The organism is Ancylobacter polymorphus (assembly GCF_030813495.1).
In the GTDB taxonomy this organism is placed as follows: Bacteria; Pseudomonadota; Alphaproteobacteria; order Rhizobiales; family Xanthobacteraceae; genus Ancylobacter; species Ancylobacter polymorphus.
In genome coordinates this window covers 227,945-339,439 of sequence record NZ_JAUSUI010000005.1, presented here as the reverse complement: position 1 = coordinate 339,439, position 111,495 = coordinate 227,945, and the positions used below count along the sequence as shown (strand labels likewise).

The following is a 111,495-nucleotide window of genomic DNA, read 5'->3' as shown; positions in this document are numbered from 1 at the left end:
CCTATGATGGCGGCGGACCGGCCCGCAATGCCACCGCCGGCGCGCAGGTCGATGTCGGCTTCGTCGGCGGCGAGGGCTTCCTGCCGCTGAAGTCGAAGATCCGTCCGCTCGCCATCTTCGCCGCCGAGAAGGTGGACTGGTTCCCCGATGCGCCGCTGATCGGCGCGACGCTGAAGACCGACTTCGTCGAAGGCTCGCAGCGCGGCTGGGCGGTTTCCACCAAGCTGACGAAGGAGCAGCCGGAGATCTACAAGATCCTCGTCGCGGCGGTCGAGAAGGCGAGCAAGAATCCGAAGGCGATCGAAACGCTGAAGCTGCAGGAGCTGGCCACCACCTGGTACGGGCCGGAAGCCTCCAACAAGGCCTATCTCGATAACGCCGCCAAGATGGCGAAATACGTCGACCTGCTGAAGTAGGCCGCCGCACCGCATGGGGCGGGCGGAAGAGAATTCCGGCCCGCCCCGCTCCCACTCCTCTGACGAAGGGAGAGTAAGATGCGTATCGGTCGGCAAACTTACGCCATCGACTACGGCCATCTGGCACTCATCACGCTGATCGCGGCGGCGGTCTTCTGGTATCTTCTCGATGCGCGCAGCGTCTCGCTCAGCATCAACAATCTTTTGCTCGTGCAGCCGGTGGCGATCTTCGCCCTGGCGCTGTATCTGTTCATCCTCCCGCAGTGCTTCCACAAGGTGGATGCGCGCGCGGCGGAAAAGTCGGTGGACGAGGCCGATCCCTTCGCGGTCAAACTGTCCACGGACCGCGCGGATGTGATCCGCATGGCCGCGCTCGGCCTGTCGCTGGGTCTGATGGTCTTCCTGCTCGACGTGATCGGCTTCGACATCGCGATCTTCCTGTTCGCGGCGGCGGCGATGGCGATCTGCGGCGAGCGGCGCCCGCTGCACCTGCTGGGGTTCTCGCTCGTGGTGACGCTGGTCACGATCTACGGCTTCCGCGCGCTCATCTCCTATCCCATGCCGACCACCCTGCTGTGAGGCGCGCGCGATGATCGACTTTTCCGCCTTCAATGATGCCCTCGGCATCATGTTCACATCGGCCGGGTCCTGGGGGTGGATCGTCCCCGGCCTGATCGTCGGCCTCGTCTTCAGCGCCATTCCCGGCATTTCGATCACCATGGCCATGGCGATCGTGCTGCCCATGTCGCTCTACATGGATTTCTTCTCGGCCATCGTCTTCCTCACCTCGGTCTATACCGGGGCGGGGTTCGGCGGCTCGGTGCCGGCGATATTGATGAACATACCGGGCTCCCCATCGTCCTTCGCCACCACCTTCGACGGCTATGCCATGTCGCAGAAGGGCGAGCACAATGAGGCGCTGGGCTATGCGCTGTTCGCCTCCACTTTGTGCGGCATCGCCGGCTATGTGCTGCTGCTGCTCGTCATCGAGCCGCTGGCGGATATCGTCTTGCGCATCGGGCCGGTGGAGATGTTCGCGGTGGCGATCTGGGGCATGATGCTGCTGGGCTCGCTCGGTTCCGCCTATATCAGCCGCGGCCTGCTCGCCGCCGCGCTCGGCATCCTGCTTGGCACGGTCGGCATGAACACCGCCGGCTTCACCCGTGGCACGCTGGGCCTGCCGGTGCTGCTCGACGGCATCGCGCCGATCCCGGCGATGATCGGCCTGCTGGCGGCGAGCCAGCTGCTGAGCCTCGCCAGCCGTGACTACATCATCGAGGCCGAGGGCTCGCGCGAGGTCAGCCTGCGCAAGATCCTCAAGGGCTGCTGGGGCACGATGAAATATCCCGGCGTGCTGCTGCGCGGCTCGATCATCGGCATCATCATCGGCGCCGTTCCGGGGGTCGGCTCGTCCATCGGCAATCTCATCGCCTATGCCGAGACCAAGCGCACCGCCAAGGACAGCGCGACGTTCGGCAAGGGCAACCCCAAGGGCGTGATCGCGGCGGAATCGGCCGTGGCGAGCGGCGAGGGCGGCTCCATGGCCACCATGCTGGCGCTCGGCATTCCCGGCGGCGGCGCGACGGCGATCCTGATCGCGGCCTTCATGATGCACAACATCGTGCCCGGTCCGAGCTTCATCGAAACGCAGAAGCCGATGGTCTACGCCATCATCCTCAACAACATCGTCCAGGCCATCGTGCTGCTGGCGGTGGGCATCGGCTTCATCTATGTCGCCTCCAACATCATGAAGGTGCGGACCCGCTACGTGCTGCCGGCGATCCTCGTCATCGCCACGCTCGGCACCTTCGCGGTGACCGGCGAGGCGGCCGGCCCGATCACGCTGTTCGTCTTCGCCCTGCTCGGCTATGCGCTCAACCGCTACCAGTACCCGGTCTCGGCGGTAGTGGTGGGCATTCTGCTCGGGCGCATGCTGGAGACCGAGTTCCTGCGCTCCTACCAGCTCTCCGGCGGCAATCCGCTTTACATTCTGGAGCGGCCCGGGGCGATGGCGATCTTCGCTGTCATGTTCGCCTCTCTCGCCATGACTGCCTGGGGCAAGCGCAAGCAGAACCGGGCGGAAGCGGCGGAGGCGCTGGCCATGGAGAAGCTGCGCGACGAGGCCGCCGCCCACGCCGCCCACACGACGCCCAGCAAGGGCTGAGGGGGCCCGTTCTTCCACGACGGCCGAAAGGGCGGGTGCGAACCCGCCCTTTTTCGTTGCGCGGGGACGGGCGTTCCCGACGCTGCGTGCCATCCAGGCCGGCACGGAAAAGCCCCGCCATCGAGGACAGCGGGGCTGAGAAGACCGGGCGAACCGTGGGGAAGGAACTGGCCGCGAAGGCTCAGGGCGGCGCGCCGATGGGCACCCAGCCGAAGGCGGCGCGCTCGGCCTCGTCGAGCTGGTTCACGAGGCCCATCTCCCAGGCGAGATATTGCCGGGAGGCTTCCCGATTGCCGTCATGGCGGTCATGGACGAACCAGACGCGGTCGCGGGCCTCCTCCCGGCTCATGCGCCGGCGCGCGCGGTCCACTGGCCAGCCGGCCTGCGCGCAGGCTTCCGCGTCAGCGCGGAGCCAGGTGGCGGCGATGCCTGCCTCCCGCAGATCCTCGGCCGCCGCTGCGACGGCGACGGCATCGCCGAGCAGGATCACCCGGCGCACGCCCTTGGCCAGCACGCCGGGGAGCTCGCCGCGCAGCACCCAGCGCGCGCCGTCGAGCCGCCACGTCTCCCACTCGGCGGAGGCGCGCAGATCCAGCACCGGCACGCCGGTCTGGGCGAGGCTCCATGCGGACCGTGCCTCGACCACCGGCGGCTGGGCCGGTGCTCGAAGCGCGGGGGGCGGAACGTGCGGGATGGCGGCGTCCGGCGCCTCGTCGAGCGCCAGCACCAGCACCTCAAAGCCGAGGGCGCGCAGGAAAAGGCCGGCGAGCGCGGCGCGCAGTCCGGTATCGTCCATCAGGATGAGGCGGGCATGGCGCACGCCGACATACTGGTCGGTGGCCTGAATGAGCTGGCCGGCAAGCACCGGAACGGCGCCGGGCGCCGGCCGCGCCGCCCGCTCCTCGGCGCTGCGCAGGTCGAACAGGAAGGGCGTGCGGCCGGGCTCGGCCAGAAGCCGTTCCGCCTCCGCCACGGTGATGCGCGCAAGCTGCGCGGCGCGGGCGAGGTGGCGGGCGCGGTCACGGCTCGCCTGCGCCTGAGCCGCATCAAGCGCCGGGAGCGGATCGGCCTGCGCGCCCCGGTCGAGCGGCAGGTCGGCGAGGGCCCAGCCCTGCGTGCCGTTTTCCAGCGCATAGACCGGGTTGGGAACGCCGATGGCGCGCAGCGTCAGCGCCCCGACAATGCCGCGTGTGCGGCCGGCGCAGGTGATGACGATCGGCGTCGCCGCGTCCGCCACGGCCGCACCGAGGCGGTGGGCGAGTTCGCCATTCGGCAGACAGCGCGCGCCCTCGATCCGCATCTTGGCGTATTCCGCCGGTGGGCGGGCGTCGAAAAAGCTGTGCGGGCGCCCCTCACGGCGCCAGCCGGCGAGCGTGGCGGCATCGATCATCGCCGGGCGGTGGTCGTGCTCCAGCAACTCGCCCAGCGTCTTGCTCGGCACATTGACGCCGGCAAAGACGCCGAACCCCGCCGCCGCCCAGGCAGGAAGCCCGCCCGCGACATAGGAGAGGTCAGTATAGCCGCAGGCGGTGAGCCGCCGCGCGGCGTTCTCGGCGGTGCCGTCGCCGTCGTCGATCAGCAGGATCGGACAGTCGGCGCGCGGGACCAGCGCGAGGGCGGAGGCCTCCAGCCGGCTGAACGGGCAGGGCACGGCGAAGAGCGGATGCCCTTCGCCGAACGCCGCCGCCTCTCGAATATCGAGAAAGGCGATTTCCCCGCCTTCATGCAGGCGCGCTTTCGCCGCCGCCGGCGTCTGGGGGGCGGCGCTCATGTCACCTTCTCACCGCGGAAGAAGCGGTAGAAGGCGGAGTAGATAAGGTCCGGCCGGTGTTCGGCGGGGTAGTGGCCGGTGGGGACGGGAAGACCGACAAGATCGTCCGCCCATTCCGACCATGCCTCGACCGGCTTGAAGTGGCGCCCGCAATGGCTGTTGGTGCCCCAGATGACCATTGTCGGGCAGGCGATCTTGCGCTTGCCATAGTCGGCCGTGTCCATGTCGAGATCGACGGTGATGGTGGCGCGGTAATCCTCGCACACGGCGTGGATCTGCTCTTTGGTGGCGCAGCGTATATATTCCGCCATTGCCTCGGGTGTGAAGATCTCCAGCCCCACGCCTTTCTTGTTGAGCTTGTAGCGCATGTAATAGTCGAGATCGGCGCCGAGCAGGTTCTCCGGGAAGGGCGCCTTCTGCGCCATGAAGAACCAGTGATAGCTCTCGCGCGCCCAGCCGAGCGTGATGTTGTTCAGCACATGGTGGGTCGGGACGATGTCGAGCGCGGCATAGCGGGTGATGCGCTCCGGCCGGTCGAGCGCCATGCGGAAGCCGACGCGGGCGCCGCGATCATGGCCGGCGACGGCGAAGCGCTGATGCCCGAGCGCGTCCATCACTTCGAACGCATCCTCGCCAATGGCGCGGAAGGAATAGCCGGAATGGTCCTCGCCGCCCTCGGGCTTGGAGCTATCGCCATAGCCGCGCATGTCGATGGCGACGACGGTGAAGTCGCGGGCCAGCGAGGGCGCCACCTTATGCCAGCTGACCAGGGTGAGCGGGTTGCCATGGATGAGCAGCAGCGGCGGTCCCTCGCCGGCGGTGGCGACATTGATCTCGGCGCCGCGCGTCGTGATGCGCTGGAAGGTGAAGCCCTCCATCAGCCGTGTGGTGGGAACGAGTTCGGGAATGGCTTCGGCGACTTCCATTGGGCGCTTCCTCGCAAGGGATCGGACTTCGCTGTCCGCATTGTGCCAACTGTCAACAATATGGCTACGAAAGGCAAGAGCATTGCGCAGGCAGCGCCAATTTGGCGACGAACTGATGGCAAGGTTCGGATTGTCGACCACGCGGGCGCCCTTCCAACGAGCGGCGCGCCCTTCATGTCGACCCAGCAATCCTACGGATGACGGCGAGGCCGGCGGGCCGGTAGGTCAGAATGTCCAATCGTGCGGTGCCTCGTCCGGCAGGACAAGCGTCGGGCGTAACGTTCCCTTCGGCATGGTGGCCGATCATGAAACCCTCCAAGGCTGTGCTGGCGGCCCTTATTGCCCTGCAACCGCTCGCCTCGATGGTGTGGGCCGGGGAGCTTGGCGGGCCGGACACGGAGGCCCGTGTGCGGCTGGGCGAGGCGCTGTTTTTCGATGTCGATCTCTCGCGTCACCGCACCCAGTCCTGCGCCGCCTGCCACGATCCCGCCCGAGGCTTCGCCGATTCGCGCGGCGGGCCGGTGTCGCTGGGCGATGACGGGGTCTCGCGCGGGGTCCGTAACGCGCCGAGCGTCGGCTATGCCGGCTACGCGCCCGCCTTCGGCTCCGACGCCAGGGGAAATCCGATCGGCGGCCAGTTCTGGGACGGCCGCGCCGCGACGCTGGAAGCGCAGGCGGGCCAACCGCTGCTTAACCCGGTCGAGATGGGAATGCCCGACAAGGCGAGCGTGGTCGCCCGGCTGAAGGAGAAGCCCGCCTATGTCGACGCTTTTCGCGCCGCCTTTGGCCCGGAGGTTTTCGACGATGATGCCCGCGCCTTCGCCGCGCTGGAGCAGGCGCTGGCGGCCTATGAGCGGAGCACCGCCGTCTCGCCCTTCAATTCCCGCTATGACCGTTTCCTGCGTGGCGCCGCCACGCTTACCCCGCAGGAGGAACTGGGCCGGGTGCTGTTCTTCTCCAACCAGTTCACCAATTGCGGCCAGTGCCACAAGCTCACCCCGAGTGGCGGGGAGGGCGAGACCTTCTCAAATTATCGCTTCCACAATATCGGCACCCCAGCCAACCCGGAGCTTGCCGTGCCGGCGGATCGGGGCCTGGCGGCGCGGGCCGACATGAAGCGGCGCAAGACAGGCAAGGCGGCGTCGGCTCGTGCCCATGACGGCCAGTTCAAGGTTCCGAGCCTGCGCAATGTCGCGGTGACGGGCCCCTATATGCACAATGGCGTCTTCAAGGATCTGAGGACGGTGATCCTGTTCTACAACAAGTACAATTCGACGGCGCCGGGGCGCCAGATCAACCCTGAGACCGGCGAGCCATGGGCCCCGCCGGAGATCGCCGGCACGCTGTCGCTCACCGAGCTTGAAAGCGGTCCCGCCCTCGACGACCGCCGCATCGACGCGCTGGTCGCCTTCCTGAAGACGCTGACCGACCAGCGGCTGGAGCCGCTGCTGGAGCCCTCTGCCGCCGCCCGCTGAAGAGAGAGGCGGCAGCGATAGGGGGGAGGTTTACGCATTTATACTTGCGATATAACGATTGCAATTTAATGCAATAGTTATAGATAGAGAGTGGCAGGAACGGACCTGCCGCGCTCAGGAAACCCGCCATGACCCGCAACATCGGACCCATCGACAAGGCCGTTCGCATCGTCCTCGGCCTCGTCCTGCTCTCGCTGATTTTCGTGCTGGAAGGCGATCTGCGGTGGGTCGGCCTTATCGGCGTCGTGCCGCTGCTGACCGCGCTGATGGGCAATTGCCCGCTTTATTCCGTGTTCGGCTTCTCCACCTGTCCGCTCGCCGGGCGCAAGTGAGACCGGCCGATGCCGGTTGACGTCAAGGAGCCCGCCATGACGCAAAAGCCCGAAGTGACCGGCTTCTTCGACCCGCGCACCTGGTCGATCCAGTATGTCGTCGCCGATCCGGCGACGAAGGCATGCGCCATTATCGATCCCGTGCACGATTTCGACGAGAAGTCGGGCCAGACCGCCACCTTCAACGCCGACCGCCTTCTCGCTTTCGTGCGCGAGCGGGGCTACGCGGTGGAGTGGATTCTCGACACCCACCCCCACGCCGACCACTTCTCCGCCGCGCACTATCTCAAGGAGAAGACCGGCGCGCCGACGGCGATCGGCGAACGGGTGAAGGACGTGCAGAGGCTCTGGAAGGGCTTCTACAACTGGCCGGACTTCCCCACCGACGGCTCGCAATGGGACCGGCTGTTCGCTGACGGCGACACGTTCATGGTGGGCGGCATCAATGCCCGGGTGATGTTCTCGCCCGGGCACACGCTGGCTTCGATCACCTATGTCATCGGCGATGCCGCTTTCGTCCACGACACGCTGTTCATGCCCGACAGCGGCACCGCGCGGGCGGATTTCCCCGGCGGCAGCGCTCGTGTGCTGTGGAATTCGATCCAGGCCATTCTGGCGCTGCCGGACGAGACCCGCCTGTTCACCGGGCATGACTACCAGCCGGGTGGTCGCGAACCCTTGTGGGAATCCACCGTCGCCGAACAGAAGGCGGGCAATATCCACATGGCGCGCTGCCGGAACGAGGACGCCTTCGTCGCCATCCGCGAGGCGCGCGACCGCAGCCTTGCCATGCCGAAGCTGATCCTGCAGTCGCTGCAGATCAACACCAATGGGGGCCAACTGCCGCTGCCGGAATCGAACGGGGTACGCTATCTCAAGATTCCGCTCGACCTGCTCAAGGGCGCCGTCTGGGACTGACGCCATCCGGGAACGACACGATGCTCGATACGCCGTCCACCGAGATCGCGGACATGAAGGCCAGGGTGGGGGAGGCTTCGGCCTTTCTCAAGACCCTGTCCAACCCTGACCGGCTTATGGTCGCCTGCGCGCTCGTGCAGGGCGAGCGTTCGGTGCGCGAATTGGAGGATCTGCTCGGCATCCGCCAGCCCGGCCTGTCGCAGCAGATCGCCGGGCTGCGGGAAGCGGGGCTGATCGTCGGGCGCAAGGAGGGCAAGCAGGTCTTCTATCGCCTCGCCGACCCACGGGTGGAAACCTTCATCGCCACCATGCACGCCCTGTTCTGCGCGCCGCACGCGGCCGAAACCACGCGATAGGATCATGACCGACTTCACCCCCTTTGCCTCCTTCATCGGCGGCGCCCTGATCGGGCTCAGCGCCGTGCTGCTGCTGCTGGCGGAGGGCCGGATCGCCGGCATCAGCGGCATCGCCAGCCGGCTGTTTCCGCCCTATGGCGACAGGCTCTTGGCAGGGCGCCTCGCCTTCATTGTCGGTCTCGTCGCCGCGCCTCTGCTCTATGCCGCCGCAACCGGCGAAGGAGTGGTGCAGACCGTGTCGTCCAATCTCCTGCTGATGGCGGTGGCGGGCCTGCTGGTCGGCTTCGGCTCGGTGTGGGGTTCGGGCTGCACCTCCGGCCATGGCGTGTGCGGGCTGGCGCGGCTGTCGCGGCGCTCCCTCATGGCCACCGGCGTGTTCATGGCGGCGGGTTTCGCCACCGTCTATGTCGCCCGCCATGTGATCGGAGGCTGAGGCGATGTCGATCCTCGTCAATCTCGCCCTCGGCCTGCTGTTCGGCGTCGGGCTCATCGTGTCCGGCATGAGCAACCCGGCCAAGGTGCTGAATTTCCTCGACCTCGCCGGCACGTTCGATCCCTCGCTCGCCTTCGTCATGGGCGGGGCGGTGCTGGTCGCCTTTATCGGCTTCCGGCTGGTGCTGGCGCGCGAGAGGCCGTTGCTGGCTCCGCGATTCCAGCTGCCCACCCGCACCGATATCGACGCAAGGCTGATCGTCGGGCCGGCACTGTTCGGCATTGGCTGGGGGCTGGGCGGCTTCTGTCCCGGCCCGGCCTTCACCGCGCTCAGCCTCGCGGCGCCCGGCACGCTGGCTTTCGTACCCGCGATGCTCGCCGGCATGTGGGCGGCGCGTCTTCTTGCCGAGCGCAACGTCTGACGAGCGGTTTACCGGTGCCGGGGGAGTGCGCCATGCGGGAGAACAGCGTTTTGCCGATTGTGCCGGTTTCCTTCTTCGGCATGGTGCTTGGCCTGTGCGGGCTGGGCGGAAGCTGGCGCGCGGCGCATCACGTCTGGGGCGTGCCATCCTTCATCGGCGAGGCGGTCATGGCGGCGGGCGCCCTCGTCTGGGCGGTGCTGCTGCCGCTCTATGTGCTGAAATGGGGGCTCGCCCGCCCGGCGGCGCTGGCGGAACTCGGCCACCCCGTGCAGTCCGGCTTCGTCGGGCTCGCCGGCGTGGCGACGCTGCTGGTCAGCATCGGCGCGGCGCCTTATGCGCGGGACTTGGCCGTCGTGCTCCTCCTGGCCGGTGCCGCCTTTACCGTAGGCTTCGGCATCTGGCGGACGGGCGATCTGTGGCGCGGCGAGCGCGATCCGGCAGCGGCGACGCCGGTGATGTACCTGCCGCTGGTGGCGGGCAGTTTCGTCACCGGCACCGCCTGCGGCGTGCTCGGTTTCCGCGACTGGGGGCAACTCGCCTTCGGCGCCGGCCTGTTCTCCTGGCTGGCGATGGAATCCGTTCTGCTGAACCGTTTCCAGCACGGGGCGGCGCTGGCGCCGGCGCAGCGGCCGACGCTGGGCATCCAACTCGCTCCGCCCGTGGTTGGCGCTGTCACCTATCTCAGCCTCACGAATAGCGGACCGGACATTTTCGCCCGGGCGCTGCTCGGCTACGGGCTGCTGCAATTGTTGCTCATCGCCCGGCTGCTGCCGTGGATCCTGCGCCAGCCGCTGTCGCCTGCCTATTGGGCCTTCACCTTCGGCCTTACCGCGCTGGCCACCGCGACGCTGCAATTGGTGGGACGCGGCGAGACGGGCGCCCTGGCGCTGCTGGCGCCCTTCCTGCTCGCCCTCGCCACCGGCGTGGTCGCGCTCGCCTCGGCGCACAGCTTCTGGCAGCTGTTGCGCGGCCGGCTGCTGCCCAAGCCCGCCTGAGCCCGCGCATAAGCCGCCGCTGGACGGCGGACGGGCGGAGGGCTAGACCGCTCGCATGCGGCCCGCGCTCCTCATCTTCGATTGCGACGGCGTGCTGATCGACAGCGAGGTGCTCGCTGCCCGCGCGCTGATCGATGCGCTCGCCTGTCACGGCATCGCCGTCGACCTGGCCTTCGTGGCGCGTCATTTCATCGGCCGTGCCCATACCGTCATCCGCGCCGAGGTGAGGGCGCGGTTCGGCACGGAGCTTGCCGCCTCCTTCGAGGATGACTACCGCCACCGCCTGCTGGCCTCCTTCGAGGCCGGGTTGCTGCCGATGCCGGGGGCGGTGGAGGCGCTGGCGGCTCTCAACGTGCCGTTCTGTCTTGCCACCTCGTCGAGCCCGCCGCGCCTTGCCGCCTCCCTTCGCCTGGTCGGCCTCGACGGCGTGTTCGCCGGCCGGGCTTTCACCGCCTCCGAGGTCGCGCGCGGCAAGCCGGCGCCGGACCTGTTTCTGCACGCCGCCGCGCGCATGGGCGCCGATCCGGCCGCCTGCGTGGTGATGGAGGACAGCGCAGCCGGGGTGGCGGCCGGACTTGCCGCCGGCATGGAGGTTTGGCATTTCGTCGGCGGCGGGCATTTCGCGGCGATGGACATGCCGCTTCCCGACGGGGTAATTCCGCACCGACGTTTCGACAGCTTCGCGTCCCTCCGGGTGGCGAGGGCCGACCTTTTCCACGCGCCGGCTGGCGCGGCAGACGCGAACCGAGCATGACGAGCGACCTCGATGCCCCGATTGACGACCAGGCCGCCCGTGCCGCCTGGCTTTATTATGTCGGCGGCCTGACCCAGGACCAGATCGCCGCCGAGATGGGGCTGTCGCGCCAGCGCGCGCAGCGCCTTGTCAGCCGGGCGGTGGGGGCGGGGCTGATCCATGTCCGGCTCAACCATCATCTCGCCCGTTGCGTCGAGTTGGAAGCGGCGCTGCGCGAACGTTTCGGCCTCGTGCGCTGCCGGGTGATGCCCGGCCTCGGCCCGGCGCGCGATCCCGTCCGCTCCATCGCCCCGGCGGCGGCGGAGGAGATGGAGCGCGTGCTGGCGGAGAGCGGCTCGCGCGTCATTGCCCTCGGCACGGGGCGGGCGCTGCGCGGCATGGTGGACGCGGTGGGCCCGGTGGAGGCGCCCCAGCACCGGCTCGTCTCGCTGCTCGGCAATATCGCGCTCGACGGCTCGGCCTCCTATTTCGAGGTCATCATGCGCCTCGCCGAGAAGGTGCGGGCGCCGCACTACCCGATGCCGGTGCCGGTGCTGGTCGATTCGGTCGAGGAGAACCGCACGCTCCAGTCGCTCGGCGCGGTGCGCAAGGTGCGGGGACTGGCGCAGGCGGCGGACGTGACCTTCGTCGGCGTCGGCCAGATGAGCGAGGATGCGCCGCTGATGACCGACGGCTTCCTCACCGCCGACGAACTGCACGAGATTCAGCGCGCCGGCGCTGCCGGCGAGGTCGCCGGGTGGATCTATGATCGCCAGGGGCGCTATCTCGACCTCGCGCTCAATGCCCGCCTCACCGGCGTGCGGGTGGAGATCGCGACGCCGTCGCGGCCGGTGATCGGCATTGCCGCCGGGTCGCAGAAGATCGTCGCCCTGCGGGCGGCGCTGACCTCGGGCATCATCAACGGCCTCGTCACCGACGAGCCGACCGCTGCCGGGATTCTCGCCGGCTGAGCCGGCGCCGCGTCCTCCGCCGCGCATGTGAGCCACCTGCGGCATCGGCCATGTGCCGAGGCGGCGGCGGGATGTGTGCTAACTAGCGTAAACTCCTGATATAATACCAGAATTCGCTGCACTTTCGTCCGAAGGCGGGCCGCCGTCTTCGCGGTTGCAGCATCGAAAACGCTTGACGCTCGCCGAGGCGCGCGTGAGTATTTGCCCATACGGCGATTATTTGCTCATAGAACGCCGAACGGGAGGACAGCCATGACCGTGACATTCCGCCCCCTCGCGGGCGCCTCGCTGCTGCTGGCCCTGATGGGTTCGGCCTCGGCGCAGACCACCATCACCGTCGCCACCGTGAACAATGGCGACATGATCCGCATGCAGCGGCTGACGCCCGAGTTCAACGCCCTTCACCCCGACATCAAGGTCAACTGGGTGACGCTGGAAGAGAATGTGCTGCGCCAGCGCGTGACCACCGACATCGCCTCCAAGGGCGGCCAGTATGACGTGCTGACCATCGGCAATTACGAAGTGCCGATCTGGGCCAAGCAGGGCTGGCTGATGCCGCTGGAAAACCTCGGCGCCGATTACGACCAGGCGGATCTGCTGCCGCCGGTGGCGCAGGGCCTCACCGTCGACGGCAAGTTGCACGCCGTGCCGTTCTACGCCGAAAGCTCCATGCTGATGTACCGCACCGACCTTCTGGCGAAGGCGGGGCTGAAAATGCCGGAGAATCCCGATTGGGACTTCATCGCTGACGCCGCCCAGAAGATGACCGACAAGGGCGCCGGCATCTACGGCATCTGCCTGCGCGGCAAGGCCGGCTGGGGCGAGAACATGGCGTTCCTCACCTCGATGAACAATTCCATGGGCGGCGCGTGGTTCGACATGGAGTGGAAGCCGCAGTTCAACGGCCCCGAGTGGAAGAAGACGCTCGACACCTATCTGAGCCTGATGAAGCAGTACGGCCCTCCCGGCGCTTCCTCCAACGGCTTCAACGAGAATCTCGCGCTGTTCCAGACTGGCAAGTGCGGCATGTGGATCGACGCCACGGTGGCGGCGTCCTTCATCTCCGATCCCAAGGAATCGCAGGTCGCCGACAAGGTGGGCTTCGCGCCCTCGCCGGTGCGCAAGGGGGGCGCCAACCACGGCAACTGGCTGTGGTCGTGGAACCTCGCTATTCCCGCGACCACGTCCAAGGCGGAAGCCGCCAAGACCTTCGTCGCCTGGGCGACCTCGCCGGCCTATATGAAGCTGGTGGCGGAGAAGGACGGCATCGCCAATGTGCCGCCGGGAACGCGCACCTCGCTCTACAAGAATCCGGAATATCTCAAGGTCGCGCCCTTCGCGCAGATGACGCTGACCGCCATCGAAGCCGCCAACACCCAGAAGCCGTCGGACAAGCCCGTGCCCTATACGGGTGGCCAGTTCGTCGCCATTCCGGAGTTCCAGGCGATCGGCACGGCGGTCGGCCAGCAGTTCTCGGCCGCGCTGGCCGGGACTTCGACTGCCGACCAGGCGCTGGCCGCCGCGCAGGCGCTCACCAGCCGTGAGATGACCCGCGCCGGCTACCCCAAGAAGTAGACGCTTCCCGGGCAGCCGCGCAGGCGGCTTCCCTCCAGGCCCGCCCGGCGCCCGCCCGCGCCGGGCTGTTTCCCGACACGGTGCGGGTGTCTCCCGCTCCCGCGCCGTGTCGGGACCTCCCCCCGCAAGGGAGTTTTGCCCGGGCGCAAGCCTGAAGGGCACGGCGTCGGCGCGGCAGGCGCCGCCCCTCATCATTCGTTCCGCTTTCGAGCCCCCGGCGCGCGGCGCCGACGGCCGGCTCGGTCAAGGGAGGCCCCAGATGGCGACGCAAGCCTCGCGCATGGCCGGCCGGCTGATGCTATCCCCGGCGGTGCTGCTGCTGCTCCTGTGGATGATCGTGCCGCTGGGCATGACCATCTATTTCTCCTTCCTGCGCTTCAACCTCTTGATGCCAGGGACGGAAGAATTCACCGGCTTCGAGAACTATCATTACTTCTTCACCGATCCGGCCTTCTGGCCGGCGCTGGTGAACACGCTCACCCTCGTCCTCGGCGTGCTGGTCATCACCGTCGTCGGCGGCATCGCGCTGGCGGTGCTGCTCGACCAGCCGATGTGGGGGCAGGGGATCGTGCGCATCCTCGTCATCGCCCCGTTCTTCGTCATGCCGAGCGTTTCCGCGCTGGTTTGGAAGAACATGCTGATGAACCCGGTGAACGGGCTCTTTGCCGCGCTGGCCCGCACGCTCGGCCTGCAGCCCATCGACTTCTTCGCCACGGCGCCGCTCGCCTCCATCACCGCCATCGTCGCCTGGCAATGGCTGCCCTTCGCGACGCTGATCCTGTTCACCGCGCTGCAAAGCCTTGACCGCGAGCAGATGGAAGCGGCCGAAATGGATGGCGCCGGCCCGGTCTGGCGCTTCGTGCACCTCACCTTACCGCATCTGATGCGGGCGATGACGGTGGTGGTGCTGATCCAGACCATTTTCCTGCTGTCGGTCTTCGCCGAAATTCTCGTCACCACCAATGGCGGGCCGGGCACGGCGTCCACCACGCTCACCTTCCTCGTCTACATGCAGTCCATGCTGCAATTCGATGTCGGCCTCGGCTCGGCGGGCGGCATCGTCGCGGTTCTTCTCGCCAATATCGTCGCGATCTTCCTGATGCGGATGATCGGCAAGAATCTGGAGGCATGAGATGGCACGCGAGGTCTCGAAAGGCCGCAAGGCCGCCGTCACCCTCCTCGCCTGGGGCGTGGCGCTGCTGATCTTCTTCCCCATCCTGTGGACCTTCCTCACCTCGTTCAAGACCGAGGGCGAGGCGATCAATTCCCACCCGTCCTTCCTGTTCTTCGACTGGACGCTGGAGAATTACGAGACGGTGAACCAGCGCTCCGACTATCTCGCGCATTTCTGGAATTCGGTGGTGATCTCGCTCGGCTCCACCGTGCTTGGTCTCATCATCGCCGTGCCGGCGGCATGGTCCATGGCCTTCGTGCCGGGCAAACGCACCAAGGACCTCTTGATGTGGATGCTCTCCACCAAGATGCTGCCGGCGGTGGGCGTGCTGGTGCCGCTCTATCTGCTCGCACGCGACACCGGGCTGCTCGATACCAAGACCGGTCTCGTCATCGTGCTCACCCTGGTGAACCTGCCGATCATTGTCTGGATGCTCTACACCTATTTCAAGGAAATCCCCGGCGAGATCCTTGAAGCGGCGCGGATGGACGGGGCGACCCTGTCCTCGGAGATCCTCTATGTGCTGACGCCTATGGCGGTGCCGGGCATCGCCTCGACACTGCTGCTCAACGTCATCCTCGCCTGGAATGAGAGCTTCTGGACGCTGAACCTGACGGCGGCCAATGCCGCGCCGCTCACCGCCTTCATCGCCAGCTATTCCAGCCCCGAGGGGCTGTTCTACGCCAAGCTGTCCGCGGCCAGCACCATGGCCATCGCGCCCATCATGATCCTGGGCTGGTTCAGCCAGAAGCAGCTCGTGCGCGGGCTGACCTTCGGCGCCGTGAAATAGGGAGAGACTTATGGGCGAGATCGTTCTTTCCGAGGTCCGCAAGTCCTTTGGCGGCGTCTCCATCATCCAAGGGATCGACCTCGTCATCCCTGAGGGTGAGTTCGTGGTGTTCGTCGGCCCGTCGGGCTGCGGCAAGTCCACTTTGCTGCGCCTGATCGCCGGGCTGGAGGACACGTCGTCCGGCACCATTTCCATCGACGGCAAGGACGCGACAAAGCTGCCGCCGGCCAAGCGCGGCCTCGCCATGGTGTTCCAGAGCTACGCGCTCTACCCGCATATGAGCGTGCGCAAAAACATTGCCTTCCCGCTGCGCATGGCCGGGGTTTCCGCCGAGGAGCAGGAGCGCAAGGTGCAGGCGGCGGCGAAGGTGCTGAACCTCACCCCCTATCTCGACCGCAAGCCGAGCCAGCTTTCCGGCGGCCAGCGCCAGCGCGTCGCCATCGGCCGCGCCATCGTGCGCGAGCCGGCGGCGTTCCTGTTCGACGAGCCGCTGTCCAATCTCGACGCGGCGTTGCGCGTTTCCATGCGGCAGGAAATCTCCGAGCTGCACCACACACTCAGGACCACGATGATCTACGTCACCCACGATCAGGTGGAGGCCATGACCATGGCCGACCGTATCGTGGTGCTGAATGCCGGCCGCATTGAGCAGGTCGGCAGCCCGCTCGAACTCTACCGTTCCCCGGCCAATTTGTTCGTCGCCGGCTTCATCGGCAGCCCCAAGATGAACCTGATTGAGGGAGCCGAGGCGCAGAAGCATGGCGCGCACACGCTCGGCATCCGCCCCGAGCATATCGACCTCGCAGAGGACGGGCCGTGGAAGGGCACGGTGGGGCTGTGCGAGCATCTCGGCTCCGACACTTTCCTGAAAGTCGAGGTCGAAGGCGTCGGCCAGATCAATATCCGCGTCGGCGGCGATGTTCCGCTGCGCCACGGCACGCGGGTGAGCCTCGCCCCGCAGGCCGACAAGCTCCACCGCTTCGATACGGCGGGCAAGGCACTCGTGCCGGCCGTCTGACCCCCGCCGCCTGCGTCCCGAGATCACGGCCGGTCGCCGGCCGCGCCTTCAACGTCGCCTGCCTGAGCGGTGCGACAACCGGAAGACCTGAGACATGACGACCCCCGCCCATCCGTCCGCCGCCGCGCTCCCCGCCTATGACCGCACCCGCCTGACGCCGGGCATCGTCCATATCGGCCTCGGCAATTTCCACCGCGCCCATCAGGCGGTCTATCTCGACGATCTTTTCGCCCTCGGCGAGGGTCATGATTGGGCGATCATCGGCGCCGGGGTGCGCCCGGCGGATGCGGCGATGCGCGACGCGCTGAAGGCGCAGGACTGCTTGTCCACGGTGATCGAACTCGATCCCACCGGCCGGCGGGCCCGGCGCATTGGTGCGATGATCGATTTTCTGCCCGTGGAGCGCGGCAATGGCGCGCTCATCGCCGCCATGGCGCGGCCGGAAATCCGCATTGTCAGCCTCACCGTGACCGAGGGCGGCTATTTCATGGATGCCGCCGGCCGGCTCGACACCGGCGCGCCGGATATCCAGGCCGATGCCGCCCGTCCTGACGTGCCGGAAACCGCCTTCGGCGCCATTCTCGCTGCCTTGAAGCGGCGCCGCGCCGCCGGCGTGCCGCCCTTCACCGTGATGTCCTGCGACAACCTTCCCGGCAATGGCCATGTAACACAGCAGGTGGTGGTGGGGCTGGCGCGGCTTTCCGACCCCGATTTCGCCGACTGGGTCGAGGCGCATGTCGCCTTCCCCAATGGCATGGTCGACCGCATCACGCCCGCCACCGGCGCGCGCGAGCGGGCCATGGCGGCCGCCTTCGGCCTCGACGATCCGGTGCCTGTCACCTGCGAGCCGTTCCGGCAATGGGTGCTGGAGGACCATTTCCCCGCCGGTCGCCCGGCGCTGGAGAAGGTGGGCGTGGTCTTCACCGAGCATGTGCACGCCTATGAGACGATGAAAATACGCATCCTCAATGGCGGCCATGCCATCATCGCCTATCCCGGCGGGCTGATGGATGTCGATCTCGTGCATGAGGCGATGGAGCAGCCGCTCATCTCCGCCTTCCTCGACAAGGTCGAGCGCGAGGAGATCATCCCCATCGTTCCCCCGGTGCCGGACACCGATCTCCACGACTATTACGCCGTCATCCGCGAGCGCTTCGCCAACCCGGAAGTGGCGGACACGGTGCGCCGCCTCTGCCTCGACGGCTCCAACCGCCAGCCGAAATTCATCGTCCCCTCGATCCGCGACAACCGCGCCGCCGGACGGCTGCCGCTGGGGTTGATTCTCGAATCCGCCCTGTGGTGCCGCTACTGCGCCGCGACGAGCGACGCCGGCACGCCGATCGCGCCGAACGATCCCAACTGGGGCGAACTGACGGTTCGCGCGCAGCAGGCCAAGGACGATCCGGCGCTCTGGCTCGCCATGAGCGAGGTCTATGGCGATCTCGGCAGCGACCCTGAGGTCGTGGTGGCTTTCGCGCAGGCGCTGCGCGCGCTATGGGCGAAGGGCGCCCGCGCGGTCCTCACCGACTATCTCGCGGGCTGAGGCCGAACGTTCGAGAGGTTGCCCATGTCCGCGCCCATTCCGCCCGCCGCGCCGGTTCTGCTTTGCGCCGGCGAGGCGCTGATCGACATGGTGCCGCGCCCGACGCCGGAGGGGCAGGCCTTCCTGCCGCTGTCGGGCGGGGCGGTGTTCAACACCGCCATCGCAGCCGCGCGGCTGGGCGTGAAGACGCGGTTCTGGTACGGGCTGTCGAGCGACATGTTCGGGCAGCAGCTGCGCGCGGCGCTCGATGCCGCCGGCGCCGATGCAAGCCTCTGCCCGCCGATCGACCGGCCCTCGACGCTTGCCTTCGTGACGCTGGTGGAAGGGCAGGCGCGCTATCTCTTTCTCGACGAAAACACGGCCGGGCGCCTGCTCACTCCGGCAGACCTTCCCGATCTGCCGGACGAGGTCGGCCTGCTGTTCTTCGGCGGCATCAGCCTGGTGAACGAGCCGGTCGGCTCGGCCATGGAGGCGCTGGCGGCGCGCACGGCAGGCGACGGGCAGGGGCGGCTGATCATGCTCGACCCCAATATCCGCCCCGGTTTCATCCGCGACGAGGTGGCCTATCGCGCCCGCCTGTTCCGGCTCATCGCCCTCAGCCATGTGGTGAAGCTCTCCGACGAAGATCTGTTCTGGCTGACCGGGCCGGGCGAGATCGCGACCCAGGCCGAGCGCATCCGCGCCATGGGGCCGCGCCTCGTGCTCATCACGCTGGGGGCGAAGGGCGCGCGCGGCTTTGCCGAGGGGATCGATATCGCAGTGCCGGGGGAAGCGGTGACGGTGGCCGACACGGTGGGGGCTGGCGACACTTTCAACGCCGCCTTCCTCTGCGCGCTGGTCGAGCGTGGGCGGGCGGCGCCGCCGGCGCTGGCTGACCTCTCCGCCGAGGTGCTGGGGGAAGCGCTGGGCTTTGCCGTGAAGGCTGCCGCGCTTTCGGTGACGCGCGTCGGTGCCAACCCGCCCTGGCGCCACGAGCTGGCCAGCATGGGTTGAGCCGCGCGAACTCTCCGGAACCCCTTGCCGCGGGCTGCGTTGGCCCGGACAGGCAAATGGGAGGAGAGTTCCATGACCCCCAGCCAGACCCCGGTCGGGCAAGCGAATTTCGCCGTCATCGACCCCGCCACGCCCGGCACGCCGGGTGTTCCGCCGATGCCGGACGTTCAGCCCGTACCGGACGTGAACCCCACCCCCGATCCGGCGCCGATCCACGACCCCGTGCAGCCGCCGGTGCGTGACCCCGACGTGCCCGGCATTCGCGATCCGATCCCCCCTGATGTGAGCGACCCGTGGCCGGCGCCGCCGCCGCCGCGCCGCGCCGGCGCTTCCAGCGTCGTCATCGCCGTGGCACCGCCGCGCGAGCCGCCTTCCGACCGGCCCGAGCCCGGCATTGACGAGCCGACACTGCCGCCCGACCAGGACCCCGACATCACGCCGGAGGTGGAGGAGCCGCTCGACGAGCCGAGCGCTCCGCCCATGGACCTGCCACCGCGCGACCCGGTGCCGGCGCCGATGTGATGGCCCCCAGGCGCTGCCGTTTTGGCGAGCGGCGGGAACGACATTCCGGGCGACGTGTTGGTTGAGTAGAGCGCGCCCCGAACGGGCCGCCCGCGGGTTGCCGTTACCATAGGTTGCCCATTTTACCTTTCCGCAAGGAGAAAATGACCATGGGTCTGTTCTCGAAGGACATCAAGACGATGGACGATCTCTTCGTTCATACCCTGCGCGACATCTATTATGCGGAGAAGAAGATCGCTTCCTCTCTGCCCAACATGATCGAGAAGGCGACCGATCCGCAGCTCAAGGCCGGCTTTCAGCAGCATCTGTCCGAAACCGAGGGGCACATCCTGCGCGTCGAGGAAGTTTTCAAGATGCACGGCGTGGAAGCCAAGGCGGTGACCTGCCCGGCGATCGACGGCATCATCGACGAGGCGGAGCAAGTCTCGGGCGAGGTGGCGGACAAGCAGGTTCTGGACGCCGCCCTCATCGCGGCGGCGCAGGCGGTCGAGCACTATGAAATGGCACGCTACGGCACGCTCGTCGCCTGGGCCAAGCTCCTGGGCCGGCCGGACTGCGCCAGCGTGCTCGCCAAGAATCTCGATGAGGAAAAGAACACGGACGCCAAGCTGACCAAGCTGGCGGAAGCTCGCGTCAATCTGCACGCCGCCGAGTAGTCGGCCACCCCTGCCGCCGGCCTAGGTGGCGGGGGACGGCCCGGAGGAGGTTTGTCATGCCCGCCAAATCCAAAGCACAGCAGAAGGCCGCCGGCGCGGCGCTCTCCGCCAAGCGCGGCGAGACGAACAAGAGCGACCTGAAGGGTGCTTCGAAGTCGATGGAGAAATCCATGTCCGAGAAGCAGCTGGACGAACTCGCCAGCACCAAGCGCAAGGGTAAGCCCGAACACGCTTGACGCGGCCAAGCCTGACGGCGGCGGGGGGAACCTCGCCGCCATCGGTGCGTTTCATCGCCGCTTGAAGCGACAGATGGGTGCCCCTATGCGTTCGACGGCCGGGAAACCGAAGCGTTCGCTGTTCACCCGCTTCTCGCAATGGGTTGCGGCCCAGGCCGGAAAGCCGGCGGTGTTCGCGGCGGCGGCCGGGCTGATCGTATTATGGGGGCTTACGGGCCCCCTTGTCGGCTTCGGCGACACCTGGCAGCTCATCATCAACACATCGACCACCATCATCACCTTCCTGATGGTGTTCGTGATCCAGAACAGCCAGAACCGCGACACGGCGGCGCTGCACATCAAGATCGACGAGTTGATCGCCCGCACCAAGGGCACGCGGCACGTGCTTCTCGACCTTGAGGAACTGGACGACACCACCCTGGAAAAAATCCGCGCCGATTATGAGGAACTGGCCCGCCGCGCCCGCGAAGAGGGGGAAAGCGAGCGCGGGGACGCTTCCGCGCCGCCGGCCGCGTAGCGGGCGCCGACTCAGCCCTTGCTCTCTTTCTTGGCCGCGCGCGGGCGATTGGTGAAGCGCGCATTGCCGAGGCCGGTGCCGATGGTCAGCACGCCCCAATGCGCCACGTCCTGCATGAACGGCACTTCGCTCAATCCCTGCACCACGGCGTCGTTATGCATCACCACGGTGGTCTCGTTGCCGCCAATGGCGGGGATCGCCTCCCACAGCGCCGCCGGCAGGTGAAAGCGCGAACTTTGCCAATTGCCCGGCAAATTCTGCGCGCCGTTCTCGATCGACCCGTCCCGGGCGATGGAGCCGGGACAGCCGACGCCGATGAAAGGAGCGAGCTTCAACTCATGCTTCTCCGCATCGGCGATGAGGGTTTCCAGCATGGAGACCAGCTTGCCTACGGCTTCCTCGCGGCCAGGGTCTTCATCGCCATGGCGCCAGAGCTCGAAGCCGCGCACCCGCGCTTTCGACAGATCACCTTCCTTGTCGAGGTTCAGCTTGACGATGCCGCAGCGAATATTGGTGCCGCCGATGTCGACCGCGAGGATATGGTCGAAGCTGGCGAACATCCAGCTTGGCGCGAGATGAGCCGCCCCGAGGAGGCCGGCCTCGTCGGGATCGTTGCGGATGGGGCGCATCTCGATCGTCAGGCCGGCTTCACGGGCCAGCAATTCGGTCCGCGCCACCGCGATTTCGGCAAAACGGCCCGCCTTCAGGCCGCCGCCGATAACGATGCGCTGCGTATCGCGCCATTCCTTGGTCCGCATGAAGCGCCGCACCACGGCGAGAAGCTGCTGCGCATATTCCTCGATCGCACTGTGGATGATCGCCTGCTCATGCGGCTTGCCTTCGCGCAACGCCTCGTCGATCGCCGATTTCGACAGTTCAGCCGTCGGCGTTTCGCCGAGCACCGACAGCTTCCTGTCACCGAGGTCGCGCCAGCGGTCGAAGATCTCGAAGAAGGCGGCCCGCCGCGCGCGGTCGCCGACAAATCCATCGTCGTCGCGAAGCTGGGCGTTGAAGGCATCGACGGTGACGCCGGTCAGCGTCGCGGCGCCATGCACCGCGACATTGGGCGGAACCTGCGGCGGGGTCTCCGCCGCGGCCTTGTGTGCTGCCGATTTGGCCATGGATATCGCTCCCCGTCTGTCCCGTCCTGTTCGGACGAGAACGGCGGACGGGGAGGGGACGTTCCATCGCGACAGGCGGAAAGCGCGCCGGTCAGCTCCGCTTGCGGCGGCCGGCGGGCGCCGGGGCGACCGGGGCCGGCTCCGGCGCGACCGGCACGGGCGGCTCAACCGGCTTGGTCTTGGTGGCCTTGGCGCGGGCGGGCTTGGCCGGGGCGGAAACGGTTTCCGCCGCCGGGGCGCTCGCCTTGGCCTTGGCGCGGCTCGGCTTCGGCGCCGCTTCGAGATCGGCCGCGGCGGCCTCCACCTCCGGCTCCGGCCGGCTCAGGATGCCGGCCTCAGGGGCGGCATCCTCCTGCAGGACGATTTCAACCGCCCGGAACCAGTGTTCGCCGTCCCGCCCGTGCGGATAGCCGTCTTGTTCCCACAGCCGGTAGGCCCATTCACGGATACGCTGTTCTCGATCGTTCATGTCGTCTCCCGCGTCAGACTGGTGTCAGCGTGAACCCTCGGTGCCCGCTTCGCTATCGCAAAGGTGTCGCAGGGGTATGAAAAGCGGAAGACGGAAGATGACGTAGGCGCTTCACGTTGCGGCGACGCGGCAGGCCGCGCCGCCTTTCTCAGTCGCGCAGGCTGCGATAGGCGCCCTGCAGCCTCTCAAACGCATGGAAGCGGCGTTCGTGCCAGTCGCGCGTCGCCGGGCTGGGGGAATAGACCACCTCGATCTCGGACATGGCCGACATCGCCCCGGCGAAGCTGTCATAGCGGCCGGCGGCGACGGCGCCGAGAATCGCCGAGCCGAGCAGCACAGGCTCCGGCGCCACCGTGGCGGCGATGTCCACCTGCGCCGCATCGGCCAGCACCTGGCGCACCAGCGCGCTCTGGCCGGCCCCGCCGGAGATGACGACCATCTGTGTGCGCGCGCCCTTCGCTGCCTGGGCGTCGAGGATCTGCCGCAGCCCGTAGCCGATGCCGGCAAGGCCCGCCATGTAGAGGCTGACCAAGCCGTCCAGCCCCTCATCCATGCCGAGGCCGGCGACGATTCCGCGCGCCAGATGGTCGGCGAAGGGGGCGCGGTTGCCGAGGAATTCCGGCACCACATGCAGCGTGCCGACGAGCGGGGCAATGGCGCCGGCCCCTCCCGCCGCCTCGGCCCGATGCGCGAGCCAGACGTTGAGGCTCTGCCCCGCCGCCCGCGCCAGCTCGGCAGCTTGCGGCGCGGCGGGATGCAGGCGCACCAGCCGGTCGATGGCGGCGCCAGCGGCGGACTGTCCGCCCTCATTGAGCCAGAAATCCGGCACCATGGCGGAGTAATAGGGCCCCCACACGCCCGGCACGAAGGCCGGCTCGCGCGTGGTCAGCAGGGTGCAGGCGGAGGTGCCGAAGACATAGGCCATGCGGCTGAGCACATCGCCGCTGCCGCCGCGCGCACCCACCGTGCCGATGCCGCCGGCATGGGCGTCGATCAGCCCCGCCGCCACAGCGGTGCCCGGTGCAAGGCCGAGTTCGTCCGCCGCCTCGACGGTCAGCCCGGCACCGAGCGGCGTGCCGGCGGCGACGATCTCGGTCCCGATCCGGGCAAACCCCTCATCGGCCAGCGCGCCAAGTCCGATCTTGCGGAAATAGCTCTCGTCCCAGCGCTGTTCGTGGGCGAGATAGGTCCATTTGCAGGTGACCGTGCAGACCGAGCGGGCGAGGCTGCCGGTGGCCTTCCAGGTGAGGAAATCGGCGAGGTCGAGGAACTGCCAGGCACCGGCGAAGGTGGCGGGGAGTTCCTCGCTCAGCCAGAGCAGCTTGGGCGTCTCCATCTCCGGCGAGATAGTGCCGCCGACATAATCCAGCACCGGGCTGCCCAGCGCGTTGATGCGGTCGGCCTGGCCGGTGGCGCGGTGGTCCATCCAGACGATGATGTTGCGGGCGCCATCGCCATGCTTGCCGACGGGCAGGGGGCGCCCCTCCGGCCCCAGCACCACCAGCGAACAGGTGGCGTCGAAGCCGATGCCGGCAATGTCTTCCGGCGCCAGCCCGGCAGCCTCGCGCGCTTCCCTGACGCAGGCGCAGACACAGGCCCAGATATCGTCGCTCGACTGCTCGACGATATCGCCGGCCTCCTTCCACATGCGGATGTCGCGCTTGGCAACGGCGAGCTGCCGCCCGTCCGCATCGAAAATGCCGGCGCGCACGCTGCCCGTGCCGACATCGATTCCCGCGAAGCATCCGCCCATGGCCTAGAGGTCCGTTCCGTTCGGCACGATCACCAGATCGCGTATGGTCACATTACGCGGGCGTGTCAGCATGAAGATGACGCAGTCCGCCACTTCCTTTGCTTCCATCAGCGCCCCGGAGGCAAGGGCCTCGTCGAGCTTGGCCTGTGGCCAGTCCTTGATGAGGGCGGTGACGACGGGCCCGGGCAGCACCGCGCCGACGCGGATGCCGTGCTTGGCCACCTGCCGGCGCGTGGTGTGGACGAAGGCCTGCACGGCGAATTTCGAGGCGGTGTAGATCGGCTCCCACACCACGGGCACGACGCCGGCGATGGAGGAAGTGAACAGCACGTCGCCGCTCCCGCGCTCCACCATATGCGGCAGCACCGCCTGCACGGTGCGGAAGGCGGCATTGATGTTGAGGTTCAGCACCCGGTCCCACACGTCGGGGTCGCCTTCCACCACATCGCCGCCGATATAGGCGCCGGCATTGGCGTGGAAGATGTCGAGCCGGCCGCATTTTTCCAGGATCTGCGGCAGCATGGTGGCGACGCTTTTGGGGTCGAGCAGGTCGATGACGACCGGCACCGCCTTCGGGCCGAGCTCTTTGCAGAGCGCGGCGAGCGTGTCGGCGGCGCGGTCGACCAGGGCGACGGTGGCGCCCTCGCTGAGCATGGCGCGGGCGCATTCGAGGCCGATGCCCGACGCCGCGCCTGTTATGGCGGCCACCTTGCCTTCAAGCCGGTTTGCCATGGGGAAACTCCGATGGGGTTGGCAGGCGCCCGGTCGAGCGGGCGGAAGAAGCTTGTCTCTTTCCCCTCCCCGGCGGGGAGAGGTGGCCCGCGAAGCGGGTCGGTGAGGGGCATCGCGGCCTTCGTAGGGACGAACCGGCCCCTCACCCCAACCCTCTCCCCGGCGGGGAGAGGGAGCAGGTCGACGCTTCAGCCCGGCATCACGATCTGCAGCTTCACGTCGGTCGGCAGGCCCTTGGCGGCCCGGTCGAACGCCTCGATGCTGCGGGCGAAGTCGAAGGTCTCGGAGATCAGCGGCTTGAGGTCGACCTTGCCGGAGGCGATGAGATTGACCGCGCGGTCGAAATTATTGGCGTAGCGGAAAACGGTCTCGATCCGCGCCTCCTTGATGATCGCCGCCGCCACGTCGAATTTCGTGGTTTCCACTGGCATGCCGATCAGCACCAGCGTCCCGCCGGGGCGGACGATGTCGAAGATGCCCTCATAGGCGCGCGGCGAGCCGCTGGCCTCGAACACCACATCCGCGCCCCAGCCCTCGGTTTCCTCGGCGATCACCTCGGCCAGCGGTCGTTCCGTGATGTTGACGGGATGGACGCCCGGATACTGGCCGGCAATGGCGAGCTTCGGCGCGGAGAGGTCGGAGATGTAGACGCGCGAGCAGCCCCCAGCCAGCGCGGCCAGCGCGGTCATGATGCCGATCGGGCCGCAGCCGATCACGACAGCCACGTCGCCGGGGGTGATGCGGGCGCGGGTCGCCGCCTGCAATCCAACGGCGAAGGGTTCCACCATGGCGCCCTCGGCGAAGGAGACATTCGCCGGCAGTTTGTAGGTGAAGGCGGCGGGGTGGACCACGTCGGGGGTCAGCACGCCATGGATCGGCGGCGTCGCCCAGAAGCGCACATCGGGATCGACATTGTAGATGCCGAGCTTGGTGGCGCGGGAATTCATGTTCGGCACGCCCGGCTCCATGCAGACCCGGTCGCCGACCTTGAGGTTCTTCACATTGGCGCCGACCGCCGTGATCGTGCCGGCCGCCTCATGGCCGAGCACCATGGGTTCGCGCACCACGAAGGAGCCGATGGCGCCATGGGTGTAGTAATGCACGTCGCTGCCGCAGACGCCCACCGTGTGGATGGAAATCTTCACGTCGTCCGGGCCGACCTCAAGCGGGAGGTCGATGTCGCGAAGGGAAAGCTCGCCCTTCTTTTCGAGAACCAGTGCCTGCACCATGGGGCGTGTCCTGCTGGAGTGTGCCGTTGTCGGACGCGCTCAGAGAGCGAGGCCGGCGGCGTCGAAGAGGTAGATGTGGGAGGGGGCGATGCCGAGGGTGAGCGCATCGCCCGGCTTGAGGTTGGGCCGGCCGGCGGTGAGGGCGATGATCGGCTCGCCTTCGGAGCGGGCGTAGAGCTGGGTCGAACCGCCGAGGCTCTCGGCGAAATCGAGGGTGAGCGCCAGCACCGGGTTGGCGGCCCCCACGCTGAGATGTTCCGGCCGCAGCCCCACCGTCACCGGGGCGCCCAGCTTGGTGCGCGCGGCCGCGGGCGTGTCGAGGGCCAGGGTGCCACCGGCGAAGGTCGGGTGCGCCAAAGTGAGCGTGTTCCCTGCGATCGAGGCCACCTTGGCGTTGATGAAGTTCATCTTCGGCGAGCCGATGAAACCGGCGACGAAGGTGTTGGCGGGGGTGTCGTAAAGCTCGGTCGGCGAGCCGATCTGCTCGACGAGGCCGGCGCGCAGCACCACGATGCGGTCGGCCAGCGTCATCGCCTCCACCTGGTCATGCGTCACATAGACCATGGTGGCGCCGAGCGAGCGGTGCAGCTTGGCGATCTCCACCCGCATCTGCGAGCGCAGCTCGGCGTCGAGGTTCGAGAGCGGCTCGTCGAACAGGAACAGCTTGGGGTGGCGGACGATGGAGCGGCCGATGGCCACGCGCTGGCGCTGGCCGCCGGAAAGCGCGCGGGGCTTGCGCTCCAGCAGCGCCTCCAGCTGCAGGATGCGGGCCGCTTCCAGCACCTGCGCCTTGATTTCGGCCTCCGGCTTCTTCGCCATGCGCAGGCCGAACGCCATGTTCTCGAACACGCTCATATGCGGGTAGAGCGCATAGGACTGGAACACCATGGACACCTCGCGCTTGGCGGGTTCCTCATAGGTGACCTCGCGGCCGTCGATATAAAGTTCGCCCGAGCTGACATCCTCCAGACCCGCGATCATGCGCAGCAAAGTGGACTTGCCGCAGCCGGAGGGACCGACGAACACCACGAACTCGCCCTTCTCGGCCGCGAAGCTGACGCCCTTGATGACGGCGGCATCGCCGTAGCTCTTCTTGATGTTGTCCAGTCGCAGGAAGGTCATCGTGCAGTCTCCAGAGTGGCCGGCCGCAAGGGTCCGGCGGCCGTCCATCAGTTCGTGAGCAGCGCCGCGGCGCAGCTTTCGTCCGTCACCAGTCGTTTCACATAGCCCGCGCGCAGGATCGCCCGCACGATCGGCACCTTGTAGAGCCCGCCGGAGGCCAGGATCGAGTGGCGCACCGGCTTCACCTCATGCGGGGCCAGCGACAGCACCCGCTCGTTCAGCGGGTGGTCCACCGGGCGCCCGTCGGCGTCGAGGAACATGCCGAGCAGATCGCCCACCGCACCGGCCGCGCGCAGGCTGTCGATGTTCTCCGAGACGGTCTGCGTCTGCACCAGCAGGGAGCGGGTCGTCATGTCACCGCAGGAGAGCAGCGCCACGTCGACCGTCCGCGCCCGGCGCATGGTCTCGCTGATCCCGTGATGCGAGAGCAGCATGGTGCGGCTCTCGGGTGTGGGGAAATAGAGTGGAGCGGCGAGATAGTAGCACTCGGCGGAGATGGCGCGGGCATAGCCGGTGGCGACCTCGAAGGTGCTGGAGCCCGAGCCGCGCGTGAGCCCGCCCATGACCGAGGTCACCCAGCTCTCTGCCATCGGCCGGGCGGTGACGCGCTTCAGCCCGGCGGCGAGCGTCTTGCCCCAGCCGACACCGAGGCCCATGCCGTTCTCCAGCAATGTGTCGAGCACGGCGCCGGCGGCTTCGCCGATGACACGCTGCTGCTCGGCCTCGTCGGGCAGGGACGGAACGACGGTGACGTGTTCGAGCCCATACCGCGCTTTCAGCTTCTGCTCGGCCTCGATGCAGTCGGCCATGGGCAGGCGGATGTCGATGAACACCGAGCCGTCGGAGCGCACCTGTCCGAGGATCTTGTTGGTGCGCAGGCGCGTGAGACCGAGCTGGTCGGCGATCTCCTGCTGGGTCAGGCCGCCGATGAAGTAGAGCCATGCGACCCGCGCACGGATCTGCGCCGCCTCCATCTCCTGCGTGCCCACCGGCCTGCCTCGCTCGCGCCCGCCCCCGTTCATCGCCGGTGCCTTATGCCAGAGCGTGCTTGAGGCGCGCGCAGCTTGTCTCCAGCGCGGCGAGGATGGTGCGGCTGTCTTCTTCGAAGGGATAGAACACTTCGAGGAACACCGGGCAGGTGTCGGTGCCGGTGCGCCGCAGCAGCGCCGCAGCCTCCAACGGCTCAACCTTGCCGGGGACGGTGAAGTCCCAATGGCGGTCGAAGGCGAAATCGGTCTGCTGGATGTGTACGGCGGTGGTGACGTCGGCGAGGTCCCGCAGCCACGATTCCATGCCGTCTGTCACGTCGCCATAGAGCGGCGCAAAGGTGGCGTGGCCCCAGTCGATGCACAGCCGCCACGGCGCCGCGCTGTCCGCCACATCGTTCATCATCTGCCGCGCCTGTCCGATGGTCCATGGCCATTCGCGGCGCAGGGGGGTGGGCTCGACATAGAGTTCGCTCAGCCCCTCGGCGGCGGCGCGTTCGCCCAGCCGGTGCATGCGGGTGACGAGTTCGGCATAATCGGCCGGGTCGAGCGCCTCTGCCTCGCTGCCGTCCAGCCGTGCGGCGAGCGCGCCGAGCGGGCCGCCGACGCGGGGAATGCCGGCCAGCGCGGCGAAGCGATAGGCGCGGCCGAGCCAGTATTCGGCGTAGTTGCGCACCGCCGGATCGGGGTGCAGCAGCTGGTTGAAGCTGTAATGGGCGAGGCCGATGAAGGCGCTGTGGATGGTGATGCCCGCCGCCTCCGCCGCGCGCCGCACCTCGGCGGCGTGGCGGTCGACGATGGCGTCCGGCCACATCGGGTCGACGAGATCGAACGAGAACTGGACGAGGTCGAGGCCGAGCCGCTCGCGCACCATGCCCGTCCACAGCTCGGGCGTCACCCAGCGCTTGGTGCAGAAGCCGAGATTGATGCCGAAGCGGATCGGCGCCGGGGTCCCGTTCACTTGGTGGCTCCCATGGTCAGGCCGCGCACCATGTGCCGCGACACGATGAGCGCGAAAATGGTGACGGGCAGCACGATGACGGTGCCGGTGGCCATGATCTTGCCCCAGGGCAGCTCATAGCCGGACATGAAGCTGGTGGCGACGACCGGCGCGGTCTGCACGGCGCGGCGGGTCAGCACCAGCGCATAGAGCAGCTCGTTCCAGGAGAAGATGAAGGAGAAGATCGCCGACACCGCGATGCCCGGCGCGCCGAGCGGCAGATAGATCTTGCGGAAGATGGTGAACTGGCTCGCGCCGTCGAGCCGCGCGGCCTGTTCGAGATCCGCCGGGATCGACTTGAACTGATCGGTGACGATCCACACCACGATGGGCAGCTGGAAGGTGAGATAGATCAGGATCAGCACGAGATGGGTGTCGAGCAGCCCGGTCTGGATCGCCAGCAGATAGACCGGCAGTGCCAGCACGATGGGGCTGATCATGCGGTTGGAGATGAACCAGAACCACAAATCCGACTTGCCGCGGAACTCGTAGCGGGCGAGCGCGAAGGCCGCCGGCGCGCCGAGGATGACGGCGAGCAGGGTGGAACAGGTCGCCACGATCAGCGAATTGATAATCGCGCCGCTGACCTTGGTGTCGGCGAAGATCTCCGCATAGTTCTGCAGCGTCGGGGTGAAGAACCACACCGGCGGCGAGGACAGGATGTCGGCCTGCGTCTTGAAGCTCGCCGACACCATCCAGAAGAACGGAAACAGCGTGAAGATGACCACGGCGGTCAGGCCGAGGGCGTGAAGCAGCTTGCCGGACGAGATACGCATCAGTGAACCTCGCGATAGAGCAGGCGGATATAGAGCCGGCTGATGATGATGGTGAGGATCAGCAAGAGGATCGCCTGCGCCGAAGCGGTGCCCAGATCGAAGATGCGGAAGCCCACGCGCTGGATGTAGATGGAGATGAGGTCTGTGGCCGAGCCGGGGCCGCCGCGCGTCATCACGAACACCATGTCGAACAGCTTGAGCACGTCGGCCGAGCGCAGGATCATGACCGCGGTAAGGCCGGGCAGCAGATAGGGCAACTGCACATGCCGCAGCAGAGCGAGCTTTGACGAGGTTTCCAGCCGCGCCGCCTCTTCGATCTCGCCGGGAACCATGGAAAGGCCGGCGAGGAAGATGAGGGCGCAGAACGGTGTCCACTGCCACACATCCATGATGACGATGGCGGCGAAGGCGCCGTCCTGCGTGGAGAGCCAGTCGATCGGGCCAAAGCCGAACACGCTGAGGGCCTGGTTGGCCACACCAAAGTCTCGATTGAAGATGAGGCGTCCGATGAGGCCGACCACGGCATAGGTCGTTGCCAGCGGGACGACCAGTGTGACCCGCGCGAGCGATTTGAGCAGGCCCATGCCGGGCTTGTGCAGCAGCAGGGCGATGGCGAGGCCGAGCGCCACCTGGATCGGCAGCACGGTGACGTAGAACTTGGCGGTGAGGAGCAGCGAGGACCAGAAGGTGCTGTCGGTCAGCACGTTCACATAGTTCTCGAAGCCGATGAAGGGAAAGCCCTCGCGCGGCCGGGTGATGTTGTAGCGCCGGAACGAGGTCACCAGCGCAAAGATCGTCGGGTAGATGCCGATCACGAACAGCGTCAGCACGGCCGGCGCCAGGAACCAGAGCGGCGTCCAGCGTCCATAGCCCCGGTTGGGCCGGCGTTGTGCGGGGGATGTCGCGGTGTCGCTCATGGCGTCTTCCTGTGGTGCCTACCGGGAGAGGGGAGCCCCCCGGTCACTCCAGATTCGTATGGTTGGCGCGCATCTGCGCCGGGGTCACGCCCAGCCGGTCGCGCAGGCCGAGGATCAGGATCTCGAACAGCACATAGAGCGCGCCCTCATAGAGCGAGCCCATCGGCAGAACCGAGGTCGCGGCGGCACCCTGGTCACTGGCCATGGTCTGCGCGGGAACGGTCAGCACCCGGTCGGCGCGGGCGGCGGCGGCCCCGCCCGCCTCGGCGGTGACAACGAGGGTGCGGGCACCGGCCGCGCGCGCCTCGCCCATCAGCGCGGCGACGGTGGAGAAGTCGCCCGGACCGGCGGACACCACCAGCACGTCGCCGGGGCCGACCGGCGGCGTGGTCATGTCGCCCACCACGGCCGCCTTGAGGCCGAGATGGAACAGGCGCATGGCGAGCCCCTTGATCTGCAGGCCCTCGCGGCCGACGCCGTAGAGCGCGATGCGGTTGGCGCCGGCCAGTTCAGCGATGGCACCATCCAGCTCGTCGGCGCGGACCTGATCGAGGCAGGCGCGGATTTCATCCAGGGCGCGGGCGTGAAGCGTGGTCATGACATTGGCTTTCGCAAGCGTCGAGGCCTCAATGGCCTCCGGGCATCGGCATCCTGAGAGGCCCGGCCAATGCCAGGCGCCTCAGGATGACGGCGCTTTCGGTTCCTGGAAACGAGCGGATTTCGGTCTCGGGATAAGGGAGGCGGATGCCGCTTCGCGGGTTGCAGCATCCGCCCGAGGCCGGCGGCGCGGGAGAGAGGCCCCGCCGCCGGCTTCAACTCACTGCAGCAGCTTCTTCTTGCCGTCGTAATAGCCGTCCTTGCCGAGGATGGCTTCCATGCGGGTGCCGATCTCCTTGGAACCGCCCTCGACGGTGACTTCGCCCAGCATCATCTTGGAGCCCCACTCGGCGACGATCTCGGAGATCGCCGGCCAGGCCGGGAAGCGGGGACGATACTCGGGAACGCCGGCCTGCCAGGAAGCGACCATCGGCTCGACGAACTTGTACTTCGCCTTGATCTCCGGGTCGTTATAGACCGCCATGCGGCCCGACACGCCGCCCGCCTCGACATAGGCCTTGGCGATGGCTTCGGAGGTCGCCCACTGGATGAACAGCCAGGTGGCCTTCTGCTGCTCGGGGGTCGCCTGCGAAGCGACGGCGAGCGAGAAGCCGCCCAGCGCCGGCAGGCGGCCGGCGGGACCGGCGGGCTCCGGTGCCACGGCGAGGCAGTCGCCGAGCTTGGAGGTCGCGGGGTCGGCGAGGGTGGAATAGAAGGCCGACCACTCGGTGATCATCGCCACCTGGCCCTGCGCCAGCGCGTTCACGGCCTCGGCATGGTCGAAGGAGACGACGCCCGGCGGCATGTACTTCATCAGGTCCTGACGGAAGTTGAGGCCGGTCTGGCTTTCCTTGCTCATCAGGTTCGACTTGAACTCCTTGTTCAGGAGCGAGCCGCCGAAGGGCCAGAGGAAGCGCATGAAGCTGTCCGCCGACTGGGTCTCGCCGCGGCGCGACTGCAGGGCGTAGGCGTACTGGTTCTTCGACTTGTCGGTGAGCTTGGGACCGTAGACGGTCATCACCTCTTCCCAGGTCGCCGGCGGCTTGTCGAAGCCCGCTTCCTTGAGCTTGCAGGAATTATAGAACAGCAGGCCGGAATAATTGTCGAAGGGCAGGCCGTAGACCGTGCCGCCCCAGGAGCCGAAGGCTTCCAGCAGCAGCGGGAAGAAGCCGTCGAGCTTCAGGTTCGGGTCGGTGATCGCCTTGTCCTTGGCGAGTTCCTCCACCGGCACCAGCCAGCCATTCTCGGCGAACTCGCCGATCCACACGAGATCGACCAGCGCCATGGTGAGATCGCCGCGCGAGGTGAAGTTCAGCACTTCCTTCTCGCGGGTGTTCTCATAGGGAACAATTTCGTAATTGACCTTGATGCCGGTCTTCTTCTCGAACTCGGGCAGCAGCTTGATGATGGCGCGATAGCCCGGACGGTCGAGGAAGATGCCGTTGACTTCGGTGCCCTTCAGAGGCTTGGCCGCCTCTTCGAGCCAATCGGCCATCGCCGCGACCGGCATGGCCGCCGTTGCCGCCGCGAGGGCGACGACGCTGGCGCAGATTCTCAATGCACGCTTCATGGTTTCCTCCTGAAATGGCGCAGCGCCACGGTTTAGGGCGAGGCCGGCATGCGGGACGGTTCAGGCCGTCTCTCGTCTTGGCAAAGGGGCGGGCCGTTGCCGGCACTGCCTTCCTCCGCGGAATTGCCGGACGGGCCGGCCTCAACCTTGCACCGGCGCTTATCGTGAAGCCCGGCGACGGCGACGGCTTGAGAAGTCGTCGACGGGGAAAGCGATACATTTGTAATCTGGAATATGCAATAGCATGGAGATCGGGCAAGGTGGCCGATGCGTGGCAGTCAACAAGCGTGGAGACCGGCAGGATGGCAGCGGAGCATGACGACGGAATGGACCCGCTCCACACCCGGCACGCCTTTGCCGAGGCCTTGGCGCGCAAAGCGGGCGCGCGGGCGCGGAGCTTCTTCCTGCAGCGCGACATGCTGCATCCCGAGCTGAAATCCGCCTCGCAGGACCTCGTCAGCGAAGCCGACCGCAGCATCGAGGCGTGGCTGCGCAAGGCGATTCGCCGACGCTTCCCTGAGGACGGCATTGTCGGCGAGGAGGAGGCGGCGAGCGCGGGCACCTCCGGCTTCGTCTGGGTCATCGATCCGATCGACGGCACCATGCCCTTCCTGGTCGGCCAGCCGAACTGGACCGTGTCGATCGGGCTCGCCCGGGACGGCGAGGCGGTGGCCGGGGTGATCTATGCGCCGATGCTGCGCGAGCTGTACTCGGCCGTCCTCGGCGGGGGCGCGCGGCTCAACGGGCGGGTGCTGACGATGAACCCGGACTGGACGGTTGCCTCCACCACCACCGGCTTCGGCGCCACGCAGAAGGCCCCGGCGGCGGAGGTGGGTGCCTTTGTCGAGGCGCTGTACCGTGCCGGCGGCGTGCTGTTCCGTGTCGGTTCGGGGGCGTTGATGCTGGCCTATGTGGCGGCGAACCGGCTGGCGGGCTATTACGATCCGACGCTGCATTGCTGGGACTGCTGGGCCGGCATGGTGCTGGTGCGCGAGGCCGGCGGGCTGGTGACCTTCGCGGGCGATTTCACCCAGCCGGGCGCGCTCTGGGCGGGCAATGCGACGGTGCATGCCGAACTGAGGCAGCTCAGCGGGCGAGACTAGGCGTCGGGGCACGCGGGCGCTGCGCATTTGGTCATCTCAGCTTCGAGCACGGTCAATCAGCCGGCGCCCCCGGCGATAGGCTTTCCCCTGCGGTGCCGGTCCTGCGGCAGATCGCCAACAGAGGGAACAGCCATGATTTCACGCCTGCTCGTGACATGCGTCGCCTTGTCCGCCACGCTCATCTCTTCCTCGGCCTTTGCTGCCGACCCGGCCTCCTGCGCCAAGCCGCGCTTCTCCGATGTCGGCTGGACCGACATCACCGCCACGACGGCGGTCGCCAATGAACTTCTGACCCATCTCGGCTATCAGCCGAACGTCGCGGTGCTCTCCGTCGCCATCACCTTCAAGGCGCTGGAGAATGGCGACCGCGACATCTTCCTCGGCAACTGGATGCCGCTGCAGGAGCCGACGCAGGTGCCGCTGGTCAAGGCCGGCAAGGTCGAGGTGGCGGCGACCAATCTCGAAGGCGCGCGCATCGGCTTCGCCACATCCAAGGCCGCCCATGATGCCGGGCTGAAGACCTATGCCGACATCGCCAAATTTAGGGACAAGCTGCAGGGCAAGATCTACGGCATCGAGGCCGGCAGCGGCGCCAACGCCACCATCTCCAAGATGATCGCCGACAATACCTTTGGGTTGAAGGGCTTCGATCTCGTGGAATCGAGCGAGCAGGCGATGCTCACCCAGGTCGGTCACCGCATCAAGCAGGGCGAGCCGGTGGTGTTCTTCGGCTGGCGCCCGCACCCGATGAACGTCAACCTGCCGATCGAATATCTCACCGACGGCAAGGACGTGTTCGGCCCCAATGACGGCGGCGCCACCGTGCTCACCCTCACGCGCCCGGGCTATTCCAAGGAATGCCCGAATGTCGGCAAGCTGCTCAAGAACCTGGTCTTCGACGTGGCGATGGAAGACCGGCTGATGAGCGACATTCTCGACAAGGGGATGCAGCCCGACGCGGCGGTGAAGGCGTGGATGAAGCAGAACCCGGCGGCGGTGGAGAAATGGCTCGCCGGTGTCACCACGCTCGACGGCAAGCCCGGCGCGGCGGCGGTAAAGAGCGGCCTCGGCCTCTGATTACAAACGCTTCTGGCGCGCCACCGAGGGTGGCGCGCCGAACTGCCGCCGGAACGCCCGCGACAGCGAGGCGATGGCGGAAAAGCCCGTGCGCTCGGCAATGTCGGCGATGGGCAGATTGGTGTCGAGCACCAGCCGCCGCGCCGCCTTCAGCCGGAGCGTGACGTAATAGGCGCCGGGCGAGACATCCACCGTCTTCACGAACAGCGTTTCCAGCCCCCGTGTCGACACCCCCACCCGCCGGGCAATGGCCGCGACGGTGAGCGGGCGGTCGATATGGGTCTCCATCAGCCGGATCGCCTCGGCCACGCGCGGCTCATGCTGGCGGATGCGGCCGAGCGAGACGATGGGCTGCACGTCCGAGCCGGTGCGCACCTCCTCATAGATGTACAGGCTCGCCACATCGAGCGCGGTGGAATAGCCGTGCCGGGCGCGGATCAGCGCCAGCATGCAGTCGAGCGCCGGCGTTGCGCCGCCGGTGGTGAACACCGGCTCGTCGATGACGAAGCGGTCGGGTTGCACGTCGGTTTCCGGGAAGCGGGCGGCGAAGTCCTCCAGATCCTCCCAATGGGTGGTGGCGCGGCGCCCGTCGAGCAGCCCGGCGAAGCCCATGAGCCACGAACCGGACTCGATGCCCCCCGTGGCGGCCGAGCGCTTGGCCCCGGCGCGGATCGCCTTGAGGATGGGCGGCGTGGCGAAGCGCGACGCCTCGAACGCGGCGACCAGCAGCAGCACGTCCTGCCGCGCGCCGGCATCGAACGCACCCTCCACCGGGATCGGAAGGCCGCAGCTGGCGGTGGGCATTGTCCCGTCCATCGACACCAGCTTCCAGCGGAAGGCGGGCCGTCCCAGTACGCGGTTGGCGCCGCGCATCGGGTCCAGTGTGGCCGCCAGTGAGAGCAGCGACAGGCCGGGAAACAGCAGCAGGGTCACGTCGAGCGGGTCGTCGGCGGGGGCAAAGATCATCGCTGCGCAGAATGGAAAATGGGTTGCGCAAATAGTTGCGTCACGACTTCGCTTTGCCGTCAAGCTCCCTTCATGAGTTCAGGAGCCCTTCCATGCCCTTGTCGATGAATCGCGATGTCTTCATCACCTGCGCCGTCACCGGTGCCGGCGACACCACCGGCCGCTCTCCCCATGTGCCGGTGACCCCGCAGGAGATCGCGATGAGCGCGATCGACGCGGCCAAGGCCGGCGCGGCGGTGGTGCATTGCCATGTGCGCGATCCCGAGACCGGCGCCGCCTCGCGCCGGCGGGACCTCTACCGCGAGGTGACCGACCGCATCCGCGCGGCCGAGGTCGACGTGGTGCTGAACCTCACCGCCGGCATGGGCGGCGATCTCGTCTTCGGTCATGTCGAGGCGCCGTTTCCGCTGAACGAGAAGGCCACCGACATGGCCGGCGCCACCGAGCGGGTCGCCCATGTCGCCGATTGCCTGCCGGAAATCTGCACGCTCGACTGTGGCACGATGAACTTCAATCTCGGCGATTATGTCATGACCAACACGCCCTCCATGCTGCGCGAGATGGCGCGGCAGATGACGGCGCTGGGCGTGCGGCCGGAGATCGAGGCCTTCGACACCGGCCACCTCTGGTTCGCCAAGCAGCTGGCGGAGGAAGGGCTGATCGAGGACCCGGTGCTGATCCAGCTCTGCATGGGCATTCCCTGGGGCGCGCCGGACGACCTGAATACCTTCATGGCGATGGTCAACAACGTGCCCGCCCACTGGACCTTCTCCGCCTTCTCCATCGGCCGCAACGCCATGGCCTACCCGGCCGCCGCCGTGCTGGCGGGCGGCAATGTCCGCGTCGGGCTGGAGGACAACCTCTATGTCGGCAAGGGCCAGCTCGCCACCAATGCCCAGCTGGTGGAAAAGGCCGCGAATCTGGTGACGAATATGGGCGCGCGCGTCATCGGCCCGGCCGAGGTGCGCGAGAAGCTGAAGCTGGTGAAGCGCTGAGGAGATGCCGATGTCCGCCCTTTCTCCCATCTCCCGCGCCGCCTGCATCGGCGGCGGCGTCATCGGCGGCGGCTGGATCGCCCGCTTCCTGCTCGCCGGCATCGATGTGAAGGTGTTCGATCCGCACCCGGAAGCCGAGCGCATCGTCGCCGAGGTGTTGGCTAATGCCGAGCGCGCCTATGGCCTGCTCACCGGCGCACCGCTGCCCAAGCGCGGCCGGCTGACCTTCTGTGCCAGCCTGGCCGAGGCGGTGGCCGGGGCGGAATGGGTGCAGGAGAGCGTGCCCGAGCGGCTCGACCTCAAGCGCCGTGTGCTGGCGGAGATCGACGCCGCCGCGCCGGCCGGCGCGCTCATCGGCTCCTCCACCTCCGGCCTCAAGCCCAGCGAGTTGCAGGCGGGACTGGCTCATCCCGGGCGGCTGTTCGTCGCCCACCCCTACAATCCGGTCTATCTGCTGCCGCTGGTGGAGATCGTCGGCGGCGTGGAAACCGCGCCGGAAACGATCGAGCGGGCGAAGACGGTGCTCGACGCCATCGGCATGAAGGGCGTCGTCATCGCCCGCGAGATCGAAGCCTTTGTCGGTGACCGGCTGCTGGAAGCGCTGTGGCGCGAGGCGCTGTGGCTGATCAAGGACGACATCTGCGATGTCGAGACGCTCGACGACGTGATCCGCTATTCCTTCGGCCTGCGCTGGGCGCAGATGGGCCTGTTCCAGACCTACCGCATCGCCGGCGGCGAGGCCGGCATGCGCCATTTCCTCGCCCAGTTCGGCCCCTGCCTGCAATGGCCGTGGACCAAGCTGACCGACGTGGTCGATCTCGACGAGGCGCTGGTGGAGAAGATCGGCGCCCAGTCGGACGCGCAGGCGGGCGGCCTCTCCATCCGCGAGCTGGAGCGCATCCGCGACGAGAACCTCGTCGGCATCGTGCAGGCGCTGAAGGCCAGCCGGGGCGGGGAGGGCTGGGGCGCGGGCCAATTGCTAAGGGAATTCGAGCAGCGTCTATGGGCGCAGGCCGGCGCGCCGCCCGTGGCTGTCGACCGCGCCGCACCGCTGGAATTGCTTGAGACGCGCGTCTCGCCGGCCTGGCTCGACTATAATGGCCATATGACCGAGTTCCGCTATCTGCACGTCTTCGGCGACACGACGGATGCGCTCTTACGGCTCATCGGCGTCGATCTCGCCTATGTCGAGGGCGGCCACAGCTACTACACGGTGGAGACGCATCTGCGGCATCTCGACGAGGCGAAGCTGGGCGAGGCGCTGATGTGCACCACGCAGATCCTCGGCACGGACGAGAAGCGCCTGCATGTCTTCCACCGGCTGTTCGCCGGCCCGGAGCGCCGCGAAGTCGCCACCGGCGAACACATGCTGCTGCATGTCGACAGCAAGGCCGGCCGCGCCTGCCCGGCGCCGGCCTCGATCCTCGCCAAGCTGAACGTGCTCGCCGCCGCCCATGCCGGGCTGCCCCGACCCGCCGAGGCCGGCCGCGCGGTCGGCGCCAAGGCGCGGGCCGCCGCCGCCGAGTGATCCCCGCGGCGCTAAAAATACCGGCGCCGGCACCGCCGGGCGGGGAACGGCCCGGCGGCCCAGGCGTTTTCTCAGCGTTTCCAATCGGGGTTCTGGGAGATATCGCATGGAAGACGCACAGATTGGCTGGATCGCCGCCATCATCATCGGCGGTCTGGCGGGGTGGATTGCTTCCGCCATCATGAAGACCGGTACCGGCATCTTCATGAATATCGTGCTCGGCATCATCGGCGCGGCGGTGGCGAGCTTCCTGTTCGGCCTGATCGGTGTCGGCTTCGGCGGCTGGATCGGCTATCTCGTCGCCGGCGTGCTGGGGGCGTGCATCCTGATCGGGCTTGTGCGCGCGATACGAAACTGACGCGACGGCCCGTTACCTTCCGTGGAAGGCGCGCTCGCAAGGGCGCGCCTTTCTCACATCTAGAACCCGCTTTTCACCCGCACATGGGTGTGGGCGTGCGGGGAGCCGTGATTGTGGACATGGTGTGACTTGTCCTCGGCCACCGGGATGAGGCTCAGCGCGCCATGCATCACCCCCCTTTCCAGAAACAAAGCCTGCGCATAGGCGGCGATATCGCCGACCTCGCCGCGCATGACCGTGACATCCACCGAGGTGGTGTGGTCGAGCGGCACGGAGAGGGCGGCCACCGTCTGGTCGTGCCGCTCCAGCCGGCCTTGCGGCACCCGCGCGGCGAGGTTGCGCACCGATTGGTCGATGGTACAGCTGACGACGCCGAAACAGGCGGCACCGTCCGGCCCGTCCGGCCGGGCGGCGAGGCCGCGCCGTACCATGTCGCGAATGGCCTCGGAACGGTTCGCCGCGCCGCTCTGTTCGATGAAGGCATCCAGCTGCGCGGCCAGATCGTCGTCGATGGCGATGGTGATCCGCTGCATGGAAGCGCCCCTCCCGGTGGGATGGAAACTAGGTTATCACCTTGATTTTCGCAACACTTTTCGGGTTGTGACTATTTTTTGCGCTTGCTGCGAACTGCTGCGTCTGTATGATTTTTTGTCCTTTTATTCATACAGGAGGTGCCGCGTGTCCGCCCCCCACCGTTCCGGCCTCATCGCCGCTCTGTTCGCCCTGCCGCTGATGGGGCTGCCGGCGCTGGCGCATTTCCAGGAGATCATCCCCTCTGCCGACGTGCTGCCGGAGGGCGGCGCGGTGAGCGTGGAGATGGTGTTTACCCATCCGGTCGAGGGCGGGCCGGTCATGGAGATGAAGAAGCCGGCAAAGCTGGGCGTGCTGGCCGGCGGCAAGGCGACCGATCTTCTCGGGCGGATCACCGAGAAGCCGGTCGACGGCAAGAGCGCCTGGACGCTGGCCTATGAGCTGAAGGAGCCCGGCGCGGCGATCTTCTATGTCGAGCCGCAGCCCTATTGGGAGCCTTCCGAGGGCAAGTACATTGTCCATTACGCCAAGGTGACGGTCGATTCCTACGCCTCCGGCGAGGGCTGGGACGCGCTGGTGGGCCTGCCGGTGGAAATCCAGCCACTGACCCGGCCGACCGGGTTGTGGACCGGCAACGTCTTCACCGGCGTGGTGCTGAAGGGCGGCAAGCCCGCGCCTTTTGCGGAGGTCGAGGTCGAGTTCATCAATGACGGCACGGTGACGCCGCCCAACGACGCCTTCGTTACGCAGGTGATCAAGGCCGACGCCAACGGCACCTTCACCTATGCCATGCCGCGCGCGGGGTGGTGGGGCTTCGCCGCGCTGCTGGAAGGCGACGCGCCGATGATCTCGCCCGAGGGCAAGGAGGTGCCGGTGGAAGAGGGCGCGCTGATCTGGGTGAAGGCCACCGATATGGTCAGAAAGTAGCCTTATGGCACACATTCCCGACGGCCTGCTTTCCGCGCCCGTGCTCATCGGCGGCGGTCTCCTCGCTGCTGGCGGCGTGGCGCTGGGTTTGCGGTGGCTCGATGAGCGGATGATCCCGCGCACGGCGCTGCTCGCCGCCGCGTTCTTCGCGGGCTCGCTGGTCGCGGTGCCGGTGGGGCCGTCGAGCGTGCATCTGCTGCTGGCCGGGCTGATGGGGGTGATGCTGGGGCCCGCCACCTTTCTCGCCGTGCTGGTGGCCCTGTTGTTGCAGACGCTGCTGTTCGGCTTCGGGGGGCTGACCACGCTGGGGGTGAACACGGTGAACATCGCGCTGCCGGGTGTGCTGTGCGGCATGGCGCTGGGGCCGGTGATCCGTTCCACGCCGCGCGCATCCCTGCGCTTTGCCGCCGGGGCGGCGGCGGGAGCGCTGGCGGTGCTCGGCACGGGGGGCATGGTGGCGCTGGTATTGTGGCTGTCGTCGAGCGATTTCGCCCCGGCGGCGCGCGTGGTCATCGCCACCTATCTGCCGCTCGCGCTGGTGGAAGCCTTCGTCACCGGCGCGGTGGTGTCCTTCCTCGCCCGCGTGCAGCCCGAGGCCTTGAGGCCCGTCACGTCATGATCCGGCTGCTGCTGCCGCTCCTGCTGGCGCTGGCCTTCGCCGGCCCGGCGCAGGCGCATAAGCTGAAGGTCTTCGCCACGGTGGAGGGCGGGGAGGTGACGGGCTACGCCTTCTTCATTGGCGGCGGCCGTGCCGCCGGGGCCGTGTGGGCGGCGAAGGACCCTGCCGGGACGGCGCTCGCCTCCGGGACGACGGACGGGGAGGGGCGCTTCGCCTTCCCGGTGCCGCAGCCGCCCGTTGATGCCACGGTGACGGTCGATACGCGCGAGGGCCATGTCGCCGCCGCGACGCTGCCGGCCGGGCGTTTCGGCGGAGCGGCCGCCGCTGTGTCGCCGCCACCCGTCGACCGTCCGGCGCCGGCGGTGGAAGCGGAAGGCGAGGCCCGGCTGGCCGCGCTGGTCGAGGCAGCGGTGCAGCGGCAGGTGACGCCGCTGATGGAGCGGATCGAGCAAATGGATTCGCGCCTGCGCTATGCCGACATCCTTTCCGGCATCTTCCTCATCCTCGGCCTCGCCGGCATGGCGCTTTGGGCGAAGGGGCAGCGCGCATGAAGACGGACGCCGCCGCGACCGGCGATCTGCGCCTGCGCCTCGTCGGCGCCTTCGTCCTCATTGCCTGCCTGTCGCAGTTGCACCGGCTGCCCGTCGCGCTGGCCGCGCTGGGGGTGGTGGTGCTGGCGGTGGCCGTGTCCCGTCCGCCGGCCAAGCTGTGGCGGCGGCTGCTGCATGTGGAAGGCTTCCTCTTGCTGCTCTTCGCCACCCTGCCGTTCACCCTGCCGGGACAGCCGCTGTTTGCGCTCGGCCCACTTACCGCGAGCGTCGAGGGCGTGGCGCGCGCGGCGCTGATCGCCGCCAAGGTGTCCGCTTCGGCGCTGGTCCTTGTCGGTCTTCTCGGGGCGGTCGAGCCGGCACGGCTGGGTGGCGCGCTGCGCGGGCTCCATGTGCCGGAGACGCTGGTGCGGCTTTTCGTGCTCACCGCCCGCTATCTCGCGCTCATCCGCGACGAGGCACGGCGCCTCCTGGAAGCGATGCGGGTGCGCGGCTTCCGTCCGGGCTCGAACCGCCACAGCTGGCGCAGCTACGGCCATCTTGTCGGCATGCTGCTGGTGCGGGCGCTGGCGCGGGCGCAGCGCGTGGAGGAGGCGATGCTGTGCCGGGGCTATGAGGGCCGCTTTCCGCGCCTCGCCTTGCCGCCGCCGACACGCCGCGACTGGGCCGGGGTGACGGCCGCGCTGGCTTTCGGGCTCGCGCTCACCCTGGCGGACCGGCTATGAGCGTGCTGCTTGCCCTTGAAGAGATCACCGTCGTCCGCGACGGCGCCGCCGTGCTGAGCCGGGTGAACCTCTCCCTCGCGGCGGGGGAGCGGCTCGCCATTGTCGGGCCGAACGGCGCGGGCAAAACCACGCTGCTGCGCACGCTGGTCGGGTTGGAGCGCCCGAGTGCCGGGCAGGTCCGGCTGTTCGGCGCGGCCTGCCGCAGCGAGCGCGACTTTCGTGCCCTGCGTCCGCGCCTCGGCTATCTCTTCCAGGACAGCGACGACCAGCTGTTCTGCCCGAGCGTGATCGAGGATGTGGCCTTCGGGCCGCTCAATCTCGGCTGCACCCAGGCGGAGGCGTTCCGTCGGGCCGAAGAGGTGCTGGCGACGCTGGGCATTGGCGCGCTGGCGCCGCGCATCAGCCATCGGCTCTCCGGCGGCGAGAAGCGTCTCGTCTGCCTCGCCGGGCTGCTGGCGATGAAGCCGGACGTGTTGCTGCTCGACGAGCCCACCAATGGGGTCGACGCTGCGAACGGAAAGCGTCTCCGGGCGGCGCTGCACGCCTTTCCCGGCGCCATGCTGCTGGTGTCGCATGATGACGGCTTCATCGCCGAACTGGCGACGCGGGCGATGGCGATCGAGGGCGGGCGGCTGATCCCCGCTGCACTGCACAGCCACCCCCACAGCCATACCCATTCGCACCCGCATATCCACCCGGTGGCCGAGAGCTAGCGACGGGCGGGGGGCTGGTCGTACCCTGCCTAACCGGGAGGCGGTGGCTGACCCCAAACGAGCGGAAGCCGCGCCTTCCGGCCCCGGCGCGGGCGATGGGCGCGCGGGGGATCGCGGTGCGCCCTTTGCCGCCGGGAGGTGGTGCGCGACTTGCAGGCGGGGCGCCTGCCGGCGGAGCCGCGTCCCCCCAACCCAGCCAGCGAGGCACCCATGCACGAATTCGATACGGTCATACGCGGAGGCACGGTTGTCACCGCCTCGGACACGGTGCGCGCCGATGTCGGCATCCGCGACGGGCGGATCGTGGCGGTGGCGGAGAGCCTCACCGGCGGCGCGAAGGTGATCGACGCCTCGGGATTGCTGGTCATGCCCGGCGGCATTGACAGCCATGTCCACCTCGCCCAGCCGGCCTTTGGCGGCCCGGCCATGGCGGATGATTTCGAGAGCGGCACACGCTCGGCCATTGCCGGCGGCAACACCACGGTGCTGCCCTTCGCGCTGCAGCCGCGCGGGGCCAGCCTGCGCCAGAGCGTGATGGACTATCACAAGGAGGCCGAGGGCAAATGCTATTGCGACTACGGCTTCCACCTCATCATCTCCGACCCTTCGCCCAGCGTTCTGGGACAGGAACTGCCGGCGCTGGTGGGCGATGGCTACACCTCGTTCAAGGTGTTCATGACCTATGACGATCTGGTGCTGAACGACCGCCAGCTGCTGGAAGTGTTCGACTGCGCGCGCGGCTGTGGCGCCCTCGTCATGGTCCATTGCGAGGGCTATGACGCCATCCGCTTCATGACCCAGAAACTGGAGGCCGCCGGCAAGACGGCGCCCTATTATCACGGCGTCTCCCGTCCGCAGTCGGTGGAGCGCGAGGCCACCCACCGCGCCATCAGCCATGCCGAGCTGACCGACGTGCCGATCATGGTGGTGCATGTCTCGGGGCGCGAGCCGATGGAGCAGATCCGCTGGGCGCAGCAGAAGGGTTTGAAGGTTTATGGCGAGACCTGCCCGCAATATGTCGCTCTGACCGCCGAGGACATGAAGGGCCTCAACATGGATGAGAGCGGCGGCAAATATGTCTGCTCGCCGCCGCCGCGCGACCATGCCAGCTGGGACGCCATCTGGGAGGGCATCCGCACCGGTGTGTTCCAGACCTTTTCTTCCGATCACTGCGCCTTTTTCTACGCGGGCGAGATGGGCAAGCTGAACCCGAAGGCCCGCACCTCGTTCCGCTGGGTGCCGAACGGCATTCCCGGCGTCGAGACGCGGCTGCAGATCCTGTTCTCCAAAGGCGTGGCGGAAGGGCGCATCACGCTCAACGAGTTCGTCGCGCTGACCTCCACCAACCACGCGAAGATGTACGGCCTCTATCCGAAAAAGGGGTCCATCGCCCCCGGTTTCGACGCCGACATCGTGCTGTGGGACCCCAACCGCAAGGAGACGATCCGGCAGGAACTGATGCACCACGGCGCGGACTACACACCTTACGAGGGCATGGCGGTCACCGGCTGGCCGGTCATGACGCTGCTGCGCGGCAAGGTGATGGTCGAGGACGGGCGCATCGTCGGCGAAGCCGGCGATGGCGGCTTCCTCAAGCGCGAGCTCTCGCCCTATGCCATACCGGCTGGGGGAGCCTGACCGGCCGCGAGAGCGGGGGATGAGCCGGGTAGGGCAGGGGTGCAGTCTGTGAGGCAGGCGTGAACGAAAACAACGAGAAGGGGCCGTGGCGGACGCTGACCGCCGTCGCGGCGACACCTGCTCTTTTCCGTCGCTACGGCCATCTCGTCGCGGCCGGCGGCGCCGATCCGATTCCGGCCAATGCCGGCACGGCGCGGCGCCACGACATCACGGCGTTCGAGACCGACACACGGACGGGAAGCCGGCTGATCGCCTCGCTGTTCGAGACGGCGCCGCAGGCGCTGCCGCTCACCGTGCGGCTGATGGAACGCCATGCGTTTTCGCAGCAGGCCATCGTCGCCATGCAGGGGGAGAGTTTCATCCTCGCCGTCGCGCTGGATGACGGGCAGGGCCGCCCGGACCTCGGCACGCTGCGGGCTTTCGCCTTCGCCGGCGGCGGGGCGGTCTATGGGCGCGGGGTCTGGCACACGCCGATCATCGGGCTTGGCGGGGCGGGGCGTTTCTTCGTCCAGTCCTGGCAGGCCGGAACCATGGAGGATTGCGAGGAGCGGATCGTCGCTCCCTTTGTCATCGGCGCGGGGTGACGGCGGCGCGGTGGGAACGCTCCTCGCGGGGCGGCGTTGTTCTGGCAGTTCATCTCAGCAGGAGCATTCCCATGGCCGACGCCAACAAGATCAACGAGAACCTTCCTTCCAGCGCCGATGCGCTGGTGCGCGAGGCGGGGCGCAACATGTCCTCCGCCGGCGAAGCGGTACGGGAAGGCATGCATGAGGCGGCCGACCGCGCCTCGGGCCTCTATGCCGCCGGTAACGCTGCGGTCGCCAACCGCATCGACGTGCTTCCGGGCATGGTGACGGCGGCGCTGGCCGGCGTGGTCGTGGGCTATTTCATCGGCCGTGATCGCCACCACAGCCGCTGGTGACCCCTGGCGGCGTCAGCTTACGTCGGGCAAACCGAGGGGCAGGGGCGCATCGCACCTGCCCTTCTTCACGTGCGGTGTGCGTTAGTGGCGAGCCGGACCTGGCGCCACGGTCGCGCCCAGCGTGCCGAGGAGGAAATCCGCCCGCGCCTCGACCGTCCGTTTCGGCAGAAGCGTGACCTCATAGCCGAGCGCCGGGTAGGTGGCGAGCAGGCGCTCATACTCGGCTATGGCGGCGGAGAAGTCGTGCCGGCGCGCCTCATCGCCGGCAAAAATGTCTGGCCAGGGCGGGGTCAGGAACACCCGCCCATTATAGCGATGCGCGGCGCAAAGCGCGGCGTCCAGCGGCTCACCGGTCGCGAAGGCCAGGGCGGCGGCGGCGTCGACCAGCCCGCGATCGAAGAACACCCAGCCGCCCTGGTCCTGCGCCGCCGCCCGGTCCTGCTGCGCGAGGGTGACGGCGCGGCGGGCAAAGCCGGCGAGATCGACCCAGGGCAGGTCCGTCCCGCCCGCGCGTAGCTGCTCGGCAACGATGCGACGCCCGGGCTCCTCGACAGTCGCGAAGCCGCGCCGCGCGAGTTCGGCCAGCAGCGTGGACTTGCCCCCGCCCGAGCAGCCGGAAATGACGACGAAACGATCCATGGAGCCTCCCGGCGTCAAGGCGCGGCCTGACGCTCCGCCACCTTCTTCTTCAGCGCCTTCATTTCCTCGAAGCGGGGGGTGATGTCCCGCAGCACGGCGGCCATGCCGGTGACCTTGCCGGCCGGGTCCTTGATGAGGGCGATGGTGAATTCCAGCGAGATGCGCCGTCCGTCGCGGGTCAGCCCCGGCACGGCGAGCATGTCGCCGGCGCCGTAGCGGCTCTGACCGGAGGCGACGGTCTCGCGATAACCCTCCCAATGCCGGGCGCGGAACGGCTCGGGAATGATGATGTCGAGCGAACGGCCCAGCGCCTCCTCCTCGGTGAAGCCGAAAATCCGCTCGGCGCCGGGGTTCCACAGCACGATCGCCCCCTCGGCATCGCTGACCACGACGGCGTCGGCCGCGCTGTCGAGCAGCGCGTCGCTGATCGCCGCGCGGGTGACATCGCCGACCGTGCGCGAGTGGCGCTCCGCCACGGTTGCGGGCGGGGAGGACGGTGCGGCGCTCGCCGGCGGCGGGTCGTCGAACAGGTCTTCCACCGCCCCGAAGAACTCGTAATGCAGCCGTTCCGGCGGAACGCCCGCCTTGGCGAGGGCCGGCACGAAGACCCGAAGGAAGCGGGTGGGGCCGCAGACAAAGTACTCCGCCTCGGCGACGGCGGAATGTGCCAGCAGCCAGTCGGGCGTCAGGTGTCCGGCAAGGACACCGTCGCTGGCCTCGCCGTCGTTCGCCCGCGTATGGAACAAGGCCGTCGCCGCGCCCAGCGCGGCGGCAAGGGTGCGCAGATGCGCGCCGAAGGCCTGGGTGGCGCGGCTCTGGGTGCAATGGATGAACTGCAGCCGGGGCCTGCGATGGTCGGCGGCCAGCGCCTCCAGCATCGCCACCATCGGCGTCAGTCCGACGCCGGCGCTGAGCATGACCAGCGGGCGCGCATCGTCCGCCGGCAGCACGAAGCTGCCGGATGGCGGGGCGATGTCCAGCACCGTGCCCTCGCGCGCCACATCATGCAGCCATTTCGACACCATTCCTTCCGCCTCGCGCTTCACCGAGATGCGGTAGGTCTCGCCATTGGGCGCGGCGGAGATGGTGTAGTTGCGTTTCTGCCGACCCGCGCCGGGAATGTCGGCGAACAGCGTCAGATGCTGCCCGGCGACATGCGGCGCGGGCGGGCGCCCGTCGCGCGGGCGCAGCACGAAAGAGGTGATGACATCGCTCTCCCGATGGCGGCTTTCGATCACAAAGGGCCGCACGCCCGACTCTGGACCCTTCATCCCCGTCTGGCCGCTGCTATCGGTCATCCCTTGCCTCCCCTGAAATCATGTATACGCTATACATGTATTCTCCGACTGGAAAGCCTCCAGACAGCCATGCAGCTGACGCGCTATTCCGATTACGCCCTGCGCGTCCTGATCTACCTCGCGGCGCGGGGGGACCGGCTCTGCGCGATTTCCGAAATAGCGGCCGCCTATTCGATCTCGCAGAACCATCTGATGAAGGTGCTGCACGACCTCGGCAAAGCGGGCTATGTCGCCAGCGTGCGGGGGCGCGCGGGCGGTTACCGGCTGGGCCGGCCCGCCGGGACGATCCGCGTGGGCGAGTTGCTGCGTCATACCGAGGGGGATGACTGCCTCGTCGGCTGCGAGGGCTGCGCGCTGGCCGGCGGCTGCGGCGTCCTTCCCGTGCTCAACGAGGCCATGGACGCTTTCTTCGCCGTGCTGGACAGCTATACCGTGGCCGATCTCGTGGAGCGAAAACCGGGCTTTCAGCGCCTCATTCTCTCCCTCGGCATCGCGACGCCGCGCGCCGGAGCCGCCTGATGAGGGCCAGAACATCCCTCACCCCACCTACAGCCGACCCTTGGCGCGCGCCGCTCGCGTGCAAGCCGTGCCGACGCATGCCGTTTTCTTGGAGGCTGCCTTGTCTGTCAGTTCCCGCCTGAGACTGTTCCGTCCCATCCTCGCCGGCGCGAGCCTGCGTGATCGCCTGCTCGCCTGCGCCGGGGCGCTGGTCGGCATCGCGCTCACCGGGCTGATCTGCGCCTTCGCCGCGACGGATCCGCAGCATCTGCTGTGGCTGGTGCCGCCCATGGGGGCCTCGGCCGTGTTGCTGTTTGCGGTGCCGGCCAGCCCGATGGCGCAGCCCTGGCCGGCCATTGGCGGCAACACGCTTTCCGCGCTGGTCGGCGTTCTGGTGGCGCATGTCATGCCGCTGTCGCCGCTCTCCGCCGGCATCGCGGTCGGCGGCGCGATCGCGGTCATGTCGCTGCTGCGCTGCCTGCACCCGCCGGGTGGCGCCGCCGCGCTGGTGGGCCTTTTCGCGGGCGCCACCTCCGGCTTCGTCTTCCCCTTCCTGCCCGTCGGGGCGAATGCGGTGGTGCTGGTGGCCTCCGCCTGGGTCTATCATCGCTTTTCCGGCCATGTTTATCCGCATGTCCCCATTCCGCCCGCCAAGCCGGCGAAGGAGATGCCGTGGACGTTCAGCAAGGCGGACCTTGCCGCCGCCCTGGAGCGCACGGGCGAGACCTTCGACATCGACGTGAACGATCTTGAGCGGCTGCTGCGCGACATGGAGCAGGGGGCGCTGGCGCGTTCCTACCGCGATCTCTCTTGCGCCGATGTCATGCATTCGGGCGTCATCGCGGCGCAGCTTTCCATGACGCCGCAGGAGGTGCGCGCGCTGCTGGTCCAGCACGATGTACGCCGTCTGCCCGTCCTCGATGATGCGGGACGGATCGTCGGCGCCGTGGGCCTGCGCGAACTGGCGTTGCCGGCCACGCCCCTGGCGGAAATGTCGCTTGCGGAGGCGATGACGCCGGCCAGCACGGCCGCGCCGGACACGCCGGCCATTGCCCTGCTCGACCGCTTCGCCAATGACCGCGTCCATGCCGTCTTCATCGTCGATGCCGCCGAGCGCCCGCTGGGCGTGGTGACGGAGGCGGACTGGCTCGCCATCCTCCGGCGCGGACTTGCCTGAGCAATCTGTCGCGAGCAAACCGGGCTCTTCGCCCGGTTTTGGTAGGGTTTTGCCGGAAAATGGGTGCGGAGTACCGCGCCGGGATTTGACCCCCGTTTCCGGCCTCGCACGGCCGGAACGTCTCGCAGATTTGGGGATTAGCCCTCGCAATTAGAGGACGAGGAGCCCCCCCATGAAAGCGCTGACCTGGCACGGCAAGGGCGACATACGCTGCGAGAGCGTGCCCGATCCGACCATCGAGGACGCCCGCGACGCCATCATCAAGGTCACGGCCTGTGCCATCTGCGGGTCCGACCTGCATATTTATGGCGGCATCATTCCCGGCATGCAGCATGGCGACGTGATCGGCCATGAAACCATGGGCGAGGTGGTCGAGGTCGGTGCCGGCAACGGCAAGCTCAAGGTCGGCGACCGGGTGGTGGTGCCGTTCACCATTTCCTGCGGCGAATGCTTCTTCTGCAAGCGCGGCTATTTCTCCGGCTGCGAGCGCACCAATCCCGACCGTGCCAAGGCGATGAAGCTGTGGGGCAATTCGCCCGGCGGCCTGTTCGGCTATTCGCATCTTCTGGGCGGCTATGCCGGCGGGCAGGCGGAATATCTGCGCGTGCCCTATGCCGATGTCGGTCCGATCAAGGTGCCGGACTCCCTCACCGATGAGCAGGCGCTGTTCCTCTCCGACATCTTCCCTACCGGCTACATGGCGGCGGAATTCTGCGACATCCAGCCCGGCGATACCATCGCCATCTGGGGCTGCGGGCCGGTCGGGCAGATGGCGATCCGCTCTGCCTTCCTGCTCGGCGCCGAGCGGGTGATCGCCATCGACACCGTTCCCGAGCGGCTCGCCATGGCGCGGGCCGGCGGGGCGGTGACGCTCGATTTCCATGAGGAGGACATCTATGACCGCCTTATGGAACTGACCCGTGGTCGCGGGGCCGATGCCTGCATCGACGCCGTGGGCACCGAGGCCGACGCCACCGCCAGTGCCGATTCCGTGGTCGACCGGGTGAAGACGGCGCTGTTCATGGGCACCGACCGCCCGCATGTGCTGCGTCAGGCGATCCATTGCTGCCGCAATTTCGGAACGGTTTCCATTGTCGGCGTCTATGGTGGCTTCCTTGACAAGGTGCCGATGGGCTCGGCGATCAATCGCGGCCTGCGCTTCCGCATGGCCCAGACGCCGGTGCAGCATTATCTCGCCCCGCTGATGGAGCGCATCGAAAAGGGAGAGATCGACCCCTCCTTCGTCATCACCCACCGCGCCTCGCTGGAGGACGGACCCGATCTCTATAAGTCCTTCCGCGACAAGCAGGATGGCTGCATCAAGGTCGTGCTCAAGCCCTAGGGACACCCGCCATGGCCTATGTCACCCGGCCGCTCGCGGTCGTCACCGGGGCTTCCACCGGCATCGGGTTCGAACTCGCCCGCTGCGCCGCCGAGCGTGGCTACGACCTCGTTATCGCCGCCGACGAGCCGCGCATCGAGGAGGCCGCGCAAGTGCTGCGCGGGCTCGGCACCCGTGTAACCGCCGTTGAGACTGATTTGGCCCGGCGCGAAGGGGTCGACGAACTCTATGAGACGGTCCGCACGCTCGGCCAGCCGGTCGATCTGCTGATGGCCAATGCCGGCCTTGGTCTCGGGCATGGCTTTCTCGATCAGGAGGTCGAGACGTGGAAGCGGGTGGTGGACACCAATGTCACCGGCACCGCCTATCTGATCCACCGCATCGGCAGGGATATGCGGGCGCGGGATTGCGGGCGCATTCTCATCACCGGCTCGATCGCCGGCTTTATGCCGGGGGCGTTCCAGGCGGTCTATAACGGCACCAAGGCATTCCTCAACTCCTTCTCCTTCGCTCTGCGCAACGAGCTGAAGGATACAAACGTCACCGTCACCTGCCTTATGCCCGGCCCGACCGATACCGCCTTCTTCGCCCGTGCCGATATGCTCGACACCAAGGTCGGCCAGGACGACAAGGACGATCCGGCCGAGGTGGCGAAGGTCGGTTTCGAGGCATTGATGAAGGGCGAAGGCGATGTCGTCAGCGGCTGGAAGAACAAGCTGCAGACCGCCGCCGCCAATCTCATGCCATCCGGAATGCTGGCCGAGCAGCACCGCAAGATGGCCGAGCCGCGGAAGGGGCGCCCATGAGCGTGCCTTCCGCGATTCTGCGCAGCTTTGCCGGCCGGACGCTCCGCTCGGGCAGCGCCGCCGCCATTGCCACCACGGTCGTGCTCGCGTTACGGGCGCGGGCGGAAGGACAGCACGTCGTGCAGCCGGTGAACGCCACCAGCCACTGGTTTCTGGGCGACGCCGCCGGCCGCTCGCGCGCGGTCGACCTGAAGCACACGCTCGGTGGCTATCTCACCCACCATGCGGCCTCGTTGCTCTGGGCGGGCGTGTTCGAGGCGCTGCGGCTCTGGCGTCCGCAGCGCAACCCGCTGGGCGATGCGGCTCTGGTGGCCACCTTCGCGGCGGTTGTGGATTACGCCGTCGTACCCAGACGCCTGACGCCCGGCTGGGAGCTGGTGGTGCGGCCGCGTTCCATTGCGCTCGCCTACACTGCCATGGGCCTGGTTCTCGCCACCGCCGCTGTCGGTCGGAGGGGCGGGCGATGATGAAGCCCCGTGACCGCCTGGTGCTGGGCGCGCTTGCCGGTATGGCCGCGACGCTGCCCATGACCATGGCGATGCGCCGCCTGCATGCGCGCTTGCCCGCCGCGCAGCGCTATCCCCTGCCGCCGCGCGAGATTACCGCCAAGCTGCCGCTTCTTGGCCTCACGCCGCCTACCGCCACGCTGGTGCATCATTTCGCCTATGGCAGTGCGGCGGGCGCCATTTTTGGCCTTCTGCCCCCGCGCCACGCGCGATTGGCCGGCCCATTTTTCGGCGTCGGCGTGTGGGTCGCGAGCTATCTCGGCTGGCTTCCGCTCATGGGGGTATTGAGGCCTGCAACAGTCCATCCCGCGCCGCGCAACACACTCATGCTTGCCGTGCATCTGGTATGGGGTGCGGGCCTGGCCGCCGGCTTGCGCGAACTGGAGCTGGCGAGGCGTTTCAGTTTTACCCGCGCCACGAGCCCGGCGCCTGTCTTGCAGGACCGTCCAGACGAGGTCGTGTGAAAACGCGGGTTGGTGGGGGTTCACCCGAGCGGAGGGATGTCCGGCCGGACGATCATCAGCCAGAGAATACCGAGAATGGCGCCAAAGGCCGGAAAGCCGAAGGCGAACCAGGTCCAGAACAGCCGGTGATAGGCGCGTGGCAGCGGTGCGCCGGCGGCTTCCGCGGCTTCGGCGAGATCGCGCATCCGCATCTGCATATAGACGACCGGTAGCCAGAAGGCGCCGATCACGAGATACAGGAGGATCGAAAGTACGATCCACCCTTCCGTCAGCGGATAGCCAACTTCACGTGCCAGCAATACCCCTGTGATAGGCTGGACGACAACAGCGCTGGCGGTGAACAGGAAATCTGCCGTCACCACGATGCGCGCTACCCCGGCGATCTTGGTGGCGTTGCCGGTGCGATGGGCCATCACCATGAAGAAGGCGATTCCGGCGCCGGTGCCGATCAGCACCACCGCGCCGATAAGATGCAGGAATTTCAGGATAAAATAGCCCATCACCGGTCCCTCAACGTGGCGAGGGCGACCAGATGCAGGGCGATTATCGGTGCGATCTTGAGCAAGGGCGCCAGCGGATCGAGCCACAGCCAGGGCGTCAGCACGCTGCCGGCCAGCGCGTAGAACAGCGCGACCGCGATCCCGCCGAGCAGGGCGAGCGGTGCAGTGAGGTGGACGATGAGACCGACGCCGACCAGAAGATCCGCCAGCCCGCCGCCGATCACCGCCAGCGGCGCGAGCGCCCCGGCGCCGCCCTGCCGCATCAGCGCGACCCCGCCTTCATAGCCCGGCCCGAGCGAGGCAAGCCCCGAACCGATCCAGAACAGGGCGAGGCTGAGGAGGATGACCGGCTTGAGCAGATAGAGCCCGGCGAACCAGCGTTCCTGCACCGAGGCCGGTCGTGCCGCCAGCGTCGCGGCAATCGCCTGCGGTGCGAGGCCGGTCGCGCGCTGCCAGGCGGAAGGGTCGCCCACCGCCCCGCGCGCGATTTCCCGCTGCGCCGTCGACCGCACCGGCGGGCGCCAGCCCAGCCGGCCGGCGAGGTCCCCCAGCCGGTAGAAAAGCCCGGCGATCGGCGCGGGCAGCGCGATCTCCCGCGCCGGCCGGTAGCCGAGCCAGCGGCGGTAGAGCCGGACAAGTGCGTTGAAGTCCAGCCTGTCCGGCCCCGCCAGTTCCAGCGCGAGCCGGGCCGGAGCGTTGGGCGCGCTGAAGAAGGCGACGGTGGCGACCACATCCGCCAGCGCCACCGGCTGCAAAGGCGCCGTCGCCGGCATGACGGGCAGGAGAGGCAGCGCCGCCAGCCCTCGGATCAGGGCGCTGGCGCCATAGGCCGCCGGCCCGAGCACGACGGAGGGCCGCAGGATCACCCAGTCCAGCGCGCTCGCCATCAGCGCCTCGTCCCCCGCCCGCTTGCTGCGGGAGAACTCGGTCGGCGTCGCCCGGTCCACGCCCATGGCGGAGAAATGGATGACGCGGCGCACGCCCGCGCTTTCGCAGGCGGTGACGAGGGCGGCGAGCCCGCGCTCATGCGTTGCGCTCACATCGTCGGCGGGCCCGCTCTGCAGCGCGCCCGCACAATTGACCACCACGTCGATTCCCGCCAGAAGCGGCACCCAATCCGCGCTCGGCGCGCGGGCAAGGTCGAGCGCCCGCCAGCGCAGCGACGGCATCGCCCGCGCGGCCGCATCGACAGCTCGCGCGACGCCGGTCACATCATGGCCGGCGGCCGCCAGATCGGCCGCCACATGTGCGCCGATCAGCCCGGTGGCGCCGATGATGAGGATGCGGGCCATGCCGCCTCACCCCTCGCAGCGGCGGTGACCGAGGCGCGGCCGGCTCACTTGTCGAGCTTATTGGCCATGTCGAGATGGTGCTTGAGCTCGGGAAGCATCTTCGCCGCCCAGGCCTTCAGCGCGGCATTGTCGCCGCCCTCGGCATAGCGCTCGAACAGCGAGATGGCATCTTCATGCGCGTCGACCTGCTCGTCGATATATTCTTCGTTGAACTCGGCCCCCTGCAGCTTGCGCAGATCGTCCATCGTCTCCTGATGCGCGCTGTCGAGCGTCGCCGGCAGGGTGACGTTGATATTGGCGCTCGCCACCAATCCCTTCAGCTCCTCGGAAGCCTTGCGGTGCGCGGTGATCATCTGCTGCGCGAAGGCCTTGGTGGCGGCGTCGCCGCGCTCAAGCGCCAGTTCGCTCGACTGGATCTCGAACATGCCGCTCACCGCGGCCTGGGTGGCGAAATCGGTGGTCGAGGGGCTGACGCCCAGTACCGCATTCACCCCGGTCTGCTCGCCGACCGACTGCGCGGCGGCCGGAAGCACGGAAAGCGGGGCAGCGGTGATGAGTGCCACGGTGAACAGCTTGAGGGCTTTCATTCTCGTCTCCATTTCTTGGAAGCGCGCATGGGCGCGTGCGGCGCCGGATCGCGCTCTACCCCTCGCTAAGTGGCAGTAACCAGGAAGGTTCCGTTGTGTGTCGAAGCCTTCTCAGGCTCCATAAGCAAATACTTTCGGCGATGTATCATGTAACCGCAGCGCTCTGATATGAATAAAGCGCCTTCGGTCTGCTATTCCGCTACCGTTGTTCCGCTAGCGCCCGCCATGCGCGGTGGCACAAGCACCGTCCGCCGATAGATGCGCGTCGGTCTTGCTCGGGGGCGCCTAGGGCGCTGCCGCCTCGCCCGATCCCGCCATCCGCCGGCGGGCAACGCTCTTTCCCGCGCAGGACGGGCGGCAGCCTTTGCTGCGCAGGAGTTCGGACAGCAATTGCATCCGCGCGAGCGGCGAGCGGGCTTCGGGGCCCGTCTTGGCGAGCTTTCCCGTCTCGAAAGCCGAGATCACGCTGTCATGGACATAGCTGGTGCGGCAGACCGTGAGCGTGTTGGCGAGTTCGTCGGCGAGGGGGGCGATGGCCTGACGGATCTGCTGGCGGCGGCCGCGCTCGCTCCCCGCCGGCTCCAGCCGGCCCAGCCGGTCGAGCACGCCGAGCGACGCCGTGAGGGTGCGGAAGTCCTTCAGCGATATGGCCTGCCCGCTGACCGCTTTCAGAAAGGCGTTCACATCGGCGCCGCGTACCGCGTGGACGCCGCCATCCTCGCCCCGGTATTTGAACAGGCGCGCGCCGGGCATCTCCTTCAGCTGCGCCAGCGCGCGGGCGAGATCGGCGTCGCGGCACTGCTTGCGGATGGGTTTGCCGCCCTTGCCCTTGAAGGCCAGCGCCACCTCGTCGTCGTTGATCCGCAGATGCGACTTGAGCAGTGTCGTCGCCCCGCGCGTGCCGTGCTCCAGCGCATATTCCTCGCTGCCGGCGCGGATCGCGGTGAGCGCCACAAGCTGCACCACGGCAGCAAGGGCGAAGCGGCGGGGGGAGGAGGGCTGGCGCAATTCGCGGCGCACGTTGCGCAGGATGCGGGGCAGCGCCTGGGCGAGACCGGAGAGCCGGTCGGCCTTCAGCGTCTCGCGCACCAGCGTCCAATCCGGGTGATAGCGGTATTGCAGCCGCCCGGCGGCGTCTTCGCCGACGGCCTGAAGATGGGCGCGCGGATCGGCGGCGAAGCACACATTGCGGTAGGCCGGCGGCACGGCGAGCCGCCGCAGCCTTGCCAGTTCCTCCGCATCCTTCAGAGCCGCGCCGTCGGCGGTCTCATAGCTGAAGCCACGCCCGCGCCGCTTGCGGCGGATGGTGAGGCTGGTGGGTGAGACGATCTTGAGATCGAAGCGGCGCGCCAGGCGCCGGATGGTGGTTTTTTCGGCCATGTCGATGAACGCGCCTCCGGGGGAGTGACGCTCAACGTGCCGCGCTGTCGCCGGTTCCGGCCGGAACGGTCCGCCTCTCCGGCGCGTTCTGGCCGAAGAAGCGGGAGGAACGCCATGGACGAACGAGACGAGACCATACGCGCGCGGGCCCACCAGTTGTGGGAGCAGGAAGGCCGCCCGGAAGGCCGGGCCGAGGATCATTGGGTGGAGGCCAAGGAGATTCTGGCGATCGAGGAAGGCCGCCCGGAAACCTTGCTTTCGGTGGAGGAAACCGCGTCGCCGCCGGTGGAGCCGATCGAGGCGCTGACCAATGCTGGCGAGTTTCCCACCCTTACCGACCAGGGCGAAATGCAGATCCCCCACCATCCGGACGCGGCGACCGCACCGGCGGAAAGTGGGGCGGCCGGACAGGTCTCCGGCCGCAAGAAGCCGCCTGTGTGAGCGACGAGACGGCGATGGAGAGCGGGGCGGCCATCGGCCGCCCCGTTTTCCTACAGCCGGCGCTCGATGGCGCCTTCCACCTGGCCGAGCATGCCACCCATGCCTGATTTGGAGACCTGACCCGTCTGTGCGCCGCCGTCAGGCCGCGCCGGGGCAAGGCTGGGCTCGCCGCCGAGCGGCTTCGACACCTGTCCGGTGAATTCGGAGCGCCCGTCCATGCTGGGCCCGGAGGACCAGCGGCCCTCGGGAATGGTGCCGTCGGTCATGTGGCCGAGATAGACATAGGAGAAATCGCGGTTCTCCTGCTCCTGCGGGAAGCTGTCGGGGATCGGCAGCGCCGCGGCGCCGCCCAGTTCCTCGATCGCCGCCAGCCATTGCTGCTGGTGCATGGTGTCGCGGGCGATGAGAAAGGACAGCATGTCCTTCATGCCGGGATCGTCGGTCATGTTGTAGAGCCGCACCGCCAGCACGCGGCCCGAGGCTTCCGCCGTCACATTGGCATACATGTCGGCGGCGATGTTGCCGGAGGCGTAGACATGCGAGGCGCAGAACGGCACGCCATTGGCGTCGGCCGGCAGCGCTGCGAGGCCGGTGGAGAGAAGATGGCGGAAATCCATGCCGTTCAGCACGCCACCGCCGACGGCATCCGCCGAGATTTCCTCCTGGAGCGACAGCGGCGCGTTCTCGAGGTTCAGCGCCACGGCCGTCGCCAGCATCTCGATATGGCCCAGTTCTTCCGTCGCGGTGTTGAGCAGCATGTCGCGATACTTCACCGGGCCACGGGCGCCGAAGGCCTGGAACATGTACTGCATGGCCACGCGGATTTCGCCCTCCACCCCGCCAATCGCCTGCTGCAGCGCGCGGGCGAAGACCGGATCGGGTTTCTCGACGCGCACCGGATATTGCAGCTTGCCGTCGGTGTAGAACATCTGAACCTCCAGGATATGCCGGGGCGGCCGGTCCCCGGTCGGGACCGCCGCGTGATGGCTGTAAGTGTTGGCGTGGCGGCGCACCGAAACAGGCGCACGCTCGCAGACCAACAGGCAATCCCGGCCATCGTTCCGATATTATCTCGGCAATCGATATCTGCGGCAGCCAAGTAGTGAGGCGAGGTAATTCTATGGGAAGTCGCGCGTTTTACCTGTCGATCCCGGCGGATCGGTCGGCGAGAGGGGCCATTCGGCAAGGCGCGCTCAGGCCGGCTCCATCCGCGCGAGGTGGAGCTTGACCCCGCTCTTCTCGGCGACGCTGGCGAGGTCGCCGACCGGCGCGGCCTCGGTGACCAGCAGATCGATGTCGCGCAGCGATCCCAGCCGAACCAGCCCGCGCCGGCCGAACTTGCTGCTGTCGATGGCGAGGATCACCCGCCCCGCCTGCATCATCGCGGCGCGCACGGCAGCGACTTCGGCATAATCGTCATCGCCGATATCGCCATCCTCGTCGATGCCGCTGACCGAAATGACGACGAAGTCGAATTTGAACGCCTGGATGAACTCGGCCGAGGTCTGGCTGAACACGCCGCCATCCACCTGCCGGACGAAGCCGCCGGGGACGGCGATGGTGAAATCGGTGCGGTCGCTCAGCGTCGAGGCGACGCGCAGGCTGTAGGTGACGATGCGCAGCGCCGTGTGGTCGATGAGCGCGCGGGCCACCGCCTCGCAGGTCGTGCCGGTGTCGAGGAAGACCGAGGCATTGTTGGGCACGAGCCGGGCGACGGCGGCGCCGATGGCCTCCTTGGCCTGCGCATTGGCGATGCGGCGCTGCCGGTAGACGGTGGGATCGATGGGGGTCGAGGCCACGGCGCCGCCATGCAGCCGGCGCACCTTGCCCTCCAGCTCCAGCGCGACGATGTCGCGCCGGGCGGTCTGGGTCGTCACCGAAAAGCGGCTCGCGATCTCCTCGATCGAGATGTAGCGGTTCTGGTCGAGATACTGCACCAGGAAGGCGCGGCGGCGCGCCTTCTTGCCCTCGTCGTCCCGCTCGTCGTCGCGCATCAGCATGTCGGCTCTCGAAAGCACAGCGTCACAATAGTCAGCGACCCATGCGGCGTCCATCAGGCGCCGCATGGGTCGAGACGGCTCGGTGCCGGCCGGAGGCATGATCCGGCCGGCAGAGGATGAAACGGAAGGGCCGTGCGTCAGAACTTGACGCTCAGCGTCCCCGTGAGGCCGTTGTCGCTCTGGCCGGAGCCGAACTGCCCGTCATATCCGATGCTGACGGTAGCATGTTCCGTGGCGGCGAACTCGATCCGCGCGCCGAGCACCGCGACATTTTCCGCGATCGGCGCGCCGGCGACCGAGAACACGTCGCCGCCGACGAAGGCGAGCGAGGCGTCGGGCGTGATGTCGCCCGAAGCATGCTGCCAGCCGACGGTTCCGTGCAGCGTGGCCTGCATCCCCCCGACGTTGAAGCTCGTGGACGCGCGCAGCCCCAGCGTGGTGAAGAAGGTGTCGAGGCTGTCGCTCTGCCCGCCCAGCGCGGTGACCCCGCCCTGCTCGGCGAAGGCGTCATTGCTGAAGTGGACATAGGCGAGATTGACGAAGGGTTCGAACACCGCCGTGCCGTTCTCGAAGCGGTAGCCGAGTTCGCCGAAGACCTGCGAGGTCGCGGCATCGTAATCGGCGGTGAGCCGCTCGCTGATGGTCGGGATGTTGACCTGGCGCAGGCTGTCGATGGTGTGCCAGGTATAGGCGGCGCCGAGGCGCACCCCGACCGGGCCGGCCTGCGTGCCGGCATAGAGGCCGAGATGGACGTTGTCGCTGTCCGCGCTGGCGGCGAGGTCGTCGAGGCTGACCGAGGTCTGGCTGTAGCCGGCCAGCATGCCCACGCGCCAGTTGCCGGGCAGGCCGGCATCGAGGCCGCCGAGGACGCCGCCGGTGTTGCTGGTGAGGCCGTCGGCGTTGCTGTCGCCGTCGACCGCGTTCCAGCTGCCGAAGCCGCGCATCCACATGGCGACGCCCTTGGTATCCGCCGCCACCGGGCGAGGCGCCTTGGTGTCGAGGCTGGCCACGGCCATGTCGGAAATCAGCATCTCGCCCGCCGAGGCACGCAGCCGGTCATCCATCGCGTCGCGGACGAAGCGGCTGGTGCTGACCAGCACGCCGGAAGTGGAAGCGTGCACCTCGCCGCCGATCTGGCTGAAGATGCCCCGCGCCGTCGCCGCGTCCTGCATGACGATGGCGTTGTAGAGCGCATTGCCATAGCCGAGGCTTTCGGCGCCGCGCGCCGCCGCCTGCTGGTTGCTGGTGTAGCCCACCTTGTCGAAGGCGGTGTCGTTGCGCGCCATGGTGAGCCGGATGTCGGTCGCGCCATAGGCCAGCGTCGGGTCGAGGAAGGCGAGGTTGGAGGTGACGTCGGCGAACGTCCCCTCGATGCCGCCGGCCGAGGTGAGGATGGTGTAGGCGGTTTCGGGCAGATAGTTGCCGCCGGCCGCGATGCCGATCACGCTGCCGCCTTCGATGGTGGTGGCGCCGGTGACGGCGACGAGGTCGCTCTTGCCCTCGGCGTTGAGTTCGACCTGATAGATGGAACCGGCGGCGAAGGTCAGGTTGCCCGCCACATTGAGCGTGCCGATGGACTGGCCGGGCGCGAGCGTGCCGCCGGAGGCGACGCGCAGATGGCCCACCGTGCCGGTGCCGGCCAGGGCGGCGCCGTCGAAAACGGTGGTCAGGGACGAGGTGGCGATCGACCCGTTGACCACCAGCAGGCCCTCTTCGACCTTGGTCTCGCCGCTATAGGTGTTCTGGCCGAACAGGCCGAGCGCACCCTCGCCCAGCTTCGTCAGGCTGCCGGTGCCGGAAATCACCCGGCCGATCGCCACGGCGTTGTCCGCCGCGGCGACTTCGATGCCGCCACCGCCGGCTTCCAGCACGACCGCGCGGTCGAGCAGCGTCATGGCCGTGCCGGCAATGCGCAGCGTGCCATTGTCGAGATGCAGGCTGGCCGCCGAGGTGCCGAGGGCGGCGTCCTCGTCGACGATGAGCGTGCCGGCATCGGTCACCAGCGTCTGGCCGATGAAGCTGTGATCGTCGATGCAGTAGTCGCGGATCGCCTGCTGGAAGCGCGGGTCGGTGCTCTTGCAGTCCAGCAGCGTCTTCTTTTCTTCCAGCGTCAGGCCGGTAAGGATCGGATTGCCGTTCTCGTCGGAGATCTGCCCGAGATAGACATCGGTGCGCATATTGTTGCGCGTGAGGTAGAATTCCTTGTTCTTCTCCGCGAACACGGTGGCGTCGGAACCCCAGACGAGGCGGGTTTTCTCGACGTCCTTGCTGTCCACCGTCTCGGTATAGGTCTCCAGCGCCGGGCCGATCCATTTGAGCGTGTGGGCCACCGGCTCATGGTCGGCCAGCGGAGCGCTGCCGTCATTGATGAAGCCGACATCGTCGAGCACGCCGGTATAGGCGTCCTTGGGATCGTCAACGATGGTGTACCACTTGCCGAACGGGCGGGAGACCATGAAATGGTCGATCGTCACCCGGTCCCAGCTGGTCCAGGTGTTGGTGGCATCCTCGCCGGCCGAGGGCCAGGTGGTGGTGCCGTCCTTCAGCTCATGCGGCGCGAAGGGCTCGCGCTCCGCTGCGGTGGTCAGCAGCATGTACTGCTTCTTCAGCACGTTCATCGTCACCGGCGTGTTCGAGGCCACCGGATAGGTCTCGTCCTCGAAGGTGATGCCGTTCTGCGCCATGTCCTTGGCGATGATCTGTTCCCACTGGCGCCAGCTGAGCTGCGAGATGCTGGTCTTGCCGGGGAACTCGCTGCGGTTGGCGTCGAAATAGGCCTGGATCACGTTGCGGTAATGCACCGTGCCATTGCCGTCCACCACCTGCATCGAGGCGGCGTAGGCCTCATACTGGCTCGCCTTGCCTTCCGGGGTGTATTCCTTGGCCAGCTGCTTCCACAGCGCCGAGGAGCCGCTGTCGACGATGGTGCGGGCGAAGAGATAGGACTGCTGATCGGCATTGTGCAGGCCGCGCTCGGACACGTCGCCGGCATTGAAGTCGCCGACGAGAATGATCGGCGTGTCGGAGCCCGCCGCCCAGCTGTTCATGCCCTTCACCTCGTTGAGGCGGGCATTGGGCTCGTCGTAATAGTTGAGATGCACCGAGCCGATGATGGTCTGCGGCACGCCGTTCTGCGCATCGATCTTCTGATAGGCGACGGCATCGCCGAGCGAGCTGGAGCCGAAGCTGCCGGACAGCCGGCTGAGCACGCTGACATCGCTGATCTGCGTGCCGGCATAGGTGCCGAGGCCGGCGTCGCCGAGCATCTGCGTCAGGCCGGGAATGTACTTGGTATTGGTGCGCGATTCCTGCAGGGCGATGATGTCGTAATTGCCGTTGATGAAAAAGTCCGAGGTGACGCCGAGATTGTTGGCGTACTGGTCGCCCCAGGTGTTCAGCGTCAGGATGCGGAGCGTTCCGTCCTCCGCCTGGGCGGCAACGGTGCCGAACACCGTCATCGCCGCCCCGCACAGGAGGCGGGAGGTGAGTGTGGCGAGGCTGAAGTCACGTCGGTGGCGGGTTTTCCCAAGAGTCATCATGCAGTCCCCATGCGCCCGGAGTGCCGCGCCCGGCCCGGAAAGCGACACTGGCTCCCGGATTTCGGTCGGCGTTGATCGAGGACTGTCGATTTGGCAGATCAGTATGTCACTTAGATTACATTTTTGGGGTGGTCAGACATGGCGACGGTGCTCAGGCACCCTCGCGGTCGGGCCGCGTGCCCTGTGTGGCTTTTTGCCAACACAGAGACCGCCGAGGTGGCGCCGCCGCAGGGGTCTTATCGCGGGCAAGGGGCGCCCAGATATTCTCAGACGAAAGTCCATATAGCTGAAAAGATTCGTCTTTTATGACGATAGGAGCGTATCGCACGGCCTGGGGGCGGGCCGTGCCGTGACGTTCCGGGGCTGGCCCATATCCGCCGCATCGTTGCTGGCGGCGCCCGGAAATGCCTCTGCGCGCTTCACATGGGAGGAACGCGATGGCGGTTATGCGCGTCGCCTTTTGAGCGTTTTCTCTAAAGAAATGTCGATAAAACGACATTCGTGTCCTGCTGCGATCCGGGCGATCAGGCGCGGCCGGAGACCCGGCCGGGTGGCGTGATCGACAGGCGCCGCACTTCCGGGCGGTAGGTCTGGTTCTGCTGCCGGCGCAGCGAGGTGCGGAAGTCGCGGGGCGTCATGCCGAATTGCGCGTGGAACGCGCGCGACAGAACGCTGGGATAGGAAAAGCCGCAGGCGGTGGCGACATCCTTGATGCCGAATTCCTCATAGAACAGCATGTTGCGGGCGGCCTGCAGGCGGATGCGCAGGTAAAGCCGCATCGGCGTCTCGTCGAAGGAGCGGCGGCATTCGCGCTGCACCGTCTTCGGTGACACCGCCAGAGCTTCCGCGATGTCGTCCAGCGGCAGGGGGAAATCCAGATTGCGCTCCATCAGCGCCACGATCCGGTCGGACAGGGCCGGGGCGGCGGCGGCCGGCGCGTCGTCGAGCCGCTGCGGTGTGGCGGCCGGGCGGGGCGCGTAGACCAGCGCATTGGCCACCTCGCTCGCCAGGGTAGGCGTTTTCAGCCGCCCGATGAGATCGAGCATCATGTCGAGCGTGGCGATGCCGCCGGCGCAGGTGAGGCGCTGGCCGTCGATCAGGTAGATCTGTCCGTTCACACCGACGCCGGGGAAACGCTCGCGGAAGGTCGGCACCGCCTCCCAGTGCAGCACGACCTCGCGCTTGTCGATGAGCCCGGCCTGAGCGAGGGCGAAGGTGCCGGTATCGACCGCGCCGATGGACGCGCCGAACCGGGCGGCGGTGCGCAACTGGCTGAGCAGCTTCGAGGAATTGCGCTGCATCGGCAAATTGCCCTCGAAAACGAGATAGAAATCGGCGGCCGGCATGGACTGCAGGCTGTCATCCGCCGACATCCACAGCCCGTTGCTGGCCCGTACCGGCGCCCCGTCCTCGGAGACGAAGCGCCAGCGGAACATTTCGCGCCCGCTGTTCTGGTTGGCGATGCGCAGCGCCTCGCTCGCCAGCACCAGCGCGTTCAGCGGAAATTCCGGCTGCAGGATGAAATTGAACGCGGGGACCCCGCCCTCGCGCAGGCCGGGGGAGTCCGTGGCAGGCGAGGGGCTGGGCATGGGGGGTCTCGTCGTCGCCGGGCTGACCAGAAACATCAAAAATGAGGCCAGATATGTCAACTCGTTCGGCGTTTTGCCGTCACTATGAGGCCACGGAATGATCCGGGGAACCGCTGGCGGGCCCCTCGGCGCCGGGATTTGTTGACACGACATTTGAGTGCGCACGCGACGCTTTCGTCCGTGAACGTCTGCGGCCGTCCGGCCGTGGGCGCGGGATGACGCGTGGCTGCCGCGAGCTGCGGAGTGGTGACGTGCAGACGGAAATTCTCAAGAAAAAGCTCGAAGGCTGCTATGTCACGGTGCCGACGCCCTTCCGCGACGAGGAAGGGTTTCCCGTCGACGAGGCCGCGCTGCGCACCTATGTGCGCTTCCTCATCAATGGCGGGCTGACCGCCGAGACGGCCGTGTTCCTCGCCGGCGGCGCGGCGGGCGATTTTTCCACCATGACCTTCGACGAGCGGGTGCGGGTGGCGGAGATCGTCATCGACGAGGTCGGCGGCCGCGTCCCGGTGGCGATGGGCGCGCAGACCACGAGCACGCTGGAACTGATCCGTCTCGCCAAGGCCGCCCAGCGCATCGGGGCGGACTTCATCCAGGTGTCGTGCCCGTTCTATTTCAGCCATACCGAGGCGGATTTCGAGGAGTTCGTCCGCGCGGCGGCGGAAGCGGCGCCGGAGATCGGCATCATCATCTACAACACCTTCTGGAACACCACGAACATCTCGTTCCGGATGGTGGAGCGGCTGGCGGAGATCCCGAATGTGGTCGGCCTGAAATGGGCGACCCCGCGCACCGACGCGATGGAATTCGAGAGCGTGGCGGCGCATTTCTCCAAGCGCTTCACCATCATCGACAACAATCTGTTCTTCGCCTTCAGCGCCATGCCCGCGCTCGGCGCCAAGGCGTTCGAGGTGCATCTGTGCAATTTCTGGCCCGAATGGGGGCTGAAGCTGGTGCGCGAGATCGGCGCGGGCAACTACACCGAAGTGGCGCGCATGCTCGTGGAAGAGGCCATGCCGTTCTACAAGCTCTGGGTCGAGATCGAGCGCGATTTCACCAGCGGCGACGGCTATCTCGACAAGCTGTGCATGGAACTCGTCGGCCTGCCCTCCAGCCGCTGCCGCCCGCCGACGCGCGACGCCCGCCCGCATTACCGCGCGGCGACGCTCGACATGATGCGCCGCATCGGCACGCCCAATCTCGTGGCCGGCTGAGGGGCACCATGGCGGGCGCGGCGAACCTCATCATCCTGGCTGCCGGCGACAATGTCGGCATCGCGCTGCGCGACATCCGCGCCGGCGAGCGGGCCGCGACGCTCACCGGCGTATCGCTGCAGGCGCTGGAAGATATCCCCCAGGGCCACAAGCTGGCGCTGGGCGACATCGGCGAGGGTCAGGACATCGTGCGGTTCGCCATGAAGGTGGCGGTCACGCGGGCGGCGATCGGGCAGGGGCGTCTCGTCCACGTCCACAACGTCGCCAGCCGCTACCTCAACAATGACGAGGACCATTATGAGTAGCCTCGCCACCTCTGCCCCGCGTGCCGGCATGCGCGGATTTCGTCGCCAGGATGGCCGCAAGGGCATCCGCAACTATGTGCTGGTCGCCTATCTCGTGGAGTGCGCCCACCATGTCGCCCGCATGATCGCGGCGCCGCATCAAATGGAAGGCGCGCAGCTGATCGGCTTTCCCGGCTGCTACCCCAGCGACTATGCCGAGCGGGTGATGACCGCCCTTACCACCCATCCCAATGTCGGCGCGGTGCTGCTGGTCTCGCTCGGCTGCGAGGAATTCCAGCGCAGCCGTCTCAAGGCGGCGATCGCCGCCAGCGGACGGCCGGTCGAACTGCTGACCATTCAGGCCTGCGGCGGCACCGCCGCCACGGTGGCGCAGGGGCGCTCCTGGGTGGCGGAACAGCTCACCGCCCTCGCGGCCATGGAGAGCGTGCCGGTCGCGCTCAGCGATCTCGTCATCGGCACCAAATGCGGCGGTTCGGACGGCCTGTCCGGGGTGACGATCAACCCGGCGGTCGGCCATGCCAGCGACCTTCTGGTCGATGCCGGCGCGACCGTGATGTTCGAGGAGACCTGCGAGCTGATCGGCTGCGAGGAGCATATGGCCCGCCGCGCCACCACGCCGGAACTCGCGGAGGCGTTGCGCGGCGCGGTGCGCAAGGCGGACGCGTATTATACCGCGCTCGGCCATGGCAGCTTCGGCGGCGGCAACATCAAATACGGGCTGTCGACGCTGGAGGAAAAATCGCTCGGCGCCTATGCCAAGAGCGGCTCGCGCCCGATCCGCGGCCTGCTGAAGCCGGGGGTGCGCCCAGCCGGGCCCGGCCTTTATCTCATGGACACGGTGAATGACGGGCCGGTGCGCTACGGCATTCCCAACATCAACGACACCCAGACCATCACCGAGATGGTGGCGAGCGGCTGCCATCTGATCCTGTTCACGACCGGCGCCGGTTCCGTTGTCGGGCAGGCCGTGGCCCCGGTCATCAAGGGCGTGTCGAACTCGCGTACCTATCGCCGCATGCAAGGCGACATGGACGTCAATGGCGGCACGATCGCCGATGGCGTGGAGACGGTGGAGGATGTCGGCCGCCATCTGGTGGACGCCGTCATCGCCGCGGCTTCGGGCGCGCCGACCAAGTCCGAAGCGCTCGGGCACCAGGAATTCGTTCTGTCCTACAAGACTTACGAAGCGCTCGGCCCCGGCTGCCTGCCGGTCTGAGCGACGTCAGTATCGCACAAGCAATAACCAGAGCGGGGATCGCAATGATCATGTCTGCAACACTCGGAAAGCGACTTGCCGGCGCGGCGCTTCTTGCCGTCAGCCTGTTCGGTGCCGGTCAGGCCAAGGCCCTCGACGATGTGAGGCTTCGGCTCAACTGGATGTGGTACGGCTCACACGCGGCTTTCGCCCTCGGCAAGGACCGCGGCTATTTCAGGGATGCCGGGATCAATCTCGACATCCGCTCCGGCAACGGCTCGGGCTCGGCGCACCGGCTGGTCGCCAATGGCGACAGCACCTTCTCCTACGGCTCCTGCGCCGGGCTGGTGAACCTTGCCGCCAAGGGCGCGCCGCTGATCTCGGTCGCCGTCATCGACGCGATGGGGACGGAGGCCATCATCGTGCGCCCGGATGCCGGCGTCTCCAAGATCACCGACCTCAAGGGCAAGAAGCTGCTCACCACTTCCAATGCCGGGGTGAACACCTTCTTTCCGCTGGTGCTGAAGAATGCCGGCCTTGCCGAAGGCGATGTCGGCATCATCAATGTGCCGGACGGCGCGCTGGTGTCGAGCTATCTGCAGGGCGCCGGCGGCACGGTCGGCATGCTCGGCGGCCTTGACGACAAGCCGGCCGAGATCAAGGCGGCCGGCGGGGCGCAACCCATCACCTTTCCCTATTCCGAATTCGGCGTGAATCAGGTCGGCTATTGCATCGTCACCTCCAGGGAGACGGTGGCGAAGAACCCGGATCTGGTGCGGCGCTTCCTCGCCGCGACGGTGAAGTCCTACAAGGCGGCGGAGGCCGACCCGCAGGCGGCGGTCAACGCGATGGGTGACATCGTCGGCGGCACCATGAACGAGGAAGCCGGAAAGAAGCAGGCGGCCGAGGTGCAGAAGGTGACCCTCGACGTGCTCTACTCCAAGGCCAATACCGGCAAGGTGCTCGGCATGAACGTTCCCGCCGACTGGAACGACATGATCGAGCTGATGAAGAAGTATAACGGCCTTGAGACCAAGGAGCCGGCGAGCTTCTTCTACACCAATGATTTCCTGCCGAAGTAGAGACTTGCGAGCCCGCGCGGGCGGGGAGAACCTCTCCGCCCGTTCCGTATCTCAGGGAGTGCAGACGCGTCATGGGAGCAACGATCGACATCCGGTCGCTGACAAAGACGTTCGGCGTCGGTCCGGCGGCGGTGCACGCCTTCGGTCCGGTCGACCTGACCATCGAATCCGGCAGCTTCGTTTCGCTGCTCGGCCCGTCGGGCTGCGGCAAGTCCACCCTCATGCTGATGATCGCCGGCCTGCTGGACGCGAGCCGGGGCGAGATCTTCTTCGACGACCGCAAGGTCGAGGGGCCGCGCACCGATATCGGCATCATGTTCCAGGACAACACGCTGGTGCCCTGGCGCACCGTGGAGGGCAATGTCGCTTTGCAGCTTGAACTGCGCGGGCTGGACCCGCGCGACTATGCCGACCGCATTCGCGACCTGTTGCGCTCGGTGAAGCTGGACGGTTTCCAGCGCCGCCATCCCTATGAGCTTTCCGGCGGCATGCAGCAGCGCGCCGCCTTCTGCCAGGCGCTGGTGCACGAGCCGGACACGCTGCTGTTCGACGAGCCGCTCGGCAAGCTCGACGCCATGACGCGCGAGAGCATCCGCAGCGACCTGCAGACGCTGTGGATGCAGAAGCGGCCGACGGTGGTGTTCGTCACCCACTCCATCGAGGAGGCGGTGCAGCTTTCCTCCACCGTCTGCGTGGTGACGCCGCGCCCGGGCAGGATCGAGCGCCGCATCGACATCGACCTGCCCTGGCCGCGCAATCTCGAAGTGAAGGCGAGCGCCCGGTTCACCCAGTATGTCCGCGAGATTCAGGGGATCTTCCATGACTATGGTGTCCTCTAGCATGCCGCCCGAACCCGGCCTCGCCGCACGCCTCGCCACGCGGGTCGCCGCCCGGGTCGCCCTGGCGCTGCGCGTCTCCTGGCCCTTCGCCGCCTTCTTCATCGGCTTCTTCCTGGTGTGGGAATATTCCGTGGTGATCTTCAAGATCCCCGGCTACATCCTGCCCACGCCCTCGCAGATCGCCGCCAATGGCTGGGCGGATATTCCCCGGCTGCTGGACTACACGCTGATCACCGGCGCGGAGAGCCTGATCGGCTACGCCCTTGCCATCTGCGTCGGCGTGCCGGTGGGCCTTGCCATCGCCTTCTGGAAGCCGCTGCAGCGCACCGTCTACCCGTTCCTTGTCAGCCTGGAGATGGTGCCGAAGATCGCCTTCGCGCCGCTGTTCATCGCCTGGCTCGGCTTCGGGCTGCTGCCCAAGGTCATCATCGTCGTGCTGGTGTGCTTCTTCCCCGTCGCGCTGAACGCGATCCATGCTTTCGGCTCGCTGTCCGACGAACTCACCCGCTTCTGCCGTTCCACCGGGGCAGGTCCGCTGCGCACCTTCTGGAAGGTGCGGCTGCCCGCCGCCCTGCCGCAGTGCTTCGTCGGCTTCAAATATGCGGCGCTGAACGCGACCGTGGGCGCGACCATCGCCGAGTTCATGGGCTCGGACCAGGGGCTCGGCTTCTACATCCAGATCGCGACCGGAAACATGCGGCCCGATCTCGCCTTTGCCGGCATCTTCTTCCTCACATTGCTCGGCCTCGCTTTGTTCGGCGCCGTCTCGCTGGCGGAGAAGCTGCTGATCCCCTGGCACATCACGCTGCGCCGCCACTGAGCGCAGTTTTCCGAAGGGCCTTTCATGACGCCGCGTTTCGCGTATCGCGATCTTCTCTCCCTTGCCGAGACGGCGCTGGTGCAGGCCGGCCTGCCCGCCGAGCCGGCCGCTTCGGTGGCGCTCGGGCTGGTGGAGGCGGACCTGCTCGGCCACACCACCCACGGGCTGGCGCTGCTGGCCGACTATGTCGAGGAACTCGACAATGGCACCATGGAGCGCGAGGGCCGGCCGGCGGTGATCGCCGATCAGGCTGCCGTCGCGACCTGGGACGCACGGCGGCTGCCCGGCATCTGGACCACGCGTCTGGCGGTGGAGGAAGCCGTGCGCCGCGCCGCCACTTTCGGCATCGGCGCCATCGCGCTGCGGCGCAGCCACCACATTGCCTGCCTCGCCACCTTTCTGGAAGCGCCGGCGCGGGCGGGAATGCTCACGCTCGTCTATTCCTCCGACCCCAGCGACGCCCATGTCGCGCCGTTCGGCGGGCTGACCCCGGTGATGACGCCGAACCCGATCGCCGCCGGCATTCCCGCCGAGCCGGATCCGATCCTGATCGACGTCTCCACTTCGATCACCACTGCCGCCATGTGCGGGCGGGCGCGCGCCGCCGGCGAGCGTCTGCCGGGCGCGTGGCTCAAGGACCGCGACGGCAACGCCACCGACGATCCGGTCGCGCTCAAAGAGGGTGGCTCGATCCTGCCGATCGGTGGGCTCGACCATGGCCATAAGGGCTATGGCCTGTCGCTCATGGTGGAGGCGATGACGCAGGGGCTCAGCGGCTATGGCCGCGCCGAGGCGCCGCGCGATTGGGGTGCCAGCGTGCTGGTCCTCGCCCTGTCGCCGGCCGCCTTCGGCGGGCTCGACGGCTTCACCCGCCAGACCGGCTGGCTTGCCGACGCCTGCCGCGCCTCGCGCGTGCCGGAAGGCGCGCCGCGCGTGCGCCTGCCCGGCGAGGCGGGCCTCGCCCGCAAACGCCGGGCGCTCGACGAGGGCGTCGCGCTGCATGACGGTATCGCCGACTCCCTCGCCGCGCTCGCCGCACGCTTCCGCCTGCCCGCCCTCGTTCCGCTTGCCGCCTGACCGCCCCATCCCCCGGAGACCCGCCCGATGAGCGCCTATAAATCCGCCGAGCAGTACCGCATGATCGCCGGACGCCTCACCCTGCCCAGCCACGCCTTCATCGACGGCGACTGGACGGCGGCGGCGTCGGGAGAGGTGTTCGAGAATGTCGACCCGGCCACCGGGGCGCGGCTCGGCACGGTCGCCGCCTGCGACGGGGTGGATGTCGACCGCGCGGTAAAGGCGGCGCGCCGTGTGTTCGAGGCCGGCGACTGGTCGCGCGCCGCGCCGGAGCAGCGCAAGGCGGTGCTGCTGAAGCTCGCCGATCTCGTGCGCGCCAACGCCGAGGAACTCGCGGTGCTGGAGAGCCTCGACAGCGGCAAGACCATCAAGGACTGCCTGAACGAGATCAGCCACGAGGTGCCGACCTTCTTCCAGTGGTATGGCGAACTCGCCGACAAGGCGTTCGGCAAGGTGGCGCCGACCGCCGAAAAAGTCGTCGCCATGATCGTCAAGGAGCCGATCGGCGTTGTCGGCCTCGTCCTGCCATGGAACTTTCCGCTGCTGATGGCGGCGTGGAAGCTGGCGCCGGCGCTGGCCGTCGGCTGCTCGGCGGTGCTGAAGCCGGCGGAGCAGACCCCGCTTTCCGCGCTGCGGCTCGCGGAACTTGCCATGGAGGCCGGCCTACCGCCCGGTGTGCTGAACGTGGTGCCCGGCTTCGGCGAGACGGCCGGGCAGGCCATTGGCCGCCATAACGATATCGACGCGGTGTCCTTCACCGGCTCCACCGAGGTCGGCGCCTATTTCCTGAACTATGCCAGCGAAAGCAATCTCAAGCCGGTCGGGCTGGAAATGGGCGGCAAGAGCCCGATGATCGTGCTGGACGATGCCGACATTGACGACACGCTGGTGTCCTCCGCCATCAATGCCGCGTTCTGGAATGGCGGGCAGAACTGCTCGGCCAATATGCGCCAGATCGTCGATCGCAAGGTGAAGGACGCCTTTCTCGACCGGGTGCTGGAAAAGACGCGGGCGCTGGTGGTCGGCGACCCGCTCGACCCGGCGACCGATCTCGGCTCCATGGTCAGCGCCGAGCACAAGGAGCGGGTGCTGTCCTATATCGAGATCGGCAAGGCGGAGGGCGCGCAGACCCTCGCCGGCGGCGGCGCCAGCGAGGGGCTTGCCGGCGCCTTCGTCGACCCCACGGTGTTCGACAATGTCGACCCGCAGATGCGGATCGCCCGCGAGGAGATCTTCGGCCCGGTGCTGGGCGTGATCCCGGTCGACGGGGTCGACGAGGCGCTCGCCATTGCGCGCGACACGGATTACGGCCTGCACGCCACCATCTTTACCCGCGACATCGACAAGGCCTTCCACCTCGCCAAGCGCCTGCCGTGCGGAACGGTGGCGATCAACGGCTTCAGCGAAGGCAATGTGACCACCCCCTTCGGCGGCTACAAGCGCTCCGGCTCCATGGCGCGCGACAATGGCACCGAGGCCATCGACCAGTATCTGCAGACCAAGACGATCTGGCTGTCGCTGAAGTGAGGGCAGGGGCCTCTCCTTCAGTCGGGGCACAGCACGGAACGCGGGGGAGCCAGGCCGCCCGGTAAGACCGGGCGGCGTCACCCCGCCACCAGCGCCACCACGAAGCGCAGTCCGACGATGAGCAGATAGAGGCCGAACCCGACTTCAAGCTGGCGCTTGGTGAAGCCGTGCGCCAGCCGCGCCCCCAGCGGCGCCGCCAGCGTGGCGATGCCGCCCACCAGCACCAGACCCGGCAGAGAGACATAGCCGAGCGAGAAGGGCGGCAGATCGTCGAGATGCGGGATGCCGCTGACGATGTAGCCCAGCGTGCCCGGCACCGCGATCAGCGCCCCAAGCCCGGCCGAGGTGGCGATGGCGGTATGGATCGGCACCCGGTAGAGAGTCAGCACCACGGTGGCGATGCCGCCGCCGGAAATGCCGATCAGCGGCGCCGACGCGCCGATGCCGAAGCCGTAGAGCGTCATCGGCAGGCGGCCCGGCAGCGTCTCCGCCAGCACCCAGTGATCCCGGCCGAACAGCAGCTTCGACGACATCAGTGCCGCGAACAGAACGAAGGCGATCTTCAGCACCACATCCGGCGACACCGCCGCCAGCGCGGTGCCCGCCACCACGCCGGCGATCAGCGGGGCCGCCCATTGCCGCATGATGGAATTGTCGATCTTGGTGCGGCGCCGATGGGCGAAATAGGAGCGCAGCGCGGTCGGCACGATGATGGCGAGCGCGGTCCCGACCGAGAGATGCATGCGCTCGGAATCGTCGACCCCCACCGCGCCGAACACCTCGTACAGCACCGGCACGACGATGGCGCCGCCACCGATGCCGAACAGGCCGGCGAGAATGCCGGTGGCCAGCCCCGCCACCAGCAGCACGCCGGAAAGCCACACCAGATGTTCGAGAGGAATCGCCTGTACCATCACGCCACCACGTCACGCCGTTCCATCGGCCCGCCGTGATGGCACGGATTCACGCCACAAGCGACCGGCGTTCTTCGGCCCGGCGGACCTCATTGACGGCAATTCGCAGCACATCGAGCCCCGCTTCCGGCTTGACACCCTCAATGGCAAGGTGGCGGCGATAGGCACGCGCGCCGGGACGGCCGGGGAACAGGCCGAGCATGTGGCGGGTGATGTCGTGCAGCCGCCCGCCTGCCGCGAGATGGGCGGCGATGTAAGGTTCGAACGCTTCCACCGCCGCGAAGGCGTCGGCGTGCCCGTCCGCCTCGCCGAAGAACAGGCTATCGACCCGCAGCAGCAGTTCCGGCTGCTGATAGGCGGCGCGGCCCAGCATCACCCCATCGACATGAGCAAGCTGCGCCTGCGCCGTCTCCAGCGTGGTGAGCCCGCCATTGAGGCTGATGGGCGCGCCGGGCAGGCGGGCCTTGAGCCGGTATACCCGATCATAGTCGAGCGGGGGAATGTCGCGGTTCTCCTTCGGGGAGAGTCCTTGCAGCCAGGCCTTGCGGGCATGGACGATGAGCCCGTCCGCCCCCGCCGCGAGCACGGAGTCGGCGAGGGCGTCGAGCGCCTCTTCCGGGTCCTGTTCGTCGACGCCGAGGCGGCATTTCACCGTGACCGGGAGCGCCACCTCCGCCTTCATCGCCGCGACGCAGGAGGCGACGAGAGCGGGATCGCGCATCAGGCAGGCGCCGAAATTGCCGCCCTGCACACGGTCCGAGGGACAGCCGACATTGAGGTTGATCTCGTCATACCCCCAGTCCGCGCAGATCGCCGCCGCCTTGGCCAGCGCCTCGGGGTCCGACCCGCCGAGCTGCAGGGCGATGGGGTGCTCCTGCGGGGAATAGCCGAGCAGCCGGTCGCGATCGCCGAAGATCACCGCATTCGCCGTCACCATCTCCGTGTAAAGCAGCGCGCGCGCCGAAAGCACCCGGTGGAACGCCCGGCAGTGCCGGTCGGTCCAGTCCATCATAGGGGCGACCGAGAAGGTACGCGGCGGATTTGTCGACATAAATCGTTGCTTCAAGCGGTTTGGCGGCCCTGAGGCGCGGAATTTCGCCATCTTACGTCATTGGGGCCGGTTTTTCGACGCCGGCGCGCGGAGGCGGATTGGCAGACCTCGCTGGATCCTAGTCCACCACCTTCGCCCGCATCACCAGCTTTTCCCCGCGAATTTCGAAACTGCCGAGGCGGGAGAGGAAGGTCATGCCGAGCAGGCTATGCTTGAGCGTACCGGGGCTGGCGACGAGGGCGGGCACGTCGCGCTCGTCGATCGAGCCGGCGATGCCGATGCGCTGAAGCACCACCGCCGCCGCGCGGCCACGGCCGTTGGCGGTGTCTATCGGTATGTCATAGCTGAGGAATTCCAGCGGCAGGCCCACCGCCACCGCGTCCTCCGGCGTCAGCACGACGCTGGAGGCGCCGGTGTCGACGAGCATGGGGATTCGCGTGCCGTTGATCTCGACGCGGACGTTGAAATCGCCGTCGCGGGCGCGGGCGACCTCGACGGCGGGACCGTCGCTGGCCAGCGGGACCGCGTAGCCCGGGGCGAGTTCCGCCAGCACGCGGTAGGCGACGGCGTGGAGTTCGATGCGGTAGGTGTAACCCACGGCGAGAACAGCGAAAATCGCCAGCCACAGGCCGGCCGCGCGCAGCGCTTCGCCCAGCCTGCCGGTGAAGGTGGCGAACACGCTGGCGCCGACGACGAGCAGCAGCGAGCCGTAAAACACAAGCTGCGCCAAGTCGTTAGCGCCAAGGCCCGCGACATCGCCATAGCGCGAGGCGAAGAAGACCAGGCCGATGCCGGCGGCGAGGCCGATGACGACGATCCACATCAGGCGATCAGCGTTCATTGCGCGGCTCCGGCCGGCCGGGCGGACAGGCGGGCCATGATGGCGCGCCGCTCGGTTTCGCTGAGCGCCGGCCACGCGCCGATCTCCTCCAGAGTGCGGCCGCAGCCGAGGCAGGTCCGCCCCGCGGCATCCAGCGTGCAGACGGAAACGCAAGGTGTGGAAAGGGTTTGCGGCATGATTCGGTACGCTAAGGGACGACTCATCCTGACGCATTTTCCTGTCCATCCGGTTAAGCCCCGGCGGGCAGAAAGGGTCAATGCGCGACAATGAGCAGGCCGAGGAGGAAGGCGATTTCGACGAGAAGCGTCGCGGCGCCCGCGACATCGCCGGTCTGTCCGCCGAATTGGGCGCGCGCAAGGCGCACCACGCCGAGGAAGATCACAACCGCGAAAGCGCTCGCGACGAGAAGACCGATGAGGCCGATGGGGTGGACGATGAGGCCGAAAGCGATGAGGAGCCCGACGCCGAGCGCGCGCCACCGGCTCGTCGCGCTTGGCACCCCGGCGCTGCGGGCGAGGCCGTCGGTCCGGGCGAAGGGGAGGACGGCCAGCATCCACAGCCCGGCGAGGCGGGAGACGCCGACCGCCGCGACGAGCCCCGCCGCCGCCACCGCCGGGCCGACGGCCAGCAGCTCCGTCAGCGCCCCGAGGCGCAGGGCGAAGGCGAGGATGAGCGCGCACACCCCGAAGGCGCCGACGCGGCTGTCCTTCATGATCGCCAGCCGCCGTTCCACGGTCCAGCCGCCGAGCGCGTCGGCGACATCCGACAGCCCGTCCTCATGCAGCGCGCCCGTCACCGCCACCAGCACGGTGACCGCCAGCGTCGCGGCGAGAAAATCGCCCAGCCCGGCGGCATGGGCGAGCAGCAGCACCGCGGCGGCGATCAGCCCCAGCACCGCGCCGGCCAGCGGCAGAGCGGGGCCGAGCCGGTCGAGATCCGGCGGGCCGTCCTCACGGGGTTCGGAGGGAAGGCGCACCGGCAGGCGCGAGAGAAAGCGCAGCGCGGCGGGCACATCGGAGAGCACGGGCACGGGCATGCGTGTTTGCCTTCAGCGCTCGACCAGAAGCTCGGCCAGCGGCCGGCGGCGTTCCCACCCCGCGCGTTCCAGCTCCGGCACGGGGGAGGCCTCGGCGGGGTAGCCGAGGCAGAGATAGCCGACCAATTGCCAGTGCGGCGGCACGTCCAGCGCCGCGCCGACCGCCGGCGGGTCGAGGATCGACACCCAGCCGACGCCGATGCCGCGCGCCGCTGCCGCCAGCCACAGCGTATGGATGGCGAGCACGGCGGAATAGGCGACCGTCTCCGGCATGGTGGCGCGGCCGAGGCCGTGGCCGGCGGCGGGATCAGGCTCGACGAAGACGGCGAGATGTTCCGGCGCGTCGTCCAGCCCGGCGAGCTTGAGCCGTGCATAGAGGCTGGCCCGTTCCGTCGGCTGCTGCGCCAGAGCCTGCGCATTGGCGGTCTCGAACAGGGCGCGAATGGCGGCGCGGCGGGCCTGCGCACGCACGCGCACCAGCCGCCAGGGCTGGCTGTAGCCGACGCTCGGCGCGCGGCAGGCGGTGGCGAGCAGGGCGTGCACCGTTTCCTCGTCCAGCGGGTCGGTGCGGAAGCAGCGCACATCGCGCCGCCAGGCGAACAGCGTGTCGAGCCGGTCGCGAAACGCCGCGTCAAAGGCCGGCGGCGCGGCGGCAGGGGTATTGAGAGCCGCGGCCAAGGGGGCCTCCTTACGGGCTTCCATCCGTGATCCCCTTCTTGCGCGTCCGCGCGCTTCCATGCGCCTTCCCGAGGAGGCGGCTGCAATGCTGAGGGTTGCGCGTCCCTCGGCGAGGGTCTACCCCGCCTTGGCGCCCGAGGCGACACTTCTTCGCCCCGCTTCGTCCGGTTTGGCGTGTTCCGTCCCGCCGCCGCCCGTCCTGCTGCTGAGGCTTCCCATGCTGCGCTCCGCCACCGGCCTGCCCTTCGACGATATCCGCAACCTCGTCGCCCAGATGCCGGGCCCGGACCTTGCCGCCCGCGCCGCCGCGAGCGCCCGGCAGGGGCAATTGGTCAAGCCGCCCGGCGCGCTGGGGCGGCTGGAGGAGATCGCGCTTTTCATCGCCGGCTGGCAGGGGCGGGAGATTCCGCAGGTGAACCGGCCGACCGTGGCGGTGTTCGCCGCCACCCATGGCGTGGCGGGGCGGGGTGTCTCGCCTTACCCCTCCGAGGTGACCAAGCAGATGGTCGCCACCTTCACGGCCGGAAAGGCGGCGGTGAACCAGATTTGCGGTGTGTTCGGCGCCGGGCTGAGGGTATTCGACCTCGCGCTCGACCTGCCGACGCCTGATATCGTCGAGCAGGACGCGCTGACCGAGGCCGAATGCGCCGCCACCATGGCCTTCGGCATGGAGGCGCTGGCCGGCGAACCGGACCTGCTGTGCCTCGGCGAAATGGGCATCGGCAACACCACGGTGGCGGCGGCGATCTTCCACGGGCTTTATGGCGAGGACGCCGCCGACTGGGTCGGCCCCGGCACGGGGGCGACGGGCGAAGTGTTGGAGCGCAAGATCGCGGCGGTGCGGGCGGCGGTGGTGCGCGCGCGCGGCCATCTGGATGACCCGCTGGAAGTGCTGCGCAAGCTGGGCGGACGCGAAGTGGCGGCGATGGCCGGTGCCATCCTCGCCGCCCGCATGCAGCGCGTGCCCGTGGTGCTCGACGGCTATGTGGTCACCGCCGCCGCCGCCGTGCTGAAGGCGCTGGACCCGCGCGCGCTCGACCATTGCCTCGCCGGCCATGTCTCGGCCGAGCCGGCGCATCGGCGGGTGCTGGAGCGGCTGGGCCTGCGGCCGCTGCTCGATCTCGACATGCGGCTGGGGGAGGGCTCCGGCGCGGCTTTGTCCATCGGTGTCATCAAATCCGCGCTCGCCTGCCATGGCGGCATGGCGACCTTTGCTGAAGCGGGCGTGGCGGGGGCGTGAAGGGACGGCCGTGCGGCGCGACGTGGTGCGTCTGACCCTTCGTCCCTCATCCGCGGGCTTGACCCGGGAATTCAGCCTTTATCGGATGGTGCGCGCGGTGGGGCTGGATGGCCGGGTCAAGCCCGGCCCTGAGGGAAAAGGAACCGGCGAGCGATCCCGGCTCTGCGCTTCGCTTCGGCCGGGATGACGCCATGCGGTTCGACAAGCTGACCTATCGGCGACGACATCGCCCCCCGCGCGGCTGGCGGCCGCAAACCTGGCGCGGCATCCTCCTCGCTGCCGGGCTCATTGTCGTGGCGCTGGTGGTGGAGCGCCTCATTCCCCCGCTCACCGGGCAGGTGCGGGTGGCGGATGGCGACAGCCTGGAAGTCGCGGGCGAGCGGGTGCGTCTCGACGGGCTCGACGCGCCGGAACTGCACCAGAGCTGCGGCGAGGGCGGGCGAAGCTGGCCCTGCGGGATGAAGGCGCGGGCGGCGCTGGAAGCGCTGGTCGCGCAGGGCGAGGTGAGCTGCCGCCCGGTGGACGAGGACCGCTATGGCCGCGCCGTCGCCCGCTGCGCGGTGGACGGTGCCGATATCGGCGCCGCGCTGGTGCGCAAGGGCTGGGCGGTGGCAACGAGCCTCGCCTATCGCGGCGAGGAGCGATCGGCCCGGGCGGCCGGCGCCGGCATCTGGGCCGGCCCGTTCGAGATGCCGGCGGAGTGGCGGGCACGCCATCCAAGGCCGACGGAGTGAGGCATCGTCATCCCGCCGCATGCAGCGAGAGCCGGGATCGCCTTCCGTTCCCACGCGATCCCGGATTGACCTGCGGCCGTCCGGGATGACGGATCGTCCGGCCGCGCCTATCTAGGCCCAGGACTCACTGATCAGAGCCAGAAGATAACAGTCGCGGCGATGCAGATGGCAGAGAAGAAGGTGTGGGCGCATCGGTCGTAGCGTGTGGCGATGCGGCGCCAGTCCTTGAGCTTGGCGAACAGGTTCTCGACCTTGTGCCGCTGCCGGTAGAGGGTTTTGTCTTAGGGATAAGGCCGCTTGCGGCTCCGCGATGAAGGAATGCGAGGCACGATGCCCTTGGCGGCCAGTGCCTCGCGGAACCAGGCACTGTCGTAACCCCGGTCGGCGATCAGGCATCTCGCCGGCGGCAAGGCATCGAGGACGAGGCGGGCGCCTTGTGGTCGCTCATCTGGCCCTCCGACAGCATCATGATGATCGGCCGGCCCTCGCCGTCGCAGACGGTGTGAAGCTTGGAGTTCAGGCCGCCCTTGGTGCGCCCGATACGACGGCGAACATCCCCTTTTTTAGCAGGCTCGCCGCCGTGCGGTGGGCCTTCAGATGGGTGGCATCGATCATGATGCGCCCGGGTTTGGGCCCGTCGCCGGCGAGGCTGGCGAAGATGCGGTCGGACACCCCGAGCCGGCTCCAGCGGATGAAGCGGTTGTACAGCGTCTTGTGCGGGCCGTAGTCCTTCGGCGCATCCTTCCACTGAAGGCCGTTGCGGATCACATAGACGATGCCGCTCACCACCCGCCGGTCATCGACCCGCGGCACCCCATGCGCCAAGGGAAAGAACGGCGAGATCCGAGCCATCTGTCGCTCGCTCAGCAGGAACAAATCAACCATGCCAGCCTCCTCAATGGAGACTGCGAATCACAACTCTGGAAAAAGTAACAGGTCCTGAGCCTAGGTCTGGTTGCCACGGGACGCGGGATTGTCCCGGTGCTGGAATCCGAGACGGTGATCGGCGTGCCGGAGGTCGTGCACCCGCCGCTTGCCGGCGCGGTGATCCCGTTCTCCGGCCCGGACACCCGCGGAGAGATCGGCAACCCCGCGGCTGTCTGGCTGAGCCCGGAAGGCAGCACTACAGCGGTGTCGGACGGCGCCTATCTCTATGACCACGCACCGATGTGGACGCGACGGCGCAGGGCAAGTGCGGGGGGCTCCGCCCGCAGCAGAACGCCACGGCGCACGGGGATTTCGGCGCAGGCGCCGGAACTTTTCCGCCACCGCGACGGGATGTTTTAGCGGAAGCTCGTTGGGCGTGTTGTATCTGGGTAACGCTTCTCGCACACGTGAAGGTTTCTCAAAGCTTTAACTGCCACCAGCTTGAGCGGTAAAAATGGATTCAATAGGGTTGACTTAAGATACTGGATGGACGGGGCGGGGGCCATGGCCGGACGTAGTGATGGGCGCAAGCAGCAGCGTCTTGGCTTGGCGTTGGGGCGCGGCGCGCTTTTGGGCTCGGTCGCCGTCGTGAGCCTTGGCCTCCAGGCCCTGCCCGCCCTGTCGTCCCAAGACGGCGATGGCGGCGCGGGCGTGCAGGCTGGCGGGTCGGCGGGCAGCATGTCGAGCCTCGGGGGTGGCGGCGGTGGCGGCGGGGCGGTTGGCTTCGGTTCGAGTGCCGTTGGCTCATCGGGTGGGCAAGGCGGTGCCGGTGCGTCGGGCGCGACCGGCGGCGCCGGCGGCAATTCAAGTGGCACGGCGGCCGGCGGAGCGGGAACGTATGCCGGAGGTACTGGTCAGCAGCCTCTTTACGGCGCGGGGACCAATGGGGCAGGCGACTCGGCGGGTGCCGGTGGAAACAATTCTCCCACGCCCGGTGGTGGCGGTGGTGCGGGGTACGTCGGTGCGGGCGGAAACGGAGGCGGAGTTGCCGGTGGGGCCGGCGGAGACGCGGATGACGGCGGCGGTGGTGGCGGTGGCGGCGCTGGAACCGGCGGCGGCGGCGGGGGTGGCGGCGGTGGCTTCAACGTGTCCGGCGGCGGCGGCGGCGGCGGCGGGGCGCGCGCTTACTACATGTTGGGGAGCAGCTGGCCTCCGTCTCCTGCTCTCCCCGGTTCCATCAATGGCGGCGGTGGTGGCGGCGGCAGCCTGGGCGGCGGCGGCGGCGGCGGCGGCGCCGGCTTGGTCATCGACACAGGCAGTCTGTCCTCCGTGACGATCACGAACACGATCGCCGGCGGCGGCGGCGGCGGTGGTGGCGGCGGTGGGGGAGCCATAGACGGCTCAGATGGCGGCAATGGCGGAACCGGGCTGTTGCTGAACAATCTGGGGACTTCGAGCATCTCCCTGACGGGTGGCATTACCGGCGGCGGCGGCGGTGGCGGCGGTAATGGCGGGCCGGTCGGCGGCAATGGCGGAAAGGGCGCGCGCGGTATTTCGGTTCAAAATAATACCGGTCGCGTGTCCTTAACGATTTTAAACAGTGTCGTGGGTGGCAATGGCGGCGCGGCGGGGATCGGTACCGTCTCAGGGACCGCCGGAGCCGGAGGCGTGGGCATTTCCGGCGGCGATCTTGCCATCACGGTGACTGCGACCGGCCTGGTCCAAGGCGGTTTTCTCGGCGGCTCCACGTCCACGCGCGCCCTGGCGATTGATTTCACGGGCGGCAGCAACGTCCTCACACTGGAGACGGATTCCCGTCTTAACGGGGGGATCAGCGTCTCCGGTGCCTCCACCGCGCTCGAATTTGATCAGGACACCGACTACACGCTGTCGAGCGCCATCAGCGGAAACGGCACCATAACGAAGACCGGATCCGGCGTGCTTTCACTCGCCACCACCAATACGTTTTCCGGCGCCTATGTCTTGAGTGCCGGGACATTGAGCGTCTCGTCCACCAACAGCCTGTCTTCGGCTTCCGGAATTCGGATAGAGGGCGGGACGCTCCGGTCCACGGGAACCATGACCTATAACGGGCCGGTCTCTCTCAAGGCGGGCTCAAGCAGCATTATCTCGGTGACTGGCGGCACGCTGACGCTGGGCGGCGGCGTCTCCGGTGGCGGCCTCACGAAGACCGGATCCTGGACTTTGTCCTTCTCCGCGGCCAATACCTACATCGGCGACACCACTATCACGGGCGGTAGCGTGTCCGTCTCGAACACGGACCAATTGGGATCGGCAAGCAACGCCATCATCTTGAACGGGGGAACCCTCATTCTCGAAGGAGCGTCGCAGGTCTCATCGCGCAGGGTGGAGGTGGGCGCGGGGGACGGGACCATCAGTCTCGGTATAGCTGCATCCTGGACCTTTTCCGGAACCTTGACCGGCAGCGGCCGCCTCACGAAGAGCGGTGCGGGTACGCTCGCAATGTCCGGCGACCTTTCCGCCTTCACGGGTGGATTGGTGACGAGCAGCGGCGGTGCCCTCTCTCTCCAAGGCAATGCAAGCTTCGCGACCGCGTCTTCCGTTACCCTTAACGGCGGCTTCGACATATCCGCGATCACGCCGGCGGAAACATCGATCACGAATCTGACGGGCAACGCGTCGGGAGTTCTCACGCTCGGTGCGAAGGATCTGACGATCGTCCAGGCCGCGGCTGGAACCTATAACGGACGGTTCAACGGGACGGGAAACATCACCAAGGAAGGAACCGGGACGCTCACTCTCAGAAATGCGAGCACGGACTATACGGGGGTCTTCACCGTTTCCGAAGGCACGCTCGAAATGTCAAAGCCGTCTCCTTCCATCACGCCTACCCTGGGTGGCTCCCTCGAGGTGGCGAATGGCGCCACCTTGATCGCGTCGGGCGGCACGGTCGTCGGTGCGGTGACCGTGCGCGACGGGGCGACGCTCTCAAGCGGGCAGAGTTCGGGCGGTCTTTCGGCAGGCTCGCTGCTGCTGGAGAGCGGTGCGATCACCACCGTCGATCTTTCCGATCCGCTCGCCTCCACCGCTGTGTTCGTCGTTACGGACACCACGGCGGGCGCGCTCACCGTGGACGGCACGCTCAATATCACCAGCGGGGTGGGCTATGGCGTCGGCGTCTATCGCATCTTCTCCAGCGCCGGCACGCTGACCGACAATGGCCTCACGCTCGGGACCGTGCCAGTTGTGACGGGACTTAACACGGCGCTCGAAATCGGCACGCAGACGGTGGATCTCCAGGTGAAAACCGTCAGCGGCGGCGACCTGCAATATTGGAGTGCCAACGGCACCAGCCGGGGCGGCAGCGGAAGCTGGACCAGCGCCAATCCCTGGCTTTACCCGGACGATACGACCGGGACGTGGGGCGGGAAGACCGGCGTGTTCGATGGCACGGCGGGCACCGTCACGGTCGAGGGCGCGCAGGCGTTCGAAACGGTGGAATTCCTGACGACCGGCTACAGTCTGGTCGCCGGCACCGGCGGTTCGCTTGACCTTGGGACCGGCGGACGCGTCTGGGCGGAAGGCGCGGACGTAACCGCGACCATTTCGGCGCCCATCACCGGCAGCGGGGCTCTCACCAAGATTGGCAGCGGGACGATCATCCTCTCCGGCGTGAATACCTACCAGGGGGGAACCGTGCTCTCCGCTGGAACGCTCCAGGTGGATGACGATGCCGCGCTCGGCGCCGCGTCGGGCGGCCTCACCTTCGATGGCGGCACGCTCAAGCTCACCACTGCCATCACGAGCACGCGCAATGTGGCCCTTCTATCCGGCGGCGGCACGTTGAGCTGGAGCGGGGCCGAACCGCTGATGATGTCGGGCGTCATTTCCGGCGCGGGCGCCCTCACCTTGACCGGCGGCGGTCTCTTCTCTCTCGCGAATTCCAACAGCTATGAGGGCGGAACCCTGGTCACCGGCGGCAGCTCGCTGGTGGTGGGCGACGACAGGAGCCTTGGCGCCACATCCGGTGCGCTCACCTTGTCCGGCGGCTCTCTGGTCGCCTATACCTCATTCGATCCGTTCACCATCGCCCGCAATGTGGTGCTGGAGGGCTCCGCGAATGTCCTTTCCATCGATACGAGCCTCACGCTCTCCGGCATGGTGTCGGGCAATGGCGGGTTCACCGCAAACGGCGCGGGCACGCTGGTTCTCGCCGGCGTCAACAGCTATGAGGGCGGCACCGCCATCGTCTCCGGAACGGTGCAGGTCGCGAACGACGCCAATCTAGGTACTGCCTCGGGCGGCCTGACACTGGCCGGCGGTACGCTCGCCACCACGGCGAGCTTCGAAAGCGCCCGCGCGGTCACCCTCGCCTCCGGCGGGGGCACCCTCTCCACCGCCGCCGTCACCAGCCTGACCCTCAGCGGCACCATCTCCGGCAGCGGCGCCCTGGTGAAGGACGGAGCGGGGACGCTAATCCTCACGGGCACCAATACCTATACCGGCGGCACCACCATCAATGCCGGGACGCTTCAGATCGGCAATGGTGGCACGACGGGCTCCATCCTCGGCGATGTGGTGAACAATGCGAGCCTCGTCTTCAACCGCTCGGGCACCTACAGCTTCCCGGGCAATATCACCGGCTCGGGATCCGTGACCTTCATCGGCGGAACCGTGCTGTTCGCCACGCCCGGCGCCTATACCGGCCCCATCCTGGTGGAGAATGGCCGCGTGGCGCTGGAGGCCGGCGCGGTGAGTTCCTCCATCTTCACGGTTGGCAGCGGCGGCGTCATCGCCGGCAACGGCACGATCGGCGGCTTGGTAGTGGAGACCGGGGGCACGGCGGCGCCCGGCAAATCACCGGGCACCATCGCGGTGAACGGCACCGTCGCTTTCAATTCCGGTTCCACCTACCGCGTGGACGTGACGCCGGACGGCCAGCACGATCTCATCACCGCCACCGGTGCGGTCACCATCAATAGCGGAGCGTCGGTGCTGGTGGTCGCGGAGCTCGGCGCCTATGCGGCAAACAGCACCTACGCCATCCTTACCACCACGGGCACGCTGACCGGCACGTTCGGTTCGGTGACGAGCGATTACGCCTTCCTCAGCCCCTCGCTCACCTATGACGCCCAGAACGTCTATCTGACGCTCGATTATAACGGCGTCGGCTTCACGGATCTGGCCACCACCTTCAACCAGGTCAATGTGGCGCTGGCGGCGCAGAACCTGCCGCCCGGCAATGCGCTGTACGACGCCCTCATCGTGCTGCCGACCTCCGCCGTGGCGCCGGCCTTCGACCAGATCTCCGGCGAGGCCTATGCCTCGGTGAACACGGTGATCCAGCAGGAGGCGGTCTATCTGCGCGATGCGGTGGGCGCCCGCCTGCGCCAGGGCCTCGCCCCGCAGGGCGCGCAGCCGCTGGCCTATGCGGCCAAGGCCGCCGGCCCCGCCACGGCGCAGCTCGCGGAAGGCTACACGCCCACCCTCTGGATGCAGGGCTATGGCGGCTGGGGCAATGCCTTTGGCAACACCAATGCGGCCTCCATCTCCTCCACCATCGGCGGCTTCCTCGCGGGCCTCGACGTGGCGGTGGCCGGCAACAGCCGGATCGGCGTCCTGGCCGGCTACAGCCAGTCGCAGTTCGACGTGACGGAACGCAATTCCAACGGCTCCATGGGCAATTACGACATCGGCCTGTATGGCGGCACCCAGATCGGCGCGCTGGCCCTGCGGGGCGGCCTGTCCTACACGTGGCATGACGTGTCCATGGACCGCTCCATCGTGTTCCCCGGCTTCTCCGGCAACACCTCGTCCGGCTACACGCAGGACACCACGCAGGTGTTCGGCGAGTTGGCCTATGACATGGCGGTGGGCGGCTATGCGTTCGAGCCGTTCCTGGGCCTCGCCTATCTGCACCTCTCCGGAGCGTCCACGCAGGAAAGCCCGGTGACGGCGGCGGCGCTCTCGGTCAATGTGGGCGGGCAGGACACCTTCTACACCACGCTCGGCCTGCGCGCGGCCACCAGCCTCTCGGTGATGGGCCACACGCTGACCCCCTCGCTGACGCTCGGCTGGCAGCACGCCTTCGGCGACATCACGCCGGTCTCCACCATGAGCTTCCTCGGCGGCCCGACGCCGTTCCAGGTCGAAGGGGTGCCGATCGCGGAGAACACCGCCATCTTCGGCGCGGGGCTGGCCTATTCGCTGTCCGACCACGCCTCCATCCAGGTGAACTATTCCGGCCAGATCGCGGCCGAGGCGAGCCAGAACGCCTTCACCGCGCAGTTCTCGCTGAGGTTCTGAGCGCCCCCCCGGCCATCCGGGATCACTGAAAAAACGGCGCTGGCGGCGAACCAGCGCCGTTTTCATATGCGCATTGGGGGTCACCCGCGCAGCCGCGGTCAGGGGGCGGCGGGGCGCGCGGCGAGGGCGCGACGATGTGGCTGCCCACGGCAAGCGGCCGATTCTATCCCGATTTCGTGGTGCCGTTGAACGACGGGCGCCTCGCCGTGATCGAATAGAAGGGTGTGCTGCTGGCCGGCAGCGACGTCGACGACACCAATGCGACGCGTGCTATCGGCCGGCTCCGGGAGCATGAACCGCCCCGGCTTTGCCGGAGGCCCCAACTCCTGAGAGGATGGGGCTATGACGAGCAAGACGACGAACAAGTTCTCGCCTGAGGTGCGCGCTCGCGCAGTGCGGATGGTGCTGGACCACGAGGCTGAGCATCCGTCGCGCTGGCAGGCGATCGTGTCGATTGCGGCGAAGATCGGCTGCTCGGCGCACTCACTGAATGAGTGGGTGAAGAAGGCCGAGGTCGATGCCGGCAAGCGGGCCGGCGTGACGACGGATATGTCGGCGAAGCTGAAGGCCCTTGAGCGCGAGAACCGCGAGTTGCGGCAGGCGAACGAGATCCTGCGCAAGGCATCCGCATATTTCGCCATGGCCCCTAACGGCGAATGCAGGCATTCGCCTGTCGGGCGAGAGAAGCTCGACCGCCGCTCGAAGACATGATCGCGTTCATCGATGATCATCGCGGTGCGTATGGGGTCGAGCCGATCTGCAAGCTGCTGCCGATCGCCCCATAGCGATCCGGAACGGATCGCGTCCCGCGATCCTATGCGACCTATCATGCGCATGTCGCCCGGCGGCTTGATCCGTCGAAGTGCTCGGCACGGGCGCAGCGGGACGAGGTTCTGCGCCCCGAGATCGAGCGCGTGTTCGCCGCGAACTTCGAGGTCTACGGAGCGCGATCAACGGCCTCTACAAGGCCGAGGTCATCCATCGTCGGGCGTCTTGGCGATCCTTCGAGGCCGTCGAGTTCGCCACGCTGACCTGGGTTGACTGGTTCAACCATCGCCGGCTGCTGGAGCCTATCGGCAACATCCCGCCGGCCGAAGCCGAGGAACGCTACTACGCCATGCTCGGTGAGACAGCCATGGCGGCATGACTTAAACCAAATGGCCTCCGGTGAATCCGGGGCGGTTCATCTGTCGCTCGCTCAGCAGGAACAAATCACCCATGCCAGCCTGCTCAATGGAGACTGTGAATCACAACTCTGGAAAAAGTAATAGGTCCTGAGCCTAACCGCCATGCCCGCCGACGACCTCGACGCCCTTCTCGCCGCCATCCGCGCCTGCCGCTTCTGCGTGGAGACGCCGCGCGGCAGGAAGCTGCCGCACGAACCGCGCCCGGTGCTGCATGTCGGGCCGCGCGCCCGCATCCTCATTGCCGGGCAGGCGCCGGGAACCCGGGTGCACGCCTCCGGCCGCTCCTTCACCGATGCTTCGGGCGACCGGCTGCGCGACTGGCTGGGGGTGACGCCCGAGAGCTTTTACGACCCCGACCGCTTCGCCGTCGCCGCCATGGGCTTCTGCTTTCCCGGGCAGGACGCCAAGGGCGGCGACCTGCCGCCGCGCCGCGAATGCGCCAGCCTCTGGCACGACCGGCTGTTCGCGGCGCGGGCGCCGTTCGATCTCGTCATCGCGGTGGGGGCGGCGGCGCAGGATTATCACCTCAAGCGGCTCGGGCTGGCGCGCTTCGCCGGCGGCGGGCTGACTGATCGGGTGGCGCGCTGGCGGGAAATCTGGGAGGCGCGGCAGGCGCCGCGCCTGCTGCCGCTGCCGCACCCTTCCTGGCGCAATTCCGGCTGGCTGAAACGCCATCCCTGGTTCGAGGCCGAGCTGGTGCCGGTGCTGCGCGCCGAGGTGGCGCGGCTGGTGGGTTGAGCCTCACCCATGAGGGACATCCTCATGGATTGGGCCCTCATGCCCGGGCTTGACCCGGGCACCCGGCGACCGGGCGGGCCGGCGTGGCCTGGGTCCGCGGGTCAAGCCCGCGGATGAGGGGTGGTGAGGAAGGAGGTGCGATCCCGGATCGCCTGCGGCGTCCGGGATGACGCCCTGTTCAGCGCGACACCGCCAGATGCCGGTTCAGCCGGCGTTCCAGCACGTTCCACACCCGGCGGATGATTTCGACCATCAGCAGATACAGCACCGCCGCCCAGAGATAGACCTCCATGTCGTAGGAACGGGAGAAGGCGAGGCGGGTGACGCCCATCAGATCATAGACGGTGATGACCGAGGCGATGGCGCTGGCCTTGATCATCAGCACCAGCTCATTGCCGAGCGGGCGCAGGCCGATGGCGAGCGCCTGCGGCAGGATGATCTTGCGATAGGCCAGCACGCGGGAGAGGCCGAGCGCCTGCGCCGCCTCCATCTGCCCGGCCGGCAGGCTCTGTATGCCGCCGCGCAGGATTTCCGACTGATAGGCGGCGGTATTGAGCGTGAAGGTGAACACCGCGCAGTTGAAGGCGTCGCGGAAGAACCACCACAGGCCGATATCGGTGAGCTGTTCGCGGAACTGGCCGGCGCCGTAATAGACGAGGAAGGTCTGCGCCAGGAGCGGCGTGCCGCGGAAGAAATAGGAATAGGTCCAGGCGGCGCGCGACAGCGCCTTGCCGCCTTCCACCCGCGCCAGCGCCAGCGGCACGGCGAGCAGGACGCCGAGGAAGACGGACAGCCCGACAAGCTGCAGCGTCACCCACACGCCGTCGAGAAAGCGCAGGCCGTAGCGGGCCATGAGGTCGGTGTTGAGCCCGATCAGGCCCATCAGCCACAGGAAGCCGTCGGCGAGGGCGGCGAGGATCGTCTGCATCAATGGCCTCCCACCCGCTTGAAGCCGCGCGAGGCCCGGTTCTCCAGCGCGGTGAAGACGAGGCTGGAGAGGCCGGAAAACACCAGATAGATCAGGCAGGCGACGAGGTAGAAAAAGAAGGGCTGCTTGGTCACGCCCACCGCGATCGAGGTCTGGCGCATCAGATCGGTGATGGCGATGACCGAGACCAGCGAGGTGTCCTTCAGGAGCACCATCCAGTTGTTGGAAAGCCCCGGCAGAGCGACGCGCCAGAGCTGGGGGAAGGTGACCAGCCGGAAGGTGCGCCAGCCCGACAGGCCGAGCGCGTGGGCGGCTTCCTTCTGGCCCTTGGGCACGGCGCGGATGGCGGCAAGCAGCACCTCGCTGGAAAAGGCGCCGAGCACCAGCCCCAGCGCCACCACGCCGGCGACGAACTGGTTCACCTCGATATGCGCCCCCTCGACCAGCGCGCCGGCGAGGCGGGTGAGCAGCATCTGCCCGCCATAATAGACGATGAACAGGGTGAGCAGTTCCGGCAGGCCGCGAAACACCGTGGTGTAGAGGTCGCCCACCGCGCGCAGCACGCGCGAGGACGAATCCTTGGCCAGAGCCACGGCGAGGCCGATGGCGATGCCGACGGGGAGGGTGACGAGGGCGAGCTCGATGGTGAGCAGTGCGCCCTGCAAAATCTCGTCGCCCCAGCCATTCGGACCGAAGGAGAGCAGCTCAAGCAGATTCAGCATGACGGACGGCAGGTCCCCCGGTCAGCGGACGAGAAGGCGCCGCCCCGAGCGGGGGGCGGCGCTAGGGCGGGGCGTCAGTAGACGCTGAAGGGGAAGTACTTGTCGTTGATGGTCTTGTAGGTGCCGTCGGCGACGATCTCGTCGATCGCCTTGTTGAACATGGCCACCAGCTCCGGGTCGCCCTTGCGGATGCCGACACCGACGCCCTCGCCGAAATATTTCGGGTCGGTGTGCTCGGCGCCGGTGAACTTGCAGCACTTGCCTTCATTGGTGCCGAGCCATTCGAGCAGCACCACCTTGTCGGCGAGCACCGCGTCGAGGCGGCCATTGGCGAGGTCGAGATTGGCCTCGTCCTGCTTGCCGTACAGCTTCACCTCGGCCCCGGCCTTGGCGTACACATCTTCGAGATAGTTGGAATGGATGGTGGAGCCCTGCGCGCCCAGCACCTTGCCCTTCAGCGCTTGCGGCGAGGTCTCGGTGAGGGTGGAGCCCGTCGGCACGACGAAGGTCGCGGGGGTCTTGTAGTACTTCTTCGAGAAGGCGATCTGCTGCTTGCGCTCCTCGGTGATCGACATCGAGGCGACGATGGCGTCGTATTTGTTGGCCAGCAGCGCCGGGATGATGCCGTCCCAATCCTGCGCGGTGAAGGTGCATTCCACCTTCATCTTGGCGCAGAGCGCCTTGGCGATGTCGATGTCGAAGCCTTTCAGCTCGCCATTCTCGACATAGTTGAAGGGCGGGTAGGCACCTTCCGTGCCGATGCGGACGGTCTTCCATTCCTTGGCGGAGGCGCCGCCGGCCATGGTCACGGCAAGGATGGCCGCCGCCGCGATCCGGGTGACGAGGCTCATGATGTTCCCCTCTGAACGAGTAGCCTGCGCCGGTTTGTTTTGTCGTTGCCGGCAACCCATGCTGGCACTATTTGCGAAGGCAGTGCAACGGGGGTGCCGCTTCCCTCATCACAAAGTCGAACTGACCCATTTGTGTGCAATGCAGCGCCATAGCGGGCGTCGATCACCCGACGGCGCGGCATGGGTTGACGCTGCGCGCGCGCTGGTGTGTCTCAGCTTGAAACAGCTCTATTGAGGAGAAGCGGGCAATGGCGACGGCAGACGATGTGAAGGCGCGGCTGGCGCAGGTTTCCGCCCCCGATGGCCGTCCCGTGACCGAGGCCGGCGTGCTCTCGGAGGTGCTGGTCTCGGACGGCAAGGTCTATCTCTCGCTCACCGTCGATGCCACTGAAGCCCGCGCCTGGGAGCCGGTGCGCGCCGCCGTGGAGCGCACCGTGCGCGGCACGCCGGGCGTGACCTCGGCGCTGGTGGCGCTGACCGCCGAGCGCAAGGCGGGCCTGCCCCCCATCGCCTCGCACACGCCCGCCTCCGCGCGCGCGCCGGCTGCCGGCGGTCATTCGCATGCCGGGCATTCCCATGCCGGCCATAGCCATGCGCAGCCGCCGGCCGATCCGCAGAAGGAGACGCCGGGCCTGCCGGGCGTCGGCGCCATCATCGCGGTGGCCTCGGGCAAGGGCGGCGTCGGCAAGTCGACACTGGCGGCCAATCTTGCGCTCGGCCTTGCCGCCTCCGGCCTCAAGGTCGGCCTGCTCGACGCCGATATTTACGGCCCTTCCGTGCCGCGCCTGATGGGGCTGAAGGGCCGGCCGGAGGTCAATGGGCGGATGATCACGCCGATGCAGGCCTTCGGCCTCAAGGTGATGTCCATCGGCTTCCTCGTGGAGGAAGAGACGCCGATGATCTGGCGCGGGCCGATGGTGATGTCGGCGATCAGCCAGATGCTGAAGGAAGTGAACTGGGCGCCGCTCGACATTCTCGTGGTCGACATGCCGCCCGGCACCGGCGATGCGCAGCTGACCATGGCGCAGCAGGTGCCGCTGGCCGGCGCGGTCATCGTCTCCACCCCGCAGGACCTCGCGCTGATCGACGCGCGGCGCGGCGTCGCCATGTTCCAGAAGGTCAACGTGCCGGTGCTCGGCGTGGTCGAGAATATGAGCTACTTCATGTGCCCGCATTGCGGCACCCGTTCCGACGTGTTCGGCCATGGCGGGGCGCGGCACGAGGCGCAGCGGCTCGGCGTGCCCTTCCTCGGCGAGGTGCCGCTGCAAATGTCGATCCGCGAGACCTCGGACGCCGGCCTGCCGGTGGTGGCGACCCGGCCGGACAGCGCGGAGGCCGGCATCTACCGCGCCATCGCCAATTCGGTGCGCGAAGCGCTGGCGGGCCGGCGCAGTGCGGCGCGCCCGGCGCCGCGCATCGTGATGGAAGGCTGACGCGAACCGGCGAGGCAGGGCGGCCGCGCCGCTTGCCTCGCCCCTCGCTCAGCGTTCCGGCGCCTCGAACGGGGTGAAGAACGCCTCGATCTCGGCGAAGCCCATGGCGCCGTCGACAAAGTCGAAACGCCCCTCGTGCTGCATGGTCTGCGCGGCGCGGGCCACCGCGCCATAGGCGAGGCGGGCGAGGCTGGAGCCGATGCTGATCCTCCGCACGCCGGCCGCGCTCAACTCCTCGCGGGTGAAGCGGGCCTTGCCGATGCCGACCACCACATTGACCGGCCGCGTCACCGCCGCGCAGACCGTGCGCACCGCCTCGATATCCGGCAGGCCGGGGGCGTAGAGCACATCGGCGCCCGCCGCCTCGAAGGCCTGCAGCCGGCGGATCGTGTCGTCGAGATCCGGGCGCCCCCAGAGGAAATTCTCCGCCCGGGCGGTGAGGACGAAATCGCCGGGCAGCCGGCGGCGCGCTTCCACCGCCGCCGCGATGCGTTCCACCGCGAGGGTGAAATCGTAGACCGGCGCCTCCGGCCGGCCGGTATGGTCCTCGATCGAGCCGCCCGCGAGCCCGGTGCCGGCGGCGGCGCGAATCGTCTCGGCCACGGCCTCCGGGCTGTCGCCGAAGCCATTTTCGAGATCGGCCGAGACGGGAAGTCCAGTGGCGCCGACGATGTGGGCGCAATGGGCGAGCATCTCCGCGCGCCCGGCGCGGCCATCGCGGACGCCGTGCGAGAACGCCATCCCGGCGCTGGTGGTGGCGAGGGCAGGAAAGCCCAGCGCGGCGAAGATGCGCGCCGTGCCGGCATCCCACGGGTTGGGCAGGATGAAGGCGCCGGGCCCTTCATGCAGCGCGCGGAAGCGGGCGGACTTGTCGTTCATGGCGAACTCTCCGATGACCAGCGGACGCTAAGGCCGCCATGTGAACATATCAAGAACATTTGCGCGACGGCCGGCGCGGGGCCCAAGCCGGTTGCCCTGCGCCGCCGGCTGTTGCAAACATCCTCGCCCATCTGCGAGGGATGCCTGCCCATGAAGCGCCGCGATTTTCTCCGCACTGCCGCACTCGCCGCTCCCGCTGCGGGCTTGGCCGCCCCCGCCTTGGCGCAGGGCGCGCCGCAGGTGCGCTGGCGGCTCACCTCCTCCGTGCCGAAGGTGCTGGACGCCATTTTCGGCGCCAATGAGCTGGTGTCGCGCTATGTGAGCGAGGTGACGGAGGGCCGCTTCGTCATCCAGAACTTCGCCGCCGGCGAGATCGTGCCGGGGCTGCAGGCGCTGGACGCGGTGCAGAACGGCACGGTGGAGGTGGCTCAGACGCCGCTCTATTACTACACCGGCAAGGACCCTTCCTTCGCCTGCTTCACCACCATGCCGTTCGGGCTGAACGCGCGCATGCAGAACGCCTGGTTCTACCATGGCGGCGGGCGCGAATTGCAGGACGAGTTCCTCGCCAAATACAACCTTGTCGGCTTTCTCGGCGGCAATACCGGCACCCAGATGGGCGGCTGGTTCCGCAAGGAGGTGAAGGACCTCGCCGACTTCCGCGGCCTGAAGTTCCGCATCGGCGGCATTGCCGGGCAGGTGGTGGCCAAGCTCGGCGTCGTGCCGCAGCAGATCGCCCCCGGCGACATCTATGCCGCGCTGGAAAAGGGCACGATCGACGCCTGCGAATGGGTCGGCCCCTATGACGACGAGAAGCTCGGCTTTGTCCGGGTGGCGCCCTATTACTACTATCCCGGCTGGTGGGATGGCGGGCCGACGATGAATGTCGTGGTCAACCGCGACAAGTGGAACGGGCTTCCCAAGGCCTATCAGGCCGCGTTCGAGGCGGCGGTGGCCTATGCCAATGCCGACATGCTGGCGAAATACGACGCCTTCAACCCGGCGGCGCTGCGCCGGCTGGTGGCGGCGGGCGCGCAGCTGCGCACCTTCCCGCAGAGCTTCCTCGACGCCTCGTGGAAGGCCTCCAACGAACTGATCGCCGAAATCAGCGCCAAGAATGCCGGGTTCAAGAAGATCATGGACGCGCAGATCGCCTTCCGCAACGAGGAGTATCTGTGGTGGCAGGTTGGCGAATACCCCTATGACGGCTACATGATCCGCGCCCGCACGCGGGGGTGACGTCAACGAAAACACCAGAGGAAACGCCGATGCCGCATTCGCCTTCCCGCCGGGGCCTCATCACGGGCGCCGGCCTCGCCACCGCCGCCGCCGCGTCCACGCTGGCGGCGCCCGCCCTCGCGCAGAACCTGCCGACGCTGCGCTGGCGGCTGACGTCGAGCTACCCGAAATCGCTCGACACCATCTATGGCGCCGCCACCCTGCTGTCGAAATATGTCGGCGAGGCCACGGATGGCCGTTTCACCATCGACGTGTTCGCCCCCGGCGAGATCGTGCCCGGCCTGCAGGCGTTCGATGCCGTGCAGAACCGCACGGTCGAGGTGTGCCAGACGGCGCTGTATTATTACATCGGCAAGGACCCGTCCTTCGCCCCCTTCACCACGCTGCCCTTCGGGCTCAATGCCCGCATGCAGACGGCGTGGCTCTACCATGGCGGCGGCAATGAGCTGCAGGCGGCGTTCCTGGCGAAATATGGCGTCGTGGGCTTTGCCGGCGGCAATACCGGCGCGCAGATGGGCGGCTGGTTCCGCAAGGAGATCAAGTCGGTCGCCGATCTCAAGGGGCTGAAGATGCGCATTCCCGGCATTGCCGGGCAGGTGCTGGCGCGCCTCGGCCTGGTGCCGCAGAACTTCGCCGGCGGCGACATCTACCCCGCGCTGGAAAAGGGCACGATCGACGCCGCCGAATTCGTCGGGCCGGTGGACGATGAGAAGCTCGGCTTCGTCCGGGTGGCGCCCTATTACTATTATCCCGGCTGGTGGGAAGGCGGGCCGACCATCCATTTCATCGCCAATGGCAAGGCGTGGGAGGAACTGCCCAAGGCTTACCAGGCCGCGTTCGAGGCGGCCTCCGCCTATGCCAATGCCGACATGCTGGCGAAGTACGACGCCCGCAACCCGGCTGCGCTGCGCCGGCTGGTGGCCGGCGGCGCGCAGCTGCGCCCGTTCCCGCAGGAGGTGATGGACGCGGCCTATAAGGAGAACATCGCGCTGATGGCGGAGATTTCCGCCAAGAACGCCGATTTCAAGAAGATCTACGACTCGATGCTCGCCTTCCGCAACGAGGAATATCTGTGGTGGCAGGTCGGCGAATATCCTTACGACGGCTACATGATCCGCGCCCGCCAGAAGGGCTGAGGCTCAGCCGCCGGCGCGGGGCCCCTCGCAGGCGGCCTCGCGCGGCGCCGGGCGGGCGGCGGTGAGGGCGCGGGCGCTCATATGGTGGTGCATGGTGTAGAGCCCCGCCGCCATGATGAGCGCCATGCCGCCGATGGAGACGAGATCGGGCATGTCGTGGAACACCACGGCGGAAAGGCCGACGGCGCAGACCACGGCGGCGTAGCGGAACGGTGCCACCACGGAGATGTCGGCGGTGCGCATCGCCGCGATGGTCAGCAGCTGGCCGATCACCAGCGAGATGCTGCCGCCGACGAGATAGGCCAGCGTCCGCGTATCGACCGCCTGCCAGGGCTCCACCGAACTGCCGGCGAAGCCGAAGCCCATGCCCACCACCGCCGTGGTGAAGGTGACGACCAGCGTCGGCACATGCGCGCCGATGCGGCCGGTGATGAAATCGCGGAACGCCATCAAGAGCGCGGCCGCCAGCGGCAGCAGCGCCATGGTGTCGAAGGCGGAGGTGCCGGGCTTGACGATCAGCGTCACGCCGAGAAAGCCGATGCCGACCGCCAGCCATTGCCGCCAGCCGATATGCGCGCTGAACAGCAGCACCGCCGCCGCCATGGTGGCGAGCGGGGTGACCTGCAGGATGGCGGTCGAATCGGCGATCGACATCACCGAGATCGAGGTGATGAACAGGATCGCCACCCCGGCCTCGGTGAAGGAGCGTAGCAGCACCCGCCGCTCCATCATGTGGCGCAGCGCCGGCAGCTGGCCCATCCAGCCCAGCACCGCCAGCAGCACCAGCGCGGCGAGAACGCCGCGCATGGCGAGGATCTGCGAGGTCGGGATATGCGCCAGCGCCAGCTTGGAGAAGGCGTCATTGGTGGAGAAGATCGACGATCCCGCGATCATCAGAAGGATGCCGCGCTTGGCGCTTTGGGCGTGCATGAGGAGTGTCCGGAGGCAGAAGCGCCCTTAAGCCATGCAAAGGCGGCGCAATCGCGGCTTTGGCGACGGCGCCGAACGAGAGCCGCGCCCCGGGGAGGGGGCGGCTCAAGGCGGGTTCAGCACTCCTCGCAGGCGACCTCGCCGGCGAGCTCGTCCGCCTCCACCAGACCGCCGGTGCGGCGTTCCAGCGCCTGCGAGGCGACGCACAGGCCGAGCGCGCCCACCGCCAGCCCGGCGCCGACCCAGGGCAGGTCCGCATAGCTGATGCCGAAGGTGATCGCCGCCCCGCCGATCCAGGCGCCGGCGGCATTGCCGAGATTGAACGCGCCCTGATTGAGCGTCGAGGCGAGGTTGGGCGCGCCTTCCGCGGCGTCGACCACCCGCATCTGGATCGGCGGCACCACGGCGAACACCAGAATGCCCCAGATGAAGATGGTGGCGACCGTGGCGGCGGCGAAGCCGCTGAGGAAGACGAAGGCCACCAGCACGGCGGCCAGCCCGATGAAGCTCGCCATCAGCGAGGGCATCAGCCGCCAGTCCGCCAGCTTGCCGCCGAGCAGATTGCCGATGGTGATGCCCACCCCGAACAGCAGCAGCACATAGGTGACGGCGTGCGGGGTGAAGCCGGTCACGTCGCGCAGCAGCGGGGCGATATAGGTGAACACCGAGAACAGGCTGGCCGAGGCCAGCACGCTCATCAGCATGGTGAGGATCACCTGCGGGCGCTTCAGCACCGCGAATTCGCGCAGGATGTTGCCCGAGGCATGGGGAATGTCGCGCGGCACCCACAGCGCGATGGCGCTGACCGCGAGAATGCCGATGAGCACCACCGCCCAGAAGGTGGAGCGCCAGCCAGCGGCTTGGCCGAGCGCGGTGCCGAGCGGCACGCCGAGCACATTGGCGAGCGTCAGCCCGGCGAACATCAGCGCGATGGCGCTGGCCCGCTGGTTCGGCGGCACCAGATTGGCCGCCACGACCGCGCCGATGCCGAAAAAGGCGCCGTGGCAGAAGGCGGTAACCACCCGCGCGCCCATGAGGAACCAGTAGTCCGGCGCGATGGCGCAGAGGAAATTGCCGAGCACGAACATGCTGGCAAGGCCGATCAGCGTGCCCTTGCGCGGCAGGGAATTGGTGATGATGGCGACGATGGGCGCCCCCACCACCACGCCGAGCGCATAGCCGGTGACCAGCAGGCCGGCGGCGGGGATGCTGACCGAGAGATCGGCGGCGACCTCCGGCAGGAGGCCCATAATGACGAATTCGGTCGTGCCAATGCCGAAGGAGGCCATGGCGAGGGCCAACAGCGGAAGCTGCATCGCGAAACGCTCTATGTCGAAAAAGGGTGTGTTCGCTGCTGTTTAGCAGCGCGATTCCGGCAATCCTATGCACGTTGTATTGCAATGCAGCAACAGGCGGGCGCGCGCGGCAGCCATGCGCAAGGCTGGAAAGGGCCGGGTTCAGCCGCCGGTAAGGCTCATATGCCGGCGCACGGCCGGGGCCTGGCCGGGCCGGTCGATCACGAAATCGTGGCCCTTGGGCTTGCGGAAGATGGCTTCGTCCAGCGCGGCGTGCAGCGTCTCGTCGCTCTCGGAGGCGCGCAAAGGCGCGCGCAGATCGGCGTCGTCGTCCTGGCCGAGGCACATATAGAGCGTGCCGGTGCAGGTGACGCGGACGCGGTTGCAGCCCTCGCAGAAATTATGCGTCAGCGGGGTGATGAAGCCGAGCCGCCCGCCGGTCTCCTTGATCGAGACATAGCGCGCCGGGCCGCCGGTGCGGAACGGAATGTCCTCCAGCGTCCAGCGCTCGGCGAGGCGCGCGCGCACGGTGGAGAGCGGCAGATACTGGTCGATCCGCTCGGCGCCGGTTTCGCCCAGCGGCATCACCTCGATCAGCGACAGGTCCATGCCGCGCCCATGCGCCCATTCGATGAGGCCGGGAATTTCGTCCTCATTCTCGCCGGCCAGCGCCACGGCGTTGAGCTTCACATGCAGCCCGGCCTGCTGCGCCGCATCGATGCCGGCGAGCACCTTGGAGAGGTCGCCCCAGCGGGTCAGCGCCCGAAAACGGTCGGGGTCGAGCGTGTCGAGCGAGACATTGATGCGCTTCACCCCGCACTCCGCGAGTTCGCGGGCGAAGCGGGCGAGCTGCGAGCCATTGGTGGTCAGCGTCAGTTCTTCCAGCGCGCCGGTTTCGAGATGGCGGCCGAGCGAGCGGAACAGGGTCATCACATCGCGGCGCACCAGCGGTTCGCCGCCGGTGAGGCGCAGCTTCTTCACGCCGCGGGCGACGAAGGCGGAGCACAGGCGGTCCAGCTCCTCCAGCGTCAGCAATTCCGGCTTCGGCAGGAAGGTCATGTGTTCGGCCATGCAGTACACGCAGCGGAAATCGCAGCGGTCGGTGACCGAGACGCGCAGATAGGTGACGGCGCGGCCGAAGGTGTCGACCAGCGGCGCACGCGGGGTCTCGCGCTGAAAACGGTCGATGACGGCTTCGCTGGTGCTCACGCAGTCGCTCCCGCGCCGAAGGCGCTGTTTACTTGCGTCCATTTCTAAAGGCCGGGGGCGGGCCTGCCAAGCCGCGCAACCCTATCGGTCGATAGCCTAACCCATTCGTGACGCGGGTTTTGCGCAAACGCCGCCACGCAGACGACGACCCGCTGCGGGGGGATTGGCGAAGCCGCGCGCTCTGTCTATGTGGGGAGGAACGCTAGAAGAGGAAGACGCCCGTGACCGACGCCGCCAACTGGCCGACCGAGATCAAGGTGCACAAGGACCGCCGCGTGCTCACCATCGCCTTCGAGGGCGGGGCGAGCTACGCGCTGCCGGCCGAGCTGCTGCGGGTGGAAAGCCCTTCCGCCGAGGTGCAGGGCCATTCGCCGGCCGACCGCCAGCTGGTGGCGGGCAAGCGCGAGGTGCGGATCGAGGAAGCGATCCCGGTGGGGAATTACGCCGTGCGGCTGATCTTCGACGACGGCCATTCCACCGGCATCTACACCTGGGACTGGCTGTATGAGCTCGGCCGCGACCAGGAGGCGCGCTTCAAGCGCTATCTGCAGGAACTGGCGGCGAAGAATCTTTCCCGCGATGCCCCCGGCGCGGTGCGCCGGCACTGACGAATCGCGCGGTGCGCCGGCACTGAAAGACCGCGCGGTGCGCGGGCACTGAAAGACAGCGCGGTGCGCGGGCGGCCTTCCGGCCGCCCGGCGAGAGGCGCGTCGCTCAGTTGAGCACGACCACCGTGGTGCCGACCCTCACGCGGTCATAGAGGTCGGTCACGTCGTCATTGGTCATGCGGAAGCAGCCGGACGACACCGCCTGGCCGATGGTCTCCGGCTCGTTGGAGCCGTGGATGCGGTAGAGCGACGAGCCGAGATAGAGGGCGCGGGCGCCGAGCGGGTTGTCGATGCCGCCGGGCATGTAGCGCGGCAGGTCGGGGCGGCGCTGCAGCATTTGCGGCGGCGGGGTCCAGCCCGGCCATTCGGCCTTGCGGGTAATGGTCTTGATGCCGCCCCAGCGGAAGCCGTCGCGGCCGACGCCGATGCCGTATTTCAGCGCCGTGCCATTGTCCTGCACCAGATAGAGCCGGCGCTCGGCGGTGTTCACCACGATGGTGCCGGGCTTGTAGGGGCCGTTATAGGCCACAGTCTGGCGGCGGATCGAGGAGGTGCCCTTCACCGGCCCGTTGCCGAAATTCGACGGGCGCGGGAAGAAGCTGAAAAAGGAAGGCGTGCTCGCGCTCTGCGCCATGGCGGGCGCGCTGCCCGCGATGAGCGCGGCGCCCAGCACCAGGGCGGCCATTGTCTTCAGTCGCATCGTAAGCCTCATCACATGCCCCGTTCGTCGGCCCGCCGCGGAGGGGGACCTCCGCCCGGCCGGCATTCGGGACGCCGGCGGCCGCCGGTACAGTATGCGGCGAAAATCCGGCGGACGCCTTGGCCTAAGGCGCATTCCGGCTGCATTTGCGCCGGCCTATGGCACGAAAGCCACAGCGGGCTATTTCGCCGAACTGCCGAAGATGAGCTCGCTCACCGGCCGGCCGAAGAAGCGGGCCCCGGCCAGGGTGAAATGCGAACTGTCATGCTGCAGCGGTTCGCCCTCCACCATCAGCGGGCAGTCGGTACCGCCGCAGGCGGCGTCGAACACCGAGATGTAGGTGACACCCGGCTTGCCGGCGAAATGCGCGCGCAATCTCTGGTCATGCTGCGGAGCGCTGGCGAGGAGGTCGCCCTCCGTCCGCGTCCCGGTGTCGCCGGCGAGAAGGCGCCGCACGAGGAGTTTCGGCACCGCGTCGCGGTAGAGCGGCACGGGGCCGACGACCACGACCCTGATCCCCGCGCGGACAAAACCCTCGATCTCCCGGTCGAGTTCCGGCGTCGGCATGCCGATCCCGCCCAGCACCAGGATGTCCGGCCTGTTGGCCAGCACCCAGTCGCGCGCAAAGGCGTTCATCGCCGCGCAATAGGGCATGCGCGTCTGGTCGGCGTCCACCACCGGCGGGCAGGCGGCGCCGGTGATCTGGCCGACCTCATAGCCGCGCGCCTCGCCCGCCGCGAGGATGGCGGTGATGAAATGGGCGATATGGCTGCTGCCCCAGACCATGACCGAGGGATGGCCGGTCGGCAGGCATTCCGGCTTCGCCTTGTAGTCCGCGAGGAAGAAGGGGGTGAAGCACACGCCCTGCCGGAACACCGGGTCGCCATTGTAGAAGGCATAGGCGGCGAGGCGCTGCGCCTCGGGCGAGAGCCGCTGCGGCAGGCCGCGCGTGGCGATGGCGATTTGGGCGAAGACGGCGAGCGCCAGCGTGCCGGCGAGCGTGGCGCCGACGAGGACCTTGGGCGTGAACAGCCGACGGTTGAGGCGCACCGGCTGTTCGACGCAGCGCCAGGACAGGAAGCCCAGCAGCAGCGACAGCGCCACGCCGCCGACGAGGAAGGGCAGCGGCGCCACCGGCCCCAGCCACTCCTTGCCCAGCGCGACGATGGGCCAGTGCACGAGATAGAGCGAATAGGAAATCTTGCCGACGAAGACCATCGGCCGGCTGCCGAGCAGGCGGGTGCCCAGCGTGGCGACGCCTTCCCCGCCCCAGATCACCAGCGCCGCGCCGACGCAGGGCGTGAGCGCGCGCAGGCCCGGGAAGGGCGAGGAGGATGTGAGCATCAGCATCGCGCCGAGGATCATGGCGCAGCCGCCCAGCACAGCGGCGGCGCATTCCGCCGGCTTCTGCGAGAAGCGCAGGCCCGGCAGCGCCAGCGCCGCGCCGATCAGCATCTCGAAGGCGCGGAAGGGCAGGAGGAAATAGGCGGCGGCGGGATCGCGCGTCAGCATGAACTGGCTGGCGGTGAGCGAGGCGACGAACAGCCCCAGCACGCCCATGGCGAGGCCGCGGCGGCCGAAGCGGTTCAGCAGCAGGACGAGGGCGGGAAACAGGAAATAGAACTGCTCCTCCACCGCCAGAGACCAATAATGCAGCAGCGGCATTTCCTGCGCCGCCGGGGCGAAATAGTCGGTGCGCTGGTAGAAGAAGATGTTGCCGACGGCGAACACCGACCACAGCACCGAGCGGCCGAAGATCAGCATCTGATACGGCAGCAGGATCAGCGCGGCGGCGAGGGCGGTGACCGCCGTGACCGCGAGGAAGGCCGGCGCGATGCGGCGGATGCGCCGCTCATAGAAGCCGAGCAGCGAGAAGCGGCCATCGGCCACGTCGGCATAGATCGACTTGCAGATCAGATAGCCGGAGATGACGAAGAACACGTCGACGCCGACGAAGCCGCCCGGCAGCCAGTTCGCTCCGAAATGATAGAGGACGACGCCGAGGACGGCGATGGCGCGCAGGCCGTCAATATGGGCGCGGTAGCGAAGGGAGTGGTGCACGAGACATCATCGACGGCTGGGGGAGGCGGAACGGCGGCGGGCGGGCTGTGCCACGCGTGGGAGTAACGGCCTAGCACCGACCTTGGCCGAAGTCCCGCCTGTGCGCGGTGCTGACCTTCGATCTTGGCTTGGATGTGGCGGCCGGGCCATGGGCGGTGTCAGGGCGCGGTATCAGGGCGCGGGCGCGCCCGCCGAGGCCTCGCCCGGCGGGGTGTTGTCCGCCGAGGTCTCGCCCGCTGATATCTCGCCGAAAATCAGCGCGCCGAGCCGGTCGCCATAATAGGCGACGCCCGCGCGGGTGAAATGCGAGAGGTCGAATTGCAGCGGCACGCCGTCGACCGTCATCGGGCAGTTCCCCTCCGGGCACATGCTGTTGAGGATCGACACGAAGGTGACGTTGGGATTGCCGGCGAAATGCTCACGCATCAGCCGGTCGGCGCGGTGTGTGCCCTCGGTGAGATCGTCATCGGCCAGCCGGCTTGGCTCGTTGCGGTACATGCGCTCGGCGAGAATTTCCGGCGCGGGTCGGCTGAACTGCGGCACCGGGCCGAGCAGGATGACGCGGATGCCGGCGGCGTGCAGCTGCGCGAGCTGGGCGTCGAGCTGGCGGAAATGGTCCTTGGAAACCAGCGTGTCGCCGCCGATCACCAGGATGTTCGGCTTGTGCGCCAGCAGCCAGTCGAAGGCGAAGCGGTTCAGCTTGTCGCACATCGGGCTCGACGGCACGTCGACCAGCGGCAGGCAGGCGGCGCCGGTCATCTGGCCGACGGCATAGCCATGCGCCTTGCCGATCGGTTCCAGCGAGCCGATGAACTGGGCGACATGGCTGCTGCCCCACAGAACCAGGCTCGGATGCGTCTGCGGCAGGCATTCCGGCGCCGGCGCCTCGCGCGGGCGGTTGCCATTGATGAAACAGGTGCCGTCGCGCACCACCTCGCGGAAGGGGTAGCGCGTATAGCTGAGCACGCGCTGGATCTCCGGCGCCAGCCGTCCGGGAAAGCCGCGCGTGTCGGACGCCGCCGTGCCGAAGGCGATGAGCAGCGCCCCGCCCACCGCCGTTCCGCCGAAAACCCACCGGCGGGAGAACCGCGCCCGGTTCTGCCGCACCGGCTGTTCCACGAAGCGCCAGGACAGCCAGCCGAGCAGGGTGGAGAGCGCGACCCCGCCAAGGAGGAAGGCCGGCGCCGGCAGGTTCGGCAGCAGCGGCCGGGCAAACACCACGATCGGCCAGTGCACGAGATAGAGCGAATAGGAGATGGCGCCGAAGAAGACGAGCGGCGCCACCCCCATGAGCCGCGCCGGCAGGCTCATGACCCGCTCGCCGCCCCAGATGGCGAGCGCCGCCCCGAGGCAGGGCACCAGTGCCAGCACGCCGGGGAAGGGCGCGTGTTCGGTGATGAGCAGCATGCCGGCGAGGATGAGGGCGAGCCCCGCCGCCATCGCCGTGCCGCCGGCTTTCGCGCTCTCGGGAAAGCGCACGCCCGGCAGGGCAAGGGCGGCGCCGATCAGCAGCTCGAAGGCGCGGAAGGGCAGCAGATAGAACGCCGCCGCCGGGTTGAACGGGCGGACGATCTCGCAGGCGATGAGCGAGACCGCGAGCAGGCCGAGCACCAGCTTCGCCCTCGCTTTCGGCGCGAAGCGGGCGATGAACAGCAGGAGGCCGGGGAACAGGAAATAGAACTGCTCCTCCACCCCCAGCGACCAGTAATGCAGCAGCGGCGTCTCTTCCGCCGAGGGACCGAAATAGTCGGTGCGCAGGTAGAAATAGACATTGCCGAAGGCCAGCACCGCCCAGATGAGCGAGCGGCCATAGGTCATCAGCGGATTGGGGAAGAAAATCAGAAAGGCGCACAGGCTGGTGGCCGCCGTCACCGCGAAGAAGGCGGGCGCGATGCGCCGCATCCGCCGCTCATAGAAGCCGAGTATCGAGAAGCTGCCGGCATCCACTTCGGCATAAAGCGACTTGGCGATGAGGAAGCCGGAAATGACGAAGAACACGTCGACGCCGATGAAGCCGCCCGGCAGCCAGTGCGCGCCGAAATGGAACAGCACCACGCCGAGCACGGCGATGGCCCGCAATCCGTCGATATGGGCGCGATAGCGCAGGGGGTGATGCACGGGAAGCTGATAACCTTGGAGCGGACGGAACGGTGGCGCCGGAGCGCCCCGTTTACGCCAAGCGGAGGCCGGCTGGCCATATGGATTGTGCGGGGCGGAGCCGGGATGACTGCCCGTCACCCACGCTGCTAAGGTGTCCTGGTGCTCACGATTCTCCTGAAGGGGCCGATTGAGGGGTGCGAAGCATAGCCATGCTGAAGCCGGGGCAGAGACCCAGACTGGTCCTCACTCACATTCCCAAATCGGCGGGCACGTCGCTGCGCCATTCGCTGATTGCCGCCACCCAGGCGGAGCACGTGATGGCCGGCTTCGACCGCTCCTTGTTCTGCGGTTTCAGGAACTTCGACGCGTTCGAGCCGCAGGTGCGGGCGATCGTGGCCCTCGCGCCCGAGGAACTGCCGGCGGCGCCGGATATCGTTTGCGGCCATTACGCGGCGAGCACGACCCGCGCCCGCTACCCCGAGGCGCCGCACATCACCGTTCTGCGCGAGGCGCGCGCGCGCCTGCTCTCCCATTGGACCTATTGGCGCTGCGCGGCCCCCGGCCACGCTCCCGGCTGGGGAGGATGGGAAAGCTATGTGGCCAAGGCCACGGGCAGCTTGGTGGATTTCCTGTCGGATACCACGATCGCCGGGCAGGTCGATAATGTCGGGCTGCGCATGCTGCTGTGGCCGCATCCGCTGATTCGGGACGAAGCGTTCATCGCCGAAAGCGACGACGCCGAACTGCTCGCCCTGGCGATCAAGGTGCTCGATGGCTTCGACTTCGTCGACTACATCGAAAATCCGCTGTTCGAATCGCGGCTGGCGCAGTGGATCGGCGGCGATTTCCGGCTTCAGCGGGTGAACGAGACCACGCCGGTTCCGGCCGAGCTGTGCGCGCCGCTTGAGCGCATGTTCACGCCCGAGGCGATGACGGCGCTGGCGCAGCGCGCGCGGCTCGATGATGCACTGTGGCGCTACGTCGTCGGCAAGCACCTGGCGCCGGCGGCCGTCGAGGCGTTGCGCGAGGCCGCCTTCGCCGCCGCTATCGCCCGCCATGCGCGGCTGATGCAGGGCCCCGCCCTCACAGAAGCGAAAGCTGCGCCGCCGGAGCCGGAGCCTGAGCCTGCGCCGGAGCCTGCGCCGGAGCCTGCGCCGGAGCCTCAGCCTGCGCCGGAGCTTCAGCCGGAGCCTGCGCCGACGCCCCCGCCGCGCCGGTCGCTGCTGGCGGGTCTTCCTTGGCCGTTCCGCGCGCGACGATGACAAGGAGGTCGTCGGCGAGCGGGCGCTGCAGCGCCTTCGCCTCGCTCCAGGGCGCGCGCAGCCAGATCTCCCGCTCCTCGGCGGTGGTGAGAATCACCGGCATCGCCTTGGGATGAATGGGGGCGACGACCCCGTTCGGCTCGCAGGTGAGGAAACCGAACAGCTCGTGCTGTCCTTCCACCGGCGCGGCCTTGGTGCCGCGCGTGCCGGTCCAGCGCGTCCACAGCCCGGCGAAGAAGGCGAGGGGGCGGCTCTCCTCCAGCGCGAACCACACCACATCCTTGCGGCCGGTGGCCGGGTTCGGCACCGGCGCATATTCGGAAAAGCTGGTGATGGGCACGAGGCAGCGATGCGCCGGCCCGCTCCACGCCCGCCAGTGCGGCGAGGCGAGGTTGCGGATATTGGTCACCGGCGGCCCGGCGACGGAGGGCGGCGAGGGCATGCCCCAGCGCGCCAGCGCCAGTTCGCGCGACCCATCGTCGCCCGTGCGGACGATGGGGGCGGGATAATCGGGGAAAATGCCGGTCTGCGGCGGCAGATTGCCGGCAAGATTGCGCAGCGTGCCGACGAGATCGGCAATGGCGTGAAGATTGGAGTGGTGGCTGTAGAGGTTGCACATGACGGCCCCGCTGGCCGGCTCCCGGCCTGCCGCGTCTCCCGACGGGGAGGCGGCGAGAGAAGGGAAGCGACGATGGTGGGCGATGCAGGGATTGAACCTGCGACCCCTCCCGTGTGAAGGGAGTGCTCTCCCGCTGAGCTAATCGCCCGTCGGCCCCGTGAACGTCGTCGGGGCCAGCGCCATCGCGGCGGGGTTTAGTGTGTCCACGCCCCGGGTGTCAAGCGCCGCGCGCAGCTACCCACGGGAGAGTAGCTGCTCCACCGTCTCCACCAGCCGGTCGTAATGGTCGATGAACACGTCGCCGCCCAGTTCCTCGGCTGGAATCTCGGTATAGCCGAAGGGCACGACGATGGAGGGAATGCGGGCGTTCTTGGCGGTGAGCACGTCGGTCATGCTGTCGCCGACCATGATGGCGCGGGTCGGCAGGCCGCCGGCACGCTCGATCGTGCCGAGCAGGTGGCCGGCATCGGGCTTGTAGACGGGAAAGGTGTCGGACCCCGCGATGACGGCGAAGCGGTCGGAGAGTTCCAGCCGGTCGAGCAGCAGGCGGGAGAGATATTCCAGCTTGTTGGTGCACACCGCCAGCACATGGCCGCGGGCGGCGAGTTCGTCCAGCGCCGCGACCAGCCCGGGAAAGGGCGTCGACGAATCGGCGATATGGGCGGCGTAATGGTCGAGGAAGCGCGCATAGAGCGCGTCGAATTCTGGCGGGGTGACGGTGAGGCCGGCGGCGGTGAGGCCGCGATTGACCAGCGCCTTGGCGCCGGCGCCGATCATCTTGCGGGTGTCCTCGCGCGGCAGGCGGGCGGCGCCGGCCTCGTCGAGCACGATGTCGAGCGTGTCGAGAAGGTCGGGGGCGGTGTCGACGAGCGTGCCGTCGAGGTCGAAGGCGATCACGGCAGGGGGCGTGGAGGGCATGGCGATTTCCGTGGAGGGTGACGGGAAAAGGGCGGCGACCCGCCGCCGCGAGACGGGCGTGCCGCTCTAGGCCTACAATCCTGCCGCTTTTGCTGTCCAGCCTTCCGCGTCCATCGGGCGCACGCGGGCGAGGCCGCGACGGCGAGGGACAGGGCAGACGCAGGATGATCCGGCTATGAGGATGAGGATGCAGAACGGGCACAGGGCAATCGCGGCGGCCGTCTTCGGGCTGGCCGTGCTGGCGGCCGGCGGCGCGCTGGCGCAGGAGGGAAAGCCGGAGGGCGGGGCCGACCCCGCCGGCGCCCCCACCGAGGGTGTCGGCTATGTCTTCGCGTCTCCCCCGGCGGCGCAGGCCAACCGGCTCTATTCCGTGAATGTGCGCACCGGCGAGGTGAATGCCTGCCAGTTCGAGCGCCCCGAGGGGAGCCTCGTCGGCGTCACCCGCTGCTTCCACCGCGATGCCAGCGCCCAGGGCACGACACCGGGGCGCTATGACATCATGTCCACGCGCTATTCCGGCGAGACCGGCATCTTCCGGGTCAATGCGATGACGGGGCAGATGAGCGTCTGCTATGTCCGCGACATGCCCAAGGAGGGCGGCGGTGTCGAGCCGGCCGTGGTGTGTACGCCGCCTTCCAGCCAATGATCGCCGGGGAGGCGCGGCCGGCGGGCTTGTCGGCGCGCGCCAACGGCGCTACGCACGAGCTGAGGATCGAGAAGTCCTAAAAAGAGGGGCCACGGGACGATCATGTCCGATGCAGAGACGCTGAAGAGACAGGCCGCCGCGCAGGCGCTGGAATATGTGCGCTCGGGCATGAAGCTCGGCCTCGGCACCGGCTCGACCGCTCGGCATCTGGTCGATCTGCTCGCGCTGCGGGTGAAGGAGGGGCTGGAAGTGGTCGGCGTGCCGACCTCCGAGGCCACCCGTGCCCAGGCGGAGGAACTCGGCGTTCCCCTCGGCACGCTGGACGAGCACCCGGTGCTCGATCTGTGCATCGACGGCGCCGACGAGATCGGCCCGGACCTGACGCTGATCAAGGGCGGCGGCGGCGCGCTGCTGCGCGAGAAGATCGTCGCTTCGGCCGCCAAGCAGATGATCGTCATCGCCGACGCCTCGAAGAAGGTGGAGGTGCTCGGCACCTTCCCGCTGCCGATCGAAGTGGTGGATTTCGGCGTCGCCGCCATCCGCCGCGGCATCGACCGCGCCGCCCGCGCGGCGGGCTGTCATGGCCTGCTGACGCTGCGTCGCCGCGCCGACGGCCATGTTTTCGTCACCGATCAGGGACACCTCATCCTCGATGCCGCCTATGGCAGCATCGCCAACCCCACCGCGCTTGCCGCCGAGCTCGCCAATGTGCCGGGCGTGGTCGAGCACGGCCTCTTCATCAATCTGGCGAACCGCGTCATTCTCGCGGGCGCCGGCGGCGTGACGGTCATCGACCGCGCGTGAGCAGTTCGTCAGGAGACTTTCATGCAGCTTGATATTGCCGCACCGCGTGTCGCCCGGCGTGCCCCGCCGCTGGCCGCCGCCGCGATGGGCTTCGCCCTGTTCGTCGCCGGTGCTCCGGCGCTGGCGCAGGACACCGCCCCGTTCCAGCTCGCCCAGGCGGCGACCGCGCCGGCCGCCAAGCCGCCGCAGCCCAGCGCCGAGCAGATGAAGCTCGCCAATGAGCTTCTGGTGGCCAATGGCGAGGCCAGCAGCTTCGATGCCGTGATCCCCAATGTGGTGGAGCAGACGGCGGCCGGCTTCGTGCAGTCCAATCCGGACCTGATTCGCGACCTGCGCGAGGTCGCCAAGCAGCTCTCGGCGCAGTATGAGAGCCGGCGGACCGAGATCGTGCAGATCCTCGCCACCATCTACGCCACCGAGTTCACCACCCAGGAGCTGCGCGAGCTGCTTGCCTTCTACCGCTCGGAGGCCGGCAAGAAGCTGGTGACCAAGCGCGAGGAGCTGCTCAAGGTCGGCTTCAGCAGCATCCAGGCCTGGAGCGCCCAGTTCGCCCGCGAGATGGAAGTCCGCGTGCGCGAGGAGATGAAGAAGCGCGGCTTCACCATCTGACGCCCGTGACGGAGCGGCGACCCCGTTCCGTCGCAGTGATCCCGCTCCGTCGCAGCGACCGCTCTTTGAACGGCTTTGGCGTCCCGGCGTTCACCCTCCGGGGGCGGGGACCGACAAGGAGCGTTCGTCATGAACTGGAGCGACATGTTCTTCCAGAACTGGCAGGGCATCGGGCGGACCCTCGTCGTCGGTCTGCTCGCCTATGCGGTTCTCGTGCTCTTCCTGCGCATCGCCGGCAAACGCACGCTCGCCAAGCTCAACGCCTTCGACTTCGTGGTGACGATCGCCATCGGATCCACGCTGTCGGCCATCCTGCTCCAGGAGTCGGTTGCGCTCGCCGAGGGCGCGGCAGCGCTGGGCCTTTTGATCCTGCTTCAGTATGTCGTCACCTTCACCTCGGTGCGCTCCCGGCGCTTCGCCCGGCTCATGCGTTCCGAGCCGACCTTGCTTGCCCGGGATGGCGCTTTCTGCGAGGCGGCGATGAAATACCAGCGCGTAACGCCCGACGAGGCGCTGGGTGCGATCCGCGATGCCGGAGGGCGCGATGTCGCCGCCGTCGACTATGTCATTCTCGAAAGCGACGGCACGTTGAGCGTCGGACTGAAGGGTTGACGGCCTGCGCGAATGGCGCAGGCCGGATACCTCAATCCTCGTCGCCGCCGACCGGCGCCTTGCGGCCGGTGATGACGTAGAACAGCAGCGGCCCGAACAAAGCGAGCGCTGAGAGGGCGTAGAGCGTCAGCGCCACCGGGCTCTGGAACAGCACCACGGGGTCGCCGACGCTGATGGCGAGCGCCCGGCGCAGCTGCTGCTCCGCCAGCGGGCCGAGAATGAGCCCGACCACGACCGGAGCGATGGGGTAGTCGTAGCGCCGCAGCACATAGCCCAGCAGGCCGAAGACCAGCAGCATGCCGAGTTCGACCAGCGAGGGGTTCGCCCCCAGCGTGCCGAGCGTGGCGAACACCAGAATGCCGCCATAGAGCCACGGGCGCGGAATGGCGAGCAGGCGCACCCACAGGCCGACCAGCGGCAGGTTCAGCACCAAGAGCATGCCATTGGCGATGAACAGGCTGGCGATGAGGCCCCAGACCAGGTCCGGGTTGGTGGCGAACAGCAGAGGGCCGGGGTTCATGCCATATTGCTGGAAGCCGGCGAGCATGATCGCCGCCGTCGCCGAGGTCGGCAGGCCGAGGGTGAGGAGGGGCACCAGCACGCCGGCCGCCGCCGCGTTATTGGCCGCCTCCGGCCCGGCGACGCCCTCGATGGCGCCGTTGCCGAACTCGTCCGGCTTGCGGCACAGCCGCTTTTCCAGCGCATAGGACAGGAAGGTGGGGATTTCCGCCCCGCCCGCCGGCATGGCGCCGATGGGAAAGCCCAGAAACGTGCCGCGCAGCCACGGCTTCCAGGAGCGCTTCCAGTCTTCCTTGTTCATGAACACCGAGCCCTTCACCGGCTCGATGATCTCGTCCGCCCGCGCCCCAGCCGCCACCACGGAGAGCGTCTCGCCGATGGCGAACAGGGCGACGGCGAGCGTCGTCACCTCGACGCCGTCGAGCAGGTCCGGCACGCCGAAGGACAGGCGCGCCTGCCCGCTCTGCAGGTCGATACCGATGAGGCCGAGGGCGAGGCCGATGAACAGGCTGGTGAGGCCGCGCGTGACCGAGGAGCCGAACGCCGCCGACACGGTGGTGAAGGCCAGCACCATCAGCGCGAAATAATCTTCCGGGCCGAAGGAGATGGCGAGGTCGACCACGGTCGGTGCCACCAGCGCCAGCCCGATAGTGGCGATGGTGCCGGCGACGAAGGAGCCGATGGCGGCGGTGGCGAGCGCCGGCCCGCCGCGCCCGGCGCGAGCCATCTTGTTGCCTTCCAGCGCGGTGACGATGGAGGAGCTTTCCCCCGGCGTGTTCAGCAGGATGGAGGCGGTGGAGCCGCCATACATGCCGCCATAATAGATGCCGGCGAACATGATGAGCGAGCCGGCCGGGTCGAGCTTGAAGGTGATCGGCAGCAGCAGCGCGACGGTGAGCGCCGGGCCGATGCCCGGCAGCACGCCGACCGCGGTGCCGAGCATGACGCCGACAAAGGCGAACAGCAGGTTCATCGGCTGCAGGGCGACCATCAGGCCCTGGCTGAGAGCGGCGAATGTATCCATGGCGGCGCCCTCAGATCAGCCGTTCGAGCGGGCCGGCCGGCAGGGCCAGTTGCAGCCCCTTGGCGAACACCACATAGATGAGGAAGCACATCGCCGCGCCGGCGAGGAAATGGCCCCAGAGCGGACCCTTGCCGAAGCCCTTGGCGGTGGCGGCGAACAGCCAGCCGGTGGCGAGGGCGAAGCCGGCGCCGAAGGCCAGCAGCACGATCTGGCCGATCAGCCCGGCCAGAACCCAGGCCATGGGGACGATCTCGTCGCGCGGGCGGTCCTGCGCGCCCTCGCGCACCGCTTCGACCGCATTGGCGAGCGCCAGCAAAGCGAGGCCGGCGGCGATGAGGGCGGGGAACACTTCCGGCCCGACGGCTGAATAGGAGTTGATCCCGGAGAGCCGCCACGCATCCCAGCCGATCACGAGGGACAGCACGGCGAGGGCGAAGGCGATGACGAAACGGGCCTTGTCGGGGCCGTGGGTGGAGACGGGGCGGGGATCGCTCATCGGCGAGGCTCCGGGGTGGGGCGGAAAGCAAAGGCTCCCCCGCGGCATGCCGCGAGGGAGCGGGGACGGGTGCGGACGGCGCGCGCCTTACTGGGCGAGGCCGATGTCCTTCAGGATGGTCTGGGTGGCGGCGATGTCCTTGGCGAGCTGGGCGTCGAAGGCTTCACCCGAGAGATAGGTGTTGGCCCAGCCCTTCTGCGCCAGCATGTCGGTCCAGGCCTTGGACTTCACCATCTTGTCGATGGTGGCGCTCAGCGCCTGCTTCTGTTCCGCCGTGATGCCCGGGGCGGCGGCGATCATGCGCCAGTTCTGGATTTCCACGTCGACGCCCGATTCCTTGAAGGTCG

110 protein-coding genes, 1 tRNA gene, 2 pseudogenes and 1 other annotated feature (2 of these 114 only partly in view) are annotated in these 111,495 nt (G+C 68.0%); of the genes and pseudogenes, 64 read left to right on the top strand and 49 right to left on the bottom strand.

Going from position 1 to position 111,495, the window contains the following annotated elements:
* The 3 genes from J2S75_RS13495 to J2S75_RS13485 all read left to right on the top strand — a co-directional run.
* Positions 1–416, top strand: partial view of a tripartite tricarboxylate transporter substrate binding protein gene (locus tag J2S75_RS13495; protein WP_307020391.1) — the 3' end only. 577 nt of this gene lie to the left of the window's left edge; 416 of the gene's 993 nt are visible here — the last part of the coding sequence; its start codon lies off the left edge, out of view; the stop codon is at positions 414–416.
* Between the two features lie 78 nt (positions 417–494).
* A complete protein-coding gene (locus J2S75_RS13490; protein ID WP_307020390.1) occupies positions 495–995 on the top strand; it encodes a tripartite tricarboxylate transporter TctB family protein in 501 nt (166 codons plus the stop codon).
* Between the two features lie 10 nt (positions 996–1,005).
* Positions 1,006–2,580, top strand: coding sequence for a tripartite tricarboxylate transporter permease (locus tag J2S75_RS13485; RefSeq protein WP_307020389.1), 1,575 nt, complete (start codon positions 1,006–1,008; stop codon positions 2,578–2,580).
* 181 nt (positions 2,581–2,761) lie between these two features.
* Here J2S75_RS13485 and J2S75_RS13480 read toward each other — a convergent pair whose 3' ends face one another.
* Both J2S75_RS13480 and J2S75_RS13475 read right to left on the bottom strand, forming a co-directional pair.
* The gene (locus tag J2S75_RS13480) at positions 2,762–4,351 is read right to left on the bottom strand and encodes a rhodanese-like domain-containing protein (protein WP_307020388.1); all 1,590 of its coding nucleotides are present in this window, start codon (positions 4,349–4,351) and stop codon (positions 2,762–2,764) included.
* Complete coding sequence (locus J2S75_RS13475; RefSeq protein ID WP_307020387.1) at positions 4,348–5,277, bottom strand: alpha/beta fold hydrolase; 930 nt, start codon at positions 5,275–5,277, stop codon at positions 4,348–4,350. The genes J2S75_RS13480 and J2S75_RS13475 overlap by 4 nt, the downstream gene beginning before the upstream one ends.
* Positions 5,278–5,582: 305 nt before the next feature.
* Between J2S75_RS13475 and J2S75_RS13470 the strand changes: the two genes are divergently transcribed.
* From J2S75_RS13470 to J2S75_RS13380, 19 genes are all read left to right on the top strand, one after another.
* Entirely contained in the window at positions 5,583–6,752 is a 1,170-nt protein-coding gene (locus J2S75_RS13470; protein ID WP_307020386.1) for a cytochrome-c peroxidase, read from the top strand.
* 128 nt (positions 6,753–6,880) lie between these two features.
* A complete protein-coding gene (locus J2S75_RS13465; RefSeq protein ID WP_307020385.1) occupies positions 6,881–7,084 on the top strand; it encodes a YgaP family membrane protein in 204 nt (67 codons plus the stop codon).
* A 36-nt stretch (positions 7,085–7,120) separates the two neighbouring features.
* Complete coding sequence (locus tag J2S75_RS13460; RefSeq protein ID WP_307020384.1) at positions 7,121–8,002, top strand: MBL fold metallo-hydrolase; 882 nt, start codon at positions 7,121–7,123, stop codon at positions 8,000–8,002.
* 20 nt (positions 8,003–8,022) lie between these two features.
* Positions 8,023–8,358: an ArsR/SmtB family transcription factor gene (locus J2S75_RS13455; RefSeq protein WP_307020383.1), complete on the top strand. Its 336-nt coding sequence runs from the start codon at positions 8,023–8,025 to the stop codon at positions 8,356–8,358.
* A gap of 4 nt (positions 8,359–8,362) precedes the next feature.
* On the top strand, positions 8,363–8,791 hold the full coding sequence (locus J2S75_RS13450) for a YeeE/YedE family protein (RefSeq protein ID WP_307020382.1): 429 nt from the start codon (positions 8,363–8,365) through the stop codon (positions 8,789–8,791).
* Positions 8,792–8,795: 4 nt separating this feature from the next.
* Positions 8,796–9,212, top strand: coding sequence for a DUF6691 family protein (locus tag J2S75_RS13445; RefSeq protein WP_307020381.1), 417 nt, complete (start codon positions 8,796–8,798; stop codon positions 9,210–9,212).
* 32 nt (positions 9,213–9,244) lie between these two features.
* The gene (gene tehA / locus J2S75_RS13440; RefSeq protein WP_307020380.1) at positions 9,245–10,207 is read left to right on the top strand and encodes a dicarboxylate transporter/tellurite-resistance protein TehA; all 963 of its coding nucleotides are present in this window, start codon (positions 9,245–9,247) and stop codon (positions 10,205–10,207) included.
* Between the two features lie 55 nt (positions 10,208–10,262).
* Positions 10,263–10,961, top strand: a complete 699-nt coding sequence (locus J2S75_RS13435; protein ID WP_307020379.1) for an HAD-IA family hydrolase — start codon at positions 10,263–10,265, stop codon at positions 10,959–10,961.
* Positions 10,958–11,911 carry a sugar-binding transcriptional regulator gene (locus J2S75_RS13430; RefSeq protein WP_307020378.1) on the top strand — a complete coding sequence of 318 codons (954 nt, stop codon included), beginning with the start codon at positions 10,958–10,960 and terminating at the stop codon, positions 11,909–11,911. The genes J2S75_RS13435 and J2S75_RS13430 overlap by 4 nt, the downstream gene beginning before the upstream one ends.
* A gap of 258 nt (positions 11,912–12,169) precedes the next feature.
* Complete coding sequence (locus tag J2S75_RS13425; RefSeq protein ID WP_370874140.1) at positions 12,170–13,486, top strand: ABC transporter substrate-binding protein; 1,317 nt, start codon at positions 12,170–12,172, stop codon at positions 13,484–13,486.
* A gap of 259 nt (positions 13,487–13,745) precedes the next feature.
* Positions 13,746–14,618 (top strand): carbohydrate ABC transporter permease, encoded by an 873-nt coding sequence (locus J2S75_RS13420; RefSeq protein ID WP_307020376.1) that lies wholly within the window; start codon positions 13,746–13,748, stop codon positions 14,616–14,618.
* 1 nt (position 14,619) lies between these two features.
* Complete coding sequence (locus tag J2S75_RS13415) at positions 14,620–15,450, top strand: carbohydrate ABC transporter permease (protein WP_307020375.1); 831 nt, start codon at positions 14,620–14,622, stop codon at positions 15,448–15,450.
* 10 nt (positions 15,451–15,460) lie between these two features.
* Entirely contained in the window at positions 15,461–16,468 is a 1,008-nt protein-coding gene (locus J2S75_RS13410; protein ID WP_307020374.1) for an ABC transporter ATP-binding protein, read from the top strand.
* Between the two features lie 94 nt (positions 16,469–16,562).
* Positions 16,563–18,011 carry a mannitol dehydrogenase family protein gene (locus J2S75_RS13405; protein ID WP_307020373.1) on the top strand — a complete coding sequence of 483 codons (1,449 nt, stop codon included), beginning with the start codon at positions 16,563–16,565 and terminating at the stop codon, positions 18,009–18,011.
* Between the two features lie 24 nt (positions 18,012–18,035).
* Positions 18,036–19,004 carry a carbohydrate kinase family protein gene (locus tag J2S75_RS13400; protein ID WP_307020372.1) on the top strand — a complete coding sequence of 323 codons (969 nt, stop codon included), beginning with the start codon at positions 18,036–18,038 and terminating at the stop codon, positions 19,002–19,004.
* A 72-nt stretch (positions 19,005–19,076) separates the two neighbouring features.
* Positions 19,077–19,526 (top strand): hypothetical protein, encoded by a 450-nt coding sequence (locus J2S75_RS13395; RefSeq protein WP_307020371.1) that lies wholly within the window; start codon positions 19,077–19,079, stop codon positions 19,524–19,526.
* 149 nt (positions 19,527–19,675) lie between these two features.
* On the top strand, positions 19,676–20,182 hold the full coding sequence (locus J2S75_RS13390) for a YciE/YciF ferroxidase family protein (RefSeq protein WP_307020370.1): 507 nt from the start codon (positions 19,676–19,678) through the stop codon (positions 20,180–20,182).
* Positions 20,183–20,238: 56 nt separating this feature from the next.
* Complete coding sequence (locus J2S75_RS13385) at positions 20,239–20,418, top strand: DUF3008 family protein (protein WP_307020369.1); 180 nt, start codon at positions 20,239–20,241, stop codon at positions 20,416–20,418.
* A 73-nt stretch (positions 20,419–20,491) separates the two neighbouring features.
* Entirely contained in the window at positions 20,492–20,935 is a 444-nt protein-coding gene (locus J2S75_RS13380; protein WP_307020368.1) for a low affinity iron permease family protein, read from the top strand.
* Between the two features lie 11 nt (positions 20,936–20,946).
* Here the strand turns inward: J2S75_RS13380 and J2S75_RS13375 are convergent, their stop codons facing one another.
* The 12 genes from J2S75_RS13375 to J2S75_RS13320 all read right to left on the bottom strand — a co-directional run bounded on the left by J2S75_RS13375 (position 20,947) and on the right by J2S75_RS13320 (position 33,207).
* Positions 20,947–22,056 (bottom strand): ROK family protein, encoded by a 1,110-nt coding sequence (locus J2S75_RS13375; protein WP_307020367.1) that lies wholly within the window; start codon positions 22,054–22,056, stop codon positions 20,947–20,949.
* Positions 22,057–22,147: 91 nt separating this feature from the next.
* The gene (locus J2S75_RS13370) at positions 22,148–22,525 is read right to left on the bottom strand and encodes a DUF2934 domain-containing protein (RefSeq protein WP_307020365.1); all 378 of its coding nucleotides are present in this window, start codon (positions 22,523–22,525) and stop codon (positions 22,148–22,150) included.
* A 148-nt stretch (positions 22,526–22,673) separates the two neighbouring features.
* Positions 22,674–24,278: an FGGY-family carbohydrate kinase gene (locus tag J2S75_RS13365; protein ID WP_307020363.1), complete on the bottom strand. Its 1,605-nt coding sequence runs from the start codon at positions 24,276–24,278 to the stop codon at positions 22,674–22,676.
* 3 nt (positions 24,279–24,281) lie between these two features.
* The gene (locus tag J2S75_RS13360; protein ID WP_307020361.1) at positions 24,282–25,010 is read right to left on the bottom strand and encodes an SDR family oxidoreductase; all 729 of its coding nucleotides are present in this window, start codon (positions 25,008–25,010) and stop codon (positions 24,282–24,284) included.
* Between the two features lie 188 nt (positions 25,011–25,198).
* Positions 25,199–26,236, bottom strand: coding sequence for an NAD(P)-dependent alcohol dehydrogenase (locus tag J2S75_RS13355; protein ID WP_307020577.1), 1,038 nt, complete (start codon positions 26,234–26,236; stop codon positions 25,199–25,201).
* Between the two features lie 42 nt (positions 26,237–26,278).
* The gene (locus J2S75_RS13350) at positions 26,279–27,361 is read right to left on the bottom strand and encodes an ABC transporter ATP-binding protein (protein WP_307020360.1); all 1,083 of its coding nucleotides are present in this window, start codon (positions 27,359–27,361) and stop codon (positions 26,279–26,281) included.
* 47 nt (positions 27,362–27,408) lie between these two features.
* Positions 27,409–28,350 carry a sugar-binding transcriptional regulator gene (locus J2S75_RS13345; RefSeq protein WP_307020359.1) on the bottom strand — a complete coding sequence of 314 codons (942 nt, stop codon included), beginning with the start codon at positions 28,348–28,350 and terminating at the stop codon, positions 27,409–27,411.
* Between the two features lie 43 nt (positions 28,351–28,393).
* Positions 28,394–29,308 carry a sugar phosphate isomerase/epimerase family protein gene (locus J2S75_RS13340; RefSeq protein WP_307020358.1) on the bottom strand — a complete coding sequence of 305 codons (915 nt, stop codon included), beginning with the start codon at positions 29,306–29,308 and terminating at the stop codon, positions 28,394–28,396.
* A complete protein-coding gene (locus J2S75_RS13335) occupies positions 29,305–30,123 on the bottom strand; it encodes a carbohydrate ABC transporter permease (RefSeq protein ID WP_307020357.1) in 819 nt (272 codons plus the stop codon). Before J2S75_RS13335 ends, J2S75_RS13340 begins: the two co-directional genes overlap by 4 nt.
* Positions 30,123–31,040, bottom strand: coding sequence for a carbohydrate ABC transporter permease (locus J2S75_RS13330; RefSeq protein WP_307020356.1), 918 nt, complete (start codon positions 31,038–31,040; stop codon positions 30,123–30,125). The genes J2S75_RS13335 and J2S75_RS13330 overlap by 1 nt, the downstream gene beginning before the upstream one ends.
* A gap of 43 nt (positions 31,041–31,083) precedes the next feature.
* The gene (locus J2S75_RS13325) at positions 31,084–31,638 is read right to left on the bottom strand and encodes an SIS domain-containing protein (protein ID WP_307020355.1); all 555 of its coding nucleotides are present in this window, start codon (positions 31,636–31,638) and stop codon (positions 31,084–31,086) included.
* A gap of 219 nt (positions 31,639–31,857) precedes the next feature.
* The gene (locus tag J2S75_RS13320) at positions 31,858–33,207 is read right to left on the bottom strand and encodes an ABC transporter substrate-binding protein (protein WP_307020354.1); all 1,350 of its coding nucleotides are present in this window, start codon (positions 33,205–33,207) and stop codon (positions 31,858–31,860) included.
* 326 nt (positions 33,208–33,533) lie between these two features.
* Here J2S75_RS13320 and J2S75_RS13315 point away from each other — a divergent pair, with 326 nt between their 5' ends.
* Positions 33,534–34,310 carry an inositol monophosphatase family protein gene (locus J2S75_RS13315; RefSeq protein WP_307020353.1) on the top strand — a complete coding sequence of 259 codons (777 nt, stop codon included), beginning with the start codon at positions 33,534–33,536 and terminating at the stop codon, positions 34,308–34,310.
* Positions 34,311–34,442: 132 nt separating this feature from the next.
* Positions 34,443–35,387 (top strand): choline ABC transporter substrate-binding protein, encoded by a 945-nt coding sequence (gene choX, locus J2S75_RS13310; RefSeq protein ID WP_307020352.1) that lies wholly within the window; start codon positions 34,443–34,445, stop codon positions 35,385–35,387.
* Here choX and J2S75_RS13305 read toward each other — a convergent pair whose 3' ends face one another.
* Positions 35,388–36,353, bottom strand: a complete 966-nt coding sequence (locus J2S75_RS13305) for a GlxA family transcriptional regulator (RefSeq protein WP_307020351.1) — start codon at positions 36,351–36,353, stop codon at positions 35,388–35,390.
* Positions 36,354–36,445: 92 nt separating this feature from the next.
* On the opposite strand from J2S75_RS13305, the gene bcoG reads away from it, so the two are divergent.
* The 3 genes from bcoG (at position 36,446) to J2S75_RS13290 (ending at position 39,234) form a co-directional block, all read left to right on the top strand.
* Complete coding sequence (bcoG, locus tag J2S75_RS13300) at positions 36,446–37,348, top strand: 3-dehydrocarnitine:acetyl-CoA trimethylamine transferase BcoG (RefSeq protein ID WP_307020350.1); 903 nt, start codon at positions 36,446–36,448, stop codon at positions 37,346–37,348.
* Positions 37,349–37,358: 10 nt separating this feature from the next.
* The gene (locus J2S75_RS13295) at positions 37,359–38,876 is read left to right on the top strand and encodes a carnitine 3-dehydrogenase (protein WP_307020349.1); all 1,518 of its coding nucleotides are present in this window, start codon (positions 37,359–37,361) and stop codon (positions 38,874–38,876) included.
* Positions 38,877–38,982: 106 nt separating this feature from the next.
* A complete protein-coding gene (locus J2S75_RS13290; protein WP_244377614.1) occupies positions 38,983–39,234 on the top strand; it encodes a GlsB/YeaQ/YmgE family stress response membrane protein in 252 nt (83 codons plus the stop codon).
* 59 nt (positions 39,235–39,293) lie between these two features.
* Here the strand turns inward: J2S75_RS13290 and nikR are convergent, their stop codons facing one another.
* Positions 39,294–39,767 (bottom strand): nickel-responsive transcriptional regulator NikR, encoded by a 474-nt coding sequence (gene nikR / locus J2S75_RS13285; RefSeq protein WP_307020348.1) that lies wholly within the window; start codon positions 39,765–39,767, stop codon positions 39,294–39,296.
* 199 nt (positions 39,768–39,966) lie between these two features.
* On the opposite strand from nikR, the gene J2S75_RS13280 reads away from it, so the two are divergent.
* The 8 genes from J2S75_RS13280 (at position 39,967) to J2S75_RS13245 (ending at position 45,857) form a co-directional block, all read left to right on the top strand.
* Complete coding sequence (locus tag J2S75_RS13280) at positions 39,967–40,692, top strand: DUF4198 domain-containing protein (RefSeq protein ID WP_307020576.1); 726 nt, start codon at positions 39,967–39,969, stop codon at positions 40,690–40,692.
* A 4-nt stretch (positions 40,693–40,696) separates the two neighbouring features.
* The gene (gene cbiM, locus J2S75_RS13275) at positions 40,697–41,311 is read left to right on the top strand and encodes a cobalt transporter CbiM (RefSeq protein ID WP_307020347.1); all 615 of its coding nucleotides are present in this window, start codon (positions 40,697–40,699) and stop codon (positions 41,309–41,311) included.
* The gene (locus J2S75_RS13270) at positions 41,308–41,862 is read left to right on the top strand and encodes a NikL family nickel/cobalt ECF transporter subunit (RefSeq protein WP_307020346.1); all 555 of its coding nucleotides are present in this window, start codon (positions 41,308–41,310) and stop codon (positions 41,860–41,862) included. Before cbiM ends, J2S75_RS13270 begins: the two co-directional genes overlap by 4 nt.
* Positions 41,859–42,584, top strand: a complete 726-nt coding sequence (cbiQ, locus tag J2S75_RS13265) for a cobalt ECF transporter T component CbiQ (RefSeq protein WP_307020345.1) — start codon at positions 41,859–41,861, stop codon at positions 42,582–42,584. Before J2S75_RS13270 ends, cbiQ begins: the two co-directional genes overlap by 4 nt.
* A complete protein-coding gene (locus J2S75_RS13260) occupies positions 42,581–43,297 on the top strand; it encodes an energy-coupling factor ABC transporter ATP-binding protein (RefSeq protein ID WP_307020344.1) in 717 nt (238 codons plus the stop codon). Before cbiQ ends, J2S75_RS13260 begins: the two co-directional genes overlap by 4 nt.
* 210 nt (positions 43,298–43,507) lie before the next feature.
* Positions 43,508–44,935, top strand: a complete 1,428-nt coding sequence (hydA, locus tag J2S75_RS13255) for a dihydropyrimidinase (protein WP_307020343.1) — start codon at positions 43,508–43,510, stop codon at positions 44,933–44,935.
* A gap of 59 nt (positions 44,936–44,994) precedes the next feature.
* Positions 44,995–45,519, top strand: coding sequence for an ureidoglycolate lyase (locus J2S75_RS13250; RefSeq protein WP_307020342.1), 525 nt, complete (start codon positions 44,995–44,997; stop codon positions 45,517–45,519).
* Between the two features lie 71 nt (positions 45,520–45,590).
* Positions 45,591–45,857, top strand: a complete 267-nt coding sequence (locus J2S75_RS13245; protein ID WP_307020341.1) for a hypothetical protein — start codon at positions 45,591–45,593, stop codon at positions 45,855–45,857.
* A gap of 81 nt (positions 45,858–45,938) precedes the next feature.
* Here J2S75_RS13245 and J2S75_RS13240 read toward each other — a convergent pair whose 3' ends face one another.
* Together J2S75_RS13240 and J2S75_RS13235 are read right to left on the bottom strand one after the other, a co-directional pair.
* Positions 45,939–46,496, bottom strand: a complete 558-nt coding sequence (locus tag J2S75_RS13240) for an AAA family ATPase (RefSeq protein WP_307020340.1) — start codon at positions 46,494–46,496, stop codon at positions 45,939–45,941.
* A 14-nt stretch (positions 46,497–46,510) separates the two neighbouring features.
* Complete coding sequence (locus J2S75_RS13235) at positions 46,511–47,794, bottom strand: PAS domain S-box protein (protein ID WP_307020339.1); 1,284 nt, start codon at positions 47,792–47,794, stop codon at positions 46,511–46,513.
* 69 nt (positions 47,795–47,863) lie between these two features.
* On the opposite strand from J2S75_RS13235, the gene J2S75_RS13230 reads away from it, so the two are divergent.
* The 6 genes from J2S75_RS13230 to J2S75_RS13205 all read left to right on the top strand — a co-directional run bounded on the left by J2S75_RS13230 (position 47,864) and on the right by J2S75_RS13205 (position 52,587).
* On the top strand, positions 47,864–48,313 hold the full coding sequence (locus tag J2S75_RS13230; protein ID WP_307020338.1) for an RrF2 family transcriptional regulator: 450 nt from the start codon (positions 47,864–47,866) through the stop codon (positions 48,311–48,313).
* 100 nt (positions 48,314–48,413) lie between these two features.
* Positions 48,414–49,469 carry an HPP family protein gene (locus tag J2S75_RS13225; protein WP_307020337.1) on the top strand — a complete coding sequence of 352 codons (1,056 nt, stop codon included), beginning with the start codon at positions 48,414–48,416 and terminating at the stop codon, positions 49,467–49,469.
* 172 nt (positions 49,470–49,641) lie between these two features.
* A complete protein-coding gene (locus J2S75_RS13220) occupies positions 49,642–50,811 on the top strand; it encodes a zinc-dependent alcohol dehydrogenase (protein WP_307020336.1) in 1,170 nt (389 codons plus the stop codon).
* An 11-nt stretch (positions 50,812–50,822) separates the two neighbouring features.
* Positions 50,823–51,617, top strand: coding sequence for an SDR family NAD(P)-dependent oxidoreductase (locus J2S75_RS13215; protein WP_307020335.1), 795 nt, complete (start codon positions 50,823–50,825; stop codon positions 51,615–51,617).
* Positions 51,614–52,084 (top strand): hypothetical protein, encoded by a 471-nt coding sequence (locus J2S75_RS13210; protein ID WP_307020334.1) that lies wholly within the window; start codon positions 51,614–51,616, stop codon positions 52,082–52,084. Before J2S75_RS13215 ends, J2S75_RS13210 begins: the two co-directional genes overlap by 4 nt.
* On the top strand, positions 52,081–52,587 hold the full coding sequence (locus J2S75_RS13205) for a hypothetical protein (RefSeq protein ID WP_307020333.1): 507 nt from the start codon (positions 52,081–52,083) through the stop codon (positions 52,585–52,587). The genes J2S75_RS13210 and J2S75_RS13205 overlap by 4 nt, the downstream gene beginning before the upstream one ends.
* Before the next feature lie 20 nt (positions 52,588–52,607).
* Here J2S75_RS13205 and J2S75_RS13200 read toward each other — a convergent pair whose 3' ends face one another.
* The 4 genes from J2S75_RS13200 to J2S75_RS13185 form a co-directional block, all read right to left on the bottom strand.
* Positions 52,608–53,087, bottom strand: coding sequence for a DUF2269 family protein (locus J2S75_RS13200; protein WP_307020332.1), 480 nt, complete (start codon positions 53,085–53,087; stop codon positions 52,608–52,610).
* Positions 53,087–54,379: an SDR family oxidoreductase gene (locus J2S75_RS13195; RefSeq protein WP_307020331.1), complete on the bottom strand. Its 1,293-nt coding sequence runs from the start codon at positions 54,377–54,379 to the stop codon at positions 53,087–53,089. Before J2S75_RS13195 ends, J2S75_RS13200 begins: the two co-directional genes overlap by 1 nt.
* A 44-nt stretch (positions 54,380–54,423) precedes the next feature.
* A complete protein-coding gene (locus J2S75_RS13190; RefSeq protein WP_307020330.1) occupies positions 54,424–54,966 on the bottom strand; it encodes a DUF4142 domain-containing protein in 543 nt (180 codons plus the stop codon).
* 285 nt (positions 54,967–55,251) lie between these two features.
* Positions 55,252–56,346, bottom strand: a complete 1,095-nt coding sequence (locus J2S75_RS13185; RefSeq protein ID WP_307020329.1) for a DNA topoisomerase IB — start codon at positions 56,344–56,346, stop codon at positions 55,252–55,254.
* A 114-nt stretch (positions 56,347–56,460) separates the two neighbouring features.
* Here J2S75_RS13185 and J2S75_RS13180 point away from each other — a divergent pair, with 114 nt between their 5' ends.
* Complete coding sequence (locus J2S75_RS13180; RefSeq protein WP_307020328.1) at positions 56,461–56,787, top strand: DUF2934 domain-containing protein; 327 nt, start codon at positions 56,461–56,463, stop codon at positions 56,785–56,787.
* 50 nt (positions 56,788–56,837) lie between these two features.
* Here J2S75_RS13180 and J2S75_RS13175 read toward each other — a convergent pair whose 3' ends face one another.
* From J2S75_RS13175 to J2S75_RS13160, 4 genes are all read right to left on the bottom strand, one after another.
* Entirely contained in the window at positions 56,838–57,716 is an 879-nt protein-coding gene (locus tag J2S75_RS13175; protein ID WP_307020326.1) for a manganese catalase family protein, read from the bottom strand.
* A gap of 264 nt (positions 57,717–57,980) precedes the next feature.
* Positions 57,981–58,787 (bottom strand): DeoR/GlpR family DNA-binding transcription regulator, encoded by an 807-nt coding sequence (locus J2S75_RS13170; protein ID WP_307020325.1) that lies wholly within the window; start codon positions 58,785–58,787, stop codon positions 57,981–57,983.
* A 137-nt stretch (positions 58,788–58,924) separates the two neighbouring features.
* Entirely contained in the window at positions 58,925–62,326 is a 3,402-nt protein-coding gene (locus tag J2S75_RS13165; RefSeq protein ID WP_307020323.1) for an autotransporter domain-containing protein, read from the bottom strand.
* Positions 62,327–62,850: 524 nt separating this feature from the next.
* Entirely contained in the window at positions 62,851–63,915 is a 1,065-nt protein-coding gene (locus J2S75_RS13160; protein WP_307020321.1) for a GlxA family transcriptional regulator, read from the bottom strand.
* Positions 63,916–64,166: 251 nt separating this feature from the next.
* On the opposite strand from J2S75_RS13160, the gene J2S75_RS13155 reads away from it, so the two are divergent.
* The 8 genes from J2S75_RS13155 (at position 64,167) to J2S75_RS13120 (ending at position 71,974) form a co-directional block, all read left to right on the top strand.
* Positions 64,167–65,129 carry a dihydrodipicolinate synthase family protein gene (locus J2S75_RS13155; RefSeq protein WP_307020319.1) on the top strand — a complete coding sequence of 321 codons (963 nt, stop codon included), beginning with the start codon at positions 64,167–64,169 and terminating at the stop codon, positions 65,127–65,129.
* A gap of 8 nt (positions 65,130–65,137) precedes the next feature.
* The gene (locus J2S75_RS13150) at positions 65,138–65,434 is read left to right on the top strand and encodes a UxaA family hydrolase (RefSeq protein ID WP_307020318.1); all 297 of its coding nucleotides are present in this window, start codon (positions 65,138–65,140) and stop codon (positions 65,432–65,434) included.
* On the top strand, positions 65,427–66,650 hold the full coding sequence (locus J2S75_RS13145) for a UxaA family hydrolase (RefSeq protein ID WP_307020316.1): 1,224 nt from the start codon (positions 65,427–65,429) through the stop codon (positions 66,648–66,650). Before J2S75_RS13150 ends, J2S75_RS13145 begins: the two co-directional genes overlap by 8 nt.
* A gap of 50 nt (positions 66,651–66,700) precedes the next feature.
* Entirely contained in the window at positions 66,701–67,711 is a 1,011-nt protein-coding gene (locus J2S75_RS13140) for an ABC transporter substrate-binding protein (protein ID WP_307020314.1), read from the top strand.
* A gap of 71 nt (positions 67,712–67,782) precedes the next feature.
* The gene (locus J2S75_RS13135; RefSeq protein ID WP_307020312.1) at positions 67,783–68,550 is read left to right on the top strand and encodes an ABC transporter ATP-binding protein; all 768 of its coding nucleotides are present in this window, start codon (positions 67,783–67,785) and stop codon (positions 68,548–68,550) included.
* A 1-nt stretch (position 68,551) separates the two neighbouring features.
* Positions 68,552–69,370: an ABC transporter permease gene (locus J2S75_RS13130; RefSeq protein WP_307020311.1), complete on the top strand. Its 819-nt coding sequence runs from the start codon at positions 68,552–68,554 to the stop codon at positions 69,368–69,370.
* A gap of 24 nt (positions 69,371–69,394) precedes the next feature.
* The gene (locus J2S75_RS13125) at positions 69,395–70,447 is read left to right on the top strand and encodes an Ldh family oxidoreductase (protein WP_307020310.1); all 1,053 of its coding nucleotides are present in this window, start codon (positions 69,395–69,397) and stop codon (positions 70,445–70,447) included.
* A 27-nt stretch (positions 70,448–70,474) separates the two neighbouring features.
* Entirely contained in the window at positions 70,475–71,974 is a 1,500-nt protein-coding gene (locus J2S75_RS13120) for an aldehyde dehydrogenase (RefSeq protein ID WP_307020309.1), read from the top strand.
* Between the two features lie 77 nt (positions 71,975–72,051).
* Here J2S75_RS13120 and J2S75_RS13115 read toward each other — a convergent pair whose 3' ends face one another.
* The 6 genes from J2S75_RS13115 to bluB all read right to left on the bottom strand — a co-directional run bounded on the left by J2S75_RS13115 (position 72,052) and on the right by bluB (position 76,518).
* A complete protein-coding gene (locus J2S75_RS13115; protein WP_307020308.1) occupies positions 72,052–72,888 on the bottom strand; it encodes a sulfite exporter TauE/SafE family protein in 837 nt (278 codons plus the stop codon).
* 49 nt (positions 72,889–72,937) lie between these two features.
* Positions 72,938–73,939: a tRNA dihydrouridine(20/20a) synthase DusA gene (gene dusA / locus J2S75_RS13110; protein WP_307020307.1), complete on the bottom strand. Its 1,002-nt coding sequence runs from the start codon at positions 73,937–73,939 to the stop codon at positions 72,938–72,940.
* Between the two features lie 118 nt (positions 73,940–74,057).
* Positions 74,058–74,780 (bottom strand): TIGR02281 family clan AA aspartic protease, encoded by a 723-nt coding sequence (locus J2S75_RS13105; protein ID WP_244377573.1) that lies wholly within the window; start codon positions 74,778–74,780, stop codon positions 74,058–74,060.
* Positions 74,777–74,956, bottom strand: a complete 180-nt coding sequence (locus J2S75_RS13100) for a DUF1289 domain-containing protein (RefSeq protein WP_307020306.1) — start codon at positions 74,954–74,956, stop codon at positions 74,777–74,779. The genes J2S75_RS13105 and J2S75_RS13100 overlap by 4 nt, the downstream gene beginning before the upstream one ends.
* Positions 74,957–75,033: 77 nt before the next feature.
* Positions 75,034–75,816 carry an adenosylcobinamide-GDP ribazoletransferase gene (gene cobS / locus J2S75_RS13095; protein WP_307020305.1) on the bottom strand — a complete coding sequence of 261 codons (783 nt, stop codon included), beginning with the start codon at positions 75,814–75,816 and terminating at the stop codon, positions 75,034–75,036.
* A 12-nt stretch (positions 75,817–75,828) separates the two neighbouring features.
* Positions 75,829–76,518: a 5,6-dimethylbenzimidazole synthase gene (bluB, locus tag J2S75_RS13090; RefSeq protein ID WP_307020304.1), complete on the bottom strand. Its 690-nt coding sequence runs from the start codon at positions 76,516–76,518 to the stop codon at positions 75,829–75,831.
* 193 nt (positions 76,519–76,711) lie between these two features.
* Here bluB and cobT point away from each other — a divergent pair, with 193 nt between their 5' ends.
* Together cobT and J2S75_RS13080 are read left to right on the top strand one after the other, a co-directional pair.
* A complete protein-coding gene (cobT, locus tag J2S75_RS13085) occupies positions 76,712–77,734 on the top strand; it encodes a nicotinate-nucleotide--dimethylbenzimidazole phosphoribosyltransferase (RefSeq protein WP_307020303.1) in 1,023 nt (340 codons plus the stop codon).
* A gap of 191 nt (positions 77,735–77,925) precedes the next feature.
* A complete protein-coding gene (locus J2S75_RS13080; RefSeq protein ID WP_307020301.1) occupies positions 77,926–78,468 on the top strand; it encodes a thermonuclease family protein in 543 nt (180 codons plus the stop codon).
* Between the two features lie 131 nt (positions 78,469–78,599).
* Here J2S75_RS13080 and J2S75_RS13075 read toward each other — a convergent pair.
* Positions 78,600–79,353 (bottom strand): annotated as a pseudogene (locus tag J2S75_RS13075) (IS5 family transposase).
* Positions 79,354–79,449: 96 nt separating this feature from the next.
* Between J2S75_RS13075 and J2S75_RS13070 the strand changes: the two are divergent.
* The 4 genes and pseudogenes from J2S75_RS13070 to J2S75_RS13055 all read left to right on the top strand — a co-directional run bounded on the left by J2S75_RS13070 (position 79,450) and on the right by J2S75_RS13055 (position 87,548).
* Positions 79,450–79,755, top strand: a complete 306-nt coding sequence (locus J2S75_RS13070; protein ID WP_307020300.1) for a hypothetical protein — start codon at positions 79,450–79,452, stop codon at positions 79,753–79,755.
* A gap of 144 nt (positions 79,756–79,899) precedes the next feature.
* On the top strand, positions 79,900–85,623 hold the full coding sequence (locus J2S75_RS13065; protein ID WP_307020299.1) for an autotransporter outer membrane beta-barrel domain-containing protein: 5,724 nt from the start codon (positions 79,900–79,902) through the stop codon (positions 85,621–85,623).
* A 342-nt stretch (positions 85,624–85,965) separates the two neighbouring features.
* Positions 85,966–86,770 (top strand): annotated as a pseudogene (locus tag J2S75_RS13060) (transposase).
* Positions 86,250–86,405: a sequence feature (AL1L pseudoknot), on the top strand. Its footprint overlaps the pseudogene before it by 156 nt.
* Before the next feature lie 142 nt (positions 86,771–86,912).
* The gene (locus J2S75_RS13055) at positions 86,913–87,548 is read left to right on the top strand and encodes a uracil-DNA glycosylase family protein (RefSeq protein WP_307020298.1); all 636 of its coding nucleotides are present in this window, start codon (positions 86,913–86,915) and stop codon (positions 87,546–87,548) included.
* 178 nt (positions 87,549–87,726) lie between these two features.
* Here J2S75_RS13055 and J2S75_RS13050 read toward each other — a convergent pair whose 3' ends face one another.
* The 3 genes from J2S75_RS13050 to J2S75_RS13040 all read right to left on the bottom strand — a co-directional run bounded on the left by J2S75_RS13050 (position 87,727) and on the right by J2S75_RS13040 (position 90,049).
* A complete protein-coding gene (locus tag J2S75_RS13050; RefSeq protein WP_307020297.1) occupies positions 87,727–88,476 on the bottom strand; it encodes an ABC transporter permease in 750 nt (249 codons plus the stop codon).
* Complete coding sequence (locus J2S75_RS13045; RefSeq protein ID WP_307020296.1) at positions 88,476–89,198, bottom strand: ABC transporter permease; 723 nt, start codon at positions 89,196–89,198, stop codon at positions 88,476–88,478. Before J2S75_RS13045 ends, J2S75_RS13050 begins: the two co-directional genes overlap by 1 nt.
* Before the next feature lie 74 nt (positions 89,199–89,272).
* A complete protein-coding gene (locus tag J2S75_RS13040; RefSeq protein ID WP_307020295.1) occupies positions 89,273–90,049 on the bottom strand; it encodes an ABC transporter substrate-binding protein in 777 nt (258 codons plus the stop codon).
* Positions 90,050–90,297: 248 nt separating this feature from the next.
* Here J2S75_RS13040 and J2S75_RS13035 point away from each other — a divergent pair, with 248 nt between their 5' ends.
* Positions 90,298–91,482, top strand: coding sequence for an Mrp/NBP35 family ATP-binding protein (locus J2S75_RS13035; RefSeq protein WP_307020294.1), 1,185 nt, complete (start codon positions 90,298–90,300; stop codon positions 91,480–91,482).
* Positions 91,483–91,530: 48 nt separating this feature from the next.
* Here the strand turns inward: J2S75_RS13035 and J2S75_RS13030 are convergent, their stop codons facing one another.
* A complete protein-coding gene (locus J2S75_RS13030; RefSeq protein ID WP_307020293.1) occupies positions 91,531–92,361 on the bottom strand; it encodes an isocitrate lyase/PEP mutase family protein in 831 nt (276 codons plus the stop codon).
* Positions 92,362–92,511: 150 nt separating this feature from the next.
* Here J2S75_RS13030 and J2S75_RS13025 point away from each other — a divergent pair, with 150 nt between their 5' ends.
* Positions 92,512–93,600 carry a TRAP transporter substrate-binding protein gene (locus tag J2S75_RS13025; protein ID WP_307020292.1) on the top strand — a complete coding sequence of 363 codons (1,089 nt, stop codon included), beginning with the start codon at positions 92,512–92,514 and terminating at the stop codon, positions 93,598–93,600.
* Positions 93,601–93,629: 29 nt separating this feature from the next.
* Entirely contained in the window at positions 93,630–94,736 is a 1,107-nt protein-coding gene (locus J2S75_RS13020) for a TRAP transporter substrate-binding protein (RefSeq protein WP_307020291.1), read from the top strand.
* Between the two features lie 3 nt (positions 94,737–94,739).
* Here the strand turns inward: J2S75_RS13020 and J2S75_RS13015 are convergent, their stop codons facing one another.
* The 3 genes from J2S75_RS13015 to moaA form a co-directional block, all read right to left on the bottom strand.
* Entirely contained in the window at positions 94,740–95,666 is a 927-nt protein-coding gene (locus tag J2S75_RS13015; RefSeq protein WP_307020290.1) for a DMT family transporter, read from the bottom strand.
* 116 nt (positions 95,667–95,782) lie between these two features.
* A complete protein-coding gene (locus J2S75_RS13010) occupies positions 95,783–96,982 on the bottom strand; it encodes an MFS transporter (RefSeq protein ID WP_307020289.1) in 1,200 nt (399 codons plus the stop codon).
* A gap of 141 nt (positions 96,983–97,123) precedes the next feature.
* On the bottom strand, positions 97,124–98,170 hold the full coding sequence (gene moaA, locus J2S75_RS13005; RefSeq protein WP_307020288.1) for a GTP 3',8-cyclase MoaA: 1,047 nt from the start codon (positions 98,168–98,170) through the stop codon (positions 97,124–97,126).
* A gap of 221 nt (positions 98,171–98,391) precedes the next feature.
* Here moaA and J2S75_RS13000 point away from each other — a divergent pair, with 221 nt between their 5' ends.
* Entirely contained in the window at positions 98,392–98,778 is a 387-nt protein-coding gene (locus tag J2S75_RS13000) for a gamma-butyrobetaine hydroxylase family protein (protein WP_307020287.1), read from the top strand.
* Positions 98,779–98,884: 106 nt separating this feature from the next.
* Here the strand turns inward: J2S75_RS13000 and J2S75_RS12995 are convergent, their stop codons facing one another.
* The 6 genes from J2S75_RS12995 to J2S75_RS12970 form a co-directional block, all read right to left on the bottom strand.
* A complete protein-coding gene (locus tag J2S75_RS12995; protein ID WP_307020286.1) occupies positions 98,885–99,490 on the bottom strand; it encodes a L,D-transpeptidase in 606 nt (201 codons plus the stop codon).
* 168 nt (positions 99,491–99,658) lie between these two features.
* Positions 99,659–101,539 carry an acyltransferase family protein gene (locus tag J2S75_RS12990; protein WP_307020285.1) on the bottom strand — a complete coding sequence of 627 codons (1,881 nt, stop codon included), beginning with the start codon at positions 101,537–101,539 and terminating at the stop codon, positions 99,659–99,661.
* 171 nt (positions 101,540–101,710) lie between these two features.
* Entirely contained in the window at positions 101,711–103,657 is a 1,947-nt protein-coding gene (locus J2S75_RS12985) for an acyltransferase family protein (protein WP_307020284.1), read from the bottom strand.
* A gap of 1,065 nt (positions 103,658–104,722) precedes the next feature.
* Positions 104,723–105,520 carry an SOS response-associated peptidase gene (locus J2S75_RS12980; RefSeq protein WP_307020283.1) on the bottom strand — a complete coding sequence of 266 codons (798 nt, stop codon included), beginning with the start codon at positions 105,518–105,520 and terminating at the stop codon, positions 104,723–104,725.
* Positions 105,521–105,593: 73 nt separating this feature from the next.
* A tRNA-Val gene (locus J2S75_RS12975) sits at positions 105,594–105,668 on the bottom strand.
* Between the two features lie 86 nt (positions 105,669–105,754).
* Positions 105,755–106,438 carry an HAD-IA family hydrolase gene (locus J2S75_RS12970; protein WP_307020282.1) on the bottom strand — a complete coding sequence of 228 codons (684 nt, stop codon included), beginning with the start codon at positions 106,436–106,438 and terminating at the stop codon, positions 105,755–105,757.
* A gap of 187 nt (positions 106,439–106,625) precedes the next feature.
* On the opposite strand from J2S75_RS12970, the gene J2S75_RS12965 reads away from it, so the two are divergent.
* The 4 genes from J2S75_RS12965 to J2S75_RS12950 all read left to right on the top strand — a co-directional run bounded on the left by J2S75_RS12965 (position 106,626) and on the right by J2S75_RS12950 (position 109,109).
* Entirely contained in the window at positions 106,626–107,084 is a 459-nt protein-coding gene (locus tag J2S75_RS12965; protein ID WP_307020281.1) for a hypothetical protein, read from the top strand.
* A gap of 102 nt (positions 107,085–107,186) precedes the next feature.
* A complete protein-coding gene (gene rpiA, locus J2S75_RS12960) occupies positions 107,187–107,888 on the top strand; it encodes a ribose-5-phosphate isomerase RpiA (protein WP_307020280.1) in 702 nt (233 codons plus the stop codon).
* A 21-nt stretch (positions 107,889–107,909) separates the two neighbouring features.
* Positions 107,910–108,497: a DUF2059 domain-containing protein gene (locus J2S75_RS12955; RefSeq protein ID WP_307020279.1), complete on the top strand. Its 588-nt coding sequence runs from the start codon at positions 107,910–107,912 to the stop codon at positions 108,495–108,497.
* Positions 108,498–108,626: 129 nt separating this feature from the next.
* Positions 108,627–109,109 carry a DUF421 domain-containing protein gene (locus tag J2S75_RS12950; protein ID WP_307020278.1) on the top strand — a complete coding sequence of 161 codons (483 nt, stop codon included), beginning with the start codon at positions 108,627–108,629 and terminating at the stop codon, positions 109,107–109,109.
* 31 nt (positions 109,110–109,140) lie between these two features.
* On the opposite strand, the gene J2S75_RS12945 is transcribed toward J2S75_RS12950, so the two are convergent.
* The 3 genes from J2S75_RS12945 to J2S75_RS12935 all read right to left on the bottom strand — a co-directional run.
* Positions 109,141–110,652: a tripartite tricarboxylate transporter permease gene (locus tag J2S75_RS12945; RefSeq protein ID WP_307020277.1), complete on the bottom strand. Its 1,512-nt coding sequence runs from the start codon at positions 110,650–110,652 to the stop codon at positions 109,141–109,143.
* 10 nt (positions 110,653–110,662) lie between these two features.
* Entirely contained in the window at positions 110,663–111,148 is a 486-nt protein-coding gene (locus J2S75_RS12940; RefSeq protein WP_307020275.1) for a tripartite tricarboxylate transporter TctB family protein, read from the bottom strand.
* Positions 111,149–111,235: 87 nt separating this feature from the next.
* A protein-coding gene (locus tag J2S75_RS12935; RefSeq protein WP_307020274.1) for a Bug family tripartite tricarboxylate transporter substrate binding protein crosses the window boundary here: on the bottom strand, positions 111,236–111,495 show its final stretch. It continues 706 nt past the right edge of the window; 260 of the gene's 966 nt are visible here — the last part of the coding sequence; its start codon lies off the right edge, out of view — the gene reads right to left on this strand; it ends in the stop codon at positions 111,236–111,238.

Coding starts and splice junctions, on each gene's coding strand:
- J2S75_RS13490 (WP_307020390.1), top strand. CDS start 495: ATGCGTATCGGTCGGCAAACTTACGCCATCGACTACGGCCATCTGGCA.
- J2S75_RS13485 (WP_307020389.1), top strand. CDS start 1,006: ATGATCGACTTTTCCGCCTTCAATGATGCCCTCGGCATCATGTTCACA.
- J2S75_RS13480 (WP_307020388.1), bottom strand. CDS start 4,351: ATGAGCGCCGCCCCCCAGACGCCGGCGGCGGCGAAAGCGCGCCTGCAT.
- J2S75_RS13475 (WP_307020387.1), bottom strand. CDS start 5,277: ATGGAAGTCGCCGAAGCCATTCCCGAACTCGTTCCCACCACACGGCTG.
- J2S75_RS13470 (WP_307020386.1), top strand. CDS start 5,583: ATGAAACCCTCCAAGGCTGTGCTGGCGGCCCTTATTGCCCTGCAACCG.
- J2S75_RS13465 (WP_307020385.1), top strand. CDS start 6,881: ATGACCCGCAACATCGGACCCATCGACAAGGCCGTTCGCATCGTCCTC.
- J2S75_RS13460 (WP_307020384.1), top strand. CDS start 7,121: ATGACGCAAAAGCCCGAAGTGACCGGCTTCTTCGACCCGCGCACCTGG.
- J2S75_RS13455 (WP_307020383.1), top strand. CDS start 8,023: ATGCTCGATACGCCGTCCACCGAGATCGCGGACATGAAGGCCAGGGTG.
- J2S75_RS13450 (WP_307020382.1), top strand. CDS start 8,363: ATGACCGACTTCACCCCCTTTGCCTCCTTCATCGGCGGCGCCCTGATC.
- J2S75_RS13445 (WP_307020381.1), top strand. CDS start 8,796: ATGTCGATCCTCGTCAATCTCGCCCTCGGCCTGCTGTTCGGCGTCGGG.
- tehA (WP_307020380.1), top strand. CDS start 9,245: ATGCGGGAGAACAGCGTTTTGCCGATTGTGCCGGTTTCCTTCTTCGGC.
- J2S75_RS13435 (WP_307020379.1), top strand. CDS start 10,263: ATGCGGCCCGCGCTCCTCATCTTCGATTGCGACGGCGTGCTGATCGAC.
- J2S75_RS13430 (WP_307020378.1), top strand. CDS start 10,958: ATGACGAGCGACCTCGATGCCCCGATTGACGACCAGGCCGCCCGTGCC.
- J2S75_RS13420 (WP_307020376.1), top strand. CDS start 13,746: ATGGCGACGCAAGCCTCGCGCATGGCCGGCCGGCTGATGCTATCCCCG.
- J2S75_RS13415 (WP_307020375.1), top strand. CDS start 14,620: ATGGCACGCGAGGTCTCGAAAGGCCGCAAGGCCGCCGTCACCCTCCTC.
- J2S75_RS13410 (WP_307020374.1), top strand. CDS start 15,461: ATGGGCGAGATCGTTCTTTCCGAGGTCCGCAAGTCCTTTGGCGGCGTC.
- J2S75_RS13405 (WP_307020373.1), top strand. CDS start 16,563: ATGACGACCCCCGCCCATCCGTCCGCCGCCGCGCTCCCCGCCTATGAC.
- J2S75_RS13400 (WP_307020372.1), top strand. CDS start 18,036: ATGTCCGCGCCCATTCCGCCCGCCGCGCCGGTTCTGCTTTGCGCCGGC.
- J2S75_RS13395 (WP_307020371.1), top strand. CDS start 19,077: ATGACCCCCAGCCAGACCCCGGTCGGGCAAGCGAATTTCGCCGTCATC.
- J2S75_RS13390 (WP_307020370.1), top strand. CDS start 19,676: ATGGGTCTGTTCTCGAAGGACATCAAGACGATGGACGATCTCTTCGTT.
- J2S75_RS13385 (WP_307020369.1), top strand. CDS start 20,239: ATGCCCGCCAAATCCAAAGCACAGCAGAAGGCCGCCGGCGCGGCGCTC.
- J2S75_RS13380 (WP_307020368.1), top strand. CDS start 20,492: ATGGGTGCCCCTATGCGTTCGACGGCCGGGAAACCGAAGCGTTCGCTG.
- J2S75_RS13375 (WP_307020367.1), bottom strand. CDS start 22,056: ATGGCCAAATCGGCAGCACACAAGGCCGCGGCGGAGACCCCGCCGCAG.
- J2S75_RS13370 (WP_307020365.1), bottom strand. CDS start 22,525: ATGAACGATCGAGAACAGCGTATCCGTGAATGGGCCTACCGGCTGTGG.
- J2S75_RS13365 (WP_307020363.1), bottom strand. CDS start 24,278: ATGGGCGGATGCTTCGCGGGAATCGATGTCGGCACGGGCAGCGTGCGC.
- J2S75_RS13360 (WP_307020361.1), bottom strand. CDS start 25,010: ATGGCAAACCGGCTTGAAGGCAAGGTGGCCGCCATAACAGGCGCGGCG.
- J2S75_RS13350 (WP_307020360.1), bottom strand. CDS start 27,361: ATGACCTTCCTGCGACTGGACAACATCAAGAAGAGCTACGGCGATGCC.
- J2S75_RS13335 (WP_307020357.1), bottom strand. CDS start 30,123: ATGCGTATCTCGTCCGGCAAGCTGCTTCACGCCCTCGGCCTGACCGCC.
- J2S75_RS13330 (WP_307020356.1), bottom strand. CDS start 31,040: ATGAGCGACACCGCGACATCCCCCGCACAACGCCGGCCCAACCGGGGC.
- J2S75_RS13325 (WP_307020355.1), bottom strand. CDS start 31,638: ATGACCACGCTTCACGCCCGCGCCCTGGATGAAATCCGCGCCTGCCTC.
- J2S75_RS13320 (WP_307020354.1), bottom strand. CDS start 33,207: ATGAAGCGTGCATTGAGAATCTGCGCCAGCGTCGTCGCCCTCGCGGCG.
- J2S75_RS13315 (WP_307020353.1), top strand. CDS start 33,534: ATGGACCCGCTCCACACCCGGCACGCCTTTGCCGAGGCCTTGGCGCGC.
- choX (WP_307020352.1), top strand. CDS start 34,443: ATGATTTCACGCCTGCTCGTGACATGCGTCGCCTTGTCCGCCACGCTC.
- J2S75_RS13305 (WP_307020351.1), bottom strand. CDS start 36,353: ATGATCTTTGCCCCCGCCGACGACCCGCTCGACGTGACCCTGCTGCTG.
- bcoG (WP_307020350.1), top strand. CDS start 36,446: ATGCCCTTGTCGATGAATCGCGATGTCTTCATCACCTGCGCCGTCACC.
- J2S75_RS13295 (WP_307020349.1), top strand. CDS start 37,359: ATGTCCGCCCTTTCTCCCATCTCCCGCGCCGCCTGCATCGGCGGCGGC.
- J2S75_RS13290 (WP_244377614.1), top strand. CDS start 38,983: ATGGAAGACGCACAGATTGGCTGGATCGCCGCCATCATCATCGGCGGT.
- nikR (WP_307020348.1), bottom strand. CDS start 39,767: ATGCAGCGGATCACCATCGCCATCGACGACGATCTGGCCGCGCAGCTG.
- J2S75_RS13280 (WP_307020576.1), top strand. CDS start 39,967: ATGGGGCTGCCGGCGCTGGCGCATTTCCAGGAGATCATCCCCTCTGCC.
- cbiM (WP_307020347.1), top strand. CDS start 40,697: ATGGCACACATTCCCGACGGCCTGCTTTCCGCGCCCGTGCTCATCGGC.
- J2S75_RS13270 (WP_307020346.1), top strand. CDS start 41,308: ATGATCCGGCTGCTGCTGCCGCTCCTGCTGGCGCTGGCCTTCGCCGGC.
- cbiQ (WP_307020345.1), top strand. CDS start 41,859: ATGAAGACGGACGCCGCCGCGACCGGCGATCTGCGCCTGCGCCTCGTC.
- J2S75_RS13260 (WP_307020344.1), top strand. CDS start 42,581: ATGAGCGTGCTGCTTGCCCTTGAAGAGATCACCGTCGTCCGCGACGGC.
- hydA (WP_307020343.1), top strand. CDS start 43,508: ATGCACGAATTCGATACGGTCATACGCGGAGGCACGGTTGTCACCGCC.
- J2S75_RS13245 (WP_307020341.1), top strand. CDS start 45,591: ATGGCCGACGCCAACAAGATCAACGAGAACCTTCCTTCCAGCGCCGAT.
- J2S75_RS13240 (WP_307020340.1), bottom strand. CDS start 46,496: ATGGATCGTTTCGTCGTCATTTCCGGCTGCTCGGGCGGGGGCAAGTCC.
- J2S75_RS13235 (WP_307020339.1), bottom strand. CDS start 47,794: ATGACCGATAGCAGCGGCCAGACGGGGATGAAGGGTCCAGAGTCGGGC.
- J2S75_RS13230 (WP_307020338.1), top strand. CDS start 47,864: ATGCAGCTGACGCGCTATTCCGATTACGCCCTGCGCGTCCTGATCTAC.
- J2S75_RS13220 (WP_307020336.1), top strand. CDS start 49,642: ATGAAAGCGCTGACCTGGCACGGCAAGGGCGACATACGCTGCGAGAGC.
- J2S75_RS13215 (WP_307020335.1), top strand. CDS start 50,823: ATGGCCTATGTCACCCGGCCGCTCGCGGTCGTCACCGGGGCTTCCACC.
- J2S75_RS13210 (WP_307020334.1), top strand. CDS start 51,614: ATGAGCGTGCCTTCCGCGATTCTGCGCAGCTTTGCCGGCCGGACGCTC.
- J2S75_RS13205 (WP_307020333.1), top strand. CDS start 52,081: ATGATGAAGCCCCGTGACCGCCTGGTGCTGGGCGCGCTTGCCGGTATG.
- J2S75_RS13200 (WP_307020332.1), bottom strand. CDS start 53,087: ATGGGCTATTTTATCCTGAAATTCCTGCATCTTATCGGCGCGGTGGTG.
- J2S75_RS13195 (WP_307020331.1), bottom strand. CDS start 54,379: ATGGCCCGCATCCTCATCATCGGCGCCACCGGGCTGATCGGCGCACAT.
- J2S75_RS13190 (WP_307020330.1), bottom strand. CDS start 54,966: ATGAAAGCCCTCAAGCTGTTCACCGTGGCACTCATCACCGCTGCCCCG.
- J2S75_RS13185 (WP_307020329.1), bottom strand. CDS start 56,346: ATGGCCGAAAAAACCACCATCCGGCGCCTGGCGCGCCGCTTCGATCTC.
- J2S75_RS13180 (WP_307020328.1), top strand. CDS start 56,461: ATGGACGAACGAGACGAGACCATACGCGCGCGGGCCCACCAGTTGTGG.
- J2S75_RS13175 (WP_307020326.1), bottom strand. CDS start 57,716: ATGTTCTACACCGACGGCAAGCTGCAATATCCGGTGCGCGTCGAGAAA.
- J2S75_RS13170 (WP_307020325.1), bottom strand. CDS start 58,787: ATGCTGATGCGCGACGACGAGCGGGACGACGAGGGCAAGAAGGCGCGC.
- J2S75_RS13165 (WP_307020323.1), bottom strand. CDS start 62,326: ATGATGACTCTTGGGAAAACCCGCCACCGACGTGACTTCAGCCTCGCC.
- J2S75_RS13160 (WP_307020321.1), bottom strand. CDS start 63,915: ATGCCCAGCCCCTCGCCTGCCACGGACTCCCCCGGCCTGCGCGAGGGC.
- J2S75_RS13150 (WP_307020318.1), top strand. CDS start 65,138: ATGGCGGGCGCGGCGAACCTCATCATCCTGGCTGCCGGCGACAATGTC.
- J2S75_RS13145 (WP_307020316.1), top strand. CDS start 65,427: ATGAGTAGCCTCGCCACCTCTGCCCCGCGTGCCGGCATGCGCGGATTT.
- J2S75_RS13140 (WP_307020314.1), top strand. CDS start 66,701: ATGTCTGCAACACTCGGAAAGCGACTTGCCGGCGCGGCGCTTCTTGCC.
- J2S75_RS13135 (WP_307020312.1), top strand. CDS start 67,783: ATGGGAGCAACGATCGACATCCGGTCGCTGACAAAGACGTTCGGCGTC.
- J2S75_RS13130 (WP_307020311.1), top strand. CDS start 68,552: ATGCCGCCCGAACCCGGCCTCGCCGCACGCCTCGCCACGCGGGTCGCC.
- J2S75_RS13125 (WP_307020310.1), top strand. CDS start 69,395: ATGACGCCGCGTTTCGCGTATCGCGATCTTCTCTCCCTTGCCGAGACG.
- J2S75_RS13120 (WP_307020309.1), top strand. CDS start 70,475: ATGAGCGCCTATAAATCCGCCGAGCAGTACCGCATGATCGCCGGACGC.
- J2S75_RS13115 (WP_307020308.1), bottom strand. CDS start 72,888: ATGGTACAGGCGATTCCTCTCGAACATCTGGTGTGGCTTTCCGGCGTG.
- dusA (WP_307020307.1), bottom strand. CDS start 73,939: ATGTCGACAAATCCGCCGCGTACCTTCTCGGTCGCCCCTATGATGGAC.
- J2S75_RS13105 (WP_244377573.1), bottom strand. CDS start 74,780: ATGAACGCTGATCGCCTGATGTGGATCGTCGTCATCGGCCTCGCCGCC.
- J2S75_RS13100 (WP_307020306.1), bottom strand. CDS start 74,956: ATGCCGCAAACCCTTTCCACACCTTGCGTTTCCGTCTGCACGCTGGAT.
- cobS (WP_307020305.1), bottom strand. CDS start 75,816: ATGCCCGTGCCCGTGCTCTCCGATGTGCCCGCCGCGCTGCGCTTTCTC.
- bluB (WP_307020304.1), bottom strand. CDS start 76,518: ATGGAAGCCCGTAAGGAGGCCCCCTTGGCCGCGGCTCTCAATACCCCT.
- cobT (WP_307020303.1), top strand. CDS start 76,712: ATGCTGCGCTCCGCCACCGGCCTGCCCTTCGACGATATCCGCAACCTC.
- J2S75_RS13080 (WP_307020301.1), top strand. CDS start 77,926: ATGCGGTTCGACAAGCTGACCTATCGGCGACGACATCGCCCCCCGCGC.
- J2S75_RS13065 (WP_307020299.1), top strand. CDS start 79,900: ATGGCCGGACGTAGTGATGGGCGCAAGCAGCAGCGTCTTGGCTTGGCG.
- J2S75_RS13055 (WP_307020298.1), top strand. CDS start 86,913: ATGCCCGCCGACGACCTCGACGCCCTTCTCGCCGCCATCCGCGCCTGC.
- J2S75_RS13050 (WP_307020297.1), bottom strand. CDS start 88,476: ATGCAGACGATCCTCGCCGCCCTCGCCGACGGCTTCCTGTGGCTGATG.
- J2S75_RS13045 (WP_307020296.1), bottom strand. CDS start 89,198: ATGCTGAATCTGCTTGAGCTGCTCTCCTTCGGTCCGAATGGCTGGGGC.
- J2S75_RS13040 (WP_307020295.1), bottom strand. CDS start 90,049: ATGAGCCTCGTCACCCGGATCGCGGCGGCGGCCATCCTTGCCGTGACC.
- J2S75_RS13035 (WP_307020294.1), top strand. CDS start 90,298: ATGGCGACGGCAGACGATGTGAAGGCGCGGCTGGCGCAGGTTTCCGCC.
- J2S75_RS13030 (WP_307020293.1), bottom strand. CDS start 92,361: ATGAACGACAAGTCCGCCCGCTTCCGCGCGCTGCATGAAGGGCCCGGC.
- J2S75_RS13025 (WP_307020292.1), top strand. CDS start 92,512: ATGAAGCGCCGCGATTTTCTCCGCACTGCCGCACTCGCCGCTCCCGCT.
- J2S75_RS13020 (WP_307020291.1), top strand. CDS start 93,630: ATGCCGCATTCGCCTTCCCGCCGGGGCCTCATCACGGGCGCCGGCCTC.
- J2S75_RS13015 (WP_307020290.1), bottom strand. CDS start 95,666: ATGCACGCCCAAAGCGCCAAGCGCGGCATCCTTCTGATGATCGCGGGA.
- J2S75_RS13010 (WP_307020289.1), bottom strand. CDS start 96,982: ATGCAGCTTCCGCTGTTGGCCCTCGCCATGGCCTCCTTCGGCATTGGC.
- J2S75_RS12995 (WP_307020286.1), bottom strand. CDS start 99,490: ATGAGGCTTACGATGCGACTGAAGACAATGGCCGCCCTGGTGCTGGGC.
- J2S75_RS12980 (WP_307020283.1), bottom strand. CDS start 105,520: ATGTGCAACCTCTACAGCCACCACTCCAATCTTCACGCCATTGCCGAT.
- J2S75_RS12970 (WP_307020282.1), bottom strand. CDS start 106,438: ATGCCCTCCACGCCCCCTGCCGTGATCGCCTTCGACCTCGACGGCACG.
- J2S75_RS12965 (WP_307020281.1), top strand. CDS start 106,626: ATGCAGAACGGGCACAGGGCAATCGCGGCGGCCGTCTTCGGGCTGGCC.
- rpiA (WP_307020280.1), top strand. CDS start 107,187: ATGTCCGATGCAGAGACGCTGAAGAGACAGGCCGCCGCGCAGGCGCTG.
- J2S75_RS12955 (WP_307020279.1), top strand. CDS start 107,910: ATGCAGCTTGATATTGCCGCACCGCGTGTCGCCCGGCGTGCCCCGCCG.
- J2S75_RS12950 (WP_307020278.1), top strand. CDS start 108,627: ATGAACTGGAGCGACATGTTCTTCCAGAACTGGCAGGGCATCGGGCGG.
- J2S75_RS12945 (WP_307020277.1), bottom strand. CDS start 110,652: ATGGATACATTCGCCGCTCTCAGCCAGGGCCTGATGGTCGCCCTGCAG.
- J2S75_RS12940 (WP_307020275.1), bottom strand. CDS start 111,148: ATGAGCGATCCCCGCCCCGTCTCCACCCACGGCCCCGACAAGGCCCGT.